At 63.3% G+C, this 113713-nt stretch carries 108 protein-coding genes, 4 tRNA genes and 1 pseudogene (2 of these 113 only partly in view); 75 read left to right on the top strand and 38 right to left on the bottom strand.

Going from position 1 to position 113713, the window contains the following annotated elements; translation table 11 throughout:
- Nucleotides 1–368, bottom strand: the 5' portion of a protein-coding gene (gene folE / locus RE429_RS08445) for a GTP cyclohydrolase I FolE (RefSeq protein WP_414473861.1). The gene continues 268 nt to the left of window position 1, outside the view; only the first 368 of its 636 coding nucleotides appear in the window; its start codon is at nt 366–368; its stop codon lies beyond the left edge, outside the window.
- 178 nt (nt 369–546) lie between these two features.
- On the opposite strand from folE, the gene RE429_RS08450 reads away from it, so the two are divergent.
- The 3 genes from RE429_RS08450 to thrS all read left to right on the top strand — a co-directional run bounded on the left by RE429_RS08450 (nt 547) and on the right by thrS (nt 3425).
- Nucleotides 547–993, top strand: coding sequence for an iron-sulfur cluster assembly scaffold protein (locus RE429_RS08450; RefSeq protein ID WP_414473862.1), 447 nt, complete (start codon nt 547–549; stop codon nt 991–993).
- The gene (yidD, locus tag RE429_RS08455; protein WP_414473863.1) at nt 993–1334 is read left to right on the top strand and encodes a membrane protein insertion efficiency factor YidD; all 342 of its coding nucleotides are present in this window, start codon (nt 993–995) and stop codon (nt 1332–1334) included. The genes RE429_RS08450 and yidD overlap by 1 nt, the downstream gene beginning before the upstream one ends.
- 78 nt (nt 1335–1412) lie before the next feature.
- On the top strand, nt 1413–3425 hold the full coding sequence (gene thrS / locus RE429_RS08460) for a threonine--tRNA ligase (protein WP_414474154.1): 2013 nt from the start codon (nt 1413–1415) through the stop codon (nt 3423–3425).
- 65 nt (nt 3426–3490) lie between these two features.
- On the opposite strand, the gene RE429_RS08465 is transcribed toward thrS, so the two are convergent.
- The 3 genes from RE429_RS08465 to RE429_RS08475 all read right to left on the bottom strand — a co-directional run bounded on the left by RE429_RS08465 (nt 3491) and on the right by RE429_RS08475 (nt 8388).
- On the bottom strand, nt 3491–4864 hold the full coding sequence (locus RE429_RS08465) for a CBS domain-containing protein (protein WP_414473864.1): 1374 nt from the start codon (nt 4862–4864) through the stop codon (nt 3491–3493).
- Nucleotides 4865–4996: 132 nt separating this feature from the next.
- Nucleotides 4997–5929, bottom strand: a complete 933-nt coding sequence (locus RE429_RS08470; RefSeq protein ID WP_414474155.1) for a hypothetical protein — start codon at nt 5927–5929, stop codon at nt 4997–4999.
- Nucleotides 5930–5955: 26 nt separating this feature from the next.
- Nucleotides 5956–8388 carry a YfhO family protein gene (locus RE429_RS08475; RefSeq protein WP_414473865.1) on the bottom strand — a complete coding sequence of 811 codons (2433 nt, stop codon included), beginning with the start codon at nt 8386–8388 and terminating at the stop codon, nt 5956–5958.
- Between the two features lie 283 nt (nt 8389–8671).
- On the opposite strand from RE429_RS08475, the gene RE429_RS08480 reads away from it, so the two are divergent.
- Together RE429_RS08480 and RE429_RS08485 are read left to right on the top strand one after the other, a co-directional pair.
- Nucleotides 8672–9235 carry a nitroreductase gene (locus RE429_RS08480; protein ID WP_414473866.1) on the top strand — a complete coding sequence of 188 codons (564 nt, stop codon included), beginning with the start codon at nt 8672–8674 and terminating at the stop codon, nt 9233–9235.
- Between the two features lie 4 nt (nt 9236–9239).
- Nucleotides 9240–9848, top strand: a complete 609-nt coding sequence (locus tag RE429_RS08485) for a flavin reductase family protein (protein WP_414473867.1) — start codon at nt 9240–9242, stop codon at nt 9846–9848.
- Here RE429_RS08485 and RE429_RS08490 read toward each other — a convergent pair.
- From RE429_RS08490 to RE429_RS08505, 4 genes are read right to left on the bottom strand one after another with little or no spacing between them, the layout of a single operon-like run.
- Nucleotides 9845–10426, bottom strand: coding sequence for a GNAT family N-acetyltransferase (locus RE429_RS08490; RefSeq protein WP_414473868.1), 582 nt, complete (start codon nt 10424–10426; stop codon nt 9845–9847). The two genes, RE429_RS08485 and RE429_RS08490, sit on opposite strands and share 4 nt — an antisense overlap.
- A 27-nt stretch (nt 10427–10453) precedes the next feature.
- Nucleotides 10454–11326, bottom strand: a complete 873-nt coding sequence (locus RE429_RS08495; RefSeq protein WP_414473869.1) for an HpcH/HpaI aldolase/citrate lyase family protein — start codon at nt 11324–11326, stop codon at nt 10454–10456.
- Complete coding sequence (locus RE429_RS08500) at nt 11326–11805, bottom strand: MaoC family dehydratase (RefSeq protein WP_414474156.1); 480 nt, start codon at nt 11803–11805, stop codon at nt 11326–11328. Before RE429_RS08500 ends, RE429_RS08495 begins: the two co-directional genes overlap by 1 nt.
- Nucleotides 11806–11857: 52 nt before the next feature.
- Nucleotides 11858–12631 (bottom strand): NAD kinase, encoded by a 774-nt coding sequence (locus RE429_RS08505; protein ID WP_414473870.1) that lies wholly within the window; start codon nt 12629–12631, stop codon nt 11858–11860.
- Between the two features lie 51 nt (nt 12632–12682).
- Between RE429_RS08505 and cutA the strand changes: the two genes are divergently transcribed.
- Nucleotides 12683–13006 carry a divalent-cation tolerance protein CutA gene (gene cutA / locus RE429_RS08510; protein ID WP_414473871.1) on the top strand — a complete coding sequence of 108 codons (324 nt, stop codon included), beginning with the start codon at nt 12683–12685 and terminating at the stop codon, nt 13004–13006.
- Nucleotides 13007–13024: 18 nt separating this feature from the next.
- Here the strand turns inward: cutA and RE429_RS08515 are convergent, their stop codons facing one another.
- The 4 genes from RE429_RS08515 to RE429_RS08530 all read right to left on the bottom strand — a co-directional run bounded on the left by RE429_RS08515 (nt 13025) and on the right by RE429_RS08530 (nt 16176).
- Nucleotides 13025–14023, bottom strand: a complete 999-nt coding sequence (locus RE429_RS08515; protein ID WP_414473872.1) for an MBL fold metallo-hydrolase — start codon at nt 14021–14023, stop codon at nt 13025–13027.
- 170 nt (nt 14024–14193) lie between these two features.
- Nucleotides 14194–14994, bottom strand: a complete 801-nt coding sequence (locus RE429_RS08520) for a TrmH family RNA methyltransferase (protein ID WP_414473873.1) — start codon at nt 14992–14994, stop codon at nt 14194–14196.
- 146 nt (nt 14995–15140) lie between these two features.
- Nucleotides 15141–15898, bottom strand: a protein-coding gene (locus tag RE429_RS08525; RefSeq protein WP_414471476.1) for an IS5 family transposase whose coding sequence is annotated in 2 segments (ribosomal slippage) — nt 15141–15562 and nt 15562–15898 — 759 coding nt in all. Because the reading frame shifts where the segments join, the coding sequence is not laid out codon by codon here.
- Nucleotides 15899–16101: 203 nt separating this feature from the next.
- Nucleotides 16102–16176, bottom strand: a tRNA-Thr gene (locus tag RE429_RS08530).
- A gap of 140 nt (nt 16177–16316) precedes the next feature.
- On the opposite strand from RE429_RS08530, the gene RE429_RS08535 reads away from it, so the two are divergent.
- Nucleotides 16317–16631 (top strand): hypothetical protein, encoded by a 315-nt coding sequence (locus RE429_RS08535; protein WP_414473874.1) that lies wholly within the window; start codon nt 16317–16319, stop codon nt 16629–16631.
- A gap of 79 nt (nt 16632–16710) precedes the next feature.
- Here the strand turns inward: RE429_RS08535 and RE429_RS08540 are convergent, their stop codons facing one another.
- The gene (locus tag RE429_RS08540; protein WP_414473875.1) at nt 16711–18420 is read right to left on the bottom strand and encodes an MFS transporter; all 1710 of its coding nucleotides are present in this window, start codon (nt 18418–18420) and stop codon (nt 16711–16713) included.
- A 241-nt stretch (nt 18421–18661) separates the two neighbouring features.
- On the bottom strand, nt 18662–19483 hold the full coding sequence (locus RE429_RS08545; RefSeq protein ID WP_414473876.1) for a TrmH family RNA methyltransferase: 822 nt from the start codon (nt 19481–19483) through the stop codon (nt 18662–18664).
- Between the two features lie 188 nt (nt 19484–19671).
- On the opposite strand from RE429_RS08545, the gene RE429_RS08550 reads away from it, so the two are divergent.
- Both RE429_RS08550 and RE429_RS08555 read left to right on the top strand, forming a co-directional pair.
- Nucleotides 19672–19756 (top strand) — tRNA-Tyr (locus tag RE429_RS08550).
- Between the two features lie 17 nt (nt 19757–19773).
- A tRNA-Gly gene (locus RE429_RS08555) sits at nt 19774–19847 on the top strand.
- 561 nt (nt 19848–20408) lie between these two features.
- Here the strand turns inward: RE429_RS08555 and RE429_RS08560 are convergent.
- The gene (locus RE429_RS08560; RefSeq protein WP_414473877.1) at nt 20409–21212 is read right to left on the bottom strand and encodes a dienelactone hydrolase family protein; all 804 of its coding nucleotides are present in this window, start codon (nt 21210–21212) and stop codon (nt 20409–20411) included.
- Between RE429_RS08560 and RE429_RS08565 the strand changes: the two genes are divergently transcribed.
- The 5 genes and pseudogenes from RE429_RS08565 to RE429_RS08585 all read left to right on the top strand — a co-directional run bounded on the left by RE429_RS08565 (nt 21211) and on the right by RE429_RS08585 (nt 24695).
- On the top strand, nt 21211–21777 hold the full coding sequence (locus tag RE429_RS08565; RefSeq protein ID WP_414473878.1) for a cold shock domain-containing protein: 567 nt from the start codon (nt 21211–21213) through the stop codon (nt 21775–21777). The genes RE429_RS08560 and RE429_RS08565 overlap by 2 nt on opposite strands.
- A gap of 276 nt (nt 21778–22053) precedes the next feature.
- Nucleotides 22054–22482: an Hsp20/alpha crystallin family protein gene (locus RE429_RS08570; RefSeq protein WP_414473879.1), complete on the top strand. Its 429-nt coding sequence runs from the start codon at nt 22054–22056 to the stop codon at nt 22480–22482.
- Nucleotides 22483–22546: 64 nt separating this feature from the next.
- Nucleotides 22547–22690, top strand: a pseudogene (locus RE429_RS08575) (phosphate ABC transporter ATP-binding protein); the annotation flags it as partial.
- 23 nt (nt 22691–22713) lie between these two features.
- Nucleotides 22714–23433, top strand: a complete 720-nt coding sequence (phoU, locus tag RE429_RS08580; RefSeq protein WP_414473880.1) for a phosphate signaling complex protein PhoU — start codon at nt 22714–22716, stop codon at nt 23431–23433.
- A gap of 35 nt (nt 23434–23468) precedes the next feature.
- A complete protein-coding gene (locus tag RE429_RS08585) occupies nt 23469–24695 on the top strand; it encodes a CapA family protein (RefSeq protein WP_414473881.1) in 1227 nt (408 codons plus the stop codon).
- A gap of 28 nt (nt 24696–24723) precedes the next feature.
- Here the strand turns inward: RE429_RS08585 and RE429_RS08590 are convergent, their stop codons facing one another.
- Complete coding sequence (locus RE429_RS08590) at nt 24724–26304, bottom strand: AAA family ATPase (protein ID WP_414473882.1); 1581 nt, start codon at nt 26302–26304, stop codon at nt 24724–24726.
- Nucleotides 26305–26306: 2 nt separating this feature from the next.
- The gene (gene prs / locus RE429_RS08595) at nt 26307–27842 is read right to left on the bottom strand and encodes a ribose-phosphate diphosphokinase (protein WP_414473883.1); all 1536 of its coding nucleotides are present in this window, start codon (nt 27840–27842) and stop codon (nt 26307–26309) included.
- 598 nt (nt 27843–28440) lie between these two features.
- On the opposite strand from prs, the gene RE429_RS08600 reads away from it, so the two are divergent.
- Nucleotides 28441–29355, top strand: a complete 915-nt coding sequence (locus RE429_RS08600; RefSeq protein ID WP_414473884.1) for a hypothetical protein — start codon at nt 28441–28443, stop codon at nt 29353–29355.
- 38 nt (nt 29356–29393) lie between these two features.
- Here the strand turns inward: RE429_RS08600 and RE429_RS08605 are convergent, their stop codons facing one another.
- From RE429_RS08605 to RE429_RS08615, 3 genes are read right to left on the bottom strand one after another with little or no spacing between them, the layout of a single operon-like run.
- Nucleotides 29394–30764: a nicotinate phosphoribosyltransferase gene (locus RE429_RS08605; protein ID WP_414473885.1), complete on the bottom strand. Its 1371-nt coding sequence runs from the start codon at nt 30762–30764 to the stop codon at nt 29394–29396.
- Nucleotides 30765–30794: 30 nt separating this feature from the next.
- Nucleotides 30795–30974, bottom strand: a complete 180-nt coding sequence (locus RE429_RS08610) for an STAS domain-containing protein (protein WP_414473886.1) — start codon at nt 30972–30974, stop codon at nt 30795–30797.
- Nucleotides 30971–31195, bottom strand: coding sequence for a hypothetical protein (locus RE429_RS08615; RefSeq protein ID WP_414473887.1), 225 nt, complete (start codon nt 31193–31195; stop codon nt 30971–30973). The genes RE429_RS08610 and RE429_RS08615 overlap by 4 nt, the downstream gene beginning before the upstream one ends.
- 183 nt (nt 31196–31378) lie before the next feature.
- Here RE429_RS08615 and RE429_RS08620 point away from each other — a divergent pair, with 183 nt between their 5' ends.
- Together RE429_RS08620 and RE429_RS08625 are read left to right on the top strand one after the other, a co-directional pair.
- Nucleotides 31379–31762 carry a hypothetical protein gene (locus tag RE429_RS08620; RefSeq protein WP_414473888.1) on the top strand — a complete coding sequence of 128 codons (384 nt, stop codon included), beginning with the start codon at nt 31379–31381 and terminating at the stop codon, nt 31760–31762.
- A complete protein-coding gene (locus tag RE429_RS08625; RefSeq protein ID WP_414473889.1) occupies nt 31731–32570 on the top strand; it encodes a universal stress protein in 840 nt (279 codons plus the stop codon). Before RE429_RS08620 ends, RE429_RS08625 begins: the two co-directional genes overlap by 32 nt.
- A gap of 26 nt (nt 32571–32596) precedes the next feature.
- Here RE429_RS08625 and RE429_RS08630 read toward each other — a convergent pair whose 3' ends face one another.
- The 5 genes from RE429_RS08630 to RE429_RS08650 all read right to left on the bottom strand — a co-directional run bounded on the left by RE429_RS08630 (nt 32597) and on the right by RE429_RS08650 (nt 42698).
- Nucleotides 32597–33628 (bottom strand): glucokinase, encoded by a 1032-nt coding sequence (locus tag RE429_RS08630; protein WP_414473890.1) that lies wholly within the window; start codon nt 33626–33628, stop codon nt 32597–32599.
- A gap of 26 nt (nt 33629–33654) precedes the next feature.
- Entirely contained in the window at nt 33655–36087 is a 2433-nt protein-coding gene (ppsA, locus tag RE429_RS08635) for a phosphoenolpyruvate synthase (protein ID WP_414473891.1), read from the bottom strand.
- A 467-nt stretch (nt 36088–36554) separates the two neighbouring features.
- On the bottom strand, nt 36555–38270 hold the full coding sequence (gene glgP, locus RE429_RS08640) for an alpha-glucan family phosphorylase (protein ID WP_414473892.1): 1716 nt from the start codon (nt 38268–38270) through the stop codon (nt 36555–36557).
- A gap of 31 nt (nt 38271–38301) precedes the next feature.
- A complete protein-coding gene (glgX, locus tag RE429_RS08645; RefSeq protein WP_414473893.1) occupies nt 38302–40377 on the bottom strand; it encodes a glycogen debranching protein GlgX in 2076 nt (691 codons plus the stop codon).
- Between the two features lie 1556 nt (nt 40378–41933).
- On the bottom strand, nt 41934–42698 hold the full coding sequence (locus RE429_RS08650) for a response regulator (protein WP_414474157.1): 765 nt from the start codon (nt 42696–42698) through the stop codon (nt 41934–41936).
- A gap of 217 nt (nt 42699–42915) precedes the next feature.
- Here RE429_RS08650 and RE429_RS08655 point away from each other — a divergent pair, with 217 nt between their 5' ends.
- The 3 genes from RE429_RS08655 to RE429_RS08665 all read left to right on the top strand — a co-directional run bounded on the left by RE429_RS08655 (nt 42916) and on the right by RE429_RS08665 (nt 47069).
- Nucleotides 42916–43674, top strand: a complete 759-nt coding sequence (locus RE429_RS08655; RefSeq protein ID WP_414473894.1) for a helix-turn-helix domain-containing protein — start codon at nt 42916–42918, stop codon at nt 43672–43674.
- A 100-nt stretch (nt 43675–43774) separates the two neighbouring features.
- Nucleotides 43775–44092 carry a hypothetical protein gene (locus RE429_RS08660; RefSeq protein ID WP_414473895.1) on the top strand — a complete coding sequence of 106 codons (318 nt, stop codon included), beginning with the start codon at nt 43775–43777 and terminating at the stop codon, nt 44090–44092.
- 325 nt (nt 44093–44417) lie between these two features.
- Nucleotides 44418–47069 carry a PAS domain S-box protein gene (locus tag RE429_RS08665; protein WP_414473896.1) on the top strand — a complete coding sequence of 884 codons (2652 nt, stop codon included), beginning with the start codon at nt 44418–44420 and terminating at the stop codon, nt 47067–47069.
- Nucleotides 47070–47250: 181 nt separating this feature from the next.
- Here RE429_RS08665 and RE429_RS08670 read toward each other — a convergent pair whose 3' ends face one another.
- The 5 genes from RE429_RS08670 to RE429_RS08690 all read right to left on the bottom strand — a co-directional run bounded on the left by RE429_RS08670 (nt 47251) and on the right by RE429_RS08690 (nt 54377).
- Nucleotides 47251–47475 (bottom strand): DUF6894 family protein, encoded by a 225-nt coding sequence (locus RE429_RS08670; protein WP_414473897.1) that lies wholly within the window; start codon nt 47473–47475, stop codon nt 47251–47253.
- A gap of 5 nt (nt 47476–47480) precedes the next feature.
- Nucleotides 47481–48668, bottom strand: coding sequence for an AraC family transcriptional regulator (locus RE429_RS08675; RefSeq protein ID WP_414473898.1), 1188 nt, complete (start codon nt 48666–48668; stop codon nt 47481–47483).
- Nucleotides 48669–49110: 442 nt separating this feature from the next.
- Entirely contained in the window at nt 49111–50238 is a 1128-nt protein-coding gene (locus RE429_RS08680; protein ID WP_414473899.1) for an ABC transporter permease, read from the bottom strand.
- An 18-nt stretch (nt 50239–50256) separates the two neighbouring features.
- Nucleotides 50257–53010 carry a ribosome-associated ATPase/putative transporter RbbA gene (rbbA, locus tag RE429_RS08685; protein ID WP_414473900.1) on the bottom strand — a complete coding sequence of 918 codons (2754 nt, stop codon included), beginning with the start codon at nt 53008–53010 and terminating at the stop codon, nt 50257–50259.
- Nucleotides 53007–54377, bottom strand: coding sequence for an HlyD family secretion protein (locus RE429_RS08690; protein WP_414473901.1), 1371 nt, complete (start codon nt 54375–54377; stop codon nt 53007–53009). The genes rbbA and RE429_RS08690 overlap by 4 nt, the downstream gene beginning before the upstream one ends.
- 450 nt (nt 54378–54827) lie before the next feature.
- On the opposite strand from RE429_RS08690, the gene RE429_RS08695 reads away from it, so the two are divergent.
- Nucleotides 54828–55277: a host attachment protein gene (locus tag RE429_RS08695; RefSeq protein WP_414473902.1), complete on the top strand. Its 450-nt coding sequence runs from the start codon at nt 54828–54830 to the stop codon at nt 55275–55277.
- A gap of 50 nt (nt 55278–55327) precedes the next feature.
- Here the strand turns inward: RE429_RS08695 and RE429_RS08700 are convergent, their stop codons facing one another.
- On the bottom strand, nt 55328–55831 hold the full coding sequence (locus RE429_RS08700) for a helix-turn-helix domain-containing protein (RefSeq protein WP_414473903.1): 504 nt from the start codon (nt 55829–55831) through the stop codon (nt 55328–55330).
- Between the two features lie 305 nt (nt 55832–56136).
- Here RE429_RS08700 and RE429_RS08705 point away from each other — a divergent pair, with 305 nt between their 5' ends.
- From RE429_RS08705 to RE429_RS08735, 7 genes are all read left to right on the top strand, one after another.
- Complete coding sequence (locus RE429_RS08705; RefSeq protein ID WP_414473904.1) at nt 56137–57171, top strand: ABC transporter substrate-binding protein; 1035 nt, start codon at nt 56137–56139, stop codon at nt 57169–57171.
- A gap of 91 nt (nt 57172–57262) precedes the next feature.
- Nucleotides 57263–58429: an ABC transporter permease gene (locus tag RE429_RS08710; RefSeq protein WP_414473905.1), complete on the top strand. Its 1167-nt coding sequence runs from the start codon at nt 57263–57265 to the stop codon at nt 58427–58429.
- 2 nt (nt 58430–58431) lie between these two features.
- The gene (locus tag RE429_RS08715) at nt 58432–59214 is read left to right on the top strand and encodes an ABC transporter permease (RefSeq protein ID WP_414473906.1); all 783 of its coding nucleotides are present in this window, start codon (nt 58432–58434) and stop codon (nt 59212–59214) included.
- A 36-nt stretch (nt 59215–59250) separates the two neighbouring features.
- The gene (locus RE429_RS08720) at nt 59251–60312 is read left to right on the top strand and encodes an ABC transporter ATP-binding protein (RefSeq protein WP_414473907.1); all 1062 of its coding nucleotides are present in this window, start codon (nt 59251–59253) and stop codon (nt 60310–60312) included.
- Between the two features lie 25 nt (nt 60313–60337).
- Nucleotides 60338–60688, top strand: a complete 351-nt coding sequence (locus RE429_RS08725; RefSeq protein ID WP_414473908.1) for a cupin domain-containing protein — start codon at nt 60338–60340, stop codon at nt 60686–60688.
- A gap of 62 nt (nt 60689–60750) precedes the next feature.
- On the top strand, nt 60751–62055 hold the full coding sequence (locus tag RE429_RS08730) for an NAD(P)/FAD-dependent oxidoreductase (protein ID WP_414473909.1): 1305 nt from the start codon (nt 60751–60753) through the stop codon (nt 62053–62055).
- 83 nt (nt 62056–62138) lie between these two features.
- Nucleotides 62139–63041, top strand: coding sequence for a DMT family transporter (locus RE429_RS08735; RefSeq protein WP_414473910.1), 903 nt, complete (start codon nt 62139–62141; stop codon nt 63039–63041).
- Nucleotides 63042–63391: 350 nt separating this feature from the next.
- Here the strand turns inward: RE429_RS08735 and RE429_RS08740 are convergent, their stop codons facing one another.
- The 6 genes from RE429_RS08740 to RE429_RS08765 form a co-directional block, all read right to left on the bottom strand.
- Nucleotides 63392–65950 (bottom strand): putative bifunctional diguanylate cyclase/phosphodiesterase, encoded by a 2559-nt coding sequence (locus RE429_RS08740; RefSeq protein WP_414473911.1) that lies wholly within the window; start codon nt 65948–65950, stop codon nt 63392–63394.
- A 293-nt stretch (nt 65951–66243) separates the two neighbouring features.
- Entirely contained in the window at nt 66244–67920 is a 1677-nt protein-coding gene (locus RE429_RS08745; RefSeq protein WP_414473912.1) for a methyl-accepting chemotaxis protein, read from the bottom strand.
- A 439-nt stretch (nt 67921–68359) separates the two neighbouring features.
- Nucleotides 68360–69643 (bottom strand): PQQ-dependent sugar dehydrogenase, encoded by a 1284-nt coding sequence (locus RE429_RS08750; RefSeq protein WP_414473913.1) that lies wholly within the window; start codon nt 69641–69643, stop codon nt 68360–68362.
- Nucleotides 69640–70068, bottom strand: coding sequence for a DUF2231 domain-containing protein (locus RE429_RS08755; protein WP_414473914.1), 429 nt, complete (start codon nt 70066–70068; stop codon nt 69640–69642). The genes RE429_RS08750 and RE429_RS08755 overlap by 4 nt, the downstream gene beginning before the upstream one ends.
- Before the next feature lie 232 nt (nt 70069–70300).
- Nucleotides 70301–71239, bottom strand: a complete 939-nt coding sequence (locus RE429_RS08760) for a phosphotransferase family protein (RefSeq protein ID WP_414474158.1) — start codon at nt 71237–71239, stop codon at nt 70301–70303.
- A 5-nt stretch (nt 71240–71244) separates the two neighbouring features.
- The gene (locus tag RE429_RS08765) at nt 71245–72162 is read right to left on the bottom strand and encodes an HAD family phosphatase (RefSeq protein WP_414473915.1); all 918 of its coding nucleotides are present in this window, start codon (nt 72160–72162) and stop codon (nt 71245–71247) included.
- A gap of 343 nt (nt 72163–72505) precedes the next feature.
- Here RE429_RS08765 and RE429_RS08770 point away from each other — a divergent pair, with 343 nt between their 5' ends.
- The 7 genes from RE429_RS08770 to RE429_RS08800 all read left to right on the top strand — a co-directional run bounded on the left by RE429_RS08770 (nt 72506) and on the right by RE429_RS08800 (nt 81285).
- Nucleotides 72506–73441, top strand: coding sequence for a DUF1259 domain-containing protein (locus RE429_RS08770; protein WP_414473916.1), 936 nt, complete (start codon nt 72506–72508; stop codon nt 73439–73441).
- Nucleotides 73442–73531: 90 nt separating this feature from the next.
- On the top strand, nt 73532–74446 hold the full coding sequence (locus RE429_RS08775; protein WP_414473917.1) for a hypothetical protein: 915 nt from the start codon (nt 73532–73534) through the stop codon (nt 74444–74446).
- Nucleotides 74447–74523: 77 nt separating this feature from the next.
- A complete protein-coding gene (locus RE429_RS08780; protein WP_414473918.1) occupies nt 74524–75750 on the top strand; it encodes an IucA/IucC family C-terminal-domain containing protein in 1227 nt (408 codons plus the stop codon).
- A gap of 227 nt (nt 75751–75977) precedes the next feature.
- A complete protein-coding gene (locus RE429_RS08785) occupies nt 75978–77039 on the top strand; it encodes a glycosyltransferase family 4 protein (RefSeq protein ID WP_414473919.1) in 1062 nt (353 codons plus the stop codon).
- An 86-nt stretch (nt 77040–77125) separates the two neighbouring features.
- Nucleotides 77126–79339 (top strand): glycogen debranching N-terminal domain-containing protein, encoded by a 2214-nt coding sequence (locus RE429_RS08790; RefSeq protein WP_414473920.1) that lies wholly within the window; start codon nt 77126–77128, stop codon nt 79337–79339.
- Nucleotides 79340–79531: 192 nt separating this feature from the next.
- A complete protein-coding gene (locus tag RE429_RS08795; RefSeq protein ID WP_414473921.1) occupies nt 79532–80605 on the top strand; it encodes an AI-2E family transporter in 1074 nt (357 codons plus the stop codon).
- Nucleotides 80606–80847: 242 nt separating this feature from the next.
- Nucleotides 80848–81285, top strand: coding sequence for a PPC domain-containing DNA-binding protein (locus RE429_RS08800; RefSeq protein ID WP_414473922.1), 438 nt, complete (start codon nt 80848–80850; stop codon nt 81283–81285).
- Here RE429_RS08800 and RE429_RS08805 read toward each other — a convergent pair.
- A complete protein-coding gene (locus RE429_RS08805) occupies nt 81272–81454 on the bottom strand; it encodes a hypothetical protein (protein WP_414473923.1) in 183 nt (60 codons plus the stop codon). The two genes, RE429_RS08800 and RE429_RS08805, sit on opposite strands and share 14 nt — an antisense overlap.
- Nucleotides 81455–81911: 457 nt before the next feature.
- Between RE429_RS08805 and tuf (RE429_RS08810) the strand changes: the two genes are divergently transcribed.
- From tuf (RE429_RS08810) to RE429_RS09005, 40 genes are all read left to right on the top strand, one after another.
- Nucleotides 81912–83102: an elongation factor Tu gene (tuf, locus tag RE429_RS08810; protein ID WP_370438052.1), complete on the top strand. Its 1191-nt coding sequence runs from the start codon at nt 81912–81914 to the stop codon at nt 83100–83102.
- A gap of 43 nt (nt 83103–83145) precedes the next feature.
- Nucleotides 83146–83222 (top strand) — tRNA-Trp (locus RE429_RS08815).
- 163 nt (nt 83223–83385) lie between these two features.
- Nucleotides 83386–83586 carry a preprotein translocase subunit SecE gene (gene secE / locus RE429_RS08820; RefSeq protein ID WP_370438062.1) on the top strand — a complete coding sequence of 67 codons (201 nt, stop codon included), beginning with the start codon at nt 83386–83388 and terminating at the stop codon, nt 83584–83586.
- Nucleotides 83587–83598: 12 nt separating this feature from the next.
- A complete protein-coding gene (gene nusG / locus RE429_RS08825) occupies nt 83599–84132 on the top strand; it encodes a transcription termination/antitermination protein NusG (protein WP_414473924.1) in 534 nt (177 codons plus the stop codon).
- Nucleotides 84133–84298: 166 nt separating this feature from the next.
- On the top strand, nt 84299–84727 hold the full coding sequence (gene rplK / locus RE429_RS08830) for a 50S ribosomal protein L11 (protein WP_370438060.1): 429 nt from the start codon (nt 84299–84301) through the stop codon (nt 84725–84727).
- Nucleotides 84728–84737: 10 nt separating this feature from the next.
- Complete coding sequence (rplA, locus tag RE429_RS08835; RefSeq protein ID WP_414473925.1) at nt 84738–85436, top strand: 50S ribosomal protein L1; 699 nt, start codon at nt 84738–84740, stop codon at nt 85434–85436.
- 634 nt (nt 85437–86070) lie between these two features.
- Complete coding sequence (rplJ, locus tag RE429_RS08840; RefSeq protein WP_370438058.1) at nt 86071–86589, top strand: 50S ribosomal protein L10; 519 nt, start codon at nt 86071–86073, stop codon at nt 86587–86589.
- A 51-nt stretch (nt 86590–86640) separates the two neighbouring features.
- Nucleotides 86641–87015, top strand: a complete 375-nt coding sequence (gene rplL, locus RE429_RS08845; RefSeq protein WP_414473926.1) for a 50S ribosomal protein L7/L12 — start codon at nt 86641–86643, stop codon at nt 87013–87015.
- A gap of 239 nt (nt 87016–87254) precedes the next feature.
- Nucleotides 87255–91415 carry a DNA-directed RNA polymerase subunit beta gene (gene rpoB / locus RE429_RS08850; protein ID WP_414473927.1) on the top strand — a complete coding sequence of 1387 codons (4161 nt, stop codon included), beginning with the start codon at nt 87255–87257 and terminating at the stop codon, nt 91413–91415.
- Nucleotides 91416–91526: 111 nt separating this feature from the next.
- Nucleotides 91527–95702, top strand: a complete 4176-nt coding sequence (rpoC, locus tag RE429_RS08855; RefSeq protein WP_414473928.1) for a DNA-directed RNA polymerase subunit beta' — start codon at nt 91527–91529, stop codon at nt 95700–95702.
- 563 nt (nt 95703–96265) lie between these two features.
- Nucleotides 96266–96637 carry a 30S ribosomal protein S12 gene (rpsL, locus tag RE429_RS08860; RefSeq protein WP_009764294.1) on the top strand — a complete coding sequence of 124 codons (372 nt, stop codon included), beginning with the start codon at nt 96266–96268 and terminating at the stop codon, nt 96635–96637.
- 33 nt (nt 96638–96670) lie between these two features.
- Nucleotides 96671–97141 (top strand): 30S ribosomal protein S7, encoded by a 471-nt coding sequence (gene rpsG, locus RE429_RS08865; protein WP_370438054.1) that lies wholly within the window; start codon nt 96671–96673, stop codon nt 97139–97141.
- A gap of 18 nt (nt 97142–97159) precedes the next feature.
- Complete coding sequence (fusA, locus tag RE429_RS08870; protein ID WP_414473929.1) at nt 97160–99235, top strand: elongation factor G; 2076 nt, start codon at nt 97160–97162, stop codon at nt 99233–99235.
- A gap of 45 nt (nt 99236–99280) precedes the next feature.
- Nucleotides 99281–100471, top strand: a complete 1191-nt coding sequence (gene tuf, locus RE429_RS08875; RefSeq protein WP_370438052.1) for an elongation factor Tu — start codon at nt 99281–99283, stop codon at nt 100469–100471.
- A 67-nt stretch (nt 100472–100538) separates the two neighbouring features.
- The gene (gene rpsJ, locus RE429_RS08880; RefSeq protein ID WP_009764298.1) at nt 100539–100847 is read left to right on the top strand and encodes a 30S ribosomal protein S10; all 309 of its coding nucleotides are present in this window, start codon (nt 100539–100541) and stop codon (nt 100845–100847) included.
- A gap of 47 nt (nt 100848–100894) precedes the next feature.
- Nucleotides 100895–101623, top strand: coding sequence for a 50S ribosomal protein L3 (gene rplC, locus RE429_RS08885; RefSeq protein ID WP_414473930.1), 729 nt, complete (start codon nt 100895–100897; stop codon nt 101621–101623).
- The gene (gene rplD, locus RE429_RS08890) at nt 101623–102243 is read left to right on the top strand and encodes a 50S ribosomal protein L4 (protein WP_414473931.1); all 621 of its coding nucleotides are present in this window, start codon (nt 101623–101625) and stop codon (nt 102241–102243) included. Before rplC ends, rplD begins: the two co-directional genes overlap by 1 nt.
- Nucleotides 102240–102536 (top strand): 50S ribosomal protein L23, encoded by a 297-nt coding sequence (locus tag RE429_RS08895; protein ID WP_370438049.1) that lies wholly within the window; start codon nt 102240–102242, stop codon nt 102534–102536. The genes rplD and RE429_RS08895 overlap by 4 nt, the downstream gene beginning before the upstream one ends.
- 20 nt (nt 102537–102556) lie before the next feature.
- Entirely contained in the window at nt 102557–103393 is an 837-nt protein-coding gene (rplB, locus tag RE429_RS08900) for a 50S ribosomal protein L2 (protein ID WP_414473932.1), read from the top strand.
- Nucleotides 103394–103408: 15 nt separating this feature from the next.
- On the top strand, nt 103409–103687 hold the full coding sequence (gene rpsS, locus RE429_RS08905; protein WP_047186987.1) for a 30S ribosomal protein S19: 279 nt from the start codon (nt 103409–103411) through the stop codon (nt 103685–103687).
- 1 nt (nt 103688) lies between these two features.
- Entirely contained in the window at nt 103689–104069 is a 381-nt protein-coding gene (rplV, locus tag RE429_RS08910; protein ID WP_161724274.1) for a 50S ribosomal protein L22, read from the top strand.
- Nucleotides 104070–104080: 11 nt separating this feature from the next.
- The gene (gene rpsC / locus RE429_RS08915) at nt 104081–104785 is read left to right on the top strand and encodes a 30S ribosomal protein S3 (RefSeq protein WP_134499499.1); all 705 of its coding nucleotides are present in this window, start codon (nt 104081–104083) and stop codon (nt 104783–104785) included.
- Nucleotides 104786–104809: 24 nt separating this feature from the next.
- Nucleotides 104810–105223 carry a 50S ribosomal protein L16 gene (rplP, locus tag RE429_RS08920; RefSeq protein WP_414473933.1) on the top strand — a complete coding sequence of 138 codons (414 nt, stop codon included), beginning with the start codon at nt 104810–104812 and terminating at the stop codon, nt 105221–105223.
- 12 nt (nt 105224–105235) lie between these two features.
- Entirely contained in the window at nt 105236–105448 is a 213-nt protein-coding gene (gene rpmC, locus RE429_RS08925) for a 50S ribosomal protein L29 (RefSeq protein ID WP_370438046.1), read from the top strand.
- Between the two features lie 12 nt (nt 105449–105460).
- Nucleotides 105461–105700 carry a 30S ribosomal protein S17 gene (gene rpsQ / locus RE429_RS08930; protein WP_414473934.1) on the top strand — a complete coding sequence of 80 codons (240 nt, stop codon included), beginning with the start codon at nt 105461–105463 and terminating at the stop codon, nt 105698–105700.
- A 163-nt stretch (nt 105701–105863) separates the two neighbouring features.
- A complete protein-coding gene (gene rplN / locus RE429_RS08935) occupies nt 105864–106232 on the top strand; it encodes a 50S ribosomal protein L14 (RefSeq protein ID WP_009764309.1) in 369 nt (122 codons plus the stop codon).
- Nucleotides 106232–106549, top strand: a complete 318-nt coding sequence (gene rplX / locus RE429_RS08940; protein WP_414473935.1) for a 50S ribosomal protein L24 — start codon at nt 106232–106234, stop codon at nt 106547–106549. The genes rplN and rplX overlap by 1 nt, the downstream gene beginning before the upstream one ends.
- On the top strand, nt 106542–107108 hold the full coding sequence (rplE, locus tag RE429_RS08945; protein WP_414473936.1) for a 50S ribosomal protein L5: 567 nt from the start codon (nt 106542–106544) through the stop codon (nt 107106–107108). Before rplX ends, rplE begins: the two co-directional genes overlap by 8 nt.
- Before the next feature lie 39 nt (nt 107109–107147).
- Entirely contained in the window at nt 107148–107453 is a 306-nt protein-coding gene (gene rpsN, locus RE429_RS08950; protein ID WP_414473937.1) for a 30S ribosomal protein S14, read from the top strand.
- 15 nt (nt 107454–107468) lie between these two features.
- Nucleotides 107469–107864, top strand: coding sequence for a 30S ribosomal protein S8 (rpsH, locus tag RE429_RS08955; RefSeq protein ID WP_134499503.1), 396 nt, complete (start codon nt 107469–107471; stop codon nt 107862–107864).
- A 37-nt stretch (nt 107865–107901) separates the two neighbouring features.
- Nucleotides 107902–108435 carry a 50S ribosomal protein L6 gene (rplF, locus tag RE429_RS08960; RefSeq protein WP_414473938.1) on the top strand — a complete coding sequence of 178 codons (534 nt, stop codon included), beginning with the start codon at nt 107902–107904 and terminating at the stop codon, nt 108433–108435.
- Nucleotides 108436–108447: 12 nt separating this feature from the next.
- Nucleotides 108448–108810, top strand: coding sequence for a 50S ribosomal protein L18 (gene rplR, locus RE429_RS08965; protein ID WP_370438042.1), 363 nt, complete (start codon nt 108448–108450; stop codon nt 108808–108810).
- 124 nt (nt 108811–108934) lie between these two features.
- Nucleotides 108935–109504 (top strand): 30S ribosomal protein S5, encoded by a 570-nt coding sequence (gene rpsE, locus RE429_RS08970; RefSeq protein ID WP_414473939.1) that lies wholly within the window; start codon nt 108935–108937, stop codon nt 109502–109504.
- Nucleotides 109505–109518: 14 nt separating this feature from the next.
- The gene (gene rpmD, locus RE429_RS08975; protein ID WP_370438040.1) at nt 109519–109722 is read left to right on the top strand and encodes a 50S ribosomal protein L30; all 204 of its coding nucleotides are present in this window, start codon (nt 109519–109521) and stop codon (nt 109720–109722) included.
- A gap of 11 nt (nt 109723–109733) precedes the next feature.
- Complete coding sequence (gene rplO / locus RE429_RS08980) at nt 109734–110207, top strand: 50S ribosomal protein L15 (RefSeq protein ID WP_414473940.1); 474 nt, start codon at nt 109734–109736, stop codon at nt 110205–110207.
- 206 nt (nt 110208–110413) lie between these two features.
- Nucleotides 110414–111751, top strand: a complete 1338-nt coding sequence (secY, locus tag RE429_RS08985) for a preprotein translocase subunit SecY (protein WP_414473941.1) — start codon at nt 110414–110416, stop codon at nt 111749–111751.
- Nucleotides 111752–111811: 60 nt separating this feature from the next.
- Nucleotides 111812–112393: an adenylate kinase gene (locus tag RE429_RS08990; protein ID WP_414473942.1), complete on the top strand. Its 582-nt coding sequence runs from the start codon at nt 111812–111814 to the stop codon at nt 112391–112393.
- A gap of 239 nt (nt 112394–112632) precedes the next feature.
- The gene (gene rpsM / locus RE429_RS08995) at nt 112633–113001 is read left to right on the top strand and encodes a 30S ribosomal protein S13 (RefSeq protein WP_414473943.1); all 369 of its coding nucleotides are present in this window, start codon (nt 112633–112635) and stop codon (nt 112999–113001) included.
- Nucleotides 113002–113080: 79 nt separating this feature from the next.
- Complete coding sequence (gene rpsK, locus RE429_RS09000; RefSeq protein ID WP_091136316.1) at nt 113081–113470, top strand: 30S ribosomal protein S11; 390 nt, start codon at nt 113081–113083, stop codon at nt 113468–113470.
- Nucleotides 113471–113562: 92 nt separating this feature from the next.
- Nucleotides 113563–113713: the 5' end (the start) of a DNA-directed RNA polymerase subunit alpha gene (locus RE429_RS09005; protein ID WP_370438035.1), read on the top strand. Its footprint extends 872 nt past the window's final position; 151 of the gene's 1023 nt are visible here — the first part of the coding sequence; the start codon lies at nt 113563–113565; its stop codon lies beyond the right edge, outside the window.

Below are 113713 nucleotides of genomic sequence, written 5' to 3' on the forward strand. Positions count from 1 at the left end.
AGGCCCACCACACCCTTGGTGGGGTAATAGGCAATATGCGCCATGCCGTAGAACGGTACCATGTGGTGCTCGCAATGCGAGTAGAAGGGAATGTCGCGCACGAGCACGATATCGTCGTAGCCTTCGACCTCGGCGAAGATCTTGTTCAGGACATCCTTGGGATCGTCGTCGTAGCCCGCGTAGAATTCCTTGAATGCCTTCGCGACGCGTTTGGGGGTCTCGAGGAGACCTTCCCGCTGCGGATCGTCTCCAGCCCACCGGATCAGGGTGCGAACAGCCGCTTCGGCCTCCTCGCGGGTAGGCCGTTCCTTGGGCTTGTCGGCGGCTGGATTCAGACGCGGGGACAAGGACTTAACCACATCACTCACGTGGAGCCTCTTTCTCACTCTAGAACTTTATGGAAGCGGAGAGTGCTTCCGGCGTTTCCATTTCCGTCTTCCGTCCTGGAGCCAACACGCAGCCCTATCGCGGAGTTCGGTCATGGTCTCTATATAGGTAGACAGGAGAGAGCGGAGCACATTCCCATGACGAACTCAATAGACCGGAATGCTGAACGATATCTATAGCCGCCGCATCCTGGAGCTTGCGGCCAATATTCCATTTCTCGGGCGGCTGCCCGAGCCGGATGGGTCGGCGACGGCTCATTCCAGGCTCTGCGGCTCGACCGTGACCGTCGATCTGAAGCTCGATGGCGATGTCGTAACGGCCTTCGCCCACGACGTGAAGGCCTGTGCGCTCGGCCAGGCGTCCTCCGCCATCATGGGGCGGCATGTGATCGGCTCGACCGCCGACGAGCTGCGGCACGTGCGGGAGACGGCCACCCGCCTCCTCAAGGCCGGCGGCGAGACGCCGCAGGGCAAGTGGGAGGACCTGAAGGTCCTCGAGCCCCTGCGCGACTACAAGGCCCGCCATGCGTCGATTCTTCTCACCTTCGACGCGGTGGTCGATGCGCTCGACCGGATCGAGGCGCGTCGTTCCCGGAGCGGCGATTGATGCCGAATCCCGTTCAGCAGGCGGCTCATTGGGCGATCCGGGGCTACCAGCTCAGCCTCTCGGGCTTCGTCGGCCGTCAGTGCCGCCATCTGCCGTCGTGCTCGGAATATACCGACGAGGCGATCCAGCGGCACGGCTTCTGGGCCGGAGGCTGGATGGGTTTCGCCCGAATCTGCCGCTGCGGTCCCTTCGGCACCCGCGGCATCGACAATGTTCCCGAAACATTGCCCGAAGGCTCCGGCTGGTATAAGCCGTGGACCTATGGTCGCTGGCGGGGCGTGAACGCTCCGGAAAATCCCTCTGCGATCACCTGCGAGTCAGCCGAACCTGACGGCGACTGACCCCGCCCCTGTCCAACAATCCGTCGGCCCCCGCTTACCTGCTCCGTTGGCAGGAGTGAGCCAGGAGATAACGTGACGATGATCACCCTGACATTTCCCGATGGCGCGCAGCGCCAATATGCCCCCGGCATCACCGGCCGAGAGATCGTGGAGGGCATTGCCAAGTCGCTCGCCAAGCGCACCGTCGCGATGGCTCTCGACGGCGTCGTGACGGATCTCGCCGATCCGATCGCCAAGGACGCCAGGATCGAATTCCTCAATCGCGAGGATCCCCGTTCGCTCGAGCTGATCCGGCATGATTGCGCGCACGTGCTCGCGGAGGCCGTGCAGGAGCTCTTCCCGGGAACGCAGGTGACCATCGGTCCCGTGATCGAGAACGGGTTCTACTACGATTTCGCCCGCAACGAGCCGTTCACGCCGGAGGATTTCCCAGCCATCGAGGCGAAGATGCGCGAGATCATCGCGCGCGACAAACCCTTCACGAAGGAGGTCTGGAGCCGCGACAAGGCCAAGCAGATCTTCAAGGAGAAGGGCGAGGCCTACAAGGTCGAGCTCGTCGACGCGATCCCGGAAGGGCAGGACCTCAAGATCTACTTCCAGGGCGACTGGTTCGATCTCTGCCGCGGTCCGCACATGACCTCGACGGGCAAGATCGGCAACGCCTTCAAGCTCATGAAGGTGGCCGGCGCCTATTGGCGCGGCGATTCGAACAACGCGATGCTCACCCGCATCTACGCGACCGCCTGGGTGAATCAGGAAGACCTCGACAACTACATCCGGCAGCTCGAGGAGGCCGAGAAGCGCGATCACCGCCGCCTGGGCCGCGAGATGGACCTGTTCCACTTCCAGGAGGAGGGGCCGGGCGTCGTCTTCTGGCACCCGAAGGGCTGGACGGTGTTCCAGGAGCTGATCTCCTACATGCGCCGCCGCCTGAAGGGCGAATACAAGGAGGTCAACGCGCCGCAGATCCTCGACAAGGCCCTGTGGGAGACCTCCGGGCACTGGGGCTGGTATCGCGAGAACATGTTCGCCACGCAGACCGAGGACGACCGCGTCTTCGCGATCAAGCCGATGAACTGCCCGGGCCACGTGCAGATCTTCAAGCACGGACTGAAGTCCTACCGCGATCTGCCGCTGCGCCTCGCCGAGTTCGGCAACGTGCACCGCTACGAGCCGTCGGGCGCGCTCCACGGCCTCATGCGGGTGCGCGGCTTCACGCAGGACGATGCGCACATCTTCTGCACGGAGGATCAGCTCGCGGCCGAGTGCCTGAAGATCAACGACCTGATTCTCTCGACCTATGCCGATTTCGGCTTCGACGAGATCGTCGTGAAGCTCTCGACGCGCCCTGAGAAGCGCGTCGGCACCGACGAGATGTGGGATCACGCCGAGGAGGTGATGACCCGCGTTCTGAAGCAGATCGAGGAGCAGTCGGGCGGACGCATCAAGACCGCGATCAACCCGGGCGAAGGCGCCTTCTACGGACCCAAATTCGAGTATGTGCTGCGCGACGCCATCGGCCGCGACTGGCAATGCGGCACCACGCAGGTCGACTTCAACCTGCCGGAGCGGTTCGGCGCGTTCTATGTCGATGCGGACGGCCAGAAGAAGACGCCCGTCATGGTGCATCGCGCGATCTGCGGCTCCATGGAGCGCTTCACCGGCATCCTGATCGAGCACTTCGCCGGTCACTTCCCGCTCTGGCTCGCACCCGTGCAGGCGGTCGTCGCCACCATCACGTCCGAGGGCGACGAGTACGCCATGGAAGTGGTCCAGGCGGCGGAGGCCATGGGCCTGCGGGTCGAGCCCGACCTTCGCAACGAGAAGATCAACTACAAGGTCCGCGAGCATTCGCTGGTGAAGGTGCCGGTGCTTCTCGTGGTCGGCAAGAAGGAGGCCGCCGAGCGCACGGTGTCGATCCGCCGGCTCGGCAGCCCCAATCAGCAGACCATGGCGCTTGATGATGCCTTGAGAGCGCTCGCCATGGAGGCGATCACGCCCGACCTCAGACGGGCCGCGCAGGCCGTCGCGGAGCCCGATGCGCACGCCACCCTCGATGGCCATCACGTGGTCGCGCGCACCGTGGCATAAGGTCGATTAGGACAAGCGAAGGCGGCGCTTCCGACAGGAAGCGCCGCCTTTTTCATGCCCCGGGGTCACGTCGTCTGCCGCTGGCGTCCGCTCTTGCGTCCGCCGGGAGCCGTGCCGGCCGTCGTTCCCGCCGTGCCGCTGCCGGGATTGCCGCTCATCGAGACGGCATCGCCCGCTTCCGTGCCCGTCCTGTGCTCGCCCTGCCTCTGGCCGGCGCGCAGGTTGTTCTGCACATGCGTGACGCCCGAGACGGATTCGGCGATGTCCTCCGCCCAGCGCTTCTCGTTCCGGTCACGCACGGTGCCGGTGAGGGTCACCTCCCGGTTCTGCACCATGACCTCGATTTCCGATGCGTCGAGGCGCGCATCGTCGCCGAGGCGCTCGTTCACGTCCTCGCGGATGCGGTCATCCGAGCGCTGGTAGTTGCGGGGTCCGCGCCCGCGATGGTCCTCGCGGCGCACCTCGCCCCGGCTCGCGGTGGCGTCGTTGTCGAAACGCGTGTTGCCGGGGCCGACGCCGTAATTGCTGTGGTCGCGCCGCTCGTTCACGAGGCTCCATGTGCGTTCGCGATCCTGCATGAGGCGGTCCTGCTCGCTGCTGTCGTCGCCGGGACGTGCGCGCTCGCCCGTGATGGTGGAGGCGCCGTAGCGCTTCGGATGATAGCCGCGCCCTGCGGAGCCGCGACCCGCATATTCGTCGCCGTAGTTCTGATAGCCCTCGCCGCCGAAGCCGCCGCGCATCCGCGCATCGCGCATGGCCTCCTCGCCGGGATAGCCGAAGCTGCCGAAGGCGGCGCGCACATCGTCTTCGTCGCGGTACCGGAATTCGACGCCGCCGCGCCGTCTGTCGCGCTCCGGATATCGGGGTGCGCCTTCATGATAATCGTGAGGACGGTGGCGCCAGTCGTCGTCCCCGCGCCTCAGACGTCGATCGAGCTCCCGCCGCTCGTCGCTGCTCAATCGCGCCCTGCCGCCCTGGCGGGTCTGATCGGCGCGGGCCGAGGTCGGCGTGCCCGTGCGGTCGGGTTCGGACGGGGTGGAGATGCGGTTCAGGGCGCGGGAGGCGTCGCCCTCGCTGTCGGTTGCGAGGTCGCCCAGCGCGACGATGCCGACGAGGTGCTTGTCGTGATCGACGACGGGCAGGCGGCGGATCTGGTGCTCGCTCATTAACTGCACGATGTGGCCGACATCGTCGTCGTCGAAGCACCACCAGACGTTATCCGACATGACGTCGCGCACGTGTGTCGTATCGGGCGGAAGACCCGCCGCCGTCGCGCGGACGGTGATGTCCCTGTCCGTGATCATGCCGCGCAGGCGGCGCCCGTCGCAGACGGGCAGCACGCCGACATTCATCTCGTCCATCAGCCGGGCGGCTTCCTGGACGGTTCTGTCGGGCGAGACCACGCGCACGTTGCGGGTCATGATGTCTGAAATTCTCATGAGCTTCATCCCTCGCAGGGTCACGCCACGGCGCCGGATCCGGGAATGGAATCCACGGTGCACGGGAGGTGCGGGCGCAGGCCCGGCGCGACCGAATTGGTGTCCGGTCAATGCGGCGAGGGTGAAAAAGGTTCAGGGATTGTCGGTGACGAGGACTTCGATGTCCCGGTCGAGCCCGCTCTCGACCTTGAAGTCCTTCGTGTAGACCTTGCCTTCATGGCGGGCGATCAGAACGTATTCGCCTTCCGCCAAAGTGACGGAAGGGAATGCGCCGATGGCCTCCCGGATGACGTCGCCGCCCGGGGTCAGAACGCTGAACGCCGTTCCCGCGAATGCCTCACCCCCTTCGGACGCCACGAGCTTGAGCGTCACAGTGGCGGCGCGGTGATTGAGGGTCGCTTCCGTCACCTTTCCGGTTTCCACCTTCAGGTCGCTGCGCATGATGGCGTTGGCGTCCCCATAGGTCGACACCACGTGATAGGTGCCCTCGGGCAGGCGGATCACCTCGTCGGGCTTGGCATTGGCGATCACGAGGCGGCCCTCGGAGTTCTGAGCCTCCGGCACATAGACCGAGAAGGTCACGCGGCTGGCCGGGATCGGGGTGTCGCCGACCGCGCCCTTCAGCTTGAGCGCTCCCGCGCTGACCACGAGGCGCTCGTTCAGATTGCCGGCCTGCACGCTGATGTGCTTGGAGGCGCTGGCGAAGCCGTAGGTTACATGGACGATGTAGTTGCCCGGGGACAGGGTAAAGCTCGGCACGGGACTGTTGGAGCGGGCGACGATGCTCGGCTGGGAGGTATCGCCCCGGTCCTCGAAGACACGCCAGACGAGACCCGAGCGGATCGGCTCGTTGGTCTCGGAAAAGACCGCCCGCGTATTGACCGCGACCTGCTTGCCCACGACCGAAGGGGGAGGGCTCTGGGAGAGAGAGGGCACGCCGGGAACGGCAGGCCCGAACGGCTGCGGCAAGGTTTGGGGCTGGGGCAAGGTTTGAGCCGAGGCGGCCGAAACCGTCAGCCCCATCAGAAGGCTCGCAAAGGAGAGGCGGGAGTTCAGGAACGTCATCATCGAAAAAGGTTCAAAAAATCCCGCTATCGCACGGGAGCCGCGATGGCGGTCTGGATCGGCGCTTGCTCGGTTTCCACGAGATCGGAAGCCGCGGCAACCAAATTCTCGATGGAGAGGGGGCGGAAGGAGAATTCCACGCGGTGCGTCCCGGCCGGGACTTCCACGCCTCGGAACAGCAGATTGGCGCGCAGCACCGGGCGGCGCTCGCCGTCGACGCGCGCTTCCCAGCCCGGATAGTAGATGTCGTGCAGCACGAGCACGCCGTGCTCCTGGCTCTCGACCTCGAGCGTTACCGAGTTGCGCCGGTAGCTGACGATCTTGACCTTGTCCACGGGCTTGTCGGCTCCGGGACGGACCGGAGCATAATGGGCCTTGAGCAGCCGCATGCTCGCCTGGTCGATCAGGACTTCCGTCTCGCGATCGAAATCGGGCAATTCGTCGGCCCCGATGAACTCTTCCGAGTCCACGGCCTGGACATGATGGGCCACATAGGCGCGCCGGCCGTTGGTGTTGAGGCGGTAGATCCACATCTTGCCCGTTCCGTAGACAACCTCCGCGTCCGCCAGGTGGGGGAAGTGGCGGGGCAGCTTCTGGACCGGGCGGTCCAGGACGAGGTAATCGAGCCCGAGCAGGCCCGCCAGCTCGCATTCATAGCCTCGGAACGAGGCGGGGAACTGGCGCAGGTTCGGATCCTCGGCATTCTCCCCGGGGCCGATGGCCCGCTCGTAATCGGCGAGGCGCAAGGGGTTGTAGCCGATGATGTCCTCGATCTCGAGCACCATGGAGGCGTTCTGCCAGGAGCCCGCCAGCCCGAGAATTTCCACGCGCGGATACTCGCCCTCGTTGTGTCGCTCCGTCAGTTCGCGCTTGAGGATCTGCAATCCCTGAAGCTGTTCCGGCGGCAGCTTGGCGAAGACCGTGTACCGCTCCGCGGGCTCGGCATTGAGCGCCGAGGCGGCATGACGGCCGACCAGTTCCGCGCCCGTCAGAACGACGAGAGCGAGCACCAGGGCTTCCCGACGGTATGGGCTGCGTCCGAACCTCGCCACGAGGGCCATGACGAGCGCCGCCGCGAGCAGCCCGCCTCCCGCCTCGGTCAGGGACGAGAGAACATGGCCGCCCTCGATGGAAAAGGCGATGCCGCTGGCGATGGCGGCCATCACCAGTGCGAAGGCCAGAGCCGTCAGCGCGATGCGGCCCTGTCCGAGGACGGCGTTGCTCCAGCTCGGCATGCCCTCGGCCGCGTAGCGATGGACGAGGTAGCCCGACGAGAAGGCGAGCACGATATTGATGAGGAAGGTGGCGTCGGCCGGACGGCGATAGAGATTCACGCCCGGCAGATGATCGAAGATCACCTCGAAGCCGGGAGTGTAGCGGCCGAGCGCGTAGAACAGCGCCAGCAGGCCCAGGATCAGGAAGAAGCGGAACTCCCGGGCGAAGAGCCTGCCGCCCGCGATGCCGTGCCACAGAAGGAACAGGGCCGGGATCGTGCCGATGAAGAGATAGTTCGTCGCCCTGTCCGTCCAGGTCCCTTCGGCCAGGCTGTGCCAGTCCGGTCCCCAGTAATCGTAGGTCCAGCGCAGGGAGCCGAAAATGTTGCCGAACAGGATCGTCGCCAGGCTCACCGGAGGCAGCGACCCCATGGCGGCGACGCCGAAGCCGAAGGAAGGCCTCGTCGAGGTGGCGAGAAACTGCATGGTCAGGATGACCGGAACCGCCAGAAGCGCGGCGCCGATCAGGCCCATGACGAGAAGGAGGCCGAAGCGCGAGCGCAGATAGGCGAGCCGGCGGGGGGCCGACCAGATCCGATGGACGGCCACTCCGATCAGGGTCAGGGCGCAGAGGAAGGCCACCTGATCGCGTCCGATCACCATCAGGGTCGCCGAGACGGCGAAGAGTACGCCGAAGCGATAGGAGCGCCGGTCCATGGCCTCTTCGAGAAGCCAGAGAGCCAGGGGAAAATAGCCGTAGCTGAGGATGATGCCCGTATGCTGCAGCCGGGCGCTGGCCGAGCCGCCGAGCATGAACACGATGGCTGCCACCACGGCGCCGGACCAATGCCATCCGCGCCGCCGGAAAAGAGGAATGAAGGCCAGGGCGCCGGGAAGGAAATGGGCGAAGACCACGAGGTCGAACAGCTCCATGGAGGGCTCCGGCACGAGCCATCCGAACAGCAGCATGGTCGGGGTGAACAGCAGCGATTGAGGATCGGCCGCCGAGGGGTGGCCGCCAAAATGGTATGGATTCCAGAGAGGCAGTTCGCCGTTGGAGAGCGCGGCTCCGAGATAGCGCAGGGTCGGGTAGAACTGGTTCTTGGAATCCCAGGGAACGACGGAGCCGGTCAGGGGCCAGACGGCGGCCGCCAGGGCCCAGACCGCGAGAATGAGACCGAGGGCCAGAACGGTCTGGCGCCTGGACCATTCCAGGGTCGGTATGGAAGTGTGAGATCCGGGCACGGATGTCTGCATGTTTTACAAGCGGCGCTGCGCGTCGGCGGCAGTTCCATCCTCAGCCAGCTTTCCTGAGCTGCCGCAGGACGGAAACCGGCTTGGCGTATCGTCGCACTCCCCCTATACATCCGTTGCCGATTGTTGGCTTTGCAACGGATCGCGTCCTGGAACGCCCGTGTTCTCAACAGCAGCAAGACGGCGAGACCAAGGCAGGCCCACACCGTCCGCCCTATCCTTCACGGACATTCGCGAGCATTGTTCCACAATATTCAGCTTGGATGAAGATCCCATGAATGAAAGCCTTTCCCGTCTGTTGAGCCGCCGATCCGTCCCGCCGCGCTGGCTGGGGGAGCCGGGGCCGAGCGCTCAGGAGATCGAGGCCATGCTGACGGCGGCGGCGCGGGTGCCGGACCATGGCAAGCTGGTGCCCTGGCGCTTCATCCTGATCGAAGGGGATGCCCGGCAGCGGATGGGCGACCTTCTCGCGCAGGCCTTTCTGGCCGACAATCCGGACGCCGACCCGGAGAAGATCGCCGCCGAGCGGGAGAGGTTCGCCAAGGCGCCGCTCGTGGTCGGGGTCGTGTCCCGGGCCGCGCCTCATGTGAAGATCCCCGAATGGGAGCAGGTTCTCTCCGCCGGCGCCGTGTGCATGAATCTCCTGAACGCGGCGACGGCGCTGGGCTATGGCGCATCCTGGCTGTCGGGCTGGGCCTGCTTCGACCGACGGGTGCTCGACGCGCTGGGCCTCGCCCCCACGGAGCGCATGGCCGGGTACGTCCATATCGGCACCGCCAAGGAAAAGCCCACGGATCGCGATCGCCCGAACCTCGCCGACATCGTAACCCGGTTCTAAGCGCATGCATTACGAAACCACCGGCAACGCCCACGGCCTGCCGCACGATCCCTTCAAGGCCATCGTCTCGCCCCGCCCCGTCGGCTGGATCACGGCGATGAGCGGGAAGGGGGAGATCAACCTCTCGCCCTATTCCTTCTTCAACGCGGTGTCCGAGCGCCCGCCGATGGTCATGTTCTCGTCGGCCGGAAGGAAGGATGCGCTCACCTTCATCGAGGAGACGGGGGAGTTCGTCTGCAATCTCGCGGCCTTCGACCTGCGCGAGCAGGTGAATGCGACCTCGAAGGCTCTGCCGCGCGGGGAAAGCGAGCTGGAATATGCTGGGCTCACCGCCGCGCCCTCCCGTCTCGTGCGGCCCCCGCGCGTGGCCGAGGCCCCCGCCGCCCTCGAATGCAGGTGGCTGCAGACCGTTCCGCTGGCGCCGCTCGGAGGGGGCGAGCCGTCCTACTTCATGGTGATCGGCCAGGTGGTCGGGGTCTATATCGACGACCGCTACATCGTGGACGGACTGGTCGATACGGCGGCCATGCGTCCCATCACCCGGGCGGGATATCGCGACTATTTCGTCGCGACGCCGGAGACGAAGTTCCAGATGACCCGGCCCGGAGGTTAGGATTCCGTATCGATGCTCGGGGCGCCCCTTGCTTCGAGCGTGCGCCTCCAGGCATCCCGGGTCAGGCGAAAGCACAGATAGGGCGCAGCGGTGCCGGACAGGTCCAACGTTGCCTCGGCAACATAGTCCGCGCCGAGCTTGGCCGTCGCTTTCCGAGAACGAACGTTGTCGGGGCCGATGTGAAACCACACCTCGGGATAGGTTCCGAAAGCGTGGTCGAGCATCAGGCGCTTCAGCTCGAAATTCACGTCACCGCCCCAATAGGCATGGTTCAGGAAGGTGAAGCCGATCGCGATGGCGTCCGGACGGTCCGGGGACGTGTAGTAGCGCGAGCAGCCGATGATCTTTCCGGATGGGCGATCGATGATGGCCAGCGTGCTTCGCGTCCCCATGAGGAAGTCGAAGTATTTTTCGAAGACGTCCCGTCGATGGCGGTCCTTCGCAGGATGGCCCGCCCAGACCTCCGGATGGGCCGCTGCCGAAAACAGCCCGTCGAAGTCGTCCCGCCTCAGCGGCCTGAGTTCCAGCACAGGCGAGGTGAGCCTCGGCTGCGCGTCGAAACCCGTTCCCGTATCCATTGTTGATCTCTCCTGGACTGTCCGGTTCTAGGCCGTCCCGGCCCGCTTCAACAGCCGCTCCGCGCGCAGGAGATGCGGGCGGTCGAGCATTTCGCCGTTGACGCCGACGACGCCCGCGCCCGGATTGGCCCTGAAGGCGTCGATCACGGCCTGCGCGCGCGCCACCGCTTCCGGCGACGGCGTGAAGGCCTCGTTGATCACAGGCACCTGCGCCGGGTGGATCGCCATCTTGGCCACGAAACCGTCGCGGCGGGCGGCGCGGCATTCCTCGGCCAAGCCATCCATGTCGCGGAAATTGGTAAAGACCGAATCGATCGCGTCGACGCCTGCGGCGGCCGCGCCGAAAAGGGTCAGAGAGCGGGCGAGGCGGTAGGGATCGGTGTACGAGCCGCTTTCGTCGCGATTGGTTTCCGCTCCGAGGTCGGCGGACAAATCCTCTCCGCCCCAGGTCAGCCCCATGAGGCGATGGCTCGCGCCGGCGAATGTGCCGAGCGCGAAGACGCCCGCGGCGTTTTCCGTGGCGATGGCGAGGATGCGGGTCGCCCCGTCGCCCAACCCGAACTCGGCCTCGCGCACGGCGAGCTTCGCGCCGAGATGCGCCACGTCCGAGCCGCCGACCGCTTTCGGCAGAACGATGCCGTCGGGCGCGGCCTTCATGACGTGATCGAGATCGGCGTCGATCATGCCGGTGGTGAGGCCGTTCACGCGCACGTAGAGGCGCGGACGGCGGACATCCGATCGATGCTCCGCCACGAACGCGGCCGTGACGCGCCGTGCCTCGTCCTTGGCGTCCAGGGCGACGGAATCCTCAAGGTCGACCAGGAGGGCATCGGCGCCCGATCCGAGCGCCTTGCCGAGCTTTCTGTAGCTGTCGCCGGGAACGAAGAGAAGCGAGCGCATCAGACGCTCCTCCTGCGCATGAAGGCCTGACGGCGGCATTCGGCCACGAGAGTGCCGTCCTGCTTGTAGGCGCGGTGGATGAACTCGACGATTCCTGCATTCGGGCGCGATTTCGACGTGCGCTTGTCGGCGATTTCGGTCGTCGCGCTGACGGTGTCGCCCTCGAAGAGGGGGGCGGGAAATTTCACGTCCGTCATGCCCAGATTGGCGATCGTCGTGCCCACGGTCGTGTCGTTGACGGAAATCCCGATCATCAATCCGAGCGTGAACAGGGAGTTCATGAGCGGTCGGCCCCACTCCGTTTCGGTCGCGCAGAAATGCGCGTCGATATGGAGCGGCTGCGGGTTCAGGGTCATGTTGGAGAACAGCATGTTGTCCATCTGCGTCACCGTCCGGGTCAGACGGTGCTTGATGATGGCGCCGATCACGAAATCCTCGAAATAGAGGCCGCCGCGCGGGTGCCTGTTTTCATCGTTCATCATGCCATCCTCTTCTGGCCGGAAAGGGCAGGGTGATCACGCCTCGTCGACATCAATAGCCGAACTGCTCCCGCAGAATGCGCTCGTCCAGACTATGCCCGGGATCGTGCAGCATCACGAGATCGACGCTCCGGTCCATGGAGACATGCACACGGGAGACGTTGCGGAATTCGGTGTGATCGGCCACCGCGCTCACCGGGCGGTTTTCGGCCTCCAGAACCTCGATCTCGATCTTGGCGTAATCCGGCAGCAGAGCGCCGCGCCAGCGGCGCGGGCGGAATGCGGAGATCGGCGTCAATGCGAGAAGGGGCGAGTTCAGGGGCAGGATCGGGCCGCCCACGGAGAGGTTATAGGCTGTCGATCCGGCCGGCGTGGCGACCAGAATGCCATCGGCGATGAGCTCCAGAATCCGCACCTTGCCATCGATGCTGATGCGCAGCTTGGAAGCCTGGTAGGTCTGCCGGAACATCGCGACTTCGTTGATGGCGCGGGCCGTGTGAGCCACGCCGTGCACATCCCAGGTCACCATGAGAAGCGGGTGAACGACGCTGCGCTCGGCATTCTCCAGGCGCTCGAACAGCTCGTCCTCCCGGAACTCGTTCATCAGGAAGCCGACCGTGCCCTTGTTCATGCCGTAGATCGGCTTGGACGAGCCCATGGTGGCGTGGAGCGTCTGGAGCATCAGCCCATCGCCGCCCAGAGCCACGATCACGTCCGCCTCCTCGGGGGCGACGTTCTCGTAGCTGCCCGTCAAGGCCGCGAGTGCGCTCTGCGCTTCCGGTGCCGAGCTGGCCACGAATGCAATCCTGTTGAAACGACGGGCCATGCCCAGATACCCTCGCTGCTCGTGAAAAGGGCCAAGAGGCACAGGCATAGCATGGAACGCCCACTTCTCGTCTATACGACGTTTCCGGATGTGGACACCGGACTCGCGATCGGGGAAAGCCTCGTGCGCGACGGCCTGATCGCCTGCATCAACGTGCTGCCGGGAATGCGCTCGATCTACGCCTGGAAGGGCGCCGTCGAGCGGGGAGAGGAGGCCGTGGGGATCCTCAAGACCCGCACGGGCCTGCGGGATCGGGTTCATGAGGCCCTGAAGGACCGGCATCCCTACGAGACGCCGGTCATCTTCTTCATCGAGCCTGCGGGGGCCGATGCGGCCACCCTGGGCTGGCTTCTGGCCGAGACGGCGGGCTGCTGAAGCCGCCCGCGCGGCGGATCAGACGGCCGGGCTCCACTGGACCGGCACGAAGCGGTAGCCGTTTCCTTCCTTGGCGATATGGCCGGTCGACGGGAAGGGGGCATGATAGAATGCGACCTGCGCGCGCTCGGAGGCCGCCATGTCGAGCATGCGGCGGCGTGTGGCGCGGGCCTGCTCCGCATCCATGTCGAAGACGGCGGACCAATCCGGATGGCGCACGAACAGGGCCGGATGATTCGTGATGTCCGACATGATCATCAGCTTGCCCGAGCCCGACGAGAGATAATAGGCCGTGTGACCCGGCGTATGGCCCGGAGCGGCGACGCTCGTGAGGCCGGGGACGATCTCCGTCTCCATGCCGTAGCGTTTGACGTCTTCCGCGATGGGGCCGAAGACCCGGCGCACGCCCTGGAAGGCGCCCTTCATGCCCTCCGGGGCCTGGCTCATGCGGGTATCGTCCATCCAGAACGCCCATTCCGGCTCGGGCACCATCACCTCGGCGTTGGGGAACACCGCCGTGCCGTCCTTCAGACGAAGGCCGTTGATGTGATCGCCGTGGAAATGGCTGATCACGACCGTGTCGACCTGGGAGGGGTCGAAGCCCGCGGCGCGGAAGTTCTCCATCCACCGGCCGGAGGTCGGCGCACCCATGTCGCCGTTGCCCGTGTCGATCAGGGTCAGCCGTCCGCCCCGGTTCAGGACCAGGGTATTGAAGGTGATCGGCAGGGCATCGCCCGGCAGGAACGCTTCCTGCATGGCGGCCTGAACGTCCTTGAGCTCCGCATTCTTGACGAAGCCTTCGAGTGGGCGTTGCGCGAAGCCGTCATTGACGGCCGTCACTTCGACGTCGCCGACCTTGTAACGATAAAAGCCGGGGGCCTGGCGCGGGCCCGTCGTGGGAGTGGAGGGCGGCGTGGCGGGCGTGGCGGTATTGGTCTGGGCCAAGGCGATGGTTCCTCCGATCGGAGCGGCGGCAAGAGCGGTGCCGGCCAGAATGGTGCGGCGCGTGATGGTCATGGAGTGGGGTCCTCTCGACAGAGACCCCTTAAGCGTAGAACGGCCAAGGTTCAGGGCAAGAGAACGGTTCTTCACAACTCGGCGAGCGGGCAAGGGTTTCTGCCAAGGATTCCTACGAAGGATTCCTGCCAAAGGGTCCTGCTGCCTCCCCGAGAGTGGATCCAGGCCCCTCAGAGATGCCTGGAGGTGAGATGATGCAGGGCGATGCCGCTCGTGGTGGCGACGTTCAGCGAATCGAAGCCGCCGCTCATCGGAATGGAGACGGTGCGCGTCCGGTCCAGGAGATCGGCCGGAAGGCCCGGGCCCTCAGCGCCCAGCAGCAGCGCCGTCCGGCGCGAGGGCTTCACCTGAGAGAGGATCTCCCTGCCGGAGGGAGAAAGGGCGAGAATTTCGAAGGAGGCCGATTGGAGGGCCCGCACCATCGCATCGGCCGAGCCCGAACGGGCGAAGGGCACTACCAGGGCGCCGCCGACGGATACGCGAATCGCCTTCCGGTAAAGCGGATCGCAGCTTTCCGGATCGAGCAGAACGCCCTGGGCCCCGAAGGCGGCGGCGTTGCGGAAAATGCCCCCGACATTGTCGTGATTGGCCAATCCGACGAGGCCGACGACGAGTGCGTCGGGCGGCATCCCGGCCAGGAAATTCTCGATGGAGGGAAGCGGTTTTCGGCGCGCGACGGCCAGGACCCCGCGATGAATCGGAAAGCCCACGATGGCGTCCATGACCTGACGGCCCGCCGTATAGACCGGCACATCCTCGTGCAGGCTCTCAATCGCATCGCCCAGGCTCTCGAGCCGGTTTTCGGCGAGCAGCAGGGATTCGATCGCGAAGCGCCGCTGTTTCAGCAGCACGCGCAGGACGACCTCGCCCTCGGCGATGAAACGGTGCTCCCGCCCTACCAGATCCCGCTCGCGCACGGCGCGATACGGTTCGATCCGAGGATCGTCCGGATCGGAAATGGCAATCGGCATCGGTCGTCCTTTCCATGCTGTATCGCTAGAGTATCGGACCCAAAAGTGGAAACCACTTTTGGGATTGAATCCGATGCTCACTTCTTAGAGCAGCGCATCGTTTGAGCGGAAAACCGGATCCACTTTTCGCTAGGACGAATCCACATTCAGCACAGCCAGAGCATGATGGCGGCGAGGTGGATGAAGGCGAGGAAGTGGCAGGCGCGCCGGTCGTACCGGGTTGCAAAGCGTCGGCAGTGCTTGAGCTTGTTGAAGCAGCGTTCGATCCGATTGCGCAGTTTGTAGGCGGTGGCGTCATGGGCAATCGGCTGCTTGCGCGATCGGCTTGAGGGAATGACCGCCTCGGCGCCCATCGCCGCGATGGTCTGGCGCAGCTCGTTGGTGTCATAGGCCCGATCGGCCAGGACGGACCGGGCCTGGAAGCCGTCGAGCAGCGCCTTGGCGCCGAGGCAGTCGTGGCGCTGGCCGGCGCTCAGCAGGAAGCGCAGCGGTCGGCCGAGGCCGTCACAGATCATGTGGATCTTGGTGGTCAGACCCCCGCGGGAACGCCCCAGCGCCTGAGTGGCGGCCCCCCTTTTCCGGCGGCGGCCTGCTGATGGACGCGCACCAGGGTGGTGTCGAGCATGAGATAGTGATTGTCGCGATCCTTGATCAGCTCGGCAAACACCTGCTCCCAGACCCCGGCCTTGGTCCAGCGGGTAAAGCGGGCGTGGACGCTCTTCCATTTGCCGTAGCGCTCGGGCAGATGCTGCCAGAATGCTCCAGAGCGCAGCACCCACAAGACGCCGTTGACGAACAGGCGGTTATCCGCCCCGCTGCGGCCGGGGTCGCCCACCTTGCCCGGCAGCAGGGGGGCGATGCGCCGCCACTGGGCTTCGCTCAGTTCGTATCGCTTCACACCCATCGTCCGGCTCCGAATCAAACCACCTGCAACCCAGTGAGTCAGCTTTCTTCGCTCGTGTGAATCCTGAATGTGGATTGGCCCTAGCGCGGCCCGCCGGGTCCGCACGATGCGCTCGCGCGGCGCGCACGAGAATGTGGGCAAGGAGCGGATCCGCCGAGGTTCGGGCAGATCCTTCGCGGTTCATCTGTGTCGTGGAAGGAAAATGGTGCCGGTGGAGAGGATCGAACTCCCGACCTTCGGTTTACAAAACCGCTGCACTACCGCTGTGCTACACCGGCTCTGGTGTCGATCGTGAGGTAGCAGCAGCCTGCCCGTGACGCAAGTTCCATCACACGGGAAAAATTAAGTGTTCCAGCGCACCGCAACCATCCCCGGATTATGGAATTGTCTGGGAAAGGATGGCTAAGGAGTCGGTGCCGTGAAACGTCTAAGTGCTTCACTGGTAAGCGGGAAATCTCTTCTGGAGAGCAGGATTGTATTCGCTGTCGCTCTCGGGATTGCGGCCGGGATTGCCTTGGCGCCTCTGCCTGCGGAGGCCGCCCATGCGTCACGCGAGGTCCCTGTCGCTCAATCCGTGAAGGCCAAAGGCGCGACCGTGGCCGCCAAGGATATAGAGGAGACCGGTTCCATCCAGGCGAGGCCGGCCGACACCTCGACCTGCGACCGCTCCCGCAAGCGGCTCTTCGTCAAGGGTGAAGGCTGGATCGTGCGGCGGGTCACGACCTGCTACTGATTGCCGAGCCTGACCACGGCAGATGCGAAAAGCCCCGCCTCAAGGCGGGGCTTTCCCTTGTTGAACCGTTCAGGCGCGCTTACCGGGCGCCCTCGTAGGTCATGATGTCGCGGTCCTTCGTTTCCGGCACCAGGAGCAGGCCGACCACGAAGGTCACCAGGGCGATCACGATCGGATACCACAGGCCGTAATAGATATCGCCGGTGGCCGCCACCATCGCGAAGGCGGTCGGAGGCAGCAGGCCGCCGAACCATCCGTTGGCGATGTGGTAGGGCAGCGACATCGCGGTGTAGCGGATGCGGGTCGGGAAGAATTCGACCAGAGCCGCCGCGATCGGGCCGTACACCATCGTGACGTAGATCACGAAGATGGTGAGAATGCCGATCGCCTTGAGAGCCTGCGTGTTGCCGAGAGCCTCGAAGAAGCCGCCGACCTTCACGATGCTCGGGTCGCCGGCCTTGGGATACCCGACCTCGGCGGCGGCGGTCGTGAAGGCCGCGATGCTGCCGGGAACGTCCGCGGCCACGGGGGCTTCCTTGCCGTTGAAGGTCACCTTCATGGGCGTTCCGGCGGCAGCCGGAACGAGCTCGTACTTGATGGCGGCGCGGGCGAGAGCCACGCGTGCGACATCGCAGGGAGCGGAGAAGCTGCGAATGCCCACCGGGTCGAACACCGAGCCGCAGGAGGCGGGATCGGCCACGACCTGGACCTTCGCGGTCTCCAGTGCCTGCTCGAGATTCGGGCTGACGACGCCGGTGAGGCTGTGGAACAGCGGGAAGTAGGTGATCGCCGCGAGCAGGCAGCCGCCGAGGATGACCGGCTTGCGGCCGATCTTGTCCGAGAGGGCGCCGAAGATCACGAAGCCCGCGGTGCCGATGATCAGCGACCACGCGATGAGCACGTTCGAGGTGAGCAGGTCGACCTTGAGGATGCTCTGGATGAAGAACAGGGCGTAGAACTGGCCCGTGTACCACACCACGGCCTGGCCGATGGCAAGGCCGATGAGCGCGATGAGCACCATCTTCACGTTGCGCCACTGGCCGAAAGCCTCCTTCAGCGGAGCCTTCGACTGGGTGCCTTCCTCCTTCATCTTCTTGAAGGCCGGCGATTCCTGCATCTGCATCCGGATCCAGACCGAGATGCCGAGAAGCACGACGGAGAGGAGGAACGGAATGCGCCAGCCCGCGATGGCAAAGCCTTCACCGGTCTGGAAACCCTTCTCGCCCATCCAGGTGCGAAGCAGCAGAATGACCACGAGCGAGAGGAGGAGGCCGAAGGTCGCCGTGATCTGGATGAAGCTGGTATAGAAGCCGCGACGTCCGACGGGGGCATGCTCGGCCACGTACACGGCTGCGCCGCCGTATTCGCCGCCGAGGGCGAGGCCCTGGAGCATGCGGAGCGCGATCAGGATCACCGGCGCGACCCAGCCGATCTGGCTGTAGCTGGGCAAAAGGCCGACGAGGAAGGTCGAGCAGCCCATGATCAGAATGGTGACGAGAAAGGTGTACTTGCGGCCGACGAGGTCGCCGATCCGGCCGAACACGATGGCCCCGAAGGGGCGCACCAGGAATCCCGCCGCGAAGGCGAGGAGCGCGAAGACGTTACGGGTCGTCACGTCGAACGCGGAGAAGAACTGCGCGCCGATGATGGTGGCGAGAGATCCGTAGAGATAGAAGTCGTACCATTCGAAGACGGTACCGAGCGAGGAGGCGAGAATCACCTTCCGCTCCTCGCGCGTCATCGGCCGGCTTGCGGCGGCCGAACGCGCTGTGGTGGCTGCTGTTGCCATAGCGTTCCCTTCCATTTTTGATCAGCCCGGTGGTCCGGGTCTGTCGCATCAAGCCGAGGGCTGCTCGGTTGAGCTGAGGCGTCGTGGCCATGGTGGATGGCCAGGAAACCCATGGAAGATGAGGCTAGCGCCGCCGCGACTCTCCACAATTGCCAATTCGTATTTTCGACTTCCGTCTAAGAATTCCGAATCGCAATAGAAAGAATAGCTATTTCAGATACTTGTAAATTACCGGTGCGGATCACGAGGTCTTCGAAACCGCTTTCGTCACGGCGAAAAGCGAGATGGCAGCGGCATTGGAGACATTGAGGCTCTTGATCTCCCCGGGCATGTCGAGCCGGCCGATCGCATCGCAGCATTCGCGGGTTCTCTGGCGCAGGCCTTTCCCCTCCGAGCCGAGGACGAGAACCAGGGGCAACCTGAGCTGGAGCTCGTCGATATTGGCATCGCCCTCCGAATCGAGGCCGATTCGCTGGAAGCCGCGTTCTCCCAGGGCCGTCAGGGTATCGCCCAGGTTCTTCACGATCATGAACGGAACATGCTCCAGGCCGCCGGAGGCGGACTTGGCCAGCACGCCGGTGGCGGCCGGGCTGTGGCGGGCGGTCGTGATGATGGCCTCCACGTCGAACGCCGCCGCCGTGCGGACGATGGCGCCCACGTTGTGGGGATCGGTGATCTGATCGAGGGCGAGAACCACACGCCGGCCGCTCAAGGTATCCACGGACGGCGAGGGCAGGGGATCGGCCTCCGCATAGAGGCCCTGGTGGACCGCATCCGGCTCCAGAAGGCGGTTGATCTCGTCCGGGCGCACCATTTCGGGCTCCAGGGGCAGGGGCGCTCCCAATTCCTCCTGCAGGCGGCGCAGCGAATTCTCGGTGGCCAGAAGCCGGCGAATCGTGCGCCGGTTGTTGCGCAGCGCCTCCACGACAGGATGCCAGCCGTACAGAATCGTCGTGTCGATCTCATGCGCGGGCCGCCAGCTCTGGGCGTCCCGGCGGCCCTGCTTCTTGCCATGCGGGCGCTGGAAACGGGGCTTGCGGGAATGGAAGGGGCGCTCGCTCATGGGTCTCGATCTCGTCTGATGGAGGCACGCCCATACCACAGGCCGAGCACAGACACGATCTCTCTCACAAAGATTGCTCTTTGCTGTTGACACCGGGCATCCGGGTCACCATAAGAGCGCCACCGAGCGGCCCCACCCTGTGGGACGCTTCGGGTGAAGACCTCGGCGCGCTGCGTCAGGGTTGGCAAGGGGGAATGTCCCGAGCGGCAAAGGGGGCGGACTGTAAATCCGCTGGCTATGCCTTCGTAGGTTCGAGTCCTACTTCCCCCACCATCCAACCGGCAGTGCATGCGGGTGTAGCTCAATGGTAGAGCAGCAGCCTTCCAAGCTGAATACGAGGGTTCGATTCCCTTCACCCGCTCCACTTCTTTTTTCCTTTCCAAATCAAGGCCTTCTGAGGCAGCCGTCAGGGCTAGGCGGAGCGCCCGTTGCGGGCGATGCAACCTCGTTGCAACCGGATGGCCTCCGGATCTTGCAGCGAGCGGAGCCTGCCGGCTCATGCGGTCTGGCTTTAGAGCATCGGATCGTTTGAGCGGACCCCAAGGGCCGCGTTCGCGAAAACCGGGTCCGCACGATGGGCTGGCCGTAACGGATGCGTTCGGTCAAAGCCGCCGCGCCTTCGGACAGGCTGCCGGATCGATCGGGCCAATCGCAACATGGGCATTCACGGCCCTATCCCGCGTCTCGTGGACGATGGTCCTCATCGAGGCTCTCTCTCGATATGCTGCAACGGGCCGAACACGGCTCGTCGACTCACGAACCACAGGGAATCGAACCACATGGAATATCGACTTCATGCGCACTAGAGCCTTTTCCGCAAAAGTGGATGCCGGTTTTGCGAAGAAAAGGCGTCTTTCTCAAACAACAGGAGCCTTTTCCATGAACCGAACTTCATGGAAAAGGCTCTAGGCTCCGCTGAGAAAGATCAAGTTGGAGGCGACCTTCGAGAGAGCTTCCCAGGATCGTCCACTTGCCCTGTTAGATACCTCGCGAACCAGTTGGCCGCAGCTGCGACGGCCTCGTCCAATGCTCCCGGTTCCTCGAAGAGATGTGTTGCGCCTGGAACGACCACGAGTCTTGTGAGGCAGCGCATCTGCCTTTGCGCCTCGCGGTTAAGCTCAAGAACGTCGTCATCCCTTCCACCGACGATCAGCAGAGTGGGCGCCTCCACATCTCTCAAAGCTTCGCCGGCCAAATCCGGGCGGCCGCCGCGGGAGACAACCGCCTGGACATCGCCAGTCGCGCCGGCCGCAGCGACGAGAGCCGCCGCAGCGCCCGTGCTCGCGCCAAAAATCCCGATCCGAAGCGCAGCCAAATCGGGTTGGCGGCGCACCCAGCGCAAGGCTTCGAGAACCCGATTGCCCAGCAACGGAATGTCGAAGACATTTCTGCGGTCCTCGGCTTCCTGATCGCTCAGCAGGTCGAAGAGGAGCGTCGCAAAGCCATGATCGTTCAAGTGCATCGCCACATGGGCGTTGCGCGGGCTGAGGCGGCTTGAACCGCTGCCATGGGCGAACACGACCAGGCCGTTGCAGTCGGGTGGCCGCACCAGCCTGCCAGGGAGTTCTAACGACCCGATGCTGACGTCGTGCGTGGTGTATGGCTGAGACATGCCCCATCCATAGTCTGTCCGAACCGACGGTTCTTGACATTCCTCAATGCAGGGACGGCAGGGCGGTCCATGCTGCCGGCAAATTCCCCCGTCTCTCCGAAGCAGGAGCGTCGTCATGCAGGTCCCGGCTCAATTCGACTTCCAAGGCTTCGAGCCGACGCAGCAGCAGCGTGCTCTGATCGAGCAGAAGATGGACAGCCTCGAAAGGTTTTGCGACCGGATCATCACCGGCCGTGTCGTGATGAAAGGCCCCGGGCAGCGTCATCAGACAGGCGGGCAGTACGAGGTCAATATCCATCTGGTTCTGCCCGATGGGCGTGAGGTCGCCGTGGAGCGCACGCCGCACGAGGACGAGCGGTTCGCGGATCCGGCATATGCGATCGACGACGCCTTTAGCAGAGCCCGGCGGCAGCTCCAGGACGCTGTGCGGAACATGCAGGGCGAAATCAAATTCCACGAATCCCAACCGATTGGAACCGTGACACGCATGCAGCCTGAGGAAGGCTACGGCTTTATCGAAACGAGAGACGGGCGCGAGATCTACTTCCATCGGAACAGCGTGCTCGGCGACGCTTTCGCGCACCTGAAGCCGGGTGTTCGAGTGACCTTTGCCGAGGAAATGGGCGACAAGGGCCCCCAGGCCAGCACCATCAGGCTGCTCGGTAAGCATGGGCTGCGCTGATGTGGGCGATCATGTCCCACCCTTCTGGGCCACTTTCGGCATGACGCCGATGTCCGCTCGGATGAAACAGAGCACGTCGGCAGCATTTGCTCGAAGCTCCTCCGAAATTGACCAAACGCAAAGTTCCGGAGGCTCGGTTGAGCCAACCTGAGATGAGAGGCTGGGGACCACATCGGAGATGTTGACATGCCTGAGACAACGAAGCTCCCAATGAAGGAAGAACGAGCGGCACCGGCTGAAACGGGCCTGACCTCGCTTGATCGGATGCGCCGGGAGATGGAGCGTCTGTTCGACGAGTTCGGACGCGGCCTCGGTTTCCCGGCCCGGTGGAGCATGTCCGAGATCGAGCCGTTCTGGCGGACCAGAGGGCGCGGCATCGCGCCGGTGGTTGATCTTGTCGAGAAACCTGACCGGTACGAGGTCACAGCCGAGCTTCCCGGGATGGACGAGAAAAATATCGAAGTGAAGCTGTCGAACGGCAGCTTAGTCATCTCGGGCGAGAAGAAGGAAGAAAAGGAGGGGAAGGAGGCGAACTACTTCATGACCGAGCGGCGCTACGGCTCGTTCCAGCGCGCCATTCGCCTGCCCGAGGGCGTCAATGCGGACAAGATCGAGGCCAGCTTCAAGAACGGTGTGTTGGCCGTGATCTTGCCAAAGACGGAAGAAGCCAAGACGGAAACCAAAATCAACGTCAAGGCGGCCTAAGCTATCGAGCGGGAGGGTCTTCCACCCAAAGCCCTCCCGATCATTCCCGTGACCTGCAATCTGCAGCCTGCAGCAGGCGGCACGGATTTCGCAATTCACGGCCTTCATGCATCTGGGCAAAATCGTCGAATTCGGGCCCACCGACGCCAACTTTCGGAACCCGACCGAGCCACGGACCCGCGATGACGTCACGGGCCGCTTGGGCTGAGATTGGAACCGGAGGAGGTCCCCATGACGGACCACCACATCGTGACATCCTACGATATCGATTTGCAGAACCTCCGCCAAAGTCTTCTGGGCATGGGCAAGGAGGCGGAAGGGATGTTGAAGGACGCCGTATCGTCTCTGGCACAGGGCGATATCGCGCTCGCGGAATCCGTCATTGTAGCCGACCCTCGGCTCGATTGCCTGCGGAGGCATCTCGAAGAGCAGGCTGTCCTGCTGATCGCGCGGCGGCAGCCGATGGCGATTGACCTGCGCGAAATCATCTCGACGATCCGGCTCGCAGGGGACCTTGAGCGTATTGGGGATCTCGCCAAGAACAATGCGAAGCGGGTCCCCGCCATCCGGGCTCCTCTTCCAGCCGGAAAGGTCAAGGACGACATCCGGCACTTGAGCGATTTGGTCTTGTCGCAGCTCGGGAACGCCCTCGACGCATACGCGAGACGGGATGACGTGGAGGCGCTGGAAATCTGGCGGAACGACGCCTCCATCGATGAACTCTACACAGCATTCTTCCGGGAGGTTCTCCAATCCATGATCGAGCACCATCAGGAGATCGCGTCGTCAACGCATCTGCTCTTTTGCGCCAAGAATATCGAACGGATCGGTGACCATATCGCGAGCATCGCGGAGACGGTCCACTATCTCCTGACCGGTGAGAGCCTTGGGGATCGGCCGAAACAGGACCGCTCCTATTTCGAGACCGTGGAGCCGAGCAGCGGCCCGTAGCCGTCTGTCATGCAGGGTATGAGCGCAGACATAAGATGTCCGCTCTGCGATCGAACCGGAGGAGCGTGATGCAGATGCTGCTGGCGCTTGCTGCAAGCCCTGTTCCACGCGGCACGAACGGCATGTCCAGCGCAGTCACGGCCCGCGGGAAACGAGTTTCTGGAAGCACCGTCACCATTTTCCTGTGCGGGGACGTCATGCTCGGGCGTGGCATCGATCAGGTGCTGCCATTCCCGAGCGATCCGAAGCTTCACGAAGGTTACGTCGATTCCGCGCTTGGCTATGTTCGACTGGCGGAGGACAGGCATGGTCCAATCCCAAGGCCGGCCAATTTCGATTATGTGTGGGGCGACGCCCTGAACGAGTGGCTGCGCGTCAATCCGAATCTGCGCCTCATCAATCTCGAGACCGCCATCACGCGTAGTGAAACCTTTGAGCCCAAAGGCATCAACTATCGCGTCAGTCCGGAGAATGCCGGCTGCCTTCTCGCAGCCGGAGTCGATTGCTGCGGCCTCGCCAACAATCACGTTCTGGATTGGGGCGAGCCGGGTCTGATCGAAACCCTGCGGGTTCTCAAGCACCTGGGCATATCCGCTGCTGGAGCGGGCGGAAATCTGGCCGAGGCCACGGCCCCTGCGGTTTGGGATATTCCTGGGGCAGTGCGCGTCATCATGTTGTCCTATGCGATGAAGACGAGCGGGACGCCATCGGCCTGGGCCGCGACGCCAACCAGGCCCGGGGTGAACCTCCTGCCCGATTTGTCCGATGGAACGGTCGACCGGATCGCCCGGCAGGTGAGGGCGGTCAGGCGAGAGAAGGACTTGGTGATCGCTTCGATCCACTGGGGACCCAACTGGGGCTATGACATACCCAATGAGCGCCGGCGGTTCGCTCACGCCCTGATCGACCGAGCCGCCGTCTCGATCCTGTATGGCCACTCCTCGCATCATCCGATTGCGATCGAGCGCTACCACAACCGGCTGATCCTTTACGGCTGCGGCGACTTTCTCAACGACTACGAAGGCATTGCCGGCTACGAGGAGTTCCGGGCCGACCTCAGCCTGATGTATTTTGTGAGCATGAACGTGGTTACAGGCGATCTCATGAGCCTTGAAATGACGCCGCTCCAAATCCGCCGCTTTCGCTTGAACCGTGCAACGCACGAGGATGCGGGGTGGCTGCAGCGCAGGCTCGACCGCGAGTGCCGGCGCTTCGGCGGCAGAATCATCCTTGGTCCGGGCGATCGCTTGATCCTGTCCTGAACCGTGGCAAGACAGAGGCGGGCTTTCGTCACGGGGGCTTCATCGCCTCCGGTGAGCTCCGGGCGTCCTGGGACAGGGATGTGGTTCTGCCGATGCCCTGACGCTGGAGAATGCCGTCCTTGATGGTGGCAGCCTCCTGTGAGGCATCCAGGCGGATCCAATCGATTGTCCCACAATCGCACCCGGCCTGCATGCGGACGACGTCCGCTGTCGCATCGGACGGATCTTTCTGGCGGGCCTCGACGCGCGATATCAGCACTTCCATCGGGGCTTGGAGCCAGTAGCCCGTAAAGGGAATGCCGCTCCCGGCAGCAAGCTGCTCAAGCTTCTCGCGCTCCAAAGGGCGATCGAAGACGGCATCGGCAATGACGGCGGAACCCACGTGCAACGCACGTCCAGCCTCCTGTCGCACGGTGGCATAGACCTGCTCGGACAATTCCGGACGATAGGCACTCTCCGGCAGCCGGGACTGGACCGGCACTCCATACCGTTGCTTTCGGATGCGGTCGCTGTTCAGGATACGGGCCCCGGGAACTGCTCCCAGGTGAGGGGCCACAAGAGAGGCAATGGTCGACTTGCCAGTCCCACTCAACCCCCCGATGGCGACAAGGGCGGCCGGCACAGGTGTCAGCAGCGACCCGGCAAGATCGAAATACTGCCGGGCCTCGGAAAGCAGGCTCGGGATCGTGTTCGGCGATGCATGCTCCGCTTGGGCTGCCGTGACATGGGCCCGAACCGCCGCACGGATGGCCATGAAGAACGGGACAAGCCCGAGCCCGTCCGTTTCATCCGTCTCGTCGAGGTAGCGGTTCAGCAAAGTGTTTGCCGACTGCTGCTGGTTCCGGTGCCACAGATCCATCAGCAGGAACGCCAGATCGTACAGCACGTCGATCGTGGCGAGGTCGTCGTTGAACTCGAGACAATCGAACAGGGTCGGGACGCCGCGCCACAGGCAGATGTTGCGAAGGATGAGGTCGCCGTGGCAGCGCCGGACCCTACCTGCCAGGCGGCGGCGTTCAAGCACGTCCGAGTGAGTTTCGAGGATCCGCCGGAATTTTTGGGAGAACGCAATCGCGATATCGTCCGGAACCAGCCTGGTGGCGCGCAGGGATCGCTCGTTGATGTCGAGGACGCCGGCCATGCCACTGACGCCGCCATGATCGAGGCTGGCAGGGGCTTCCCGGTGGAAGGCGGCGATACGGTGGGCGAGGTCGCTCACGATTGCGGGCGTGAGGGAGCCCTGCTGGGCCATGCGGTCGAACAGGCATTCCTGATCGAACCGGTGCATTTCAACCAGGGCATCCACCAAGGCTCCCGCGCCATCCAGTGCGAGCCGCCCATCCGCCTCCCGGGTGACGGCACGGACGCCCATGTAGAGTTCCGGGGCTGCACGATGGTTGAGGCTAAACTCCGCCAGGCATGCCGTGTACCTTTGCTGCGCCGTTGAGTAGTCGAGATAGGGAAAGCGAACCGCCCGCTTCAATTTGTACGCTTTGCCCTCTGCCAGGAAGATCATCGAGGCATGGGTCGTCATGACCTCGACAGGCGAGCGCTCCCCGAGGAGTCCCTTGAGAAACTGGACGGTTTCGTTTTGTTCGTCGACGATCATCGTCACCGCTCCGCGCCATCGGAACCGAAAGGCGCCTTGTCCGATGCCGTGTCGTTCAGCGCTTGCGCAAAGATGCTCGACACGTCGAGGATGGTAAGCCGACCGCCAAGGGCGGCCACGAACTCGGCTGTCTGAGGGACCGTGTTCGCCAGGAGAACGGTGTCGATGGTCGGCTGGGTCAGGTTTGGAAGTGCGGCCGCTCCGCCGATGCCATGCGTGGCGGCGACAATCACCCGCTCCGCGCCGTGCTCCCGGCATTGGTGCGCAACCCGCGCCATCGTTGTGCCTGTGCTGATGAGATCGTCCAGAATAACCGCTGTGCAGCCGGAGACGTCTCCTGCGAAGAGCTCGCCCGATACCCGCCCCATGCTGCGTTGCTTGTCGGCGAGGCCCTTGGAAACCGGGCGGCCGAGGAGATCCTCCAGCGTCTGGCGGAACAGTTCGGCTCGCTTGGCTCCGCCGATATCGGGCGATACGACAGCGAGCGGGGTGTCGCCGGCCATGGCAGCAACATGGCGGCCGAAGACCGGGTAGGTGTCCAAGTGGGTCGTGTTGCAGCGGAATGCATTCTGAAATGCCGCGAGGTTGTGAACCTCCATGGTCACGAGCCGATCCGCTCCGACCGCTTCGAACAGCTGGCCCATGTAGCGCGTCGTGACGGGATCGTACGGCTTTGTCCGCCGATCCTTGCGGGCGTAGCTGAGATAGGGGGCAACGACGGCGACGCGGAGTGCGCCTGCATCCTTCAACGCCCCCACGAAGAAAAGCAGGCGGCAGAGCCTGTCGTTGACGCTCTGACCAGCGCTGCCATGGAGACCAGCGACCACATGGACATCCCTGCGGCGCACGTCGACGAGCGGCCTGGTCTTATGTTCCCCGTCCTCGAAATCGCGCTCCTCATGGGGCTGGAGAGGTTGGCCCGAATAATGAGCGATGCGTTCGCCGAGATCCGCTGCGGATCTCAATGCGAATAGCAACGGCCGGTCCTCGACCGGTGTGGCAGCGAGCCGTGCCCATGCGCGGGGCGGCCTTTCAGAACGGATCGGTCGAAGCGCCAAGCCGCCGAAGAGACCGTCCACGGCTTGGCCATCTCGAGAAAGCGGCGCGAGAACCATTTCGACCCTGACCCGAGCGGCATCGGCCGCGCCCGTCTCGAACTCTGCCAGCACCGGTTCCGCGCACTGCCGCACAAGCCCGGAAAGTCGCCGAAGCCTGACAGCCCCGCGTCGACGTGGTGCTTTGGCCAGAACGGCAACGCCAGGATCGCACGCGCCCATCAGGTTCTCGAATGCGGCTCCGCCGAACATCAGGACCGGCGCATCTGCTTGTGGATTGAACTGAAGGATGAACGCGTTCGCGCCGGCCTCGCCAAGGTCGGATACGGCGATCTCCTGGAGCCTCGGTGCGACACGGCCACTGCGCTTCTCTTTCCAGTAATCAAACAGAAACGCGAGAGCCTCGTCCTTTGGTTGCGGGGCAAAATCCAGTCGTTCGAAGAGCCTCCGAAGGGCCGGGTCTGTCATTGCGAAGGTTGTCATGATTCACCTCGCAGGAGGGGGTACGTGTGCCGAGGACGATGCGTGTCCGACTAGAGCCTTTTCCGCAAAAGTGGATGCCGGTTTTGCGAGGAAAAGGCGTCTTTCTCAAACAACAGGAGCCTTTTCCATGAACCGAAGTTCATGGAAAAGGCTCTAGCGCATCGTGCGAAAGAGTGGACCCGGTCTTTCGCAAGAACGATGCGCTGTTCTATCCTGGGCGCATCGGATCGAATCCCAAAATCGGATACCGCTTCCCGCGTCCGATGCTCGAAGGGGCATGCTCTCAGAACGGTTTCTCGCCCCAGTCGAAGGGCCCACGCTTGACCGAACCTCCGATCCATTCATCGAACGGGCGTTCCTTGGCGCTGTGATTGTCGCAAGCTATCCGCTTCCGCGGGCTGGCACATTGACAATGATCATGGACAGTCGGCGGCTGGCACCTTCAACTCATGCGATAAGGTCACAGCGATCCGGCGCGACACAGATGCTCAGCCATACCTGCGCAAACGCACCGACACTCGAGGCGAAGGTCCATTTCCTCAGCAGACCTTCGTCCTATTCTCATCGTCCGGACCATGTCACTGCCAAGGAGACCCACATGTCGTGGATTTTCCTCGCAGGCGAGAGAGTGTTCAAGCTGAAGAAACCGGTCCGCTATTCCTATCTCGACTTTGCGACCTTGAAGGCCCGCGAACGATATTGTCGTGAGGAGACGCGACTGAACCGCCGGCTTGCGCCCGGTGTCTATCGGGGCGTTGTTCCTCTGACCTGTTCCTCCACGGGCGTGATGACCCTGGGAGGGGGAGGCAAGATTGTGGATTGGGTCGTCGAGATGCAGCGTCTTCCTGCCGATTGCATGCTTGACGTCCGCCTGAAGGAAGGGCGCGTGGGCGAGGAGGATATCGGCCGGCTTGCCGAGGTTCTGGCGAATTTCTACCGGCACGCCGAGCACCCCGCGGTCGGCCCGGACATGCTCTTCCGGCATTTCATGCACGAAATGGCCGAGAACCGGGCGGTGCTTCTGCGCCCTGATCTGTGGTCGGACCAATCCAGGGCATCGATGCTTCTCGACCAGCTTGAGGCAGTTCTCAGGAGGATCAGCCCGCAGTTGCGGGAGCGGGCGCAATCGGGCTGCGTCGTCGATGGTCATGGCGATCTGCGGCCGGAGCATGTCTGCCTGACCGATCCCATCGTGATCTTCGACTGCCTCGAATTCAACCGGGATTTGCGGCTGGTCGATCCCTATGACGAGCTCACATTCCTTGGCATGGAGTGTGCCCGTCTGAATGCCGCATGGTTCGGCCGCGCTGTGATCGAGCGTGTGGCGGAGCTCATGGGAGACAAGATTCCGCACGACCTTCTCGATATCTACACTGCTCTTCACGCAGTTCTGCGATCACGGCTGTCGCTGGCGCACCTCCTGGATCCCGTTCCGCGCGAACCTCAGAAATGGGGTCCGCAGGCAAGGCAGTATCTGGATTTGGCGGAGGGCGCGCTCGCTTCGCTGCCGTGAAAACCGCAGTTCGACTGAACTGCAATAGCATGGGAGCTCTATCCGGGCTCTGGCGGAGCCATGAGCCCGCGCCGAACGTCCTTCTCGTATTCCCGAAGATTGTCGCCGATCCTGAGCGGGTAAGGAGAGGCCGATGCTTCGAGCGCCCGGAGGTCCTTGGGAAGTTGCTCGATCGAGCGCCGGGTGTGCTTCCGGATCTCCGCCAAGGAGGGGGCCGGCGCAATACGCTGTCCACCGATCATCACCGGCTGCAGGAGCGCAGAGCCAGCCAGGTGCTCGTCATCACGCGCAATCACGTCGCCTTGCGCGAAGCCGTTCTGCCGGGTGCGGAAGATCTGCTTGCGGCCCGGCAGGCTGCGTTTGCCTGCCGAGAGCTTCATGCGGCCAAGGCCGGCGTACTCGACCAGTTTATAAGCGATATCGAGGGCAGGGGCATCCTCGGAGACGCTCATGCTGGTTCCAACCCCGAAGGCATCGATCGGGGCCCCTCGTTTGACGAGGTCGGCGATCCTGTGCTCATCGAGCCCGCCGCTGGCAAAGATCTGGAGGCCCTGCAGGCCTGCCGCATCAAGCATGGATCTTGCCGCTTCGGCCAAATCCGCCAGGTCGCCCGAGTCCAACCGGACGCCTCGGATGCGACAGTCGGGTCCGAGTTCCTTGGCAAGCTCGACGACCCGCCGGACCCCTTCCAGCGTGTCGTAGGTGTCGACGAGCAGGATGGTTTCCGGGAATACCCTGGCGAAGTTCCGGAAGGCTTCAGCCTCGGACGAGCAGGCTTGAACGAAGCTGTGAGCCATCGTCCCCGCCACGGGTATACCCCATCGCTGCCCGGCCGCAAGGTTCGAGGTTGCGGCAGCGCCTGCGATGAAGAAGGCCCTTGCGCCTTTGACGGCCGCATCCAGCCCCTGCGCACGCCGCGCGCCGAAATCGACGACGGGCCGTCCCTGGGCTGCTTCGACGATCCGGGCCGCCTTGGAGGCCAGGATGGTCTGGAGGCCAATCTGGTTCAAAACCATCGTCTCGATGACCTGCGCTTGGCCGATGGGCGCAGCGATTTCAAGAATCGGCTCGTTCGGAAAGACTGGAGTCCCCTCCGGAACCGCAGAGACGTCGCCCGTGAACCGGAAATCCCTGAGCTGATCGATGAACGTTTGGGGAAACAGGGTCTGCGAAGAGAGGTAAGCGAGATCCCGCTCGCTGAAGGAGAGATTTTCCAGGTGCTGCAGAAGGAGATCCAGGCCGCAGGCGATCAGGTAGTTGCGTTGGGGCGGAAGACTGCGAAAGAACAGGTCAAATACAGCGATCTCGTTCATGCCGAGTTCGCTATATGCGCGCAGCATCGTCAATTCATAGAGATCGGTGAAGAGAGCATTGCCGGTCGTACTCTCATTCCATCCGGGATCGGGCATGATCTCTCCAACAGCAGGCAATACGGTCCCTCAGAGCGAGCGCCACTCGCCGCCGGCAATCATGATCGCAGTGAGCGGGATGCCATGTTCTTCCCGAGCGTTCACGAAGGCGGCGATGCACCCCTTGGCCTTGAGCTCGTGCCGGGTGCGGTCCAGGAGCCAGGCACCGGCGCTATCAAGACTCTCGACACGGGAGAGATCGAACGTCATGCGGCCTCGGCATCCTCTTTGATGCGGGAGAGAACATCCTCCGAGAACTCGGCGGCGAGGTTGGGCGGAAGCGGGGGATCGATGGTGGGAGCTGCCGCAGTCGGAGCGGCGCCACAGGCGGCCGAGAGCGATAGGGCATGGCTTCCGGCTGCTTCCATGCCGGTACCGGCCAGGACCAAGAGATCCTTCAAGAGATCCTTCAAGAGATCCTTGAGGGCCATGCCTCTCTCCCAGGGGGCGTGCGGATTGCCCACCAATCGCGGCTTGCGCCCTTGAAAGGGAGAATGTCACAAAGGAGAGTGCCAACTTTGACTTAACGCAATCTTGGCCTCGGGAGTGTCATCTAAGGTCGATCATGACGTCTTGCCGGCAGAGTTGAACGCCGCGCCGAGGAACACCATGACATGGCCCTCGTCCCACGGGGGCAGGAAAATGCCGCATGGCCTGCCGCCTTGTCAGCGATGGCGGATCGAAAGTCCGTCGGACTGGAGGGGGGAGGTCTCTTCCGCATCAGGCCGAAGGCGATCTCCGTTCTCGGCGATCGCAAGGGGTTCGGCCATGCCGACTCGGCGATCTGTGACGACGGCGAACGCACCGTGACCATTCCTGATGTCGTCGCGGACGCCGATCTCGAACCGTTCCCGGCCAGTGACCCGCCGTCATGGACGCGAACGACGAGCCGATGGTCGTCACGCGTAGAATGGCAAGATGAGGGCCGCATCGCAGAGATTGAACATGGGGGCAGTGGAGGTCGCGATGGATTACCGATCGTTTCTCGTCCACGTTGAAACGGACAGCACGTCCTCGGATGCGCGCCTCGATCTGGCGGCGTCTTTGGCAAAGCGGTTCGAGGCAACCTTGATCGGGGTAGCGGGCTCGGCCGTGCCACCTCTGCCGATGGCTGATCCTTACGGCGTGATAATCGACGGAGAAATCATGGCCGCGCAGGAAGCCTGCGTCCACGAGGAGCTGAAGGCTGCCGAGGATCTATTTCGAAAGAATCCATCATGCAAAGGATTGTCGACCGAGTGGCGCCCGGCACCAGAGCGTCCCGTTGAGGTCATCACCCGGGAAGCCAGGGCCGCGGACGTCGTTATCGTCGGACGCGACTTGGAACGCATCCGGCGCTACCCTTATCAGTCCGCCGATCCTGGAGACGTCCTGATGCGGTCGGGGCGACCTCTGCTCATCGTGCCCCCCGGGGCATGCGCTCTCGAAGCGAAGCGCATCCTGATCGGATGGAAAGATACCCGTGAGGCATGCCGGGCCGTGTGGGACGCCCTGCCTTTTCTCGAAAGGGCCGAGCGCGTCCATGTCGTTGATATAGCCGAGGAGCGGGATCTGGATCCGGCCGCCAGACGGGTTCACGACGTCGTCGCCTATCTCGAACGGCATCATGTGAAGGCGCAGGCCGAGGCCCGAGCCCAGCGTGAGAGATCTGTGGCCGATGAGTTGCTGCTTGTCGCTGAACAGACAGGCGCGGATTTGCTCGTGGCAGGCGGCTACGGTCACGCCCGCCTCCGGGAATGGATTTTTGGTGGGGTTACCGGCGATCTGCTCATGCATAGTCCAAAGTGCTGCTTCCTCTCGCACTGAGCCCGATATGGCGGGTCCGTGAGAACTCAGCGCGGGTCTCCGCCCACGCAAGCCTCCGGTGAGGCCCACCCGTGGCTCTCAAAAATGAACTGCTCCGGAGCGCTCGCGACCATGGCCAGGCCCATCATGCCCGGCTCGGGATGGGTAATGATGAAGGTTGGGGTTTTGCGCATGACCGCCTCGAAGGGAGCTTTGTGGTCGAAGGCGGTCCGCAGTTCGCCATGACCGAGAAGACCCAGGATCCGCCGCGGGATGCCGCCGCCGAAGAATACGCCTCCCGTGGTGCCGAGGATGAGCGCCAGATCGCCGGCGAACCGCCCCAGGAGGGACGCGAAGAGCCGGGCTGCCTCCGGTGCGGCTCTTTCCTCGCGATCGACGGCTCGCGCGATCACATCCGCAGGCTCCTCGCAAACCGGCAAGGCTCCGGTACGGCGTGCGATCGCGCCATAGAGGCGAACCAGACCAGGCCCGGAGAGCACTGCCTCTGCGGTGATCCGACCAGCCAGCCGATCGATGTAAGGCCAAGTTGCAAGCTCATCGGCTGCGCAAGCGCCGAAATTGATGTGACCTGCCTCGGTGGACTGGAGCCAGTGGCGCCGCCCGACCGGAATGCAGGCGGACACACCCAAGCCCGTGCCCGAGCCCACCGCCAAGCGGGCTCCTGTTCCACAGGCCAGCACTGGAGCAATCGGCACAAGCTCGTCGACCCTCCTCGGGTCAAGAACAAGAGTAGCGGCAGCAACCGGGACGTAATCGTTCACCAGCGTCACCTGCAAAAGGCCCATATCGATGCCGATCCGTTCCGCATCGACGGTCCAGGACGCATTGGTCAAGGAGACGACCGAGGAGCCTACGCGGCCGGCGATGCCAAGAAAGGCGGAGCGTGGAGGTTGACCACCCAGCTCCACCAAGGCCGAGCGAATGGCAAGGGTCGGCGTTTCGTGCGAAGCGGTCGGCATGACCACAAGGCGCGGGACTTCTCCGTTGGCGCAGGGCAGGATCGCAAACCGGCTCGTGGTGCCGCCGATATCGCCAATCAACACCGGGAATGTGAACATGTGCCCGCGTCGCAACGCCTGATGATCTAAGCCGAGAGCTGCTCGGTCGTGGGTCGGTTGATCTCTCGCTCGATCTCAAGAACCTTCATCGTGGTCTTCAGGACAGAGTCGGGATTGAGGCTGATCGAGTCGATTCCCAATCTCACAAGGTATTCCGCAACCTCGGGGTAGTCGGATGGAGCCTGGCCGCAGATCCCGGAATGGCGGCCGTTGCGGCGTGCGCCTTGAACGGCAAGTTCGATCATCTTCATGACGCCACGGTCGCGCTCGTCGAAGTCGAAGGCAACGATCTCGGAATCCCGGTCGACCCCAAGCGTCAGTTGAGTGAGATCGTTCGACCCGATCGAGAAGCCGTCGAAGCACCGCGCAAACTCATCGATCAGGATGACGTTGTTCGGGATCTCGCACATCACATAGATCTCGAGGTCATTCTCTCCCCGCCTGAGCCCGAATTCGGCCATCTTGGCAATGACCCTCTCCGCCTCCTCCACCCGGCGGCAGAAGGGGATCATCGGGACGATATTCGTCAGCCCCATCTCCTCGCGAGCGCGTTTGAGGGCGGCGCATTCAAGAGCAAAGCCGGCTTCATAGGAGGGATGGGCATACCTGGACGCGCCGCGGAACCCGAGCATCGGATTGGCCTCTCGGGGCTCGAACGCGCTGCCCCCGATCAGGCTGGCGTATTCGTTCGTCTTGAAATCGGACAGCCTCACGATGACCGGTTTGGGGAAGAAGGCAGCGGCGATGGTTCCAATACCTTCGGACAGGCGCTCAATGAAGTAATCCGACGGCTTCGCAAATCTCTCCGTCAGGCGCTCGATTTCGGCGCGCTCCGTCGGATCGACACGACCTGGATCGGCGAGAGCCATCGGATGGACCTTGATGGCGTTCGCGATGATGAACTCCATACGAGCGAGGCCGACGCCGTCATTCGGCAGGAAGCTCAAGGCGAATGCGCTGTCGGGTTCGCCCACGTTCATCATGATCCGGGTTGCGGGACGCGGCATGGCGGACAAATCGACAGTCTCGACATCGAATGGGACCGATCCCTCATAGACCCGGCCGGTCATGCCTTCCGCGCACGATACCGTGATCAGATCGCCGGTGCGGATCGCACGTGTCGCGCGGTCGGTTCCTACGACGGCGGGAAGTCCAAGCTCGCGGGCCACGATGGCAGCATGGCAGGTGCGCCCACCGCGATTGGTGACAATGGCGGAGGCCATTTTCATGACGGTTCCCCAGTCGGGGGATGTGCTGTCAGCGACCAGGATCTCGCCAGGCTGGAAGCTTGCCAGATCCGCCTGATGGGCAACGACACGGGCCTTGCCTGCCGCAACTTTGGTTCCGACGGCACGGCCCCTGGCCAGGACCGCTCCTGTGCCGGTCAGACGATACTCTTCAAGCTTGCTGCGATCGATTCTCGACGCGACGGTCTCAGGTCGAGCTTGGACGATGTAGATTTCTCCGTCGACCCCATCCTTAGCCCACTCGATGTCCATCGGGCGTTTCTCGCCGGCTCTCGCGCTGTAGTGATCCTCGATCTTGATGGCATGATCCGCCAGGAGCACGGCCTCCTCGTCGCTGATGCAGTAGCGTTCACGCTCCTTCTGATCGGTCGGAATGTTGCGGGTTTGCTCGCGCGTGCCGCCTTGAGCATACACCATCTTGATCTTCTTGGCGCCCAAGGCCCGGCGGAGAACCCTGCGCTTGCCGAGCTTGAAGGTCGGCTTGAAGACATAGAACTCGTCCGGATCCACGGTCCCTTGGACCACGTTCTCGCCGAGTCCATACGCCCCAGTGATGAACACCACATCGGGAAAGCCGGTCTCGGTATCGATCGAGAAAGTGACGCCGGACGAGGCGAGATCGGAACGGACCATCTTCATGATACCGACGGAGTTCAGAACTTTGAAATGGTCGAAGCCGTTATTGATCCGGTACCGGATGGCTCTATCGGTGAACAGGCTGGCGAAGCACCGGCGCACGGCATCGAGAACTTGTCCTTCGCCAGCGATGTTGAGGTAGCTCTCGTGCTGGCCAGCAAAGCTCGCCGTCGGCAGATCCTCTGCGGTCGCGGAACTCCGTACGGCGACTGTCAGGCCAGGGCCATATTCCCGTGCGAGTTCCTGATGGGCCCGGAGGATTTCGTCGCTCAGCGCTTGAGGAAGGGGCGCGCCATAGACGAGTTCCCGTGCCTGATGCGCCCGCTCTGCCAAGTCCGGGAGATTGCTTGGGTCGATCGGATCGAGAATGGTATGCAGGCGGGGCCAGACCCCGGCATGCTGCAATGTTGATCGATACCCTTCCGCGGTGATGGCAAACCCATTCGGAATGCGGACGCCCATCGGCGCCAATTCGCGATAGAGTTCACCGAGGGAGGCATTTTTCCCCCCGACAAGCGGAACGTCGTTGAGCCCGATATCGCGGAAAAACCTGATAAAGCGGTAACCTGAGGACATGGCGGCCTCATCCCCTTTGGGTTTGCAGGGGCGGGAAGCGTTACTCTGTCCGACCCGGCTCGCGTCTGTCCGGACCTTGCACCCTCTGCGAGTAATCTGCCCGGATCGTGGAGCGCCTCGACCCCAGCGCTCGACGTTACCTGGGTGGGCTGCGATCCATTTTGACTTTCATCAACCTTTGGTCCCGCGTCGGTGGAAAGTGAGCGGAATGGCATGCAGCGCTCAGAATGGAAGGAGCGCCACCAGCGGTCGTCCATAGGTCCGAAGGCAGATGGAGATCAACGCGACGCTGCTATTCCGAAATGATCTGCCCGCGGCGGTGAGGGTTCCGGTCCGCCCTTGAACAGGGTTTTTCTGCCGTCAGGTTACCTTCCATCAGCAATTCAAAGCAGTCCGAGGCGACATGAATGTCGTGAAGGGTGGGGAGCGCTCGCAGGCTCTGGCCTATTTTCTTGCGACCGGGCCACTTACACGGACGACGGCATCTTGGATCTCAAGTAAGCCTCGCTGGCATAGCGGCGCATCATGCGCTGGCTGTTGAAGATCGGCCCGATCTTGCTGATGGCCTGCTTCATCATCCAAATCCAGCGCGGCCTCTGCTGCGCATACAGAGGAAGGATGACACCCTCCAGCTTCTCATACAGAACCCTGGCATTGTCCTGGGGCGTTCCGTCCGGCCGATGTTCGACGCTCCAGCCCGTGATCCCCTCTTCGCAAGCCTCGACCCACCAGCCGTCGAGAACGCTCAGATTCAGGACGCCGTTGATGGCAGCCTTCATGCCGCTCGTTCCGGATGCTTCAAGCGGCGGGAGGGGTGTGTTGAGCCAGATGTCGGTGCCCGCTACGAATGCCTGGGCCTCCTCCATGCCGTAATTCGGAAGGAACACCGTTGGCACGCCGTCTGCCTGACGGGAATGCTCAATGATTTCACGGATCAAGGCCTTGCCGCCCTCATCCTGGGGGTGAGCCTTCCCGGCAACCACGATCTGGAAGGGGAAGCGACGGTGAACCGCCGATAGCCTCGCCATGTCGGTGAACAGAAGGCTCGGGCGTTTGTAGCCGGTCATGCGCCGGGCGAACCCGATCACGGGCAGATCCGGATCCAGGGCAATCCCTGTTCGTGTCTTGACGAAGGCGATCAGATGACCCTTCGCCTCCAGATGCGCCCGCCAGATCGCCTCATCGTCAATCTGATCGGCGTGGGACAGGACCTCGGGCTCGTGGGACCAATGGGGGAAGATGTCCCGGAACAGCCGTGCGAAGGCCGGATGTGCCCAATGCTCGACATGGACGCCGTTGGTAATGGCTCGCACCCGATAACCAGGGAAGAGCCGCCGCGTCGTTTCGGCATGGCGGTGGGCGACGCCATTGACATAGCCGCTGAGATTCAGGGCCAGCCGCGTCATGTTCAGGCGATCTGTACCCCCGAGCAGCTTCAAGACATCGAGCTCGACGAAGTCGCCGAGGATCCGGGTGACGTCCTCGTAGGCAAAACGATCGTGCCCGGCCTCGACGGACGTATGGGTCGTGAACACGCACCGCCGACGCACCGGATCGATGTCATAGGGTCCGGGCTCCAGCGGTGCGCCGGCAAAGTCGCGCAGGTGGCGGCGAAGCAATGAGATCGGCAGAAGCGCTGCGTGCCCCTCGTTGAGGTGGTAGGTTTCAACTGTGAACCCCAGTGCTCTCAGGATGCGGTCTCCACCGATCCCTAGAACGATCTCCTGCTTCAGGCGATCCGCCTCATCGCCCGAATAGAGCCGGTCCGAGATGGTGCGGTCGCGCGGTTCGTTCTGGTCGACGTGGGTATCAAGCAGGATGACCGGCACCGTGTTGCCGAGCGGCGACGCAAGCTCGTAGAGCCAGGGCCGAAGCCACACCTCGCGTCCCTCGATCGGAACAGCCACCATGGCGGGCAGCGGTACGGTGGATGCGCTTGGATCCCATGGATCCGGATGGTCAATCTGTCCCCCCTGCGGATCGATCTCCTGCCGAAGGTAGCCATGGCGGCTGGCAAGGGTCACAAAGACCATCGGGAGTTCCAGATCCGCAGCCGAGCGCGCGACATCCCCGGCGAGAATACCGAGGCCCCCGGCATAGGTATGCACGTCGGGACGGAGCGCGATCTCCATGGAGAAATAGGCGATCTGGGTGCGCGGCAGATAAATCTCGATGGCTGACATGGGCGTTCTCCACGAAACGGGAAGGCCTGAACTAATAACTTGAGCGATACCGATGAGAGACAAGGATGACGGTCGAATGCGCCGCCAGGGGCACAGAAGGGGCTGAAAGCAGCCTCTCTTCGCCCGGATCCGTGATGTCGGCGGGCGGAGCCGCCGCGGTATCGACCGCAATCAGCCATGGTTCGACGGATTGACGCGAAAGATCGAAAGCGCATGGCCGGGACGTCGCGTTGAAAAGCATACAGAGCACTCCGTTTGACCGCCCGTCGTCGCCCTTACGGATCAAGCATCCGAGCTGGTTGTCCGGACCGTTCCAGGCCGGCGTCATGCCGCCAGAACCGAACCAGCTTACTTCGCCATCCGTATAGAAGCGCTCCGCCGCCAGAACCGAATGTCTCATCCGCAACATTGCAAGACCTCGCACGAAGCGCACAAGATCCGCATGCCGGGTCCCGAGCTCCCAGTCGTACCAGGAGATGTCGTTGTCCTGGCAATAGGCATTGTTGTTTCCGGCCTGCGTGCGCCGGAACTCGTCGCCTCCGAGCAGCATCGGCACGCCGCGGGAGATGAACAGGGTGACGAGCATGTTCTTGATCTGACGGAGCCTGACGGCCTCTACTGCCGGGTCGTCGGTCGGCCCCTCCGTGCCATAGTTCGCGCTGAAATTCTCCGCCACGCCGTCGGCGTTTCCCTGGCCATTCGCCTCGTTGTGCTTCCGGCCGTAGCTCACGAGATCGTTGAGGGTGAACCCGTCATGCGATGTGACGAAGTTGATGCTGTTGATCGGCGTCTCGCCTGCTCTCTGGTACAGGTCGGCGCTGCCGCAGATCCGGGTCGCGAATGCCCCGGCCATTCCCGTATCTCCGCGCCAGAAGCGCCGGACGTCGTCGCGGTAGCGGCTGTTCCATTCCGCCCAGCGCTGTCCGGGGAAGGTCCCAACCTGGAATGCTCCGCCAAGGTCCCATGTCTCGGCAATCAGTTTGATGTCCCGAAGGATGGGATCCTCGGCGATCTGTTCCAGAAGGGGCGGGTTCGGCAGGAGGTTCCCCTCAGAATCCCGTCCCAGGATCGAGGCCAGGTCGAACCGGAAGCCGTCGACCCGCATGTGAACGGTCCAGTGCCGCAGGCAGTCGATGATGAAGGAGCGGACCACCGGATGATTGCAGTTGAGGGTATTCCCGCATCCGGTGAAATCAACATACCGCTGCATGTCCGGCGTGAGAATGTAGTAGATCGCGTTGTCGAGGCCGCGGAAACTGATCGTCGGACCGCTTTGGTCGCCTTCTGCCGTATGGTTGAACACGACATCAAGGATCACTTCGATACCGGCGTTGTGGAGTTCGCGAACCATTGTCTTGAATTCCACAATAGCCGCTTGCGGGCTGCCGGTCGCATAGGAGGCCTTCGGCGCGAACAGGGCAACGGGATTGTAGCCCCAGTAGTTGCGCACCTTCGGTCCGGACGGGTCGCCAGGCCGGGGCTCGGTATCCCGGAACTCCTGCACCGGCATGAGCTCGACTGCGGTAATGCCAAGAGCCTGGAGATATGGAATCTTTTCGATGAGCCCGAGATATTGTCCAGGATGCGTAACGCCTGACGAGGGATGGACGGTCAGTCCACGGACATGCGTTTCGTAGATGATCGTGTCGCGCCAGGGCCGTCGCCGGAACGGGTGATCGCCCCAGTCAAATCCCTGTTCGACGATCAGGGCTCTTGGAGGAAACGGTGCCGATGGCTCGATGGAGGCGCCAGGCGGCGGAGGGACCACGGCGGTCGCATAGGGGTCGAGGAGGAGAACGCGTGGATCGAACAGGCTCCCGGAATGAGGATCGGACGGCCCGTCGACCCGCAAGGCATAGGCCTTGCCCACGAGGTCGCCGCGGAGCCGGATATGCCAGATGTCTCCCGTCCGATGATGCACGGGATCGAGATCAACGGTCTGGAACGGCTCCGGCCCTGAAACTTCGAACAGGAGCAGGCTTACCCGGGTGGCATGGCGGCTGAAGACGGCAAAGTTGAAGCCGTCATGAACCTCGTGCATGCCCAGCATCAACGGACTGCCCCGCTCAATCGTGACGGCGTTGGCGGGCTTGCCGAAACAGGGCATGGATCTCTCCGTCCTGCTGAGCTTGGGAACACCCTTCGCTTTCGATGCAGGACGGAGAATAGCATAGACGCCAGCGGGCAGGGGCATCGGGGCGCCTCTGGGGAACGGACGGCCTCCGCGAACGACACTTCGTTAAATCGCTTTATCGAGCCGAGTTCTCGGCGGATGCCCTCCTGGGCTCCTCCGGCGGCCAGTGGAGAGGATCAAGGGGCTGTCGGTCTGGAGCGGATTTTTCCCTGAATTGAACAAACGCAAAGTCTCCCTTGCCCGGCTTTGGCAGCCTGAGATCCCATGGCTGGAAGCCATGGACGGGGGAGGAGGATGGTTGAGACAACCCGACCCCCGCCGGCAAAGAGACGTCCCGTCCGGAGGAGCGGGAGCATCGGACGTGAATTTCGCACGATGCGCTAGGCGCGACGGGACCGTCGCATCAACCTTGGCGGTGTAACCCGGAGCGGCTATGAGGAGCCGTTCTGTCGTCGAGAACCAGGCGGCCCGCAACCGCGAAGGCGGCGTCTGCCGCGGGAAGGGATCTGACGATGTCTCGTCGGGTCGTCATCGATCTCTGCGCGCCGAGGATCCCCATCGGGCGGCGAGACGCAGCGCCCGTCGTCAATCGAAAATGCTTGCGAAGATGCTTGCGAAGATGCTTGCGAGCACGCTTGCCTGATCATTCTTGCCCTGAATTGATTTTCCGCAAGATTGATCTCGTTGAGGCATGACATGAATTAAACGGTGTTACTTCTCATCCAGAACGGGGCGCCGTTGAAGATGATGAATTGCTTTCATTCCTCGCTCATGCCGGCATTCCGCCATTCTGAGATCGTTTGACGTGCGTATTCTGTTCGGTTCATCGCTGAAGCTTTGACTTTAAAAGGAGGCTCTTATGAAAGTGCTACTGGGTCTCATGTCGGCGGCCGCTTTACTGGTCTCGCTCAGCGGACCGGCTTCGGCACAGTCGACTCCCTCGAACAGGCCTTGCAAACGAGGAGAGCAGATGATCGGCGGCGTGTGCAAGCCGCTCACGCGGACGTCTCCCCGGCATGAAGGCTATTACAGCGCACCACGCAGCACCGGTAGCACGACCCGAACGGCTTCAGCACGGGCAACTCCCTCGAACAGGCCTTGCAAGCGAGGAGAGCAGATGATCGGTGGTGTGTGCAAGCCGCTCACGAGAACTCCTTCCCGCTAGCCTCGCCCGCTAGCCTCGCCCGCTAGCCTCGCCCGCAAGACCCGGCAGGGCGCGTCCATTGGAGGCCGCGCCCCGTTGCCTTGCTTGAATCGCCTCGACGCGGGAGGAGCGCACCTTGCCTCCAGAGGAGGCAGAGACAGGCGCCGACCCTGCTTCCGCGTGGGCCGGAGACCCTTGTAGCGGGCGAATTGTGCCTGGCCGCCGCGCTGACGAGCAACGACATCATGCGCGTCGTGCTCGACACCTTGGAGCTCCATGCCTGGAGAGCCGACGGCGCCCGGATCCGCCAGCCCCTTCACCTGCTTGATCATCCGGGGCGGGTGCTCGGTATTCGTGGATGGAAATCCTTGCGCCTGAGGGCGGGTTACTGGATGTGCGCGGTGAACACGTATCCCACCCCCCGCACCGACTTGACGAGGGTGGGATGCTTGGGATCGGACTCAATCTTGCGACGCAGCCGCGCCACCTGGGCATCGATCGAGCGGTCGATGGCCTCCCAGTGGCGGCCCCGTGTCAGGTCCATCAACTGGTCGCGGTTGAGAACGCGCCCGGGATGCTTGGCGAAAGTCGCCAGAAGGTCGAATTCGCCGGTGGTGAGCACGATCTCGGAGCCGCCCGGCGCTTTGAGCTCCCGCCGTCCTAGATCGAGTTGCCAGCCCTCGAACCGGATGATCTCGCCGTCGCCCGGTGCTGGACCAGACGGCGGATTCGGGCCCGGTTCCGCCAGCGCGGCAGGCTGCACCCTGCGCAGGACGCTCCTGATCCGGGCGAGGATCTCGCGCAGGTGGAACGGTTTGGCGACGTAGTCGTCTGCTCCGACTTCCAATCCGACCACCATGTCGATCACGTCGGACCGACCGGTGAGCATGATGATGCCGGTGTTTGCCATGCTCGGCTGGGCCCGAATCGCGCGGGCGAGCTGGAGGCCGTCCTCCCCTGGCAGGACGAGGTCCAGAAGCACCAGATCGACTTCGTCATGGGCCAGGCACTGCCGCATCGCCGTCCCGTTCGGGGCTGAGCTCACGCGAAAGCCCTCATCGGCCAGATAGCCGGTGAGCATCTGCCGGATTCTGGCATCATCATCGACGATCAGGATATGCGGCGCGTCTGCCACCTTGCCTACGTCCATCAGAGATCGGGTCCGGTTGGCTTCCCTTATCGTGGGAGCCGCCACGCTTGAGAACTCCCTCTCAATCGCCGCGGTCCAGCGGATCAGCGTCACGGTTCGGCCCGGACCCTCCGTTACGGTCCGTTACAAATCGGCACATAGTATGACCAAGCCAAGATACCTCTGTGACATTCGCCTGTTCCAGTCAGGACAACAGCGATCCTGACCGGAGTCTTCCATGTATGCCTCCCATCTTATTCTCTCGGCTGACCGCGCAGCCCTTCCGCGGTTCGATTTTCCTTCCGAGACTTTGACCCTGGAGAGCCTGTTCGCCAACCAGCCGACGGACAAATTCGCCACCGGCGAGGCGGTGTTCTGGGAGGGGGATGCGGCTTCCCAGGTGTTTCAGGTTGCCGAAGGCTGTCTGCGCCTTTGCAGCATCCTGCCGGACGGACGGCGGGCGATCATCGGCTTCGTCTTCGCCGGCGAAATGCTCGGACTCTCCTGCCACGGAACCTATCGCTACACGGCGGAGGTGGTTGCTCCCGCGCGACTGCGCCGGCTGAGTCGCGCCCGTCTGCGTGCTATGGAAGAGGGAACCGAGCAGTTGCAGTCGCTGCTCATGGCCAGGGTCTTCGAGGAAATGACGGCTGCCCAGCAGCACATCATCGTCCTGGGACAGTTGGGGGCCGAGGAGCGGGTCGCCCACTTCCTGATCTCCGCCGCCCGCCGCACCGGAGCCGACCAGAAAAAGCCGGTGACCATTGAGCTGCCGATGCCCCGCCTCGACATCGCCGACTATCTCGGCCTGACCATCGAGACCGTCTGCCGCGTATTGTCGAAGTTCAAGCGCGATGGGTTGGTTGCCCCGCGGGGACGTCACGCGCTCGTCCTGCGCCAGTTGAGCAACCTGCAGGATCGCGCAGGCGAGATCGACAACGATGCGCCTTCGGAACGGCCCGTTGCCGTCCGCAGTCCCGCCGTATGGCCGGCCTAACAAATCGGATCATGAGCCAGAGGAACAAGGCCACCGATCCCGGGCGTGCCCCGTCCCATCCGCTTTGAGCGCAGCCAACAACCGACAAGGCGAACGAGCCATGAAGTGGCAAACCGTTGCAGAGGAAAATGGCACGTTGACCTTCTCGCCCACTTACAACCTGTTCCGCCGCAAGTGGCCCCCGGATCTGGGCTGCGCCGTGCCGGAGGATCGACCGGTTCCGGCCTTCCTGGATGGATCGAGCTGGGAATATGCCGGCACCCTGCGCCAGGACGACGCCCCTCCGCCGGGTTTCGATCCGGCGGCGGCCGAGTGCGGAGCTCGGTGGAACGGTTTCCACCTGTTTCAGACCGTCAGGCCTGGTCCCGTCCAAGCCCCGGCCTGCCGGCTCCGCGAGAGGATTGATCGAAATCATTGACCGGCGGCCATGGGCGATCTCATGCTTCCTTCGGCCGATGTCCGGAGTCATCGAAAGATCACCGGCAGACCAGCGGCGGAGCGGCCGTCGCACCGACCCGTTGACGAGGGCCGCCCCGCACGGCGCACTCGTTCGGCCTCGGGTGATCCATTCAGGATCCGGAGGCGATTTCCGTTTCAGCCCCGAGGAACTCGGAAGCTGCCAGGGATCAGGTCGCATGCACCAGGATGGCAAAGAGCAGTCTCCACCGGATCCGGCCGGAAGGCTGGGCGACTCAGCTGGTGGCTCGCGGCCGGGGCGGCCCCACATAGACCGATTTCAACTGGTGTTCGATCAGGCGGCCGTCGGCATCGAGCTGGTGGATTCCGACGGTCGACTTCTCGACGTCAATGGCGTCGTATGCGCCATGCTCGGCTACAGCAAGGATGAGTTGATCGGTCGCGGCTTTGACGAGATCATTCATCCCGAGGATCTGCCCCGGGTGCGGGTGCTCGCCGCGCGCCTCATCGCCGAGGAGATCCCCAGTTACCGGATCGAGAAGCGCTACCTGCACAGGGACGGTACGCCGGTCTGGGTCCGCGTGACCTCCTCCCTGGCGGCCGCCAGTCCGGGGCATCCCTACCGGCTTTCCATTGTCGAGGACATCCGCGAGCGCAAGCAGGCCGAAGAGGTGCAGAGGGCGAGCGAGGCCCGGTTGCACACGGTGCTGGAGGCCATTCCCATCGGAGCGATCCTGGCAGATGCCGAGGGGAGGGTGATCGAGGCCAATAAGGCCTATCTCGACCTGATCGGCCAGACAAAGGAGGATCTTATCGCCGGGAGGGTGCGGTGGGACGAGATCACGCCGCCCGAGTGGCTGCCTGTTGACGAGCAGGCCATTGCCGAGGCGCGCGCCCGCGGCATCTCCGGCATGTACGAGAAGGAGTATCTCCGCAACGGCGAGCGAATCCCCGTACTCCTGAGACTGGCCGCAGTCGACGGCGGCCGTTCCTTTGCGGTGTTTGCTCTCGACCTGTCAGATCGCAAGACCGCCGAGGCGGCCCTGCAGGCCCGAACGACAGAGTGGGAGGCCTTGGTCGAGACCGCCCCTGTGGCGGTGTGGTTCACCTATGATCCGGATCTGCGGGAGGTGAGGGCCAATCGGCTCGCCTCCGAGCTGCTCGACCTGCCTCTCGTCTTCAGCGCGTCGGACGGGCCGGCCCAACGGCAGTTGTCTCGCCGCATCTTCCGGGATGGCGTGGAGGTCTTACCGGATCAGATCCCGCTCCGCCGCGCCCTCCGCGGCCTGGAGGTTCGGAACGAGGAATGCGCGGTCCGCTTCGACGACGGACGGAGCGTGGACCTGCTGTACAATGCCTCGCCCCTGCGGGATCGGAAGGGTAGCGTAGTCGGAGCTATTGCCGCCGCGGTCGACATCACCGCCCGCAAGCGCTCGGAGGCCATTCTCCACGAGCGCGAGGCGCGGCTCTACTCCATTCTCGACACCGTGCCCGAGGCCCTGATCACGATCAGCGAGAACGGTCTTGTCGAGTCCCTCAGCCGCTCGGCCGCAGCGCTGTTCGGCTACGCGCCCGACGAGGTGATCGGGAAAAACGTCAGCATGCTCATGCCGTCGCCGTATCGGGAGGAACATGACGGGTACCTGGAGCGCTACTTGAGCACCGGCGAGAAGCGCATCATCGGGATCGGACGGGTCGTCAGCGGCAAGCGCAAGGACGGCAGCGTCTTCCCGATGGAACTCGCCGTGGGCGAGGTGAAGGTGGGCGGGCAGCATCTGTTCACCGGCTTCATCCGCGACCTGACCGCCCACCAGAAGATCGAGCAGGAATTGCGTCAGGCGCAGAAGATGGAAGCGGTGGGCCAGTTGACCGGTGGGGTCGCGCACGACTTCAACAACCTGCTCACCGTCATTCTCGGCAACCTGGAGATGCTAGAGATGCGGCTTGCCGACGAGCGCCAGCTGGAGCTGGTGAAGGAGGCCCGTGAGACGGCCGAGCACGGCGCCCGGCTGACCGAGCGGCTGCTGGCTTTCGGACGCCGGCAGCCGTTGCAGCCCAGGCTGATCGATGTCGGGGATCTGCTCGGGGAGACGACCCCACTCCTGCGACGCACCCTGGGCGAGACCATCCGGGTCCAAAGTCGCTCCGACAGTGACCTGTGGAAGGTGATGGTGGATCCGAGCCAGCTCCAGAGCGCGATCCTGAACTTGGCGATCAATGCCCGCGACGCCATGCCGGGCGACGGCCGGCTGACCATCACGGCCGAGAACGCGGAGCTTGATGCCGCCTACACCCACATGCACCCGGAGGTACGGGCCGGGCGGTATGTGCTGATCGCGGTGACCGACACCGGCACGGGCATGCTCCAGGAGGTGCGGGAGCGGGCTTTCGAGCCGTTCTTCACCACCAAGGAAGTGGGATCCGGCAGCGGGCTTGGGCTGTCGATGGTGTACGGCTTCGTCAAGCAGTCAGGCGGGCATGTAATGATCTACAGCGAGCCGGGGCACGGCACCACCATCCGCATGTATCTGCCGCGGGTGGCGGTTGAAGGAGAACAGCCGGAGGTTCGCCCCTCCGAGAACCCGATGGAGGTCTTCCGCGGGCAGGGCGAGACCGTGCTGCTGGTCGAGGACGAGCCGCGGCTGCGGCGGATGACCATGGCGCGCCTGCAGGACCTCGGCTACCGGGTGCTCGATGCGCCCAACGGCGCTGCGGCGCTGGGGCTGCTCGACCAGCATCCCGAAGTCGCCCTGCTGTTCACCGATATGGTCATGCCGGGCGGCATGACGGGAGCCGATCTGGCCGACGCCGTGTGGGCCGGACGACCTGGGATCAAGGTGCTGTTCACCTCGGGCTACGCCGAGCCGGACGTGGTAAGGCGGGGGCAGGCGATCGAGGCCGGGTGGCTGAAGAAGCCCTATGGCATGCTGGAGCTGGCGCGGACCCTCCGGGAGGTGCTCAAGCCGGCTCCGCGTTAGAGCATCGGACGTGAAAGGTGGATTTGCACTTTTGGGCTTGTTTTTTTGAGTGGGGAGGAGGAATGGCTGCTCCTGCTCTACAGCATCGGACGTGACATCGGACCCCCATCCGATGCTGTCAGTTGATGCTTTTGAGCATCTTTTCACGCAAAACCGGGTCCCACTTCCCGCGTCCGATGCTCTAACCCCGTGACTTGCCTCCCTGGAACGGCACCTTGAAAGCCAGGTGGCCATCCAGCCCGCTGACGGCGACGAAACTGTTGATCGGATCGTGACAGCGGTCCGCCAGCAGCACGGTGAGGTGGCGGGCATGCGCACGGGCCGCGCCGTCGTCCTCAAGGTTCCGACCTTCCCCATCGACTGTCGGCCGACCATCCAGGACGACATTGAAGAAGTACCTTGGCATGGATTTCAGGCTCCCAATGCCACTCCCGGTTTGCTGACCCGATTCGACGGCGCCTTGCCCTGCCATGTGTTGACAGCGCCGGCCCAGCCGCTTTGCCTTGCCGGCCTTCCCATCGCCTGCGCCACTCCGGGACGGCTGCTGCCCCGCCAAGCGGTGGGCGTCTTGCCCGACCAGCGCCGGAAGGCGCGGGTGAAGGCGCTCGGCTCGGAATAGCCCAGCACCGCCGCAATCTCGCTGAGCGGCACCACGGTGTCCTCCAGCAACTGCCGGGCGATCTCGAACCGAATCTCGTTGACCATCGCCCTGTAGCTCAGGCCGTTTCCCCTCAGGCGTCGGCTTAGGGTGCGACGGTGCATGGCCAGCAGCTTCGCGAGGTCCTCGGCCGAACACCTCTGGCCTGTTAACCGTATGCGCAGCAGCCGCCGGATGTCGTCCGAGAAGGCCGAACTCTCGGTGCTCTTCATCCGACGGATCTCCTTTTCCAGCAGGGTCCGCATCACCGGATCCGCCCCGGCAATTCGACGGTCCAGGTCACTGGCCGGAAAGACGATGGTGGCGCTTTCCTGATTGAACCGGACCGGGCACCGGAAGTGGCGCCAATAGGGCTTGCTATCCGCCGGAGTGGCCCGTGGCAGGAATACCTCGGTCGGGTTCCAGTCGGATCCGCACAGGGCGCGCAGAGCGTTGACCGCGACAGCCAGGGATCCGTCCGAGATCTGGCCCACACTCCGGCCCGCGGACTGATAAACCGAGAAGGTGAACAGGGCCGTGTCCCCGCTGATGGTCAGCGACAGCACGGCCCCCCGGTTCTGGGCGCTGAGATTGGAGACGAGTGCGTGCATGGCGTCGCCTACGGTCTCCGACTGCAGCATCAGGCGCCCGACGAGCCCCAGCGACAGGATCGTGGCGCGCCGGCCGACCAGCAACCCGAAATGCGGACAGTGGGTGCGGGCGACGCTCAAGATGAGCAGCCGGCCCAGGGCCGCATGCGGGATGACGCTTGCGCCGTCACTCAAGAGGCACGGATCGAGTCCCGCCTCACGGATGAGCGGATTGGGATCAATGCCGAAATCCCGCAGGGTCGGGGCGATGTCCTTGGCGACCCCAAGGTCGATGGAGCCGGGGGGAAGCGTCCGCCCGTATCCCGCCAGGCCGACCAATTCAGGAGAAGGAACGAGGTGGGGGGCATGCATCGGGGGCCACACGGTTCGTTGCTGCCCTTACCAAAGCAGGCGAATGTCACAGCCGTACCTCGGCTCCGTGAGCGTGAGTGTCACGGTTGTAACGGATTGTGACAGATGACCTGCAGTTCAGTCCGCGATAGGATGCGTCAATCCTGCGGACCGTCGTCCCGCCGGGCCTTGCTCCTGACGAGCCGTCGAGGTGCGGTGTCCGACCGCTTTCGACAGCAGGCCTTCCTTCTGCAGGCGCCGGTTTGCGGTGGGGGACGACGCCCGATGGTCGGAGTCGCAACCCCATGCTCTCAGCCCTGTCCCGGATGAACAACCTTCATAGCGTCGACATGGGTTCGATGCTGTCAGTCGATGGTTTCCTGAGCATCTTTCCACGCAGAACCGGTTCCCACTTTTGCGTCCGATGCTCTAAGGTTCATGCAACGGCGCAGCGAGAGTGCCGTCACCCCGCTGCGGCGGCCGTGACCGTACGAAAGCGCAGAACTCCCAGAACAAGAAACACGCCGCCGATCATGGCGATGATCAGAAACTCCGGCCAGACAACATCGAATCCCGCTCCGCGATAGAGAACCGCCTGCGCAAAGGTAACGAAATGCACTGTCGGCGAAACCTGCAGGACCGTCGCGAGCCACGGTGGCATGCTCTCAAGCGGTGTATTGCTGCCGGACAGCATGGCCAGCGGTAGATAGACGAGGAGGTAGAGAAGACCAAGTTGCGGCATCGAGCGCGCGATCGTCCCAAGGAAAATCCCGATCGTCGAGGCGAAGAACAGGTAGAATGCGACCCCAACCAAGAACAGCGGGATCGACCCGGCAATCGGCACGCGCAGTACGCCTTCGATCACCACGTAGAGAGAAAAGCCCGCCGCCGCGATGATGATAAATCCGTTCGCCCAGATCTTCGACATCGCGATTTCGAATGGGGTCAGAGGCATGACGAGGAGGTGGTCCAGCGTGCCGTGCTCGCGCTCCCGCACGATGGCGGCTCCCGCAAGGATGATCGCCAGCATCGTGATGTTGTTGATGATGCCCATCACGCTGGTGAACCATCCGGTTTCCGCATTGGGGTTGAAGGCGATATTCACGATGAGATCGACCGGGGGGGAAGGCTCCCTGTCGATATGGGACAGATAGGCTGCGATCTCCCGGGTGATGATCTCCTGGGCGTAACCGGATCCGAGCCCGGCCTGGACCATGGCGGTCGCATCGACGTTGAGCTGAACTTCCGGCTGGCGCCCGGCAAGGACATCGGTTTCGAACTTGGGCGGAATATCGATCACGAACGTATACTTTCCGGCATTCATCAGTGGGACCAGGTCCCGTTCGCCGATCAGGACCGGTGCCTGGAAGAATGGGGGGAGGAACGCGTTACGGATGCGGCGCGACAGGTTCGAATTGTCCTCGTCGACGAAGGCTATCGATGCGTTATGAACCTCCTGAGAACTGCTCTGGGCCTGGGCCATGATGGCGAGCGTGAAGCTGTAGATGACAAGTCCAAGCAATACGACGTCATGGAGAAAGCTCCGTAATTCCTTCGTGCCGAGCCAGAAGATGTTCGAGAGCTTTCGCATGGCCGTGATCCGTGAATCCTAACGCTCCTGCTTTCGAAGCAGCAGCAGGCTGAGGCCCGACAGGCACGGGACGAACGCCACGAGGGCGAGAAGATCGACCAGGAGATCGTGGAAACCGAGGCCTTTCGTGAAGGTTCCAACGCTGATTGGCAGATAATAGCTCATCGGGAAAAACCGTCCCATGATCTGCGCCATGCCCGTCAATGAGGAGACCGGGACGAGCATGCCCGCGAACATCGTCGCCGGCAGCACTGTCAGGATCGCCGTGCCGAAGAGCGCCGCGATCTGGGTTCGGGCGAAGGTCGAGACCAGCATGCCATAAGCGGTGGTCGTCACGACGTAGATCAATGTCCCGAGCAACAGGGTTGGGAAGCTCCCTTTGAGGGGAACATGGAACACGAGTTGCGCCATCGTGAACATGAGGGCGAAATTGATCATCGCCAATCCGACATACGGGATTTGCTTGCCGAGGAGGAATTCCAGACGCGTGACCGGCGTGACGTACAGGTTCGTGATCGAGCCGAGTTCCTTCTCGCGCACCACCGCCAACGCCATGAGGATAGCCGGGAACAGGGCAAGCTGCATGGCCAGCTGAGCCGGGACCATCGCGTAGACGCTGTCGTAGTCCTGATTGTATTTGAAGCGAACCTGGATCAGAGCGGGGGCGGGCGCTCCGGCCCGGGCCGTCTCCATCAGAGGGTCGCCGAGATAGAGCTCATGGAGTCCTTGCAGATATCCGCGGATCGTCTGGGCGACGAAGGGCCGCGCGCCGTCGACCCATGCCGCGACCGAAGTGGGCTGACCGCTCACGACGTCCCGTCCGAAACCGGGCGGGATTTCAATGGCGGCGTCGATCTCTCCGTTTGCCAGTCGCCTTTCGAGAGCGGCCTGGTCCGCGAGCGGAGGTTTTTCGGTGAAGTAGGTTGAGCCGCGCAGCGCTTCGAGATAAGCCCGGCTCTCGTGGCTGTGATCGTAGTCGAGCACTGCGAATGTTAGGCCGTTGACATCGGTCGAGATACCAAACCCGAAGACCAGCATCAGAAACGTCGTGCCGAGAATGGCAAAGCCGAGCCGGACGCGATCGCGCATCAGCTCCAGGGTCTCGCGGATCGTACAGGCCACAAGGCGCCTGAAGCTGAAACGCGGGTTCATCCTCGTGCCGTCGACGGGGAGAACCGAGCCCGCTGCCGGACGCACTCCGTCGTTCCGTTCCGGTCGCTCACTTCTGGAGCGCGCCCGTTCGGCCTCCTCGAGATAGCCGATGAAGGCCTCCTCCAAGCTGGCTGCGTTCCGGACCCGCATCAGGTTGGCCGGTGTGTCGGTGGCCAGAACGTGGCCTGAATCCATCAGGGAGATGCGGTCGCAGCGCTCGGCCTCGTTCATGAAATGGGTGGAGACGAAGATCGTGATACCGTAGCGTCGCGCCAAATCCGTCAGGAGAGCCCAGAACTGGTCCCGCGCAACAGGATCGACACCGGAGGTCGGCTCGTCGAGAATGAGCAGATCAGGCTCGTGGACGATGGCGACGGCCAGCGAGAGCCTTTGGCGAATGCCGAGCGGCAGGTCCAGAGCTCGCTCGTCCATATATGGAGTCAAGCCGAAATCACGGACGAGTTTGGCGATCCGCGCTTTCGCCTGAGGTGCCGGCAAGTGAAACAGCCGGGCATGGAGCTCGAGATTCTGACGGACGGTCAGCTCGGTGTAGAGCGAGAATGCCTGGGACATGTACCCGACGCGCTCGCGGGCATCGAGATCGCGCGCATCGAGCCGGCGACCGAACAGCTTCACCTCGCCCTCGCTCGGCGGCAGCAGGCCGGTGAGCATCTTCATGGTCGTCGTCTTGCCGCACCCGTTCGAGCCGACGAATCCGAAGATTTCCCCTCGGTTGATCGTGAAGCTGACATGGTCGACGGCCGTGAAATCGCCGAACCGGCGGGTCAATCCCTCGGCCGTGATGACCGGCTTCGCGACGACGCCGGGGCCGCGGGGCGCCGGGAAGACCCGATAGCCGGTACGCTCCTCGGCCGGGAGCAGCGCGACGAACGTTTCTTCGACGGTGCCGGTCCCGGTCGCCCGCGCGAGTTCGGCGGGAGATCCCGTTGCCACGATCCTCCCGGCATTGACGGCCGCCAGCCAGTCGAACCGCTCCGCCTCTTCCATATATGCGGTGGCGACGATGACCGTGATAGTCGGGCGCCTGGCCCGGATGCGCTCGATCAGCCTCCAGAATTGTCGGCGCGACAGCGGATCGACGCCCGTCGTCGGCTCGTCGAGGATCAGAAGATCCGGGTCATGGATCAGCGAGCAGCAGAGACCCAGTTTCTGCCTCATCCCCCCCGACAGTTTCTTCGCCGGACGGTCGGCGAAGGGCGCAAGGCCGGTGCTGGTCAGAAGCTCGGCCATCCGGACATCCCGCTCGGATCGCGCCTCTCCGAACAGACGGCCGAAGAATGCGATGTTTTCCCGAACGGTGAGATCCGGATAGAGATTCCGGCCCAGTCCCTGCGGCATATAGGCGATCCGCGGGCAGAGGACAGAACGGACGGCAGGATCGGCCATGTTCCCGCCCATGACGAAGGCTCTGCCGACCTGGATTTGCCGGGCGCCGGCGATAATGGCGAGCAGGGATGACTTCCCGACGCCGTCTGGCCCGATGAATCCGGCCAGACAGCCGCCGGGGATTGCGAGCGTGACATCGTCGAGTGCGGCGACTTTGCCGTACCGCAGTGTAATGCCCTCAAGGGTTGCAACCGCCCCGTCATTCGCCCTCATGGCGACTTCGTTCCCGATGGGCCGGGAATCGCGCTCGGACGCAGACTGGACGGCCATTCCGCACCGGGATCGGTGCGCACATACGCGACCCCCGGCAATCCACTTCTCACAAGCGCTTCATGGCCCTTGAGCCGTTCCGGATCGATCCGGACCCGGATCCGAAACATCAGCCTGTCGCGCTCGCTCTTCGTTTCGACCGTCTTCGGCGTGAATTGCGCCTCTCTTGCAACGTATACGACCTTGGCCGGGATGACGTTATTCGGATAGGCGTCGAGCACGAGGCGCGCATCGCTCCCGATCCTGACGCGGCCGGCTTCGGCGGTCGGGAGATAAATATCCATATAGACGTAGGACGCGTCGAGCATGGTGAAAACCTTGCCGCCGACCGGCAAGACCTCACCGACATTTGCGATGCGGTATTCGATCGGGCCATCACGCGGCGCAACCAGTGTGTTGTCCGCGATATTGATGCTGTAGTACTCGACATTGTGTGCGGCGGCCTCCCCCGCCTGCTCGGCCTGCTGAACTCTGGCGGCCGCTGCATCGCGCGCGGCAACCGCCCCGTCCACATTGTGCCGGGAGGCAACAAGGGCTTCTTGCGTCCCGTTGACCTTGGCGGTAGCGGCATTCTCTGCGGCAAAGGCGGCGTTCATCGCCTGCCGACGCTGATCGAGCAGTTCGTTCGTGGCGAACCCTCTCGCCACAAGCGACGTGGTGCGGTCGAGCTCCTGTTGGGTCAGCTTCACTTGGCTCTGTTGCTGCCGCAGCATGGCATCCGCCTCTTCGGTTGCGCGCTGGGCCTGGACGGCCGCCGCTTGCGTGCTCAGCACGAGGCTCTGCTGCTGGACGAGATTTTGCCGGGCTTCGTCCACCGCCCGCTGGGCCTGGAGGGACACCGCCTCGGCCTGCTTCAGCTGGGCCTGGAGATCCTGGGTATCCATCACGGCGACCACCTGACCGGATTTTACCAGATCGCCCTGATCGACGTAAAGATCGAGGACGCGCCCTGCGAATTTGGTAGCGATGTTGATTTCGTCGGCTTCCAGTCTGCCGTTTCCCACGGCGAAACCGGACGGCAGAGCGGGACGATGCTGAAGCCACCAATAGTACCCGGCTCCGGCGATCGCGAGGAGCGCGAGGAGCGCGCCCAACACTCGGAACGCGGTGCGCCTCTCCGTCAATCGGGAACGCAAGGCCGGGAGCCCTGTCGTCCTATCGAGCGCGATGTCGCCCGTTCGCGGAACGATCTGTCCGTGAACCGTCGCTGTCTCATCCACGGAGGGGAGGGGAGGTCGCCCCTCGATGGCGTCCGTTTCTACGGCCGGGGCGTTGGGTTCGGGCTCTGTGTGCCCATTGGACATCGGCATCCATAGCCCTCCGAAGGAAGTCGGGAGGTGCCCTCACGAGTGTCGAGGAGGAAGACTATACCTGTCGTTTGGCGGAGATTTGACATTGCGCAATTTCGGCAAGCTCAGGCAGAAGCGGAAACGGAGACAAGCCCAGCCATCGCGGGCGGCACTGAGATGCCGCGTCGCATGATCCCGTTCGCCTGGAGCATCGGACGTGAAATGTGGAACCCCCATTCGGGATCGAATCCGATGCTCCCTTCTTCGATGAGCGCATATCGATCCGGAACCGGCTAAGACCGACACATCCCGTGAGGCGGTCGTTCAAGGCTGTGTCGGATGCTCCTCATTCCGGCCGTTCTCGGAATAGATTTCCAGAGTCGGACGACCTATCGACTGACATTCGTCAAAGACCGCTGCCGTCCTTAGGCTAACGCTATACACCGTCTATCGATACGGATGAGCAGAGCCATGCAACAGAAGCTTGAAATTCCTCGTGATGCCTGTGTCCTCGTAGGCGACGGTCGGAAAGCGCTCCTGATCAGGAACGAGGGTGATGCACTTCATCCCAATCTGCAACTCGAGCGGCTGCTCGAGGCTCCCGACAACCCGCCGACCCACCTTCAGGGAACGGACAGGCCGCCCCGAGCCGTCATAAGCGGACGCCGCAGCGCCATCGAGCAGACTGACTGGCATGAGCTTGCAGAAGCGCAATTCGCAAAAGATACGGTTGTGGCCCTGGAAGAGGTCTGCAGCCGCCGAAATGTTGCGGCAATCGTCATTGTCGCCCCACCCCGGTCTCTCGCCTATATCAGAAAGGCCTTGCCGGAAGCTCTCCACCGCCTCGTGATCATGGAGATCAACAAGGATTTGACCAAGATCCCGGTCTACGAGATCGAGCGGCATCTGACAGGCAACTGATCGGCTCGCGCGGCAATGCGCGTGATCCGAGGTCCCGGTCAGGTCCTGCGTCATACCGTTGCAGGCGCAACCACCCAAATGACCTCGCAGGTCTGGTCTCCGATGGTCCAGAACCTCACCATGGCCTGCGACGGAAAGGCGAAACTGTCGCCCTGTCGTATCGTGAAGTTCCGTCCATCCAGTTCGAGTCCCAATGTGCCCTGCAGAACGAGACCACATTTCCCTCCCTCCGCGTTCGAGTAGGGCTCGCCGGAATCGGCGCCCGGCTCCATGATGAAGCGAAGCATCTGGATTTGCGGCTGCGTGTCGGGCGTCAGGAGTTCCTTTCGCAGGGCGCCGTCATTGTAGCTGAGCTCCCTGCGCGCGCTCTGTCTCACGACGATGTCCGAATCCTCATCCGAGCGATCCGCAGCCCCTTGGAAAAGCCATATCACGGGCATGTCCAAGGCTGCGCAAATGGCGCGCATGGACTTGACCGACGGCACGGCCAAGCCCCGCTCGACCTGGCTCAACATGCCGACCGACAGGCCCGCGCCGTCGGCGACCTGTTTCAAGGAAAGTCCTCGCAGCTTGCGACGGAGTCGCAAGCGCTCGCCGATCTGGGCGCCATGATCCATCGGCTCGGAGGGAAGGGCGAGGGGTACTTGATCTGCTCTGCTCATCGGGGAAGTTTCACTCCGGATCACAACTTAAGTCTGATATTATCATGGTATTTAAAAATATTGCTTATTTTTTTAACGTGAGAATAATAACGTCCACAGCGAAGCGGAAACGCCGAATTGTAAGCCCTGAATAGAGTCGCGTTGCACGACCGAAGTGGACCTCACGACAAAACCCCGCTTCACCATGGGAGGAAACGATGAATAACATAACGAGAATTCTGCTGGCCTCTAGCTGTATTTTCCTAGCGGCACAGGCCGCTCAGGCGCGCGATTTCACCATCGCGGGCTGGGGCGGGAACTATCAGGATGCTCAGCGGAAGGCCTATTTTCAGCCCTTCGCCGACAAGAAGGGCATGAAGTTCATCGAGACGACCTATCTTGGCGGCCTCGCGGAAGTCAAAGCCATGGCCGATTCCGGAAACGTCACCTGGGATCTCGTCATCGTCGAGGGCGCCGACCTGCAATTGGGCTGCGACGAGGGCCTGTTCGAAACGATCGATTGGGAGACGATCGGGGGTAAAGCTCAGCTCAATCCTCATGCTGTCCAGTCCTGCGGGGCCGGCGCCGTGGTGATCGGCAATGGCTTCGCCTACAACGCCCAGGCTTTCCCCAACGGGCCGAAGGATTGGAGCGATTTCTTCGATCCCCAGAAATTTCCCGGCAAAAGGGGCATCAAGAACACCCCGAAGATGAATCTCGAATACGCGCTTCTCGCCGACGGTGTCGCGCCGGACAAGGTGTATGAGGTGCTGGCGACTCCCGCTGGCGTGGATCGCGCCTTCGCGAAGCTCGACAAGATCCGGAACCTGCTGCAGTTCTGGGAGGCCGGATCGCAACCGGTCGAATGGCTTTCGGCCGGCAACGTGGCGATGAGCACGGCCTATAACGGCCGCATCATCACGGCGAAGGGAGAGGGCAGGCCTCTCGAGTTCGTCTGGAAGAACCACATCTACAACATCGACGTATGGGCCATTCCGGCCAAGGCTCCTTACAAGAAGGAGGCTCTGGAATTCCTGAAATTCGCGAATTCAGCCGAGCCGCAGGCGAAGTTCTCTTCCCTCATGCCGTATGGCCCGACCAATCTTGAAGCGGCGAAACTTCTGTCTCCGGAGGCCCTCGACAAACTGCCGGCCGGTAAGAACATCGCGGATGCCCTCTTCTACTCGGATGCCTTCTGGATCGATCACAGCGACGACTTGACCGAGCGATGGAACAACTGGTCCACCCGGTGATCCGGAGCGGCCACTCGCCGACATGAGTCCCCATCCCGCCGCGATCCGCGGCGGGGCACAGCCTTGGTCGTCCAGTATACGGAATGAAGCCATGCGAAATGCGTACGGCAGTCGCATTGCAGCCTTGCTGCTGCTCGTCGTGCCCGTGGCCATCTACATGATGGCCTACCTGGCTCCCCTGTTGTCGATCGTGTCGCTCAGCGTCGACAACGGAACCCTTAGCGATCGCTTTGTTCAACTGTCCGCTGTCATCGAGGCAGAGGACCGGGACAAGCGCGCGGCTGCCCTTCTGGGCGATCTCACGTCCATGGATCCGCGAGAGCGCGCCGAAGCCGCGCGAATGCTCAATCAGGAGCTTGGCGGCTTCCGTTCGTTGTTGATCGACACCGGCAAAGCGGCCGAAAGGATCGATCCGACCATGGCGGGCCTGGTCGCCTTCGATCCGCGATGGAAGGAGCAGGCATATTGGGACGTTCTGTCCCGCAATCTCGCGCGCTTCACCTGGCGGCATTTTCAGAAGGCCACCGGCTTCAAGCCCGACGGGACAGGCCGGCTGCAGCTTGCCGAAGGAGACGACATCTATCTGCGCATCATGATGCGGACCCTGGTGATCGCCCTCCAGGTAGGCGGTCTGACGCTGCTCATCGGCTATCCTCTCGCCTATGCGGCCGCAACCGGCTCGCGCCGCCTCAGCGGCTTCATCCTGACGGCTGTGCTGCTGAGCTTCTGGACCTCGATTCTCGTGCGCACGACGGCCTGGGTCGTGCTTCTGCAGAGCGACGGCCTGATCAACAATCTTTTGCTGAATCTGCGGCTGATCACCGAGCCCCTGCAGCTGATCTTCAACCGGTTCGGCACCGTCGTGTCCATGACGCACGTGCTGCTTCCTTTCGCCATCCTGCCGATGATGAACGTCATGAGAACGATACCGACGTCTCAAGGCGACGCCTCCCGCAGTCTCGGCGCGGGTCCCGTCGAGACCTTCCTTCGGGTCTATTTCCCGCAAAGCCTTCGCGGCGTCTTCGTCGGGGGAGGGACCGTCTTCATTCTGTCCCTCGGATTCTACATCACGCCCGCCCTGACCGGCGGACCGGGCGATCAGATGGTCTCCTACTACATCGCCGATTTCGTGAAGAAGAGCCTGAACTGGGGCATGGCTTCGGTTCTCTCCGTCATCCTGCTGACCAGCGTGGTTCTCCTGCTGGTTCTGGGAGCGGGCGTGAAGCGGCTGTTCGGCAGACGCATCGTGGAGGCCTGATCATGTCGCGCATCATCTACTGGACGAGCCTGACCCTCAGCCTGACCTTTCTGCTTCTGCCGCTGGTTCTGGTCCTGCCCCTGGCGTTCAACGGAAGCTCTTTCCTGACTTATCCGATGGAAGGCTTCACGTTCCGCTGGTTCGAGGTCGTCTTCATGCAGGAGCCCTGGGTCGCAGCGTTCCTGAACAGTCTCAAGGTCGCCATCGGCGCCATGATCGTCGCGGTCGTCCTCGGTGGTTTGGCGGCCACCGGCACGATCCTGTCGGGTCGCTGGGGGCAACTCGTCCTCTCGGGGCTGTTCGTCTCTCCGCTCGTCGTGCCCAGCGTCGTCATCGGCGTGGCCTTCGCCTACGCGTTCGGAAAAGCCGGGCTCGGCGGCGGATATGTCTCGCTGGTCCTGGCGCACGCCATCCTGGGCGCTCCCCTGGTCTTCCTGTCGGTCATGACGTCTCTCAAGGGATTGGATGCGGAACTCGACCGGGCCGCGACCTCGATGGGCGCCTCGCGGCTTTACCGGTTCCGGACAGTCACCTTGCCCCTGGCAGCCCCGGGCTTTCTGACCGGGGCGCTCTTCGCCTTCATTACGTCGTTCGATGAAGTGGTGGTGGCGCTCTTCCTGGCCTCCCCGCAATCCATGACCCTGCCGATCGCCTTGTTCTCCGGTCTCCGCGACCGGCTCGAGCCCACGATCGTGGTGGTGGCGCTTCTGCTGTCGGTGCTGTCCCTGCTTTTTCTCGCCGCATTGAACACGCTTCAGCGTCGTTCGCCCTCCGGCCACCGATGATTGCGCGACGCCGATTGCAACTTCAGGGATAGGATCATGTCGATCGAAATTCGGAATATCAATAAGTTCTATGGCTCGGCCCAGGCGCTGTTCGACGTCTCTCTTTCGGTTCGGAAGGGGGAGTTCGTGACCCTGCTGGGTCCCTCCGGATCGGGAAAGACCACACTCCTGAAGATCATCGCAGGGTTCGAACCGGTCTCGAGCGGCTCGATCACGATGGGAGGAGCCGATGTGACGGCCCTGCCTCCCGAGAAGCGCAATTTCGGCCTGGTCTTCCAGGGCTACGCGCTGTTTCCCCATATGAGCGTTTATGACAACATCGCCTATCCCCTGAAGGTGCGCCGGCTTTCACGCGGCGAGATCGATGCGCGCGTCGAGGCCATGCTGGATCTCGTGCAGCTCGGACGCTTTTCCAACCGGCGTCCCTCCGAGCTCTCCGGCGGCCAGCAGCAACGCGTGGCCCTGGCGCGCGCCCTCGTTTTCAAGCCCGATCTCCTGCTTCTGGACGAGCCGATGTCGGCGCTCGACAAGAAGCTGCGGATCGATCTGCAGGAGGAGTTGCGCGATATCCACCGCACGCTCGGCACGACCTTCATCAACGTGACCCACGACCAGGAAGAGGCGATGCACATGTCCGATCGCATCGCCGTGATGAATCACGGCCGGATCTCGCAGTACGATACGAGCTTCAATCTCTATCGGCGGCCCAATTCCCGCTTCGTCGCCGACTTCATCGGCAAATCGAACATCTTCTCGGGCGCGATCTCCCGCCAGGGGGAAGACAGCGTCTTCCGTTCGGAGCAAATCGCGTTTCCTCTCGTCGAACGGCTTTCGGCGCAGGACGACGCGATGGTCATGATACGGCCCGAGGATGCGAGCATCGAAACCGCACCGCCCTCGGACCGGCGCATTCATCTGCCGGCGCGCGTGCAGCATTCGACCTACTCGGGCGACCGGGTGTTCTACACCCTCGCCTTGGAAGGAGGGGGCTCGTTCATCGTGTACGGCAGGGCCCGCGCCGGTATCCATGCCGATGGAGAGCCGGTCTATGCGACCTTCCTGGCGGAGGATTGCGTCATCCTCGGCGGAGCCGGGTAACCACAGCACAGGAGAAATGAAAGACGTGTCCCTTTTAAAGCAATTCAACCCACTCGACCTCGGCGAAGGGGTCAGTTCACGGCCGTCCGAAGACCTCGTCCTCGAGGGCGATCCCCAGTTCACGTCATGGCCCAGCCAGGAAGAGCCCGTGCAGGTCGGCGTCTGGGCGGCAACGCCCGGACTTCACAAGATGAGGCGCGACGAAACCACATGGGAGAAGTTCTATCTGCTCGAGGGAGAGGTCGAGATCACGGAGGAGGGACATCAGCCGCGCAGGTTTGCGGCAGGGGATGTCGTGATCATCGAGCCGAATTTCCGCGGCACTTGGCGCACCATCGCACCGGTGAAGAAGCTCTACGTCTCCGTTCAACTGTAACATCGGGGACGAATGCCGGCCCAGCGCCGGCTCAGGACAACGAATCTGGCAGGGGACACGACATGAAGAAAACTCCTTTCTGGTGGGAAGAAGCCGAACCGCAGCATGGCGAACGATCTCTGGATCGTGATCGCTGCAGCGCATTGATCGTGGGGGCCGGCTATACGGGATTATCGGCGGCGATCACCCTCGCCGAGGCAGGCGTGACGGATGTTTTCGTCGTCGAAGCGCAGCGCATCGGCGAGGGCGCCAGTTCGCGAAATGGGGGGCAGATCGGCAACGCCCCGAAGTTCGATCTCAAGTATGCCGCGCGCAAGTTCGGCATGAAGCGCGCGCATGAAATCATGGACGATTACACCCAGGCGATGCCCTTCATGCTCAAGCGGGCTCGTACGCTGTCGGACCCGTTCGATCTGAATATCTGCGGCGCCGTGACCGGGGCCCATACCCGCGCCGATCTCAAGAAGCTGCGGAGCATACGCGAGACCCTGTCCGCGGATGAGCGCCAGTCGTTCGAGATCCTGCCCGAGGGCGAGGTCGGCCGGGCCCTCAAGACCTCCATCTATCGCGGCGCATTGGTGAAGCACGATCAGGGATCGATCCACCCGGCAAAATACGTCCGCGCCCTCGCCAACCGCGCCCGTGCTCTCGGCGTGCGGATCTTCACGGGCTTCCGCTTCATGGGTTCCGAGGCCGGCGGGAGCGGGCACCGGGCGACGCTGCGCGACGTCGGCAGCGGCGGGACCCTCTCGTTGCGCGCCGACAAAATTCTTCTGGCGGTCAACGGCTATGCGGGGCCCGAGCTCCCCTGGCTGCGCAAGCGCACGATACCGGTGCAGAGCTACATGATCGCAACCGAGCCGCGCCCGTTCGACGAAATGGAGGAGCTTATCCCCGGCAATCGCGTGGCAGGCGACACGAAGCACATCCTCTATTACTTCCGCCGTTCGCCCGACGGTACGCGCATGCTCTTCGGCGGACGCGCGCGCTTCCGGACCTCGACCGAGGAGCAGTCGGCCCGCGGCCTGCGGACCTTCATGGAGCACACGTTTCCGTCCCTCAAGGGAGTGAAGATCACCCATTCGTGGTTCGGAAACGTCTGCTTCGCCTACGACTTCGTCAGCCATGTCGGCAGGCTCGATGACGGCGTCTACTACTCATCGTGCTGCAATGGCAACGGGATCTCGATGGCAACCTATCTGGGGCATCGCACGGCCGAGATGATGCTCGGTGTCCCCGGGCACGATCGCGGCGTGGTGAATACCCATTTCCCGCGTCTCTATTTCTATGACGGCCACCCCTGGTTCCTGCCGATGGTCGGGACCTGGTATCGCTTCCTCGACCGGTCCGCGCGCTGGGCCGACTGATCCGAACAAGCGGGCGGCGGACCGGCGCTTTCGCGCCGGCGCGTCGCTTGTTCCCCCTTTTCCTCGTTCCTGGAGAGAGCCCGATGGCTTCGCCAATAGGGTCGGCCAATCATCGGTCCCGCAACGGACTGGGCGTGCTGCTCATTCTCGGCGCAATGTCCATCGTGCCCCTCATCGACGTGACGGCCAAGGCTCTCAGCCAGCATGGAATGCCGGTGCTTCAGATCACTCTGCTGCGGATGATCGGGGGCGCGATGATCATCGCGCCCGTCCTGATCCGCTATCACGGCGCGCGTGCGCTGCTGCCTCGGAATGTCCCGCGCGCACTCAAGCTGGGCGCCTACATCCTCGGGGCCGCCGCCTGCTTCTTCGCGGCTCTGCAGTATCTCCCGATTGCGGAGACCCTGGCGATCTCCTTCGTTCAGCCGCTCGTCGTCACCCTCCTGTCCAGACTCGTTCTGAAGGAGCGCGTCGACCGCGCGCGCTGGGGAGCGCTGTTTGCCGGTTTCGCTGCGACGATCGTGATCATTCGACCCGGTTCGGAGGCCTTCAACCCGGCAAGTCTCCTGGCGCTGGCCTCCGGAGTCATGCTCGCATTCTACGTCATCACTGTCCGCGCGAGTGCCTCGGTGGTGCCTGCCCTGGTGACGACGTTCCATACCCATATCGTTTCCGCCCTTCTGGCTGCTCCCTTCATCCTGCTGTGGTGGGTTCCTCCGAACGAAACTCACTGGCAGCTTTGCGCTGCGCTGGCCCTCGTCGGCGTGATCGGGCAATTTCTCATCGTGAAGGCCTACGAATATGGTGAGGCCTCGCTCCTGGCGCCGTTGGCCTATACCGAAATCGTCACGTCGACCCTGGCCGGGTGGTGGTTCTTCGACGAGATGCCCGACTCCGTGACCTTTCTCGGCGTAGCGGCCCTGATCGGGTGCGCAATCTTCATTTCCCGCAGTCACGCAGGACCGAAGGAGGCCAACCGGTCGTAATGTCGGCCGACTCCGCATGCGCCGATGACAGCCGTCGCCGAACCGACTGGATGGATCGGCGAGGGGCCAGTGCGGGATCGGACCGGATGGGTTCTGACGCGACCGGAGTTCTGGACGAGCGCATCGTGTGCAAAAGTCGGCCCGGTTTTCGCTGACGCGGCCCTTCGGGTCCGAAGGATCGATGCGCTCATTCCAGGAAGGGAGCATCGGATCGAGAGCCCACCGCATGATGGCGGATAGAGGCCGTCGCCGTGCGATGGTCTCCATCGGCGTTGGATTGCGGGGGAGGGGCTCGGTCGAGATCTCGCCCTGTCACATCGAACCGCACTGTGGCTTGTGCCAAGCAGAGATCATGGTCCAAAGCTTCCTGGGTGCCATTGGGACAGGAGTTCCCGCAGTTCAGTCGCGGGAAGCGGTCTGCTCAGGAGAAATCCCTGCACCTCGTCACAACCATCGGCCTTGAGGTGCCCGAGGTGCTCGAACGTCTCGACACCTTCTGCGACTATCGTGTGCCCGAGGTTCTTTCCCAATCCTATGATCGCTCGAATGATCGCCGTCGAATGCATGTTCTCACCGAGTTCGCGCACGAAGGACCGGTCAATCTTGATCTTGTCGAAGGGAAAGGAGCGCAGGTAGCTCAAAGATGAGTATCCGGTGCCGAAATCATCCATCGCGATGCGTACGCCGAGATCCCTCAGGGCATGCAGGGCGGACATCGTCGCCTCGTTCTTGAGAAGAAGGACGGACTCGGTGATCTCCAGTTCGAGCCGGTTCGGATCCAATCCCGCATCCAGCAGCGACGACCGGACACTCTCAACAACATGTCCGCTGCTGAATTGGGCCGGAGAAAGATTGACGGCAACTCGGATGCCGTCGGGCCAAGTCACTGCCTCGCGGCAGGCTCGACGGAGGATCCACTCTCCGATGGCGCCGATGAGACCGATATCCTCGGCTAACGGCACGAATTCTGCCGGTGAGACCTGTCCATGACAAGGGTGATGCCAGCGCAATAGGGCCTCGCACCCACTGATCCTGCCCCCGTTCAGGCTGACAATCGGCTGATAGTGAACACCGAGAGCGCCTTCGGCAAAAGCCTGCCGAAGATCCTGTTCCATCACCTTCCGGGCTTGCAGACGGATGTCCATCTCGGCTTCGAAGAAGCGATAGGTCCGTCTCCCTTCGGCCTTGGCGCAATAGAGAGCCAGATCGGCGTTACGCAAGAGAAGGTCGCTAGAGGCGCCGTCGGCCGGAGCGGCGGCGATTCCGATGCTCGCTCCGCTGATAATGCTTTGGCCCTGGACGAGAAACGGCTTGTTGAAAGCGTCGACGACGCGAGCTGCAAGCGTGGTGAGACTGGAGCGGCTTTCGGATCTGAGATGGAGAATGGCGAACTCGTCGCCACCCAAGCGGGCGGCAAGGTCGTTTTCCCGTAAACATTCCTGGAGGCGCGCGGCGGCCTTGCGCAGAAACTCGTCGCCTGCCGGATGCCCGAGCGTATCGTTGACAACCTTCAGGTTGTCGAGGTCGAGGCACAGCAATCCGACCTCTCCGCCGTGCTTCTGAATGTGGGCGAGCGCTGCCTCCAGACGCGTCCGGAACAGAACACGGTTTGGAAGGTCCGTTAGGGCATCATGGTGAGCCATATAGGCGATGCGGGCTTCCGCTCTGCGGCGCTCTGTGACGTCAACCGCCGCTGCGAGCACGGCCGAACGGCCTTCGAAAACGATCGTACGGGCGAATGTGTCGACGTCGATAATGCTGCCATCGGCCTTCAGGTGGCGCCATAGACCATTCAGTCCATTGAGGCTCGAGTCATTGGTTATCGATCGCCGCAGGTGTTCCCACTCATCCCGCGGCCGGATATCGAGCAGAGTCATGCTTTCGAAACGCTCGCGCGGATAGCCGTAATCGGCAACCGCGGCATCGTTGACCTGGAGAATGCACAGGGTGTCCGGGTCGAACAGCCACATGGGAACGGGGTTGCTCTCGAACAGCAGCCGGGAAGAGGCCTCGCGAGCCTTGACATCGCTGATATCGGCAAGGGTAACGGCCAGGAGATCGCCGATGCATCCGACCTCCACGCGCAGGTCGATCTGTTTCCCGCTGCTTGTCCGATAGGTGAACTCGAACGAATCCCGCCCGCCTTTGCCGAGAATCTGGACGAGTGGCCGAAGGCCGTTATCGGCCGGCAGATTGGGGAGAACACTCGACAGACGTTTCAGACTTAACTCGGATGCGGATCGTTGCAGAAGACGGGCAGCGCCCTCATTCAGAGCCAGAATTGTGAAGTCGACGACCTCGTCCTGGGCGTTGCGGATAGCACTGAGCGCCAGCATACCCTGATTCGTGGCCGTGAAGATCGCATCGACCAGATCCAGCCGGGACGTCACACCTTCGATAAAGAGGAGAACGAAGGACAGGCCGTGCCGGTTAACAAGAGGAAGAGCCAGGAGCCCTGTGCTTTCGATCGTGCCCTGGCGGGCGCGAATGCAGTGTGTCGTCGCCGGGGCCCCGGATTGCAGAGCATCCTGAGCGACCTCGCGGATACCATGTGCGAGGTCATCGGGCAGCGTTCCGATATCGAGTGTTCTGATTTCCTGTCCCAGCCATCGCTCGAAGCGAGCGCCACCCCAGAGAATGGCGAGTGGCGCCTGCCCGTTGGAAGTCAGAAGGGCCGTATTGTCGGCGTGGCGCCCGAGACCGCCAAGGACGAGATCTTCATAGGACGGTATTACGCCAGGTGCCGTCTGCAGGGCATGCCAGCGCTGCTGGAGAGCTGTTGCTCCGTCGCACCCCTCGGCTTCGAGTGAGATCGTGTGCTGGGAAGGACGTCCCGATCCGCTCCTCGCATGGGAGACGGAGGATTGAAATTCACTGAGCAGCCCGAACGGATCGCTATTCCTACCCAACCCAAGCAAGATCGTATCCCTTAGAGTAGGTCGCGCAGCCAAATACACTGAGGCGCATTCGACTTGTGCCTTCCTCGGCTAGCGCATCGTGTGAAAAAGTGGTCCCGGTTTTCGCTGACGCGGCCCTTCGGGTCCGCAAGAACGATGCGCTCGTTCCAAGAGGGGAGCATCGGATCCGTCCCAAAAGCGGATTCCACTTTTCACGTCCGATGCTCTAGGGCGCTTCTTTGTCAGTTCCATGACATGCGCCGGGTCAAGATCGGCGGCGGTCGACATGAGGGCCTATCGACTGCCTATGCGGTTCTCACGCGGGCGAGGAACGCCGTGATCTCGCGGCTCAGCTCCTGAGAGGTTTCCGCCAGATGGCTGGAGACCTCGAGAACGCTTTCCGCCATGGCGCCGTTCGATGTGGCCGCCTCCTCCACACCGGAGATCCCGTCGGTCATGTCCTGCGTCGCGCGAACCGCGCCGGCAGCGCTCTCGGTAATCTGACGGGTAACCTCCTGCTGTTCGCCCGCTGCGGCTGCCACAACAGTCGCGATGGAGTTGATTTCCCGGATCGTCTGGCCGGTTGCAGCAACCGCTTCGACGGTTGCATCAGCTGCGGCCTTGATGGCTTTGATCTGTTTCGCAATCTGATCCGTGGCCTGACTGGTTTGGGTGGCGAGCGCCTTCACCTCCTGCGCCACGACCGCGAAACCGCGACCCGCTTCACCGGCCCGTGCCGCCTCGATCGTGGCGTTGAGTGCCAGAAGGTTTGTCTGAGCCGCAATGCTGGAGATTAGTTCGGTCACCGATCCGATCTCGTTGGTCGCCACCGTCAGGGAGCGTGCCGTGACATCGGTCTTGGACAGCTCCGAAAGCGCATTCGATGCAATCGCGACAGCGCCTTGGACCCGTTGGTCGATGACGTTTGCTGCCTCCGACAGGGCTTTCGAGGCCGCCTCCGTCGACCGGACATCAATGGAAGCATGTTCGGCTCCGGACACGACGCTGGCGACCTGCTGCGCGGTCGTTTGGACAGCCTCTCTCATTGAGCGGGCAACCCGATCCATCTGCTGGGCGGCCCGGGAGAGATCCTCCGTCACTTCACCGATGCGATGCTCGAAGGCGGCCGCTGCATTCTCGAGGCGCACGCCACGCTCGGCGCCTTCCGCCATTCTGGTCGAGGCTTCCCGGTCACTGATGCGCTTGTCCCGAAGGGCCTCCTGGAAGGTGGCTATCGATCTTGCCATTGCGCCGATCTCATCGTGCTGAGACTGGAAGGGAATTGTTACCTCGATGTGTTCGGTCGAGAGCGCTGTCATGACGTGCTGCAGCCGGCGAAGGGGACGCTGAATCTGCGTTGCTGCAATCAGGTTCGCCCCCAGCAGCGCGAGGGCGAGGGCGCCGAACGACAGGCTGACCAGGATGATCCTGGCATGCTCCCGAGCCTCATCGGCCGAGGCCCGGAAAGAGTCGAGCGACTGTTTCTTCTCGTCGCTGAGCTGCATAATGGTATGAATCATCATCTCACGGCTTTTGATCGTCGGTTCGTCGGTCGCTTGGATGAGCGCGGCTTTCGGGGACACGTTCATGCCGAGTTCCGCCGTATCGCGCTGGTAGGCGAGAAATTCCTGCAATCGGCTGGAAATGATCTGCTTCTTGTCCGGGGCCGAGACTTCCAGCCATGACAGGAAGCCCTCCCTGATATGTTCGATCTCCTGGAGCGCGGCGGACAGTGACTGAAACTTCAACTTGGCGGCGTCCTTGTCGTCGGCCGTGTAGACGGCGTGGGACATCACGACGGCATGCTCGATGGCGCGGGCCAGAGTCTGCGCCTGAAGGGCACCGTTCCATGCGGCTTCTACGGCGCGGGCTCGCTCGTGCTCGCGATCCATCTGTATCAGGGTCAATCCAGCGAGACCGAGAGCCGTGAGCCCTACCAGGCCGATGACCGCAGCCAACTTGGCACGCAGGCTGAATCGCATGAATTTTGCTCCGGATATGTCTTGCGCCCCACTTGTGTGGCGCAATGTCCTACCCGGACGTTAAACCTAGCCGACTAGGAAAATCTTTCTTGGCCCACGTGGCGGAGCTCGCCTGTCCTGACGTCAAGTCGTTTCGTTCGTTGGCGTCGGCCGTCGTGTTATCGTCATGAAAGATCCTTCTTCGTAGACGGCTTTCATGTCGCGCGTACCATCAATTCAACCGTTCTGACGGACATCGGACCGACCCGGGCCCTGCGGGATCGATGTTATGTGGCGTTTCCGCAACCTGGCAGCATGCCAAAGACGATGTGCTCAGATTCATGACAGTGATGGCTTTAGCGCATCGGACGTGACATCGAACCCGCATCAGATGCTGTCAGCCCCTGTTTTCGAGCATCTTTTCACGCAGAACCGCTGCCCGCTTTTCGCGTTCGGGGCTCTATTTTCTCGTGACTCTCCAGATCGTGTTCGACAGGTCGTCGGCAATGATCACGGCGCCGCGCGGATCCACCGTCACCCCGACGGGCCGTCCCCGTGTGTGGCCGTCGTCGACGAGGAAGCCGGAGACGAAGTCCACGGGCGCACCGGCGGGCCGGCCGTCGCGGAACGGCACAAAGATCACCCTGTAGCCCACGGGCACGCTGCGGTTCCAACTGCCGTGCTCGCCGACGAATACACCCTCGGCGAAGTCCGCCCCCATGGCCGGGGTCGAGAATGCCAGGCCGAGCGCCGCCACATGCGATCCCAGGCTGTAGTCCGGGCGGATCGCCGCGGCGACCTTCTCCGGATCCTGGGGCTGTGCGCGCGGGTCGACGTTCTGGCCCCAATAGCTATAGGGCCAGCCGTAGAAGCCGCCTTCCTGCACGGAGGTCAGGTAGTCCGGAACGAGATTGGGGCCGATCTCGTCCCGTTCGTTCACCACCGCCCAAAGCCGGCCGGTTCCCGGCTGGACGGCGAGAGCCGTGGGATTGCGAAGACCGGTGGCGTAAGGCTTGTGCATTCCCGTCTGGACATCGATCTGCCAGACCATCGCCCGATCTTCCTCGGCGTCCATCCCGCGCTCGGTGATGTTGCTGTTGGAGCCGATGCCGACATAGAGAAAGCGCCCATCCGCGCTGGCGGTCATCGCCTTCGTCCAGTGATGGTTGATCACTGCGGGCAGGTCCGCCACCTTGGTCGGCGGCCCGCTCGCCTGGGTCTGTCCGTCCCGATAGTCGAAGCGCACCAGCGCATCCTGGTTGGCGACGTAAATGGCGCCGTTGACGAGCGCGAGGCCGTAGGGTGCATTGAGGTTGTCGGCGAAGACGCCCTGCATCTCATAGGTGCCGTCGCCGTCGCTATCGCGCAGCAGCGTCAGCCGATCGCCGCCTTTCACCGAACTCTTGCCGAGACTCTTGATGAAGCCCGCGATCACGTCCTTCGGGCGCAGGGTCGGCGCGTTGCCGCCGGATCCCTCCGCAACCATGATGTCGCCGTTCGGGAGGACCAGGGTCTGACGCGGAATCTTGAGGTCCGTGGCGATGGGCTGGATCTTGAAGCCCTGCGGCACCTTCGGAAGGTCGCTGCCCCAGTTGGCCGGCCGCGGGATCTTCATGGAAGGCAAGAGGCCTCGCTGCGGTTCGGGAAGATTCGGGTTCGGGCCGTACTGCTCAGACTCGGGTTCGCTATTGCAGGCGGCCAGGGCGACGGCGAGGGCGCCGATCAGGAGGAACGGGCGGATCATGCGACCCCTTCGGTTCTGAACCCGGAATAGCCGATCCAGGCCGCGACAAGGGCCAGGAGGGCGGTGACCGCAGACAGGTAGAGACCCTCCGGCATGGTTGCCCAGGCATCCTTTGCGTGGACGAGGGCGTTGACGAGCCCGAGGATCCACATGGCGAGCAGCACAACGAAATAGGCAATCGCACGCCCCCCGCGTGTCGCCGGGCGAAAGAGATTGACCAATGCCCAGAGCACGGCAAAAGCGCCGACCAGCAGCCCGCCGGCAATGAGCCAGGACGAGAAGTTCGCCCATTGCACGTGAAGGCTCGACCGGTAGGCGAGATCGCTGAGCAGCGCAGCGAGGAAGAGAGGGAACGGAAAGGCGAGGAGGATGGCATGAAGGGGATGGAGCGGCCTCAGGGGGCCTAGGCTTGATACGACGACCACATCGCCTCCTTTCGTTCCCGCTCTCGTTCCTGGGCTCGGGCGCCTGACCTGCGTCGGGCAATGGCGTCGAGGGGGCAATGCGTGAGGGTGCGGCAGGTTCGATAACAATTCTGATACCGCTGAGCGCATCCATGAAAGTGAGCGTCGGACGGAATCCCGAAAGTGGATTCCACCTTTGGGATCGACGCTCCATGAGGCCGATGAGGCCGATGTCGGTGCCGCGCTCTATCTTTCAGAGCGAGTAGAGGTCCAGCGCGCCGCTGAACCGGGTCCGGTATTGTTCGAGCTGTGGCTCGTCCTTTTCCTCGGCGGCCCGTTCGACAAAGGGAGCGTAGTTGATGATGTTGAGAGCCTTGACGATGGGCGCCATGGCGCGAACCTCCTTCTCGCTCACCCCATAACCACCGAGGAAGGCCTGCTTGGCGTCAATGGAGAGATCATGGAGCGCCAGCGCGAGGTCCCAGTAGGGCGCCACGTTGGAGGAGCAGAACTCCCAATCGATCACCGCCGTGATACTCCCCATGTCGTTCACCAGCACGTTCTTCAGTCGCATGTCGCCATGGTTCAGGACCGGGTCCTCCTCGAGGCTCTCGATCTCGCGCAGCGTCGCGTGGAGGGCCGTGAGCTGGGGCTTCGACAGCATCCTGTTCCTTTCCAGGACCTTCAGACGCTGCTCGATGTGGAGTTCGCGCCTGAGGTACTCGGCCCAGGTCTCCTTGCGCGAGAGCTGATTGCTCGACCAGTCGAAGGTGTGGCCGAAGCCGCTGGTCGGAATGGTATGGATCAATGCCATCAGGCGCCCCATCTCCCGCAGCACCGCCATCCGCTCGGGATGATGCGTCGCGTCGCTGCCCGCGGCCTTGCGTGAGACCATGTACGGGACCGGCACCACGTCGGCGCCGACTTCCAGCACCTCAGGCACCGGAACGCCGACCTCTTGCGCCCGGGCCATGGCCCATTGCTCCTTCAGGTACTCCTTCACCTTGGACGGCTGCGGGCCCATCCGGACGATGAAATCGCCCTCCGCGTGGTTGGCCTCGTAGACGAAGTTGGTGAGGCCGCCGCCCTTCTGACTGACCCGCTTGGGCTTCGACCCGAAGTGGTGGGTGATGATCGCCCGGGCCATGGCTCGGGCCTGGCGCTCGCTGACGGTCGGCGGCTGCGGCATCATCTCGTTCAACGTAATCCTCCTTCGAGCAGGATGGCGAGGCGGGTGAAAAGGCCTCCGAGCTCCCGGGAGTCCCGCACCTTCACCGTTGCGGTCAGGCCCTTGTACTCGAGGGCGAGATCGCCGACGTGGACGGCAAGGCCGACTCCCTTGAGAAAGCTGTCCATCGGGGTATCGCCGGCGCCGACCGCCTGCGCGAGATCGAGCCCGAGCTGCCCGGCCAGCGCCTCCAGGCCCGAGAGCTTGTCGATTCCCCCATGCGTGACGAAACTGGAGCGCTTCGCATGCTGGTACGCCATGAGCCGATCCTCCTCCGCGTTGATCAGCAGGAAGATCATGCAGATCTCCTGCGCGTGAAGGTCATTCCTCAGAGCTCCGACCGGAGAGGATATGATCCGGGTGGCGCTCAGGTACTTGGCCCGGATCTCCCCGACCTTCTCCGGCGACGGCGTCCAGATGAGTTCGCCCTGGGTCCAGTCGCGGGGGTAATAGAACAGGACCAGGTCGTCGATTCCGCCGTCGACAAGCCCCTGTATACCGACCAGCACCTCGTCGAGCTCGGCTGCCGTCAGCGGATAGGCACGGATTTCCTCGAACGCAATCTCGCCCTCCCGCGTCTCGACGAGGCGGCCCATGAGACCTCCGTTGAGGGAGACGAGCGGCAGTGGTGCGTTCGAGATCGCGTACCACTCGCGCCCGAAGGTGCGGATGACGTTCAGGGGAAAGCGCAGCGAGTTCAGGATCACGGGCCGGCCGTGGTCGCGCAGGCGCTTGAGGCTATGGGAGACGACATCGGGGATGACGATGCGTTGCTCGAACTCGTGCACGGCCGTGCCGTCAAGGTCGGTGACGACCGCCCCCTCCTGGACAAAGCGCGAGTCCCGGACAAAATCCCGCAATGTCTGATCGATCGCCTGTGGATCCATTGTGCCTCGCAAGCTCAGGGGAAGGGGATCAAGTCTCCGCTGACCAACGCCCGAGGTCCGGCTCAGTTCAGGCGATCCTGTGCCGATGCCGGGATGTGTCCGAGCATGGCGGCTTCCTAAAATCCATTCCGATGGGCAAGGCGGGCCGGGGATCCTGAAAGATCGAAACGGACGACCTCTGTCTGGATCGGCCGCCGGGCGGACCGCGTTGCCATGAGGCATGGGCTTCCGGCCGGACGATCCGGAGCCGGTGCGAGCCCGCCCTGGCCGAGGAGACCGATCGACGAAAGCCGCCCAAGAGCGGGAAAGAGCAGGAGAAACGGGGGCGATACAGGAGAGCGAAATGCGGATCCTGACCAGCGTTGCAGTTCTTGGACTCCTTGTCGGAACACCCGTCGTCGGAACACCCGTCCTGGGCGCCGAGGGTTGGCAGCAGCAGATTGCCAGCGGCCTCGGCAAACAGGGCACGGACATGTCCGGCGGCGTCTATCGAATCGGCCTGCTCCGGACCGATCTCAACGTCACCCTCGATGGCGTAGCGATCAAGCCGGCCCTGGCCCTCGGCTCCTGGCTCGCGTTCAAGCCCATGGGCGACGAGGTCACGGTCATGGGCGATCTCGTCCTGACGCAGAAGGAGATCAATCCGGTGCTGACGCGGCTGGAGGAGGGGGGGGTGGAGATCACGGCTCTTCACAATCACCTCCTGCGCTCGTCGCCGGCCACGATGTACATGCACGTCCACGGCCAAGGCGATCCTGGGAAGCTCGCCGCGACCCTGCGTGAGGCTCTCAGCGCCAGCAGGACGCCGTTCGGGGCGGAGACCGCCGGCATCTCGCCCGAGGCGGCCGCGAAGGCGAGCACGACGGCCTCCACTGGATCGGCCCTCGACCTGGACACGGACGCCATCGACCAGGCTCTCGGGCGCAAGGGCAGGATGAATGGTGGCGTCTATCAGGTCAGCGTGTCCCGGGCAGAGACAGTCCGGGACAATGGCATGGAGGTGCCCGCGGCCATGGGCTCGGCCATCGCGATCAACGTCCAGCCGACTGGATCCGGCAAAGCCGCGACCTCGGGCGATTTCGTGCTCACCGCGGATGAGGTGAACCCGGTCATCAGGGCCCTGCAGTCGAACGGGATCGAGGTGACGGCGGTGCACAACCACATGCTCAAGGACGAGCCGCGCCTGTTCTTCATGCACTTCTGGGCCAACGGCGACACTGCGAAAATCGCCAAGGGACTGCGCGCCGCCCTCGATCAGGTGAAGACCGCGAAGGATTAGGTGGGACCGGTGAGAGGGATATTCCTTCGAGCCGTTGGCGCCCTCATAGGGACTGCGGTCGCGGTACAAGCCGCACCCGCGACCGAGTCCATGCCCCTGCGACTTGAGGCGAAGATCCCACTCGGCGACGTCAAGGGCAGGATCGACCATATGGCGATTGACCTTGCAAGGCAGCGCCTCTTCGTGGCGGAGTTCGGCAACGACAGCGTCGGCATCGTTGATCTGAACGGCTCGCGGGTGTCGGGTCGGATCCGAGGCCTCAAGGAGCCGCAGGGTGTCGGCTATGTCCCGTCGTCCGACACCCTTTATGTCGCCAGCGCGGGCGATGGATCGCTGCGGCTGTTCCAGGCAGAGGATCTCAAGGAAGTTGGGCGCCTGGAACTCGGCGACGACGCGGACAACATCCGCGTCGACAACGCAGGCAACCGGGTGGTCGTCGGTTATGGCGAAGGAGCCTTGGCCATCATCGGCGTCACGGAAAACCGAACGGTCGCCGAGATCCCCTTGCATGGTCATCCCGAGAGCTTCCGGCTCGAGAGCGGCGGGAGCCGCGTTTTCGTGAACGTCCCCGATGCGCACGCGATCGAGGTGGCCGACCGCGAGAGCGGGAAGGTCATCGCCCAATGGCCGACGGGCCGGTCGAGCGCGAACTTTCCGATGGTCCTCGCCGAGACGTCCCGGCAGATCCTGGTGGTGTTCCGGAATCCGGCCATGCTGACGGCGTATTCCATGCAGGACGGGGTTCCCGTCGCGAGCGCCAGGACCTGCGGGGACGCCGACGACGTGTTCGTGGACGCGAAGTTGCATCGGATCTACGTGAGCTGCGGTGACGGCCATCTGGACGTGTTCGATAATGCGGGCGCGTTCCGCCTGCTGGCTCGCATCCCCACCGCATCCGGAGCGCGGACGGCGCTGTTCGTCCCCGAACTCGACCGCCTGTTCCTCGCCGTGCGCGCGAGCGCCCACGAGCCGGCGGCGATCTGGGTCTACAGGCCGGATCCTTAAGCGGAACAGGGGCGCCCTGGCGCGTGTCCATCACGCGACGTGACGCTCGGCATCCCATGTGACAGGGGAGACATCGCTTGGACCTTGCAGCCGTCTTCGAGGGGGAACTAGCGCTCCTTTACATGGAAAGGTATGTGGACGAGGGCGCCAGGACCTACAGCCCGCTTGCGGGCGAGACCGAGGCGTCACCGCGCTATCGGCCCGAACGCGGCGCGCCGTCTTTCGAACTTGTCGCCGTCAACACCCCACGGGATCGCGTCTCGGTTTTCCAGGCCGATCCCTCTCCCGGACTTCTGCAACATTTCGTCAGGCCGCAAGGAGTGCTGTTTGCGGTCCATCCCGAAACATGGGCGAACGAGACCGTCGAACGCCTCGGTGACATCCGGGCGCTCCCGCGGGACATGTCCATCCGGGTCGCCCCGACCGCCTCGACGAGAACCGTACTGGCATTGGAGCGCCCGAAGAATGGTCCCGGCTACTTCCTCAAGCTCCACTACCCGGTGAGGATCTCGCGGTTCAACCGGGAGCTACGGCGGAAGAACATTCACAACAGCGTCGCGGTCTCTCGCGATCTCGCGAACCTGCGGTTCGATAAGTTCGCGTACCTGCCCGACACACTCGGCGTCGCGTTCGGTATGGACGAACAATCGTGGGGCTTCCTGGTAAGAGAGACATGGCCTCGTCCCTTCGTGGCGGACAGGTTTCTCATTCCGTGCTTCGCCTTGTACGCCGGCGACCTGAACCATCCCGATGCACCGCCTCTGCTCGTGCAGATGATCGACCGGCTGGCTGCGGAACCCGTGTCGTTCGTCGTCGACCGGATCCTCGGTCCCGTCGTCGAATGCTGGGCCAGGGCCGCCCGCCAGCGTGGCATCCTCCTGGAGTCGCATGCGCAAAACACACTTCTCGAGGTCGACCGGGACTGCGTCCCGCGCAGAGTGGTCCATCGGGACTTCGACGTGTGGGTGGACCCTGGCGCGAGGCATCGGGCAGGTCTCGGGATGCCGTTCCTCGGACGAGGCATGGCGGCCGATACGGACGAGGCCGTCAAGCAGCATTACAGCCTCGTCTACGACCAGTTCATCGGCCACCACTTCTTCGATTACGTCGCGGGCATCCTCAAACGCGACTACGGGGTCGATGAGGCGATCGTGCGAGCGCAGGTCCGCGAGGTTTTTCATCACTCCTTCCCGGACGCGGACCGGCTCTTCCCTCTCCGGACGATGTTCAAGTTCCGGACCCAATCCCCGCCGGACCGAAGCGTCGTGCTCGAAGACATGCAGCAACCCCCTGTCTGGCGTTAGCATGCGGCTTCGCCATCCGCACATGACAGCGCCGATTGGAGAGCCGCCGCCCGCTGCTCGGCCGGATCGGCCCTCCTATCGATGCCATAGGCGGGATTCGATCACCACAAGTCCTTCGCAACCGCAGCGTGGGTATCAGCGCACGCTGTCGCAGCTCAGGAACGGTTGCCGGGGCTGTCCGTTGTCCGCCCTGCAGGCTCGAGATCTGCGGTGATGGAGATATTGTAATGCGGATCGCACAGGTTGCTCCCTTGGCCGAGGCCGTTCCCCCCAAGCTCTACGGCGGCACCGAGCGGGTGGTCTCCTGGCTCACCGAAGAGCTCGTGCGGCAGGGGCATGACGTCACCCTGTTTGCCAGCGGCGACTCCAGGACGTCCGCAAAGCTCGTCCCGTGTGTTCCTCAGGCACTGCGGCTTGCGGGGATCCGGGACCATATCGCCAGTCACCTCGTGATGCTCAACGAGGTGCGGGCGCGGGCCGACCAGTTCGACGTGATTCACTTCCATGTCGATCTGCTGCAGCACGTGCTGTTCCAGAATGTGGCGCACAAGTGCCTCACCACCCTCCATGGCCGGCTGGATCTGCCCGACTACATGCCGGTGTTCCGCACCTTCAACGAGATGCCCCTGGTTTCCATCTCCGACAGCCAGCGCGCTCCGATGCCGCCCGGGGTGAACTGGCTGGCTACGGTTCACCATGGATTGCCGTCCAGCGTCTGTCCCTTCCATGAAGAAGGCGGGGAGTATCTGGCCTTCCTCGGCCGCATCGCACCGGAAAAGAGGCCGGACCGTGCGATCCGGATCGCCACGCAGGCCCGCATTCCATTGAAGATCGCCGCGAAGGTCGACCCGGCCGATCAGGCCTATTACGAGGAGGTCGTCGCACCGCTGCTCGACCATCCTCTGGTTGAGTTCGTCGGCGAGATCGACGAGAACGCCAAATGCGACTTCCTCGGGCATGCACGGGCGCTGCTGTTCCCGATCGACTGGCCCGAGCCCTTTGGCCTGGTGATGATCGAGGCGATGTCCGCCGGCACGCCCGTGATCGCCTTCCGCAACGGTTCCGTGCCGGAAGTGATCACCGATGGCATCAGCGGCTTTATCGTCGAGTCCGTCGACGAGGCGGTCGCGGCCGCCCGCCAGGTGGGAACGCTCAGCCGAAGAGGCGTCCGGCAGGCCTTCGAGCATCGCTTCACCACCGAACGAATGGCGAGCGATTACGTCAAGGCCTACGAAGCCCTCCTCGTGCGGGACCATGCCAACGTCCTGCCTCTCGTCGCGGCGGAGTGAATCACGCGGCCGGATCAGGGCGACTCGAAGCCCCGGTCGAGCCGACCAGGTCGAGTTTGGACAAGCGTCATAGTGAGGGTATTGGCATGAGCGAACACGCCAAGGGACCGGCCTCGGGTCATCCGGAGCCAGTCTCGGACCAGTTGTCGGAGCACCATATCGAAGCTCAAACCTCGCTGGTCGAGCGTGCCTTGCGGACGTTGAAGGCCGGCGACGCCTTTGCCGTGCTCGATACCAACGGCGATTGCGGCTCCATACCGGACAGTCCCGAAGGCCTGTTCTTCCAGGATACTCGCTATCTGTCGCAGCTTGAGCTGCGGCTGGACGGCAGGCGCCCCCTGCTGTTGGGATCGGCGATCCAGGACGACAATGCGGCGCTCACCGTCGACCTGACAAATCCCGATATCAGACCCGGCGAGGACGATGCCCTTCCGCGGGACATCATCGCGCTCAACCGGACGAAATTCCTCTGGCAAGGAGTGCTCTACGAGCGGATCGGGCTCCGCAACTACGATCCTCAGCGAAGGGTCTTCCGCCTGGAGTGCCGGTTCGATGCCGACTTCCGCGACCTGTTCGAGGTTCGGGGCATGCAGAGGCCCCACCGCGGAACCACGTCGGTGAAAGTGCTTCCGCCGGATCGGGTCGTCTTCACCTATGAGGGTCTGGACGGAATGGTTCGCCAGACGATGCTGCGCTTTGAACCCTGGCCGACACGGCTCGAGACGCACCGGATCGTCTACGAGATGGCGCTGGAGCCGGGTGAGCGCCGCTCGGTCCTGGTTACCATCGCCTGCGAGAGGCTGGAAAGCGGTCAGTCTCCCAGTGCCGAGGAGGCAAACTTCCTCAGAGGGTTCCGGGACACGCGCCGGGCCCTGCGAGCTGCCACCGGCGAGATGACCAGGATTGAAACCTCGAACGACCTGTTCAACGAGGTCCTCGCCCGCTCGGCCTCCGACATGTACATGCTGGTCACGCCCACCGAATACGGCCTGTACCCCTATGCCGGCATTCCCTGGTACAGCACGGTGTTCGGCCGGGACGGCATCATTACCGCGATGATGCTCCTGTGGACGGACCCGTCGATCGCCAGAGGCGTGCTGCGGTATCTGGCGGCAACACAGGCGACGGACATCGATCCCGATGCGGATGCCCAGCCGGGCAAGATCCTGCACGAGCGTCGCCTGGGCGAGATGGCCCAGCTCGGAGAGGTGCCGTTCAAGCGCTACTACGGCACCATCGATGCCACGCCGCTGTTCCTCATGCTGGCGGGTCAATACTACGACTGCACGGGTGACCGGGCGACTCTCGAGGCGATCTGGCCCAACATCGAATCCGCGCTGCGCTGGTGCGACGAGTTCGGCGATCGCGATGGCGATGGTTTCGTCGAGTATTATCGGGAAACCGACAAGGGCCTGGCCAACCAGGGCTGGAAGGACAGCCACGATTCGATCTTTCACGCCGACGGCTCAGGAGCCGAAGGTCCCATCGCCCTGTGCGAGGTTCAGGCCTATGTCTTCGCCGCCAAGCGGGCGGCCGCGCGGCTGGCCCGAAGCCTTCATCGACACGACCTCGCCGCTAGGCTTGCCGGGGAGGCCGAGGCCCTTCGGGAACGGTTCGAGGCGACGTTCTGGTGTGAGGAACTCGGCACCTATGCTTTGGCGCTCGACGGCGCCAAGCGGCCGTGCCGCGTGCGGACGTCCAATGCGGGCCATGCCCTGTTTGCCGGCATTGCCTCGCCGGACCGCGCCCGCCGTGTCGCGGCGACCCTGATGAGCCCGGATTCGTTCAGCGGCTGGGGCATTCGCACCGTTGCGGTGGGGGAGGCGCGATACAATCCGATATCCTACCACAACGGATCGGTGTGGCCGCACGACAACGGGATGATCGCGCTCGGCATGATGCGGTATGACTTGAAGGAGGAAGCGGCCCGCATCTGCAAGGCGATGTTCGAGGTGGCGGCGTATCAGGAACTGCACCGCTTGCCGGAACTGTTCTGCGGCTTCACGCGCCGGCGCCATCAGGGGCCGACGGCCTATCCGGTCGCCTGCTCGCCGCAGGCCTGGGCCGCGGCAACGCCCTTTGCCACCCTCGCGGCGACCTTGGGGTTGGTCCTCGACTGGGAGGACAATGAGGTTCGCTTTCATGATCCCATCCTCCCGGACTTCCTGAATGAGGTTGTGATCGACAAGCTGCGCTTGGGACGGTCGGAGCTCGATCTGAGACTGCATCGCCATGGGCGAGATGTGACGCTCAACGTGCTGAAGCGTACGGGCGACGCCCGCATCCTGCTCTCGAAATAGGCCGAACCCCTGCGGCATGCGGCGGGCGCGTCCAGCCACCATGCCGAAACGGCTCCGGAGAAGGTGGCCACTATATCGCACGGCACTTTTTGGGGTTCCGTTGCATTGACCCAGTCAAAGAAGGGGAAAGCAGCCATCTGAGGAGCCTCCCTGTTGCCTCGCTTCAGGAATGTCTCGTTGCAGGGGGGAGACATGAACCTGGGCCGCTCGTCCGAGATCGTCCTAGCGCGCCGCACCATGGTGGTGGTGCTGGTCGCGATCGCTTTGCTGGCTCTGGCCGCCTTGATCTGGCGTCTTTCGGGCGTGCTTCTGATGGTGTTCGGATCGGTTCTGATCGCCACCATCCTGCACGCGATCGGAGATCCGATCGCCAGAAGGACCGCCCTGTCTCGAAACTGGGCCCTGCTTGTCACCGGTTTGATCGTGGTTGCGGTGATCGGCGGCACGGCATGGCTCTTCGCCGCCCAGGTCGGCGCTCAGATCTCGGAAGCGCTCCAAATGGCCGAGAGCGCGATTCCGGCCGTGGGCAACGCAATCGGGGTTACGGGGCTCTCGGAATATGTCGCGACAGCCTTACGGCAGGCGTTCGACACCGAACGGGCATTCGGCGTCGGCTATACGGCCATAGAGGTCGTTGCCAACACCGTCCTGGTGATCATTGCCGGGATCTATCTGGCGATCAGTCCCGATTTGTACCGGGATGGGGTCGTGATGCTGTTTCCGCACGCGGCTCGCCCGCACATCGCCGATGCCCTGAACACGTCGGGGAGTGCCCTCAGGCTGTGGCTCTTCGGTCAGTTCTTTTCGATGCTCACGACCGGAACCCTGACCTGGCTCATCATGTGGCTGCTGGGCCTGCCCTCGGCCGCCGGACTGGGTCTGATCGCCGGCGTCACGGAATTCATCCCGCTGCTTGGGCCGTTCTTAGGCGCCGTTCCGGCGCTCTTGATCGCTCTCGCGCAGGGCCCGGCCATGGCTCTATGGGTTGCCATCGCGTTCGTTGTCATCCAGCAGATCGAGGCGCATCTGATCCAGCCCTTGATCACCCGGGCGGCCGTCTCGCTGCCGCCGGCGCTGCTGGTCTTTACCTTCGTGGCGTTCGGAACGGTCTACGGGGCAACAGGCATCTTGTTCGCCGCGCCCCTCACGGTCGTGGTCTTCGTGTTCGTCAAGAAGCTCTACGTGCGGGAGACACTCGGAGAAAACACGGTCATCCCCGGCGAACCCGTTCTCGAAGAAAAGCGGGCCCCTTTCGAGAGCTCGTAGGATCGTCGTGATCGCGCACCTCAAGGATGGGCTCTGCCGTGAGAGGCCTTTTCCGAGCGAGGCCCCCCACGAGCGGCGCCGCGCCGCCGTACGGCTCCCAGTGCCGAACCCAACCCGTTCCGGGTGGATTGCCGGATCCAAGCGCTTCCGCGGCGCGGCCTGGAACGGAGGGACCGCCCATCCGGTTGAGGTCACCGAAGGGTAGGGGCGGAATGTCCCGACCTTGGCAGAGAGCAGGACCGATGAAGAGCAAACTCCTCCATGAGGACGACGGCCAGAGAACCTTCGTGGCGGTGCTGGAGACCGGCGATGAAATCGTGGCCTGCCTCAACGCCCTAGCCCGCGAACAGAGCCTGTCCGCCGCCCAGATCTCCGCCATCGGCGCTCTCAGCGACGCGGTGGTGGCCTATTTCGATTGGGAGACCAAGACATATCTGGAAATCCCGGTTGACGAGCAGGTCGAGGTCGCTTCGCTGAACGGCGATATCGGCCTCGACGAGGCAGGCAAGCCCGCCCTTCACATTCATTTGGTTCTGGGCAAGCGTGATGGCAGCGCCATAGCCGGGCATCTGGCCCGGGGGCATGTTCGGCCGACCCTCGAGGTCATCGTCACGGAGGCGCCGGTCCATCTCCGGCGGAGCAAGGACCCGGAGACCGGCCTCAATCTCATTCGTCTCTGAGGAGAGTGGAAGGAACCGTGCGGCGATAGCGCTCGCCGCCATGGCGATTGCTCCACCGCGGTCGGGGAGGGGTGGGTGCCTCCTCGCGGGCGGCGGTCCGGGCGGCCGCAAGGACCAAGGCGTCGACGCCGCCGATTCGCACGATTCGGGCGCTCGGCTCGCCGGACATGGATCGGCTCCCATTTCCGTGACACAACACACGTCCCGGGTCGGCCGCAGGCGGACGCCGTGATGCAGAGGGGAAAAGGGGAGATTTTATAGAGGTTTAAGGCGGCGGTCCGCCGCAGCCGCAGGCTCGGACCTGCCTCGTCATCGGCCTTCCAGGCTGAAGTCGAGGGGTCGTTCTCCGTAACCCGCTCCATTCCCGTCCCATCTTCCTGGTTGTCCGGTTCCCGGCTGCGCGAGCCGCGATCGAAAGTTTTATGTTGCCTTGAGCGCAAAGCTTGGCTTTAAGGGCGGCGATCTGCGGTCAGGCGAGTCTCGAGGATCCCTCCCGAGGGGGCTTTAGAAGGGCTGGGCCGATAATTACGTTCTGCAAGACTGAAATTGCCACTTGCGCATTTGGCGCAACCGCAATATCGGACGCCCTAGGTTTTTTGTTCCTGGCCTATGTAAGGTAGAGATCAATGGCGAAGGAAAAGTTTGAGCGGAATAAGCCGCACTGCAACATCGGGACGATTGGTCACGTCGACCACGGCAAGACGTCTCTGACGGCGGCGATCACGAAGGTTCTGGCGGAGTCGGGCGGAGCGACGTTCACGGCCTACGACCAGATCGACAAGGCGCCGGAAGAGAAGGCGCGCGGCATCACGATCTCGACCGCGCACGTGGAATACGAGACCACGAACCGGCACTATGCGCACGTGGACTGCCCCGGCCACGCCGACTACGTGAAGAACATGATCACGGGTGCGGCGCAGATGGACGGCGCGATCCTGGTGGTGTCGTCGGCGGACGGCCCGATGCCGCAGACCCGCGAGCACATCCTGCTGGCGCGTCAGGTCGGCGTTCCGGCGCTGGTGGTGTTCATGAACAAGGTCGACATGGTCGACGATCCGGAGCTGCTCGACCTGGTTGAGCTGGAAGTGCGCGAGCTTCTGTCGAAGTACGACTTCCCCGGCGACGACATTCCGATCGTGAAGGGCTCGGCGCTGTGCGCGCTGGAGGACCGTCAGCCGGAGATCGGCCGCGACCGGGTTCTCGAGCTGATGGCCGAGGTTGACCGCTACATCCCGCAGCCGGAGCGTCCGGTTGACCAGCCGTTCCTGATGCCGATCGAGGACGTGTTCTCGATTTCGGGCCGCGGCACGGTGGTGACGGGTCGCGTCGAGCGCGGCATCGTGAAGGTCGGCGAGGAAGTCGAGATCGTCGGCCTGAAGGCGACGGTGAAGACGACGGTGACCGGCGTCGAGATGTTCCGCAAGCTGCTCGACCAGGGCCAGGCGGGCGACAACGTGGGCGTGCTGCTGCGCGGCACGAAGCGCGAGGACGTGGAGCGCGGCCAGGTGCTGTGCAAGCCGGGCTCGATCAAGCCGCACACGAAGTTCAAGGCCGAGGCCTACATCCTGACCAAGGAAGAGGGTGGCCGTCACACGCCGTTCTTCGGCAACTACCGTCCGCAGTTCTACTTCCGCACGACCGACGTGACGGGCGTGGTGAAGCTGCCCGAGGGCACCGAGATGGTGATGCCGGGCGACAACATCACGATGGAAGTCGAGCTGATCGCGCCGATCGCCATGGAGGAGAAGCTGCGCTTCGCCATCCGTGAAGGCGGCCGTACCGTCGGCGCCGGCGTCGTCGCCGCCGTGATGGACTAAGACGACCGGGTGGCGGTTCGCCGCCACCTGTCGACCCGCTCGTAGGAGTGTAGCTCAATCGGCTAGAGCACCGGTCTCCAAAACCGGGGGTTGGGGGTTCGAGTCCCTCCACTCCTGCCAGCGGGTCGACAAGACGGACGTTTTCGAGTAAGAGGCGTCCTCAAGATGGTTTGAACAGGTGGCGCGAGGCTTGCAAAACAGCCTCGCGCCCCTTCAATTTGGGCTCAAGCGTGCCCTTAGGGAACGCTTGCAGTCGCTCTCAACGCCGGTGGACGTAAGCGAAATGGCGAAGACGAACCCGTTCGATTTCATACAGCAGGTCCGCTCGGAAGCCTCGAAGGTGACCTGGCCGACGCGCAAGGAAACCATGATCACGACCGCGATGGTCTTCGTGATGGTCGTCCTGGCAAGCGTGTTCTTTCTTGTCGTCGACCAGGCGATCGGCTGGGGCGTCCGCTCGGTGATCCTCGGGCTTGGCGGTTAAGGGGTGGATGGCATGACGAAGCGTTGGTATATCGTCCACGCCTATTCGAATTTCGAAAACAAGGTGGCTCAGTCGATCAAGGACCAGGCGGCTCAGCGCGGCCTGGAGGACAAGTTCGAAGAAGTCATGGTGCCGACCGAGAAGGTGGTCGAGGTGCGCCGCGGCCGTAAGGTCGATGCCGAGCGCAAGTTCTTTCCCGGCTATGTCCTGGTGAAGTGCGATCTGACCGACGAGGTCTACCATCTCATCAAGAATACCCCGAAGGTGACGGGCTTCCTGGGCGCCGACAAGGCCAAGCCGGTTCCGATTCCGGACCGCGAAGCCGAGCGGATCAAGGGGCAGGTGGCCGAAGGCGTCGATCACCCCAAGCCATCGGTCAGCTTCGAGGTCGGCGAGCAGGTGCGCGTCTCCGACGGCCCGTTCGCATCCTTCAACGGCGTCGTCGAGGAAGTCGACCACGCCCGGGCCCGCCTCAAGGTGGCGGTGTCCATTTTCGGCCGCGCAACCCCGGTCGAGCTCGAATACGGTCAGGTCGAGAAGGTCTGAACCGTCTGAGGGCGCCTCGCGGGCGCCCTCTTTTGGCTCTCTTTAAGAGCCTTCATCCGCGGGAGGTCCACCCGGTCGCCAGCCGGGAGCGATGGGCTGGACCGCGATCTGCAACTTCCACCTCGTTCGGTTGGCTCCGGGCAGGTGGTCCATTGGGAGCAGTCCTATGGCAAAGAAAATTGCGGGCTACGTAAAGCTTCAAGTGCCCGCCGGCGCGGCCAACCCGTCGCCGCCGATCGGTCCCGCGCTGGGTCAGCGCGGCCTGAACATCATGGAATTCTGCAAGGCCTTCAACGCGAAGACCGCGCAGATGGAGAAGGGCACGCCGATCCCGGTGATCATCACCGCCTACCAGGATCGTTCCTTCACCTTCGAGATGAAGCAGCCCCCGGTCTCGTACTTCCTCAAGAAGGCCGCGAAGATCGACAAGGGGTCGCAGACCCCCGGCAAGGGCGGAAACGTCGGCCGCGTCACCCGCGACCAGATCCGCGAGATCGCCGAGAAGAAGATGGTCGATCTCAACTGCGACACCGTAGAATCCGCCATGGCCATGATCGAGGGCTCCGCGCGCTCGATGGGCATGGAAGTGGCGTAAGGAGGGCACGATGGCTAAGGAAGGTAAGCGCATTCGCGGCGCCCGCGAGGGCATCGATGCCAACAAGCTGTATCCGATCCAGGATGCGGTGAAGCTGATCAAGGACCGCGCCAAGGCGAAGTTCGACGAGACCATCGAGATCTCGATGAATCTCGGCGTCGATCCCCGTCACGCCGACCAGATGGTCCGCGGCGTCTGCAACCTGCCGAACGGCTCGGGCCGGACGGTCCGCGTGGCCGTGTTCGCCCGTGGGCCCAAGGCCGACGAGGCCAAGGCTGCCGGTGCCGACATCGTGGGCGCCGAGGATCTGTTCGAGGCCGTCAACGGCGGCACGATCGACTTCGACCGCTGCATCGCGACCCCGGACATGATGGGCCTCGTGGGCCGTCTCGGCAAGGTGCTGGGCCCGCGCGGCCTGATGCCGAACCCGCGCGTCGGCACGGTCACCATGGACGTCAAGAGCGCCGTCGAGGCCGCCAAGGGCGGCGCCGTCGAGTTCCGCGTCGAGAAGGCCGGTATCGTTCATGCCGGCATCGGCAAGGCCTCTTTCGACGAGGGCAAGCTCGTCGAGAACATCAGGGCCTTCGCTGACGCCGTCTCCAAGGCAAAGCCCTCGGGCGCCAAGGGCACCTACATCCAGCGCATCGCCGTGTCTTCGACGATGGGCCCCGGCGTGAAGGTGGATCCGTCTTCGGTCCTCAACGGCTGATCGATCCTTTGAACGGAATGCGGAAAGCCCGGCGCCTGTCGCCGGGCTTTTTGTTTTGCGAATCAGCAGGTTGGCGAAAACACGAGACAAGATTCCGCCGGCAGTCGCCTCTGGCCGGAGCGTAACTGCAGGGTCGTCTCCCTCCGCGGGGCGGCCACCTCGCATGCTGGCGCAACGTTATTGCGAGGTATCAATAAATCCTCAAAATCCTTCCAGTTGCCCCTTGGCAATCGGGCTTCGAAGGCTTATTAGAACGCGTTGAGATTCCAACATATGCCGAAGCTGCGCTTTCGCGCGTGCTTTTGGCTGCGAATCCGCCCCGGAGACGGGGCGGTGACAGGCCGGCGGGTCAAAGGGCAACCTTTGGCGCGTTCCGGCTATGTCCTGTCCGAGACTGCAGGCGCTGGCTTGTCCAGCTTAATTCGCGAGGGCCTGCATAGACGGGGAAGCCGAGTTTCATGCCTGTTCAACGCGGGCAGCGAGTTTCGGTTCGAACCATCTTACCCTTTGCGCCGCCCGGCGCATCTGGGGGACAGGGCTTGCGAGAGCGTCGTTCGAGATGCCTCGGATGCAAGTCCGGGCCTTGAACGGCAAATGCAACCGGCGGACTTTTCCGCCAACCGGAGAGAGCCCAGTGGAAAGAGCAGCAAAGCGCGAGCTCGTCTCGACTCTCAACGACGTGTTCTCCAGCACGAGCGTTGTCGTCGTCGCCCACTATGCTGGCCTCACGGTCGCCGACATGCAGAAGCTGCGCGCGCAGATGAAGCAGGCCGGCGCCACCGTGAAGGTCGCAAAAAACAGCCTCGCCAAAATCGCTCTCGAAGGCAAGGACGTCGCGTCCATCTCGGGCCTTATGAAAGGTCCGACCCTGATCGCTTATTCGAGCGATCCGGTCGCGGCTCCAAAGGTCGCTGTCGATTTCGCCAAGGCTAACGACAAGCTCGTTATCCTCGGTGGAGCGATGGGCACGACCGCCCTGAACGTGGACGGAGTGAAGGCGCTTGCCACACTGCCGTCCCTCGACGAACTGCGCGGCAAGCTGGTCGGCCTTATCCAGGCCCCGGCTACGAAGATCGCTCAGCTCAGCACTGCGCCGGCGGCAAAGCTCGCCCGCGTATTCGGGGCCTATGCCAAGACAGGCGAAGCGGCGTGAGGCCGTACCTCAACCATCAAACTGTTCGAACCGAACTTAAGGAAGTAAAAAATGGCTGATCTTGCCAAGCTCGTTGACGATCTGTCGGCACTGACCGTTCTCGAGGCTGCCGAGCTCTCGAAGATGCTCGAAGAGAAGTGGGGCGTTTCCGCTGCTGCGGCCGTTGCCGTCGCTGCTGCTCCTGGCGCGGCTGCTGCCGCTCCGGCTGAAGAGCAGACCGAGTTCACGGTCGTTCTCGCTTCGGCCGGCGACAAGAAGATCGAGGTCATCAAGGAAGTCCGTGGCATCACGGGCCTGGGCCTCAAGGAAGCTAAGGACCTCGTCGAAGGCGCGCCGAAGCCTGTCAAGGAAGGCGTTTCGAAGGACGAAGCCGAGAAGATCAAGGCGACCCTCGAGAAGGTCGGCGCCAAGGTCGAGCTTAAGTAATTTTGCGGCCTCAGGGCCGCAGGGTTACCCCCGAGCAATCGGGCACAAGAACACGCGGTCCCAGGCATTTTCGCTTGGGGCCGTTGTGTCGTCAAAGAGGCCGGGCTTCTTTGGCGGCCTTTCGAAAGGGCTCGCAACGAGTCCGGATTTGTCCAAAGCCGGCGCTTTCGCCGGGCGGCTAATCCAGGGTCCCGATCCCCGGGGTTCTTGATTAGGCGTGTATGAGGAACGAGGTCCAGATGGCCAATACACTGATCGGCCGGAAGCGCATTCGCAAGTTCTTCGGGAAAATCAAGGAAGTGGCGGAGATGCCGAACCTGATCGAGGTTCAGAAGGCATCCTACGACCAGTTCCTGATGGTCGAAGAACCAAAGGGCGGCCGGCCGGAAGAGGGCTTGCAAGCCGTCTTCAAATCGGTTTTTCCGATTTCGGACTTTTCGAACACTGCTTTGCTCGAATTCGTGAAGTACACGTTCGAGCCCCCGAAATACGATGTCGACGAGTGCCGCCAGCGCGGCATGACGTTTGCCGCGCCGCTCAAGGTGACGCTGCGCCTCATCGTGTTCGATGTGGACCCCGATACCGGCGCCCGCTCCGTGAAGGACATCAAGGAGCAGGATGTCTACATGGGCGACATGCCGCTCATGACCGACAACGGCACCTTCATCGTCAACGGCACCGAGCGCGTCATCGTCTCGCAGATGCACCGTTCGCCGGGCGTGTTCTTCGACCACGACAAGGGCAAGACGCATTCCTCCGGCAAGCTGCTCTTCGCGGCCCGCATCATTCCGTATCGCGGTTCCTGGCTCGACATCGAGTTCGACGCCAAGGACATCGTCTACGCTCGTATCGACCGCAAGCGTAAGCTTCCGGTCACGTCGCTGCTCTACGCCCTCGGCCTCGACGGCGAAGAGATCCTCAATACCTTCTTCAACCGCATCGTCTACACCAAGGCCAAGGATGGCTGGACCATTCCTTACGATGCCGAGCGCATGAAGGGATTCAAGGCGAGCGTCGATCTCATCGACGCCAAGACCGGCGAAGTGGTGCTGGAGGCCGGCAAGAAGCTGACCGCCCGTGCGGCGCGCCAGCTCGCCGAGAAGGGCCTCACGCACCTTCGCGTGACGGACGAGGATCTCGTCGGCCAGTACGTCGCCGAGGATCTCGTCAACCCGCAGACCGGCGAGATCTATGCGGAGGCCGGCGACGAGCTCGATCTGTCGGTCGATGCCAAGTCCGGTGACCGCAAGGGCAAGCTCGCCGAGCTCATCGACATGGGCTACACGGAGATCCCGGTTCTCGACATCGACCACGTCACCGTGGGGCCGTATATCCGCAACACGCTGGCCATCGACAAGGCCTCCTCCCGCGAGGACGCGCTGTTCGACATCTACCGCGTCATGCGTCCGGGCGAGCCGCCGATCCTCGAGACGGCCGAAGCCATGTTCAACTCGCTGTTCTTCGATGCCGAGCGCTATGATCTCTCGGCCGTCGGTCGCGTGAAGATGAACATGCGCCTCGACCTCGACGCGGAGGACACCGTGCGCACCCTGCGCCGCGAGGACATTCTCGCGGTCACGAAGGCGCTCGTGGATCTGCGCGACGGCAAGGGCGAGATCGACGACATCGATCACCTCGGCAACCGCCGCGTGCGCTCGGTCGGCGAGCTCATGGAGAACCAGTACCGCCTCGGCCTGCTGCGCATGGAGCGCGCGATCAAGGAGCGCATGTCGTCGGTCGATATCGACACCGTCATGCCGCAGGACCTGATCAACGCGAAGCCTGCCGCCGCCGCCGTGCGCGAGTTCTTCGGTTCGTCGCAGCTCTCGCAGTTCATGGACCAGACCAACCCGCTCTCCGAGGTCACGCACAAGCGTCGTCTCTCGGCGCTCGGCCCGGGCGGTCTGACCCGCGAGCGCGCCGGCTTCGAGGTGCGCGACGTGCACCCGACGCATTACGGCCGCATCTGCCCGATCGAAACGCCGGAAGGCCCGAACATCGGCCTGATCAACTCGCTGGCCACCTTCGCCCGCGTGAACAAGTACGGCTTCATCGAGACGCCGTTCCGACGCGTTCGCGACAGCAAGGTGACGGACGAGGTCGTGTACCTCTCCGCGATGGAAGAGGCGAAGTACAACATCGCCCAGGCGAACTCGACGCTGGATTCCAACGGCACCCTCACCGAAGAGCTGGTGATCTGCCGTCGCGCCGGTGAAAACATCGTGGCCGCGCCCGATCGCGTGGACCTGATGGAAGTGTCGCCGAAGCAGCTCGTGTCCGTCGCGGCCGCGCTCATCCCGTTCCTCGAGAACGACGACGCGAACCGCGCGCTCATGGGCTCGAACATGCAGCGCCAGGCCGTGCCTCTGGTTCAGGCGGATGCCCCGTTCGTCGGTACCGGCATGGAAGCGGTCGTGGCCCGGGACTCCGGCGCCGCCATCGCAGCCCGCCGCACCGGCATCGTCGACCAGGTGGACGCGACCCGTATCGTTATCCGTGCAACGGAGAATACGGATCCGACCCGTCCGGGCGTCGACATCTACCGGCTGCAGAAGTTCCAGCGCTCCAACCAGTCGACCTGCATCACGCAGAAGCCGCTGGTCCGCGCCGGCGACGTGGTCCGCAAGGGCGACATCATCGCCGACGGCCCGTCGACCGAGTACGGCGAGCTCGCGCTCGGCCGGAACGTGCTCGTCGCGTTCATGCCGTGGAACGGCTACAACTTCGAAGACTCGATCCTGCTGTCCGAGCGGATCGTGAAGGAAGACGTCTTCACCTCGATCCACATCGAGGAGTTCGAAGTCATGGCCCGCGACACGAAGCTCGGCCCTGAGGAGATCACGCGTGACATTCCGAACGTGTCGGAAGAGGCGCTCAAGAACCTCGACGAGGCCGGCATCGTCTATATCGGCGCCGAGGTCCATGCCGGTGACATCCTCGTCGGCAAGATCACGCCCAAGGGCGAGAGCCCGATGACGCCCGAAGAGAAGCTTCTGCGCGCCATCTTCGGCGAGAAGGCTTCCGACGTTCGCGATACCAGCCTGCGCGTCCCCCCGGGCGTGACCGGCACCATCGTGGAAGTCCGCGTCTTCAACCGTCACGGCGTCGACAAGGACGAGCGCGCCCAGGCGATCGAGCGCGAGGAGATCGAGCGCCTCGCCAAGGACCGCGACGACGAGCAGGCGATCCTGGACCGCAACACCTATGCGCGTCTGTCGGAGATCCTGAGCGGCAAGAAGGGCATGGCCGGGCCGAAGGGCTACAAGAAGGACATGCCGATCACCCGCGAGCTGCTCAGCGAGTATCCGCGGTCGCAATGGTGGCAGTTCGCGGTCGAAGACGATGCTCTGATGACCGAGATCGAGGCCATGCAGAAGCAGTACGACGAGTCGAAGAAGCGTCTCGAGCAGCGCTTCCTCGACAAGGTCGAGAAGCTTCAGCGCGGCGACGAGCTTCCGCCCGGCGTCATGAAGATGGTCAAGGTCTTCGTGGCGGTGAAGCGCAAGATCCAGCCCGGCGACAAGATGGCCGGCCGTCACGGCAACAAGGGCGTCGTGTCGCGCATCGTTCCGATCGAGGACATGCCGTTCCTCGAAGACGGCACGCATGCCGATATCGTGCTCAACCCGCTGGGCGTGCCGAGCCGCATGAACGTCGGTCAGATCCTTGAGACGCATCTCGGCTGGGCCGCTGCCGGTCTCGGCAAGCAGGTCGCCCAGGCGGTCGACGCCTACATGAGGAGCGGTCAGTCCCAGGGGCTGCGCGAGCAGCTGGTCTCGATCTACGGCAACCTGCCCGAGATCGAGGGGGCTTCCGACGAGGAGCTGGCCGAGCTCGGCAACAAGCTGCGCCGCGGCGTCCCCTTCGCCACGCCCGTCTTCGACGGCGCGAAGGAGGCGGACATCGAAGCCATGCTCCAGAAGGCCGGCCTCGACCCGTCGGGTCAGGTCACGCTGTACGACGGCAAGACCGGCGAGTCTTTCGACCGCAAGGTCACGGTGGGCTACATCTACATGCTGAAGCTCCACCACCTCGTGGACGACAAGATCCACGCCCGCTCCATCGGCCCCTACAGCCTCGTCACCCAGCAGCCGCTGGGCGGAAAGGCCCAGTTCGGCGGCCAGCGCTTCGGCGAAATGGAGGTCTGGGCGCTCGAGGCTTACGGCGCCGCGTACACCCTTCAGGAAATGCTCACGGTCAAGTCGGACGACGTGGCCGGCCGCACCAAGGTCTACGAAGCCATCGTTCGTGGCGACGACACCTTCGAGTCGGGCATTCCGGAGAGCTTCAACGTTCTCGTGAAGGAAATGCGCTCCCTCGGTCTGAACGTCGAGCTGACCAACTCCAAGAAGGCAGCCAACGAGGCGGAGCAACTGCCTCCGTCCGAGGCTGCCGAGTAGGGCGCGACAGCGCTTCCGAATATGATGTCAGGCCGCGGCTAAAACGCCGCGGCCCCATGCAATTGCCGGTGAGGGTGCTTATGTGAGCGCCCTTCAGCCCAGGAGACGGCGATGAATCAAGAGGTCATGAATCTCTTCAACCAGACGGCTCAGCCGCAGAGCTTCGATCAGATCAAGATCTCGATCGCGAGCCCTGAGAAGATTCTGTCCTGGTCCTACGGCGAAATCAAAAAGCCCGAGACCATCAATTACCGCACGTTCAAGCCCGAGCGCGACGGCTTGTTCTGTGCGCGCATCTTCGGCCCGATCAAGGACTACGAGTGCTTGTGCGGCAAGTACAAGCGCATGAAGTACAAGGGCGTGATCTGCGAGAAGTGCGGCGTGGAAGTGACGCTCGCCCGCGTCCGTCGCGACCGCATGGGCCATATCGAGCTCGCGGCTCCCGTCGCCCATATCTGGTTTCTCAAGTCCCTGCCGAGCCGCATCGGTCTGCTGCTCGACATGACCTTGAAGGATCTGGAGCGCATCCTTTATTTCGAATCGTACATCGTCGTCGATGGCGGCCTGACGCCCCTCAAGGACCGTCAGCTGCTGACCGAGGAAGAGTACATCCGCGCCCAGGACGAGTACGGCGAGGACAGCTTCACCGCCATGATCGGCGCGGAAGCCATCCGCCGCATCCTGCAGGAGCTCGATCTCGAGAAGACCGCTCAGGACATCCGCGAGGAAATCGCCGTCACCACTTCGGAGCTGAAGCCGAAGAAGCTCATGAAGCGCCTCAAGATCATCGAGGCCTTCGTCCAGTCGGGCAACAAGCCCGAATGGATGATCATGACGGTCGTCCCCGTGATCCCGCCGGACCTTCGTCCGCTGGTGCCGCTCGACGGCGGCCGCTTCGCGACCTCCGACCTGAACGATCTCTATCGCCGCGTCATCAACCGCAACAACCGCTTGAAGCGGCTCATGGAGCTGCGCGCTCCGGACATCATCGTCCGCAACGAGAAGCGCATGCTGCAGGAGGCGGTCGACGCCCTGTTCGACAACGGCCGCCGCGGCCGCGTCATCACCGGCGCGAACAAGCGTCCGCTGAAGTCGCTCGCCGACATGCTGAAGGGCAAGCAGGGCCGCTTCCGTCAGAACCTGCTCGGCAAGCGCGTCGACTATTCGGGCCGTTCGGTCATCGTGGTCGGTCCTGAGCTCAAGCTGCATCAGTGCGGCCTGCCCAAGAAGATGGCTCTCGAACTCTTCAAGCCGTTCATCTACGCCAAGCTCGACGCGCGCGGCCTGTCCGCCACCGTCAAGCAGGCAAAGAAGCTCGTCGAGAAGGAGAAGCCGGAGGTTTGGGACATCCTGGATGAGGTCATCCGCGAGCATCCGGTGCTGCTCAACCGCGCTCCGACGCTCCACCGCCTCGGCATCCAGGCCTTCGAGCCCACCCTGATCGAGGGCAAGGCGATCCAGCTGCACCCGCTCGTCTGCGCCGCGTTCAACGCGGACTTCGACGGCGACCAGATGGCCGTCCACGTGCCGCTCTCGCTCGAGGCGCAGCTCGAAGCCCGCGTGCTGATGATGTCCACCAACAACATCCTGCACCCGGCCAACGGTCAGCCGATCATCGTGCCGTCGCAGGACATCGTTCTGGGCCTCTACTATCTCTCCATCGTGTCCGACGGTCAGCCCGGCCAGGGCAAGGCCTTCGCCGACATGGGCGAGATCGAGCACGCCCTCAACGAGAAGGTCATCACGCTCCACTCCAAGATCCGCTACCGCTGGGAAGGCGTGAACGAGGACGGCAAGCCCTACACCAAGATCGTCGAGACGACGCCCGGTCGCGTCATGCTCTCGCGTCTCCTGCCGAAGCACCCGGCCCTGTCCTTCGACGTCGTGAACAAGCTCATGACCAAGAAGGAGATCTCGGGCATGATCGACGCCGTCTACCGCCATTGCGGTCAGAAGGAATCGGTCATCTTCTGCGATCGCATCATGGGCCTCGGCTTCTACAATGCGTTCCGCGCCGGCATTTCGTTCGGCAAGGACGACATGGTGATCCCGGAGAACAAGTGGGCGATCGTCGAGGAGACCCGCGCGCTCGCCAAGGACTACGAGCAGCAGTACCAGGACGGCCTCATCACCCAGGGCGAGAAGTACAACAAGGTCGTCGACGCCTGGGCGAAGTGCTCGGACCGTCTCGCGGCCGAGATGATGAACCGCATCTCGACCGTCCAGAAGGACGATCAGGGCCGCGACAAGCAGGTCAACTCGATCTACATGATGTCCCACTCGGGCGCTCGTGGTTCGCCGGCCCAGATGAAGCAGCTCGCCGCCATGCGCGGCCTCATGGCCAAGCCCTCGGGCGAGATCATCGAGACGCCGATCATCTCGAACTTCAAGGAAGGCCTGGACGTCCTCGAGTACTTCAACTCGACCCACGGAGCCCGTAAGGGCCTGGCCGACACTGCGCTCAAGACCGCGAACTCGGGTTACCTGACCCGCCGTCTCGTGGACGTGGCGCAGGACGCGGTCATCCGTGAGCCGGATTGCGGCACCGACAAGGGCATCAAGATGCGCGCCATCATCGATGCCGGCCAGGTGGTCGCGTCGCTGGCGTCCCGCATCCTGGGCCGCTCCACGGCCGAGGATCTGGTGGCTCAGGACGGCGCCGTGATCGTTCCGAAGGGCACGATGATCGAGGAGCATCACCTCGAGGCCATCGGGGCCGCCGGCATCCAGGAGGTGAAGATCCGTTCGGTGCTCGTCTGCGAGTCCAAGAACGGCGTCTGCGCCACCTGCTACGGTCGCGACCTGGCCCGCGGTACTCCGGTCAACCACGGCGAGGCTGTCGGCGTCATCGCCGCCCAGTCCATCGGCGAGCCGGGCACCCAGCTCACGATGCGTACCTTCCACATCGGCGGCGCGGCCCAGATCGCCGACTCGTCCTTCATCGAGTCGAGCTTCGAGGGCACGATCGGCTTCCGCAACAAGAACATTGCGCGCAACTCCGACGGCGATCTCGTCGTCATGGGCCGCAACGTGGCCGTTGTGATCACCGGTCCCGACGGCGCGGAGCGGGCGGTCCACCGCCTGCAGTACGGCTCCCGCCTGAAGGTCGACGAGGGCGACACGATCAAGCGCGGCCAGCGCATCGCGGAGTGGGATCCTTACTCCCGTCCGATCCTGACCGAGGTCGAGGGCACCGTCGGCTACGAGGACCTCGTGGACGGCGCGTCGATGATCGAGTCCATGGACGAGTCGACCGGCATCGCCAAGCGCGTGGTCATCGACTGGCGCGGTTCGGTCCGCACGGCCGATCTTCGTCCGGCCGTCATCATCGAGGGCAAGGGCGGCAAGATCGCCAAGCTGGCCCGTGGCGGCGACGCCCGTTACCTTCTGCCCGTGGACGCGATCCTCGCGGTCGATCCCGGCTCGAAGGTGAAGGCCGGTGACGTTCTCGTGCGCGTCTCGACCGAGAGCGCCAAGACCCGCGACATCACGGGCGGTCTGCCGCGCGTGGCGGAGCTGTTCGAGGCCCGTCGTCCGAAGGATGCCGCCATCATCGCGGAGAAGTCCGGCACGATCCAGTTCGGCCGCGACTACAAGAGCAAGCGTCGCCTGACGCTGATCCCGCACGACGGCTCGGAGTCGGTGGAGTACCTGATCCCGAAGGGCAAGCACATCCACCTCCAGGACGGCGACGTGGTCGAAATCGGCGACTTCATCGTCGACGGCAACCCGGCCCCGCACGACATCCTGGCGATCAAGGGCGTCGAGGAGCTGGCGGCCTACCTCGTGAACGAGATCCAGGAGGTCTACCGGCTCCAGGGCGTGCTGATCAACGACAAGCACATCGAGGTGATCGTTCGCCAGATGCTGCAGAAGGTCGAGATCACGGACGGAGGCGACAGCGAGTTCCTCACGGGCGAGCAGGTCGACCGTCTCGAGTTCGAGGAGGCCAACGAGCGTCTGGCGGCCGAGAGGAAGAAGCCCGCTGAAGGCGTGCCGGTTCTCCTCGGTATCACCAAGGCCTCGCTGCAGACCCGCTCCTTCATCTCGGCGGCGTCCTTCCAGGAGACCACCCGCGTCCTCACGGAGGCGGCCGTCAACGGGAAGGTCGATACCCTCGAGGGCCTCAAGGAGAACGTCATCGTCGGCAGCCTCATCCCGGCCGGCACGGGCGCTCTCACGGCCCAGATCAAGTCCGTGGCAAGCCATCGCGACGAGCTGATCCTTCAGCAGAAGCGGTCCGAGTCGGCCGCTCAGGTCGGCGAGCTCCCGCCGGCGGCCGAATAAGCGGGCTTTGCTCAGCAGAGAATCGGAAAGGCCGCCTTCGGGCGGCCTTTTCATTGGCCGGGGCCGGGAGGGGCCGAGCCCGGCCGCCGCCGAGCGAAGGGCAGGGGTACAGGAGGCTTCCACAGCCTTCCAGGGCTTGCGGAAGCCGACAGCATTCCCAAATAGGAAGCCAGGCCGCAAACGCAGCCCCGATCGCGCCCCCGGAACCGTTCCTTTCCGCTTGGTTAGTGGAAACCTGTTGACTTTCCGCGACTCGGACGCTACAGAAACCGGACTTTCCGGCTGGCCGTAGGTTTCCGCCAGTCGAAGCGCCTAGCTTCGACCGATGCCACCTAAACGCTGCCGAACTCAACCTTGACTGACACAAGTCAGATTTAGGGCAAGACCGCGGTGCCAGATCATCGTGGTCCTCTGCAATCGCACCGCGCCAAGGGCTTTTCCAAGTCAATGGCGTGGCTTCGTTTTGTGCAGCCGCAGGTTCGCACGAAGCGTCATGTGCGGCGTTGAACCGTTGAAGACACTCAAAGGCCACCGGATCGGTGGCTGGTGAAAGAGGGCACAGGATGCCAACGATCTCTCAGCTGATCCGCAAGCCGCGGACGGCGCAAAAGAGCCGGAATAAGGTCCCCGCGCTTGAGGCCTGCCCGCAGAAGCGCGGCGTGTGCACGCGCGTTTACACTACGACCCCGAAGAAGCCGAACTCGGCTCTCCGTAAGGTCGCCAAGGTTCGCCTGACCAATGGCTTCGAAGTCATCGGTTACATCCCGGGCGAGGGGCACAACCTTCAGGAGCACTCCGTGGTCATGATCCGCGGCGGTCGCGTGAAGGACCTTCCCGGTGTTCGCTACCACATCCTCCGCGGTGTTCTCGACACCCAGGGCGTGAAGAATCGTAAGCAGCGTCGTTCGAAGTACGGCGCGAAGCGGCCGAAGTAAGCCGTCAACATCATTTCAGGTCGGAGCTAGCTCATGTCCCGCCGCCATAGCGCCGAAAAGCGTGAGATCATCCCGGATCCCAAGTTCGGGGATATCGTCGTCACGAAGTTCATGAACTCCATCATGTACGACGGCAAGAAGTCGGCTGCCGAGCGCATCGTGTACGGTGCGCTCGATATCGTCGAAACCCGCGCCAAGGCCAATCCGCTCGAGGTCTTCAAGCAGGCCCTCGACAACGTCGCTCCGGCGATCGAGGTGCGTTCCCGCCGCGTCGGCGGTGCGACCTACCAGGTCCCGGTCGAAGTCCGCACCGAGCGCCGTCAGGCCCTCGCCATCCGCTGGATCATCCAGGCTGCCCGCGGTCGCAACGACAAGACCATGGTCGAGCGTCTCTCCGCAGAGCTGCTCGATGCCTCGAACAACCGCGGCAACGCCGTGAAGAAGCGCGAAGATACCCACCGTATGGCGGAAGCCAACCGTGCGTTCTCGCACTACCGCTGGTAACGGTAAGGAGCTTAAGCGATGCCCCGCACGCACGCGATTGAGGACTACCGTAACTTCGGCATCATGGCTCACATCGATGCCGGCAAGACGACGACGACCGAGCGTATCCTGTACTATACCGGCAAGTCCCACAAGGTCGGCGAGACCCACGAGGGTTCCGCCACCATGGACTGGATGGAGCAGGAGCAGGAGCGTGGCATCACGATCACGTCCGCTGCCACCACCTGCTTCTGGAACGGCAAGCGTCTGAACATCATCGACACCCCCGGCCACGTCGACTTCACCATCGAGGTGGAGCGTTCGCTGCGCGTCCTCGACGGCGCGGTCTGCGTTCTCGACGGCAACCAGGGCGTCGAGCCCCAGACCGAGACCGTTTGGCGCCAGGCCGACAAGTACGACGTTCCGCGCGTCGTGTTCGTCAACAAGATGGACAAGATCGGCGCGAACTTCTTCAAGTGCGTCGCCGACATCATCGACCGCGTCGCCGGCAAGCCCGTCTGCCTCCAGCTGCCCATCGGCGCCGAGTCGGACTTCAAGGGCGTAATCGACCTCGTCAAGATGAAGGCGATCGTATGGTCCGGTGAAGGCCCCGGCGCTCCCTTCGGTGAAGAGGAGATCCCTGCCGACCTGCTCGACCAGGCCAAGGAATACCGTGGCAAGCTCGTCGAGGCCGCCGTCGAGATGGACGACGACGCCATGGTGGCTTACCTGGACGGGCAGGAGCCGGACGACGAGACGCTCCGCCGTCTGGTCCGTACGGCCGTGCAGCGTCGCGCGTTCCACCCGGTCCTCTGCGGTTCCGCGTTCAAGAACAAGGGCGTTCAGCCGCTCCTCGACGCCGTCGTCGACTTCCTGCCGTCCCCGGTTGACCGTGGCGCGATCAAGGGCATCGACTTCAAGACCGAGGAAGAGACCGTCCGCAAGCCGCTCGACGAAGATCCGTTCTCCATGCTCGCCTTCAAGATCATGGACGACCCCTTCGTCGGAACGATCACCTTCTGCCGCGTCTATTCGGGCAAGGTCGAGGCCGGTTCCTCGATCCTGAACTCGACCCGCGACAAGAAGGAGCGCGTCGGCCGCATGCTGCTGATGCATGCGAACAACCGCGAGGACATCAAAGAGGCCTATGCGGGCGACATCGTCGCTCTCGCCGGCCTCAAGGAAGTCCGCACCGGCGACACGCTCTGCGACCCGATCAAGTCCGTGATCCTCGAGAAGATGGAGTTCCCCGAGCCCGTCATCGAGATCGCGATCGAGCCGAAGTCGAAGGCCGACCAGGAGAAGCTGGGTCTGGCTCTCGCCAAGCTCGCCGCCGAAGATCCGTCCTTCCGCGTCTCCACGGACTCGGAGTCGGGACAGACGATCCTGAAGGGCATGGGTGAACTTCACCTCGACATCAAGGTCGACATTCTGCGGCGCACCTACAAGGTCGACGCGAATGTGGGCGCTCCTCAGGTGGCCTATCGCGAGACGATCACGAAGAAGACCGAGGTGGACTACACCCACAAGAAGCAGACCGGCGGTACAGGCCAGTTCGCTCGCGTGAAGCTGGTCGTTCAGCCGAACGAGCCGGGTGCCGGGTTCTCGTTCGATTCGAAGATCGTCGGCGGTGCTGTTCCGAAGGAATACATCCCGGGCGTCGAAAAGGGCCTTCTGTCCGTCGTGGGCGCCGGCGTCATCGCGGGCTTCCCGGTGGTCGACCTCAAGGTCGAGCTCATCGACGGCGCCTTCCACGAAGTCGACTCGTCGGCTCTGGCCTTCGAAATCGCCTCTCGCGCAGCTCTCCGTGAGGCCCTCCAGAAGGGCGCTTCGGTCCTGCTCGAGCCGGTGATGAAGGTCGAGGTCGTGACCCCTGAGGACTACACGGGCTCGGTCATCGGTGACCTGAACTCCCGTCGTGGCCAGATCCAGGGTCAGGACATGCGCGGCAACGCCGTGGTGATCAACGCCATGGTGCCGCTCGCCAACATGTTCGGCTACGTGAACACCCTGCGCTCCATGAGCCAGGGCCGGGCCAACTACACCATGCAGTTCGACCACTACGAGCAAGTGCCGTCGAACGTGGCTGCCGAGGTTCAGGCGAAGTACGCCTGAACCCACTAAAGCGAATATTGGAATATCAAAGGAACGGGTGCCACGATGGCGAAGGAAAAGTTTGAGCGGAATAAGCCGCACTGCAACATCGGGACGATTGGTCACGTCGACCACGGCAAGACGTCTCTGACGGCGGCGATCACGAAGGTTCTGGCGGAGTCGGGCGGAGCGACGTTCACGGCCTACGACCAGATCGACAAGGCGCCGGAAGAGAAGGCGCGCGGCATCACGATCTCGACCGCGCACGTGGAATACGAGACCACGAACCGGCACTATGCGCACGTGGACTGCCCCGGCCACGCCGACTACGTGAAGAACATGATCACGGGTGCGGCGCAGATGGACGGCGCGATCCTGGTGGTGTCGTCGGCGGACGGCCCGATGCCGCAGACCCGCGAGCACATCCTGCTGGCGCGTCAGGTCGGCGTTCCGGCGCTGGTGGTGTTCATGAACAAGGTCGACATGGTCGACGATCCGGAGCTGCTCGACCTGGTTGAGCTGGAAGTGCGCGAGCTTCTGTCGAAGTACGACTTCCCCGGCGACGACATTCCGATCGTGAAGGGCTCGGCGCTGTGCGCGCTGGAGGACCGTCAGCCGGAGATCGGCCGCGACCGGGTTCTCGAGCTGATGGCCGAGGTTGACCGCTACATCCCGCAGCCGGAGCGTCCGGTTGACCAGCCGTTCCTGATGCCGATCGAGGACGTGTTCTCGATTTCGGGCCGCGGCACGGTGGTGACGGGTCGCGTCGAGCGCGGCATCGTGAAGGTCGGCGAGGAAGTCGAGATCGTCGGCCTGAAGGCGACGGTGAAGACGACGGTGACCGGCGTCGAGATGTTCCGCAAGCTGCTCGACCAGGGCCAGGCGGGCGACAACGTGGGCGTGCTGCTGCGCGGCACGAAGCGCGAGGACGTGGAGCGCGGCCAGGTGCTGTGCAAGCCGGGCTCGATCAAGCCGCACACGAAGTTCAAGGCCGAGGCCTACATCCTGACCAAGGAAGAGGGTGGCCGTCACACGCCGTTCTTCGGCAACTACCGTCCGCAGTTCTACTTCCGCACGACCGACGTGACGGGCGTGGTGAAGCTGCCCGAGGGCACCGAGATGGTGATGCCGGGCGACAACATCACGATGGAAGTCGAGCTGATCGCGCCGATCGCCATGGAGGAGAAGCTGCGCTTCGCCATCCGTGAAGGCGGCCGTACCGTCGGCGCCGGCGTCGTCGCCGCCGTGATGGACTAACAAGAGAGGATCAAAGGACAGCGGCCGAGTTTCGGCTCGGCCGCTTCCCTTGTTGAATGGATAAGCCATGAACGGTCAAAACATTCGTATTCGCCTTAAGGCGTTCGACCACCGGATCCTCGACGCTTCGACACGCGAAATCGTGTCGACCGCGAAGCGGACCGGCGCCCAGGTTCGCGGGCCCATCCCGCTGCCGACGCGCATCGAGCGCTTTACGGTGCTTCGCTCGCCGCACATCGACAAGAAGTCGCGCGAGCAGTTCGAGATGCGCACTCATAAGCGTGTGCTCGATATCGTGGACCCCACCCCGCAGACGGTTGACGCTCTGATGAAGCTCGATCTCGCTGCTGGTGTGGACGTGGAAATCAAGCTCTGAGCCGTTAGGCTTGGAGCTTTCGGTAGACACGCCGAGAGGATACGCACATGCGCTCAGGCGTCATTGCACAGAAAGTCGGGATGACCCGCATCTTCACGGATGCCGGCGAACATGTCCCGGTCACGGTTCTGAAGGTCGACAACTGTCAGGTCGTCGCCCACCGGACCATGGAAAAGAACGGCTACACCGCGCTGCAGGTCGGCGTCGGCAAGGCCAAGGTAAAGAACGTTTCGAAGGCCGAGCGCGGGCGTTTCGCCGTCGCTCAGGTCGAGCCGAAGCGCAAGCTCGCGGAGTTCCGCGTCTCCGAGGATGCCGTCATCCCGGTGGGCGCCGAGATCACCGCCGATCACTTCGTTGCCGGTCAGTTCGTGGACGTCACGGGCATCACGACGGGTAAGGGCTTCGCCGGTGGTATGAAGCGCTGGAACTTCGGCGGTCTGCGCGCCTCGCACGGCGTGTCGATCTCCCACCGCTCGATCGGTTCGACCGGTGGCCGCCAGGATCCGGGCAAGACGTTCAAGAACAAGAAGATGCCGGGTCACCTGGGCGTCGAGCGCGTCACCACGCAGAACCTGCGTGTGGTGTCGACCGATGTCGAGCGCGGTCTGATCCTCGTCGAGGGCGCCGTTCCCGGCGTTGCCGGCGGCTGGATCTTCGTCCGCGACGCGGTGAAGCGCAAGCTGCCGAAGGAAGTGCCGATGCCCGGCGCGTTCCGCTCGGCCAACGATGCTGCACCGGCCCCCCAGGCTGAGCAGGCCCAAGAGGAGAATGCGTGATGAAGCTTGATGTCACCACGCTTGAGGGCAACACGTCGGGTTCCGTCGAGCTGAACGAGGCCATTTTCGGTCTCGAGCCGCGCGCCGACCTTCTTGCCCGTTGCGTCCGCTGGCAGCTCGCGAAGCGCCAGGCCGGCACGCACGCCGTCAAGAACCGTTCGGACATCGACCGGACGACGAAGAAGGTCTACAAGCAGAAGGGCACCGGCAGCGCCCGTCACGGCGCCGCGAGCGCTCCCCAGTTCCGGGGCGGCGGTCGTGCCTTCGGCCCGCAGGTCCGCAGCCATGCTCACGACCTGCCCAAGAAGGTTCGCGCTCTCGCCCTGAGGCATGCGCTCTCGTCCAAGGCCAAGGACGCCTCGCTGGTCGTTCTCGACGACGCGACGCTCTCCGAGCCCAAGACGAAGGCTCTCGTCGAGCGCTTCGGCAAGCTCGGCCTCGGCAATGCTCTCATCATTGGGGGCGCTGAGATCGAGGTGAACTTCCAGCGGGCTGCTCGCAACATCCCGAACATCGACGTCCTGCCGGTGCAGGGCATCAACGTCTATGACATTCTGCGTCGCGAGAAGCTCGTTCTCACGAAGGCAGCTGTCGATGCGCTGGAGGCGCGCTTCAAATGAGCCTGGACCCGCGCCATTACGATGTGATCGTAAGCCCGGTCATCACCGAGAAGGCGACTGCTCTGTCCGAACAGAACAAGGTCGTGTTCAAGGTGCGCCCGGAAGCAACGAAGCCGCAGATCAAGGAAGCGGTTGAGAAGCTGTTCGATGTCAAGGTGAAGAGCGTCAACACGCTCGTCACCAAGGGCAAAGTGAAGATGTTCCGCGGCACCCGCGGCCAGCGGTCGGACGTGAAGAAGGCGGTTGTGACCCTCGAAGAGGGCCAGACCATCGATGTCACGACGGGCCTCTGATCGGTTGAGAGAGTGATCCGATGGCTTTGAAAACCTTCAAACCAATCACCCCCGGCCTGCGCCAGCTGGTGATCGTCGACCGCGGCGAGCTCTACAAGGGCAAGCCGGTCAAGACGCTGACGGAGGGCAAGAGCTCCTCCGGCGGCCGTAACAACACGGGTCGCGTGACCGTCCGCTTCCGTGGCGGTGGTCACAAGCGCACCCTGCGCCTGGTCGACTTCAAGCGTCGCGGCCATATGGGCGAAGTGGCGACCGTGGATCGGATCGAGTACGATCCGAACCGCACCGCCTTCATCGCGCTCATCCGCTACGCCGATGGCGAGCTGTCCTACATCCTGGCTCCGCAGCGTCTGGCTGTCGGCGATCAGGTTTCGGCCGGCGAGCAGGTCGACATTAAGCCGGGCAACGCGATGCCGATCGGCAACATGCCGGTGGGAACGATCATCCACAACGTCGAGCTGAAGATCGGCAAGGGCGGCGCTCTCGCCCGCTCCGCCGGCACCTACGCTCAGATCGTGGGTCGTGACCAGGGCTACGTGACGGTCCGCCTGAACTCCGGCGAGCAGCGCATGGTCCATGGACAGTGCTTCGCCAGCGTCGGCGCAGTGTCCAACCCCGACCACATGAACACCTCGGTCGGCAAGGCCGGTCGCAACCGCTGGCTTGGCAAGCGTCCGCACAACCGCGGCGTCTCCATGAACCCGATCGACCACCCGCACGGTGGTGGTGAAGGCCGTACCTCCGGTGGTCGTCATCCTGTGACGCCTTGGGGCGTTCCCACCAAGGGCAAGAAAACCCGTTCGAACAAGCGGACCGACAAGTTCATCGTGTCGAGCCGTCACGCTCGGAAGAAGTAAGGATAGAGGCACGTCATGGCACGTTCGCTTTGGAAGGGTCCGTTCGTCGACGGCTACCTCCTCAAGAAGGCCGAGGCTGCCCGTTCTTCGGGCCGCAACGAGGTTATCAAGATCTGGAGCCGTCGCTCCACGATCCTCCCGCAATTCGTGGGCCTCACGTTCGGGGTCTACAATGGTCAGAAGCACATTCCCGTTCTCGTGAGCGAGGAAATGGTGGGTCACAAGTTCGGCGAGTTCTCGCCGACCCGCACTTTCCACGGCCACGCGGCGGACAAGAAGGCGAAGAGGAAGTAAGATGGGTAAGGCCGCGACTCCTCGCGCATTGAGCGACAACGAGGCTCAAGCCGTCGCTCGCATGCTGCGCGTCAGCCCCCAGAAGCTCAATCTTGTTGCGGCCCTTATCCGCGGCAAGAAGGTTTCTGCGGCTCTCGCCGACCTCGAGTTCTCCCGCAAGCGCATCGCTCGCGACGTGAAGAAGTGCCTCGAGAGCGCCATTGCCAACGCCGAGAACAACCACAACCTCGATGTGGACGATCTCGTCGTCAGCCAGGCCTTTGTCGGCAAGGCGCTCGTCATGAAGCGCTTCCACGCCCGGGCCCGCGGCCGGGGCGCTCGTATCGAAAAGCCGTTCTCGAACCTCACGATCGTGGTTCGGGAAGTTGCCGAACAGGCATAAAGGAGAACCAGATGGGTCAGAAAGTTAACCCGATCGGTCTTCGGCTCGGCATCAACCGGACCTGGGACTCGCGCTGGTTCGCCGGCAAAGGCGAGTACGCCAAGCTGATGCACGAGGACATGGCGATCCGCGAAGCGCTGATGAAGCAGCTGAAGCAGGCCGCCGTCTCGAAGATCGTCATCGAGCGTCCGCACAAGAAGTGCCGTGTCACCATTCACTCGGGCCGTCCGGGCGTGGTGATCGGCAAGAAGGGTGCCGACATCGAGAAGCTCCGCAAGATCGTCTCGAAGATGACCGACGCGGATGTGGCGATCAACATCGTCGAAGTGCGCAAGCCGGAAGTCGATGCCACCCTGGTGGCCGATTCGATCGCTCAGCAGCTCGAGCGTCGCGTCGCCTTCCGCCGCGCCATGAAGCGCGCCGTTCAGTCGGCCATGCGTCTTGGCGCCGAGGGCATCCGTATCAACTGCTCGGGCCGTCTGGGTGGCGCTGAAATCGCCCGCCTGGAGTGGTACCGCGAGGGCCGCGTTCCGCTGCACACGCTGCGTGCGGATGTCGATTACGGCGTGTCCACGGCGTTTACGACCTATGGCACCTGCGGCATCAAGGTCTGGATCTTCAAGGGCGAAATCCTTGAGCACGATCCGATGGCTCAGGACAAGCGGATGAACGAGGAAGGAGGCCGCTCTGGTGGCCGCCGCGAGCAGGCGGCGTAACGGAGAGGTCAGGAGAGGTTTGCCATGTTGCAACCGAAGAAAACCAAGTTCCGTAAGCAGTTCAAGGGCCGCATTTCCGGCGCTGCGAAGGGCGGTACGGACCTCAACTTCGGCCAGTTCGGCCTGAAGGCGATGGAACCCGAGCGGATCAACGCTCGTCAGATCGAGGCGGCTCGCCGCGCCATCACCCGCGCCATGAAGCGCGCGGGTCGGGTGTGGATCCGCATTTTCCCGGACGTGCCGGTGTCGACGAAGCCGACCGAAGTGCGTATGGGTAAGGGCAAGGGCGCCCCGGAATATTGGGCCGCCAAGGTCAAGCCCGGCCGTATCATGTTCGAGATCGACGGTGTGCCGGAGGATATCGCCCGTGAGGCGCTCCGTCTCGGCGCAGCCAAGCTCCCGATCAAGACGCGCTTCATCCAGCGCATTGCCGAGTAAGGAGAGGGAATCATGAAGTCGAAGGAAAGATTCTCGAACCTCAAGGCAATGTCCGCTGACCAGCTGTCGGACGAGATGCTGAACCTCAAGAAGGAACAGTTCAACCTGCGGTTCCAGCGCGCCACCGGCCAGCTCGAGAACACGGGACGCGTCCGTGAAGTCCGCCGGGACATCGCCCGCGTCAAGACGCTGCAGCGCCAGAAGGCCGCTGCGGCTAAGGCTTAAGAGGAAATCAAGATGCCGAAGCGCGTTTTGCAGGGCGTCGTTGTCAGCGACAAGCAGGACAAGACGGTCGTCGTGAAAGTGGAACGTCGTTTCACGCACCCGGTTCTGAAAAAGACCGTGCGTAAGACGAAGAACTACCACGCTCACGATGAAAACAACCAAGCTAAGGTGGGCGACATGGTCTTCATCGAAGAGACCAGGCCGTTCTCCAAACTCAAGACCTGGGTGCTCGTCGACCAAGCGAAGGCCTAACGGTCTTCTTTTTGGGGTTGTCTAGCAGGGGCGGTTCGTGTATACGGCCGCCTCTCTCGACATTTGAAGGGCAGGGGACAGGAGATCCCCGTCAGGCGTAGTCCGGGGGGCAATCGTGCCTTGACCCGGAAACCTGTCTGAAACAAAGGAAAGGATCAAAGCCATGATCCAGATGCAGACGAATCTTGACGTCGCCGATAATTCCGGCGCCCGTCGCGTGATGTGCATCAAGGTTCTCGGCGGTTCGAAGCGTAAGTACGCTTCCGTGGGCGATATCATCGTCGTATCCGTGAAAGAGGCTATTCCGCGCGGTCGCGTGAAGAAGGGCGACGTCATGAAGGCGGTCGTCGTGCGCACCGCCAAGGACATCCGTCGCGCCGACGGCTCGGTCATTCGTTTCGACCGCAATGCCGCCGTTCTGATCAACAATCAGAAAGAGCCGGTCGGCACCCGTATCTTCGGGCCCGTGCCGCGCGAACTGCGTGCCAAGAATCACATGAAGATTATTTCGCTTGCGCCGGAGGTGCTCTAATGGCCGCGAAGATCAAGAAGGGCGACAAGGTCGTCGTCCTGACCGGTCGCGACAAGGGCAAGACCGGTGAAGTCGTGCAGGTGCTCCCGAAGGAAGATCGCGCGGTCGTCCGTGGCGTGAACTTGGTGAAGCGCCACCAGCGCCAGACGGCGACCCAGGAGAGCGGCATCATCTCGAAAGAGGCCCCGATCCAGCTGTCGAACCTGGCCTATGCGGACCCGAAGGACGGCAAGCCGACCCGGGTTGGTTTCAAAGTTCTCGAAGACGGCCGCAAGGTTCGCTTCGCGAAGCGTTCGGGAGACCTGATCGATGGCTAAGGCTCAGGTGGACGGTTACACGCCGCGGCTGAAGAAGCACTACGAGGAAGTGGTGCGTCCGAAGCTCATTGAAGAGTTCGGCTACAAGAACCCCATGGAAATTCCGCAGATCGACAAGATCGTGCTGAACATGGGCGTCGGTGAGTCGACCGCCGATTCGAAGAAGGCCACGGTGGCCGCTGCGGATCTCGCGCTCATCGCCGGTCAGAAGCCGGTGATCACGAAGGCCCGCAAGGCGATCTCGCAGTTCAAGGTCCGCGAGGGCATGCCGATCGGCGCCAAGGTTACGCTCCGCAAGGTGCGCATGTACGAGTTCCTCGATCGGCTCGTCACCATCGCGCTGCCCCGCGTCCGCGACTTCCGGGGCCTGAACCCCAAGTCGTTCGACGGCCGCGGCAACTACGCGATGGGTATCAAGGAGCACCTGGTGTTCCCTGAGATCAACTACGACAAGGTTGAGCAGGTTTGGGGTATGGACGTCATCATCACGACGACGGCCAAGACCGACGACGAAGCCCGCGCTCTGCTGCGTCACTTCAACTTCCCGTTCCGGCAGTGAGGATAGCTGTCCTCAGACGCGGACACTGGAGATAAAAGAATGGCTAAGAAAAGCGCTATTGAGAAGAACAAGCATCGTCGCCAGCTGGTGAAGAAGTTCGCCGGCCGCCGCGAGCGCCTCCTGGCGGTCGCAAACGACGAGTCGAAGTCCATGGAGGAGCGCTTCGAGGCGCGCCTCAAGCTGGCTGAGTTGCCCCGCAATGCGAGCGCGACCCGCATCCGCAACCGTTGCGAGATCACGGGCCGTCCGCGCGCCTACTACCGGAAGCTCGGCATGTCGCGCATCGCTCTGCGCGAGCTCGGCAACAAGGGCCTGATCCCGGGCCTCGTGAAGTCCAGCTGGTAAGAGGGAGAGCACTATATGATCAACGATCCGTTGGGCGATATGCTCACCCGTATCCGCAACGCGCAGATGCGTCGTCGCGGTGTGGTCACGACCCCTGGCTCGAAGCTCCGCGCTCGCGTTCTCGAGGTCCTCAAGAGCGAGGGTTACATTCGCGACTATTCGCAGACCGAGTTCGGCAACGGCCGCACGGAGTTTTCGATCGAGCTGAAGTACTATGACGGTCAGCCGGTGATCCGCTCCATCGAGCGCGTCTCCAAGCCGGGCCGCCGCGTGTATGCTTCCGTCGACACCATGCCCCGCGTGGCTGACGGCCTTGGCATCACCATTCTCTCGACGCCCCAGGGCGTGATGGCCGATCACGAGGCCCGTGAGAAGAACGTGGGCGGCGAAGTGCTCTGCAAGGTCTTCTAAGGCCGAAGCAACAGCACAGAACCACGGAGATTCCAGAATGTCACGAGTAGGCAAGAAGCCGGTTCCGGTTCCGTCGGGAGTGACGGCGACCGTTGACGGCCAGATGGTGAAGATGAAGGGCTCGAAGGGCGAACTCTCGTTCCTCGTTCCCGAAGAGGTATCGGTTGTGTTCGAGGACGGCGCCGTTTCGGTTGCTCCTCGCGATCAGTCGAAGGCGGCTCGCTCGAAGTGGGGCCTCTCCCGCGCTCAGGTTGCGAACCTGGTGCAGGGCGTGTCCAACGGCTTCGAGAAGCGTCTCGAGATCAACGGCGTCGGCTACAAGGCCGCTGTCGCTGGCAAGATGCTGAAGCTGTCGCTCGGCTACAGCCACGATATCGACTACGAGATCCCGGCCGGCATCACGATCACGACGCCGAAGCCGACGGAAGTCGTCGTCACCGGTATCGACAAGCAGAAGGTCGGCCAGACCGCCGCCGAGATCCGCGAGTATCGCGGTCCGGAGCCCTACAAGGGCAAGGGCGTCAAGTATGCCGGCGAATTCATCTTCCGCAAGGAAGGCAAGAAGAAGTAAGGACGACGTATCATGGCTGAGAAGAAAGGCGCTGAAGATCGCCGCAAGGCTCGTGTACGCCGTGCGATCAGGAAGGCAGCGAACGGCCGCCCGCGTTTGTCGGTGTTCCGTTCGTCCAAGCAGATCTATGCCCAGGTTATCGATGACGAGCGCGGCGTGACCGTGGCTTCGGCATCGACGATCGAGAAGGATCTCCGCGGCAAGCTCAAGACCGGCGCCACCGTCGATGCGGCGAAGGAAGTGGGCAAGCTCGTCGCCGAGCGCGCGGCCAAGGCTGGCGTGAAGCAGGTGATCTTCGATCGCTCCGGCTACCTCTATCACGGTCGCGTCAAGGCTCTCGCCGACGCGGCCCGTGAAGGCGGCCTCGAGTTCTGATCATTCGACATTTCACGAGCGGGGCGGGGAGTGGTTTACCTCCCGTCCCGATCGTGCTTTACGGCGGGTATCGTATAACAAACCCCAGCGAGCGGGCCCGTCGCCCGCGCAAGTGAGAGGTCTCATGGCAAGAGAGCCCAGAGAACGTGCTGATCGCGACGAGCGCGACAGCGAATTCGTGGACCGCCTGGTCCATATCAACCGCGTCGCCAAAGTCGTGAAGGGCGGCCGTCGTTTCGGCTTCGCCGCTCTCGTCGTCGTCGGCGACCAGAAGGGCCGCGTCGGCTTCGGCCACGGCAAGGCCCGTGAGGTTCCGGAAGCGATCCGCAAGGCCACCGACGCTGCGAAGCGCTCGATGATCCGCGTCTCGCTGCGCGAGGGCCGCACCCTGCACCACGACGTGAACGGCCGCCATGGCGCCGGCAAGGTCGTGCTGCGTTCCGCTCCCCAGGGTACCGGCATCATCGCCGGCGGTCCGATGCGCGCCGTCTTCGAGGCGGTCGGCATGCAGGACGTCGTGTCGAAGTCGCTCGGTTCGTCGAACCCCTACAACCTGGTGCGCGCGACCTTCGATGCGCTCAAGAACGAGGACAGCCCGCGCGCCGTGGCTGCCCGCCGTGGTCTGAAGGTTTCGACGCTCCAGGCCCGCCGTCGTGACGTCGATGCCGGCTCCGATGCCGGCGCTGACGCGTAAGGAGGGCTTCCAGAATGGCAAAGAAGCCTGCTTCCGCAGCAACCATCACCGTTGAGCAGATCGGTTCGCCGATCCGCCGCGAGGCCAAGCAGCGCCAGACGCTGATCGGCCTCAAGCTCAACAAGCTCCATCGCACCTCGACCTTGGAAGACACGCCGTCAGTTCGCGGCATGATCGAGAAGGTCAAGCACCTCGTGCGCGTTGTCGACGGGCAGTGAGGAGAGCGGTCATGAAACTCAACGAAATTCGTGACAACGAAGGTTCCACCAAGAACCGCATGCGCGTCGGCCGTGGTATCGGCTCGGGCAAGGGCAAGACCGGTGGCCGCGGCGTCAAGGGTCAGAAGTCCCGTACCGGCGTGTCGATCAAGGGCTTCGAAGGCGGTCAGATGCCCCTGCATCGCCGTCTGCCGAAGCGCGGCTTCAACAAGCCGAACGCGATCGATCTGAACGAGGTCAATGTCGGCCGCATCCAGCAGGCGATCGAGGCCGGCAAGCTCGACCAGGCCGCTCCGGTGACCGTCGAGTCGCTGGTAGCTGCCGGCGTGGTCTCCAGGGCCCGTGACGGCGTGAAGATCCTCGGCGTCGGCGAGCTCAAGGCGAAGCTGTCCTTCCAGGTCCACGGCGCCTCCAAGTCTGCCGTCGAGGCGATCGAGAAGGCTGGCGGTTCGGTGACCCTGCTGGGCGCCGTTGCACAGGCGTGAGCCTGAGCCCACATTAAGCCAGATCCAAGCGGCGGCCCGCGTCTGATCGCGTGGCCGCCGTTTGTGTGATGTGAGTTCGTTAAGTTAAAGTTTGACTGCGCCGGAGGAAGGCGCGATCAAGCTCCTGCCTTCAAAAGTTTGCATGATCCGTGCGGAGCCCGCTTAGGCCCTATGTCGATCATGCCTCGGTATTTCGGGGACGAAAAATGGCTTCAGCAGCCGAGCAACTCGCCGCAAACATCAATTTCGGGTCGATCGCCAAGGCGGAGGAATTGAAGAAGCGCATTTGGTTCACCCTCGGTGCGCTCATCATTTATCGCCTCGGCACCTATATCCCGCTGCCCGGGATCAACCCGGAGGCCCTTTCGCAGAGCTTCCAGAACGCCAGCGGCGGCGTTCTCGGGCTTTTCAACATGTTTTCGGGCGGCGCCGTCGAGCGCATGGCGATCTTCGCCCTGAACATCATGCCCTACATTTCGGCATCGATCATCGTCCAGCTTCTCACCTCCGTTCTTCCCTCGCTCGAGGCGCTCAAGAAGGAAGGGGAGGCGGGCCGCAAGATCCTGAACCAGTATACCCGCTACCTGACCGTGTTCCTGGCCGTGTTCCAGTCCTGGGGCATCGCCGTGGGCCTGCAGAGCTCGGGCAACATTGTTCTGGCCCCGGGTCCCTTCTTCCTCATCTCGACGGTCATCACCCTGACCGGCGGCACCATGTTCCTGATGTGGCTCGGTGAGCAGATCACCTCTCGCGGCATCGGCAACGGCACCTCCCTCATCATCTTCGCGGGTATCGTCGCCAACCTTCCGCGGGCCATCGCCGGAACGCTCGAGCTCGGACGGCAGGGTGCGATCTCGACAGGGCTGATCATCGGCGTGATCGTGATGGCGGTCGCCATCATCTACTTCGTCGTGTTCATGGAGCGGGCTCAGCGGCGCCTTCTGATCAATTATCCGAAGCGCCAGGTCGGCAACCGCCTGTACGAGGGCCAGACCTCGTTCCTGCCGCTCAAGCTCAACACCTCGGGCGTCATCCCGCCGATCTTCGCCTCGTCGCTCCTGCTGCTGCCGGCCACCATCGCCAGCTTCCAGACCGGCGCGGACGGCACCGGGTTCATCTCCATGCTCACGACCTATCTCGGGCATGGGCGTCCGGCCTACATGTTCCTCTATGCGGCTCTGATCGTCTTCTTCGCGTTCTTCTACACGGCCATCGTGTTCAACCCGACCGAAACCGCCGACAACCTGAAGAAGCAGGGCGGGTTCATTCCGGGCATCCGTCCCGGTGAAAGAACGGCCGACTTTATCGATCAGGTGTTGACTCGCATCACCGTTCTCGGTGCAGCTTACCTCGTCATCATCTGCCTGATTCCGGAAGTTCTGGTGTCCTACGCGGCGCTGCCATTCTACTTTGGCGGCACTTCGCTCCTGATCGTCGTGTCTGTTACCATGGACACGGTTGCCCAGGTGCACGGCCATCTGTTGGCGCACCAGTACGAGGGCCTCGTCAAGAAGGCGAAGCTCAAGGGCGCACGGCGGCGGTAAGAGGTCGGCATCCCCGCAGGGCAATGCGGGGTGCCCATTCAAGTTGTGAGGGGAACGTCTATGAGGATCATCCTGCTGGGGCCGCCTGGGGCCGGTAAAGGGACCCAGGCCGTGCGTCTGGTCGAGCGTCTGGGAATACCCCAGCTGTCGACCGGCGATATGCTCCGGGCGGCGGTGGCTGCCGGCACCCCGGTAGGCCTCAAGGCGAAGGCCGTGATGGATCGCGGAGAGCTGGTGTCCGACGACATCGTGGTCGGCATCATCGCGGACCGGATCGAGGAGTCCGACGCCAAGGCGGGTTTCATCCTCGACGGTTTTCCCCGCACCGTGGCGCAGGCCGAGGCCTTCGATTCCATGCTGGCCGAGAAGGGCCTCAAGCTCGACGGCGTGATCGAGTTCAAGGTCAACGAGAACGAGCTCGTGGACCGCATCGTGAAGCGGGCCCTGGAGACGGAAGCCCGCGGCGAGCAGGTCCGCAAGGACGACAATCCGGATGTCTTCAAGACCCGTCTCGAGGCCTACCGGAACCAGACCGCTCCTCTGTCCGCCTACTACGAAGGCAGGGGCATGCTGAAGGCGGTCGACGGCATGAAGGCCATCGACGAGGTGACCCAGGCCGTGAAGGCGATTCTCGGGCGGTGAGGTTCAAGCCTCACCGATTCGGGCCTCGCGGTTTTTTGTCTCCTAAACAAAGGTTGACGGCGCTTCGATTTGCGGCTATGTGCCACCTCTTGCATCAGAAGGCATCCGGTTCCGAAGGCTTCGCAGGAGGTCGTTCGGGCCGTTTTCTTTTGCATTCATAACCCGCGCAGGGGCCGGCCTCCACCGGACGCGCGACAATCATCAACGGAAGCTCAGGCTTCATCATATGGAGACGGACGATGGCCCGTATAGCAGGCGTCAACATCCCGACCGGCAAGCGCGTTGTGATCGCGCTTCAGTATATCCACGGCATCGGGCCCAAGAAGGCTCAGGAGATCGTCGAGAAGGTCAACATCCCGGCCGAGCGCCGCGTGAACCAGCTGACCGACGCCGAGGTTCTGGCCATCCGCGAGACCATCGACCGCGATTATCTCGTGGAAGGCGACCTTCGCCGCGAAGTGTCCATGAACATCAAGCGCCTGATGGATCTCGGCGCTTACCGTGGTCTGCGTCACCGCCGCAGCCTGCCGGTTCGCGGCCAGCGCACCCACACCAACGCCCGCACCCGCAAGGGCAAGGCGAAGCCGATCGCCGGCAAGAAGAAGTAAGTTTTCAGCGGCCACCCGGGCGGGTGGCCCTTTTCTCCCGAGCGCCTGGCATAACGGGCGCGTTTGAAGGATCTTTGGAATGGCTAAAGAAGCGACCCGCGTACGCCGCCGCGAACGCAAGAACATCGTCTCCGGCGTGGCGCATGTGAACGCCTCGTTCAACAACACCATGATCACCATCACGGATGCACAGGGCAACACGATTTCGTGGTCCTCGGCCGGCGCGATGGGCTTCAAGGGCTCCCGCAAGTCGACCCCTTACGCCGCGCAGGTCGCGGCTGAGGATGCTGCCCGCAAGGCTGCCGAGCACGGCATGCGCACCCTCGAGGTCGAGGTGTCCGGTCCCGGCTCCGGCCGTGAGTCCGCACTGCGCGCCCTTCAGTCGGCCGGCTTCACCGTCACCTCGATCCGTGACGTGACGCCGATCCCGCACAACGGCTGCCGCCCTCGCAAGCGTCGCCGCGTCTAATTAAGATCATCCGGCGCGTGGGCCTTCGCCCGCGCGCGTTCCGGTTTAAAGGGCTGGCCCGTGGCCTCCCTTCAAGCCGTACCTCGAGAGGTGTGGTTGTGATCCAAAAGAACTGGCAAGAGCTGATTAAGCCCAACAAGCTCGAAGTCGCCCCCGGCGTCGATCCGAAGCGCATCGCGACGGTGGTTGCCGAGCCGCTCGAGCGCGGCTTCGGCACGACGCTCGGCAACTCGCTGCGTCGTG

Origin of the sequence: Microvirga sp. M2, from assembly GCF_047497095.1 — a bacterium.
Taxonomy (GTDB): Bacteria; Pseudomonadota; Alphaproteobacteria; order Rhizobiales; family Beijerinckiaceae; genus Microvirga.

Coding starts and splice junctions, on each gene's coding strand:
- RE429_RS08450 (WP_414473862.1), top strand. CDS start 547: ATGCTGAACGATATCTATAGCCGCCGCATCCTGGAGCTTGCGGCCAAT.
- yidD (WP_414473863.1), top strand. CDS start 993: ATGCCGAATCCCGTTCAGCAGGCGGCTCATTGGGCGATCCGGGGCTAC.
- thrS (WP_414474154.1), top strand. CDS start 1,413: ATGATCACCCTGACATTTCCCGATGGCGCGCAGCGCCAATATGCCCCC.
- RE429_RS08465 (WP_414473864.1), bottom strand. CDS start 4,864: ATGAGAATTTCAGACATCATGACCCGCAACGTGCGCGTGGTCTCGCCC.
- RE429_RS08470 (WP_414474155.1), bottom strand. CDS start 5,929: ATGACGTTCCTGAACTCCCGCCTCTCCTTTGCGAGCCTTCTGATGGGG.
- RE429_RS08480 (WP_414473866.1), top strand. CDS start 8,672: ATGAATGAAAGCCTTTCCCGTCTGTTGAGCCGCCGATCCGTCCCGCCG.
- RE429_RS08485 (WP_414473867.1), top strand. CDS start 9,240: ATGCATTACGAAACCACCGGCAACGCCCACGGCCTGCCGCACGATCCC.
- RE429_RS08490 (WP_414473868.1), bottom strand. CDS start 10,426: ATGGATACGGGAACGGGTTTCGACGCGCAGCCGAGGCTCACCTCGCCT.
- RE429_RS08495 (WP_414473869.1), bottom strand. CDS start 11,326: ATGCGCTCGCTTCTCTTCGTTCCCGGCGACAGCTACAGAAAGCTCGGC.
- RE429_RS08500 (WP_414474156.1), bottom strand. CDS start 11,805: ATGAACGATGAAAACAGGCACCCGCGCGGCGGCCTCTATTTCGAGGAT.
- RE429_RS08505 (WP_414473870.1), bottom strand. CDS start 12,631: ATGGCCCGTCGTTTCAACAGGATTGCATTCGTGGCCAGCTCGGCACCG.
- cutA (WP_414473871.1), top strand. CDS start 12,683: ATGGAACGCCCACTTCTCGTCTATACGACGTTTCCGGATGTGGACACC.
- RE429_RS08515 (WP_414473872.1), bottom strand. CDS start 14,023: ATGACCATCACGCGCCGCACCATTCTGGCCGGCACCGCTCTTGCCGCC.
- RE429_RS08520 (WP_414473873.1), bottom strand. CDS start 14,994: ATGCCGATTGCCATTTCCGATCCGGACGATCCTCGGATCGAACCGTAT.
- RE429_RS08540 (WP_414473875.1), bottom strand. CDS start 18,420: ATGGCAACAGCAGCCACCACAGCGCGTTCGGCCGCCGCAAGCCGGCCG.
- RE429_RS08545 (WP_414473876.1), bottom strand. CDS start 19,483: ATGAGCGAGCGCCCCTTCCATTCCCGCAAGCCCCGTTTCCAGCGCCCG.
- RE429_RS08565 (WP_414473878.1), top strand. CDS start 21,211: ATGCAGGTCCCGGCTCAATTCGACTTCCAAGGCTTCGAGCCGACGCAG.
- RE429_RS08560 (WP_414473877.1), bottom strand. CDS start 21,212: ATGACGACGCTCCTGCTTCGGAGAGACGGGGGAATTTGCCGGCAGCAT.
- RE429_RS08570 (WP_414473879.1), top strand. CDS start 22,054: ATGGAGCGTCTGTTCGACGAGTTCGGACGCGGCCTCGGTTTCCCGGCC.
- phoU (WP_414473880.1), top strand. CDS start 22,714: ATGACGGACCACCACATCGTGACATCCTACGATATCGATTTGCAGAAC.
- RE429_RS08585 (WP_414473881.1), top strand. CDS start 23,469: ATGTCCGCTCTGCGATCGAACCGGAGGAGCGTGATGCAGATGCTGCTG.
- RE429_RS08590 (WP_414473882.1), bottom strand. CDS start 26,304: ATGATCGTCGACGAACAAAACGAAACCGTCCAGTTTCTCAAGGGACTC.
- prs (WP_414473883.1), bottom strand. CDS start 27,842: ATGACAACCTTCGCAATGACAGACCCGGCCCTTCGGAGGCTCTTCGAA.
- RE429_RS08600 (WP_414473884.1), top strand. CDS start 28,441: ATGTCGTGGATTTTCCTCGCAGGCGAGAGAGTGTTCAAGCTGAAGAAA.
- RE429_RS08605 (WP_414473885.1), bottom strand. CDS start 30,764: ATGCCCGATCCCGGATGGAATGAGAGTACGACCGGCAATGCTCTCTTC.
- RE429_RS08610 (WP_414473886.1), bottom strand. CDS start 30,974: ATGACGTTCGATCTCTCCCGTGTCGAGAGTCTTGATAGCGCCGGTGCC.
- RE429_RS08615 (WP_414473887.1), bottom strand. CDS start 31,195: ATGGCCCTCAAGGATCTCTTGAAGGATCTCTTGAAGGATCTCTTGGTC.
- RE429_RS08620 (WP_414473888.1), top strand. CDS start 31,379: ATGGCCCTCGTCCCACGGGGGCAGGAAAATGCCGCATGGCCTGCCGCC.
- RE429_RS08625 (WP_414473889.1), top strand. CDS start 31,731: ATGGATTACCGATCGTTTCTCGTCCACGTTGAAACGGACAGCACGTCC.
- RE429_RS08630 (WP_414473890.1), bottom strand. CDS start 33,628: ATGTTCACATTCCCGGTGTTGATTGGCGATATCGGCGGCACCACGAGC.
- ppsA (WP_414473891.1), bottom strand. CDS start 36,087: ATGTCCTCAGGTTACCGCTTTATCAGGTTTTTCCGCGATATCGGGCTC.
- glgP (WP_414473892.1), bottom strand. CDS start 38,270: ATGTCAGCCATCGAGATTTATCTGCCGCGCACCCAGATCGCCTATTTC.
- glgX (WP_414473893.1), bottom strand. CDS start 40,377: ATGCCCTGTTTCGGCAAGCCCGCCAACGCCGTCACGATTGAGCGGGGC.
- RE429_RS08650 (WP_414474157.1), bottom strand. CDS start 42,698: ATGGACGTAGGCAAGGTGGCAGACGCGCCGCATATCCTGATCGTCGAT.
- RE429_RS08655 (WP_414473894.1), top strand. CDS start 42,916: ATGTATGCCTCCCATCTTATTCTCTCGGCTGACCGCGCAGCCCTTCCG.
- RE429_RS08660 (WP_414473895.1), top strand. CDS start 43,775: ATGAAGTGGCAAACCGTTGCAGAGGAAAATGGCACGTTGACCTTCTCG.
- RE429_RS08670 (WP_414473897.1), bottom strand. CDS start 47,475: ATGCCAAGGTACTTCTTCAATGTCGTCCTGGATGGTCGGCCGACAGTC.
- RE429_RS08675 (WP_414473898.1), bottom strand. CDS start 48,668: ATGCATGCCCCCCACCTCGTTCCTTCTCCTGAATTGGTCGGCCTGGCG.
- RE429_RS08680 (WP_414473899.1), bottom strand. CDS start 50,238: ATGCGAAAGCTCTCGAACATCTTCTGGCTCGGCACGAAGGAATTACGG.
- rbbA (WP_414473900.1), bottom strand. CDS start 53,010: ATGAGGGCGAATGACGGGGCGGTTGCAACCCTTGAGGGCATTACACTG.
- RE429_RS08690 (WP_414473901.1), bottom strand. CDS start 54,377: ATGCCGATGTCCAATGGGCACACAGAGCCCGAACCCAACGCCCCGGCC.
- RE429_RS08695 (WP_414473902.1), top strand. CDS start 54,828: ATGCAACAGAAGCTTGAAATTCCTCGTGATGCCTGTGTCCTCGTAGGC.
- RE429_RS08705 (WP_414473904.1), top strand. CDS start 56,137: ATGAATAACATAACGAGAATTCTGCTGGCCTCTAGCTGTATTTTCCTA.
- RE429_RS08710 (WP_414473905.1), top strand. CDS start 57,263: ATGCGAAATGCGTACGGCAGTCGCATTGCAGCCTTGCTGCTGCTCGTC.
- RE429_RS08715 (WP_414473906.1), top strand. CDS start 58,432: ATGTCGCGCATCATCTACTGGACGAGCCTGACCCTCAGCCTGACCTTT.
- RE429_RS08720 (WP_414473907.1), top strand. CDS start 59,251: ATGTCGATCGAAATTCGGAATATCAATAAGTTCTATGGCTCGGCCCAG.
- RE429_RS08730 (WP_414473909.1), top strand. CDS start 60,751: ATGAAGAAAACTCCTTTCTGGTGGGAAGAAGCCGAACCGCAGCATGGC.
- RE429_RS08735 (WP_414473910.1), top strand. CDS start 62,139: ATGGCTTCGCCAATAGGGTCGGCCAATCATCGGTCCCGCAACGGACTG.
- RE429_RS08745 (WP_414473912.1), bottom strand. CDS start 67,920: ATGCGATTCAGCCTGCGTGCCAAGTTGGCTGCGGTCATCGGCCTGGTA.
- RE429_RS08750 (WP_414473913.1), bottom strand. CDS start 69,643: ATGATCCGCCCGTTCCTCCTGATCGGCGCCCTCGCCGTCGCCCTGGCC.
- RE429_RS08760 (WP_414474158.1), bottom strand. CDS start 71,239: ATGATGCCGCAGCCGCCGACCGTCAGCGAGCGCCAGGCCCGAGCCATG.
- RE429_RS08765 (WP_414473915.1), bottom strand. CDS start 72,162: ATGGATCCACAGGCGATCGATCAGACATTGCGGGATTTTGTCCGGGAC.
- RE429_RS08770 (WP_414473916.1), top strand. CDS start 72,506: ATGCGGATCCTGACCAGCGTTGCAGTTCTTGGACTCCTTGTCGGAACA.
- RE429_RS08775 (WP_414473917.1), top strand. CDS start 73,532: ATGCCCCTGCGACTTGAGGCGAAGATCCCACTCGGCGACGTCAAGGGC.
- RE429_RS08785 (WP_414473919.1), top strand. CDS start 75,978: ATGCGGATCGCACAGGTTGCTCCCTTGGCCGAGGCCGTTCCCCCCAAG.
- RE429_RS08790 (WP_414473920.1), top strand. CDS start 77,126: ATGAGCGAACACGCCAAGGGACCGGCCTCGGGTCATCCGGAGCCAGTC.
- RE429_RS08795 (WP_414473921.1), top strand. CDS start 79,532: ATGAACCTGGGCCGCTCGTCCGAGATCGTCCTAGCGCGCCGCACCATG.
- RE429_RS08800 (WP_414473922.1), top strand. CDS start 80,848: ATGAAGAGCAAACTCCTCCATGAGGACGACGGCCAGAGAACCTTCGTG.
- RE429_RS08805 (WP_414473923.1), bottom strand. CDS start 81,454: ATGTCCGGCGAGCCGAGCGCCCGAATCGTGCGAATCGGCGGCGTCGAC.
- tuf (WP_370438052.1), top strand. CDS start 81,912: ATGGCGAAGGAAAAGTTTGAGCGGAATAAGCCGCACTGCAACATCGGG.
- secE (WP_370438062.1), top strand. CDS start 83,386: ATGGCGAAGACGAACCCGTTCGATTTCATACAGCAGGTCCGCTCGGAA.
- nusG (WP_414473924.1), top strand. CDS start 83,599: ATGACGAAGCGTTGGTATATCGTCCACGCCTATTCGAATTTCGAAAAC.
- rplK (WP_370438060.1), top strand. CDS start 84,299: ATGGCAAAGAAAATTGCGGGCTACGTAAAGCTTCAAGTGCCCGCCGGC.
- rplA (WP_414473925.1), top strand. CDS start 84,738: ATGGCTAAGGAAGGTAAGCGCATTCGCGGCGCCCGCGAGGGCATCGAT.
- rplL (WP_414473926.1), top strand. CDS start 86,641: ATGGCTGATCTTGCCAAGCTCGTTGACGATCTGTCGGCACTGACCGTT.
- rpoB (WP_414473927.1), top strand. CDS start 87,255: ATGGCCAATACACTGATCGGCCGGAAGCGCATTCGCAAGTTCTTCGGG.
- rpoC (WP_414473928.1), top strand. CDS start 91,527: ATGAATCAAGAGGTCATGAATCTCTTCAACCAGACGGCTCAGCCGCAG.
- rpsL (WP_009764294.1), top strand. CDS start 96,266: ATGCCAACGATCTCTCAGCTGATCCGCAAGCCGCGGACGGCGCAAAAG.
- rpsG (WP_370438054.1), top strand. CDS start 96,671: ATGTCCCGCCGCCATAGCGCCGAAAAGCGTGAGATCATCCCGGATCCC.
- fusA (WP_414473929.1), top strand. CDS start 97,160: ATGCCCCGCACGCACGCGATTGAGGACTACCGTAACTTCGGCATCATG.
- tuf (WP_370438052.1), top strand. CDS start 99,281: ATGGCGAAGGAAAAGTTTGAGCGGAATAAGCCGCACTGCAACATCGGG.
- rpsJ (WP_009764298.1), top strand. CDS start 100,539: ATGAACGGTCAAAACATTCGTATTCGCCTTAAGGCGTTCGACCACCGG.
- rplC (WP_414473930.1), top strand. CDS start 100,895: ATGCGCTCAGGCGTCATTGCACAGAAAGTCGGGATGACCCGCATCTTC.
- rplD (WP_414473931.1), top strand. CDS start 101,623: ATGAAGCTTGATGTCACCACGCTTGAGGGCAACACGTCGGGTTCCGTC.
- RE429_RS08895 (WP_370438049.1), top strand. CDS start 102,240: ATGAGCCTGGACCCGCGCCATTACGATGTGATCGTAAGCCCGGTCATC.
- rplB (WP_414473932.1), top strand. CDS start 102,557: ATGGCTTTGAAAACCTTCAAACCAATCACCCCCGGCCTGCGCCAGCTG.
- rpsS (WP_047186987.1), top strand. CDS start 103,409: ATGGCACGTTCGCTTTGGAAGGGTCCGTTCGTCGACGGCTACCTCCTC.
- rplV (WP_161724274.1), top strand. CDS start 103,689: ATGGGTAAGGCCGCGACTCCTCGCGCATTGAGCGACAACGAGGCTCAA.
- rpsC (WP_134499499.1), top strand. CDS start 104,081: ATGGGTCAGAAAGTTAACCCGATCGGTCTTCGGCTCGGCATCAACCGG.
- rplP (WP_414473933.1), top strand. CDS start 104,810: ATGTTGCAACCGAAGAAAACCAAGTTCCGTAAGCAGTTCAAGGGCCGC.
- rpmC (WP_370438046.1), top strand. CDS start 105,236: ATGAAGTCGAAGGAAAGATTCTCGAACCTCAAGGCAATGTCCGCTGAC.
- rpsQ (WP_414473934.1), top strand. CDS start 105,461: ATGCCGAAGCGCGTTTTGCAGGGCGTCGTTGTCAGCGACAAGCAGGAC.
- rplN (WP_009764309.1), top strand. CDS start 105,864: ATGATCCAGATGCAGACGAATCTTGACGTCGCCGATAATTCCGGCGCC.
- rplX (WP_414473935.1), top strand. CDS start 106,232: ATGGCCGCGAAGATCAAGAAGGGCGACAAGGTCGTCGTCCTGACCGGT.
- rplE (WP_414473936.1), top strand. CDS start 106,542: ATGGCTAAGGCTCAGGTGGACGGTTACACGCCGCGGCTGAAGAAGCAC.
- rpsN (WP_414473937.1), top strand. CDS start 107,148: ATGGCTAAGAAAAGCGCTATTGAGAAGAACAAGCATCGTCGCCAGCTG.
- rpsH (WP_134499503.1), top strand. CDS start 107,469: ATGATCAACGATCCGTTGGGCGATATGCTCACCCGTATCCGCAACGCG.
- rplF (WP_414473938.1), top strand. CDS start 107,902: ATGTCACGAGTAGGCAAGAAGCCGGTTCCGGTTCCGTCGGGAGTGACG.
- rplR (WP_370438042.1), top strand. CDS start 108,448: ATGGCTGAGAAGAAAGGCGCTGAAGATCGCCGCAAGGCTCGTGTACGC.
- rpsE (WP_414473939.1), top strand. CDS start 108,935: ATGGCAAGAGAGCCCAGAGAACGTGCTGATCGCGACGAGCGCGACAGC.
- rpmD (WP_370438040.1), top strand. CDS start 109,519: ATGGCAAAGAAGCCTGCTTCCGCAGCAACCATCACCGTTGAGCAGATC.
- rplO (WP_414473940.1), top strand. CDS start 109,734: ATGAAACTCAACGAAATTCGTGACAACGAAGGTTCCACCAAGAACCGC.
- secY (WP_414473941.1), top strand. CDS start 110,414: ATGGCTTCAGCAGCCGAGCAACTCGCCGCAAACATCAATTTCGGGTCG.
- RE429_RS08990 (WP_414473942.1), top strand. CDS start 111,812: ATGAGGATCATCCTGCTGGGGCCGCCTGGGGCCGGTAAAGGGACCCAG.
- rpsM (WP_414473943.1), top strand. CDS start 112,633: ATGGCCCGTATAGCAGGCGTCAACATCCCGACCGGCAAGCGCGTTGTG.
- rpsK (WP_091136316.1), top strand. CDS start 113,081: ATGGCTAAAGAAGCGACCCGCGTACGCCGCCGCGAACGCAAGAACATC.